Origin of the sequence: Nonomuraea sp. GTA35 (assembly GCF_041950525.1) — a bacterium.
In the GTDB taxonomy this organism is placed as follows: Bacteria; Actinomycetota; Actinomycetes; order Streptosporangiales; family Streptosporangiaceae; genus Nonomuraea.
Window position 1 is genome coordinate 1244664 of the sequence record NZ_JBGNUV010000002.1, and the last position, 112279, is coordinate 1356942.

The window sequence follows — 112279 nt, forward strand, 5'->3', positions numbered from 1 at the left end:
CCGGTGAGGACCACGGTGTGCGCGGTGGCCCCCTCCTCCTCCATCAGCTCCTCGTCGATCAGCCGCTGGCTGGACGCGACGAGGCCGAGGTGGCGGCGCAGCTCGCGCACGTCGATCCGGCCGAGCCGGTGCCCGAGCACCCTGACCGTGCCCTCGCTGGGGTGCCGCACGGCCGCCGCCAGCGACAGCAGCGTCGTCTTCCCCGCGCCGTTGGGGCCGAGGATCACCCAGTGATCGCCGTAGTCCACCTGCCAATCGACGCCGTCCAGTAGCGATTTGCCGACGACCCGGACACCTACGCCTTCCAGTTCAACCACGTGCATCCCGCCACACTAGTGGGCCCTAGGATCCTGCGTTATGCGGCTGATGGACGGGCTGAGGTTCGCCCTGGGCACGTTGAGCGTCTTACCGGTACGGGTCGAGCGGGTGGACCGGCAGGTGGCGGGGCGGGCGATGGCCCTGGCCCCGGCGGTCGGGCTGCTGCTCGGGCTGCTCGCCGGGCCGGCGGCGCTGCTGCCGGGACCGCCGCTGCTCGGCGCCGCGCTGGCGCTCGGGCTGCTGGCGCTGCTCACCCGTGGCCTGCATCTCGACGGGCTGGCCGATCTGGCCGACGGGCTGGGCAGCGGCAAACCGTCCGAGCAGGCGCTCGACATCATGAAAAAGTCGGATATCGGGCCGTTCGGCGTGATGACGCTGGTGCTGACGCTGCTCGTGCAGGTCGCGGCGCTCGCCGACGCCGGGATGTGGGCGCTGGTGACGGCGTGCGTGGCGGGCCGGCTGGCGCTGACCTGGGCCTGCCGTTCCGGCGTGCCGGCCGCCCGCCCCGACGGGCTGGGCGCGATGGTCGCCGGCACCGTACGGGGCCCGGCCGTCTGGCTCGCCACCGTCGCCGCACTGCTGGCCGCCGCCGTGATCGGCCTGCTCAGCGCACCCGGCTCCGGCATCTGGGCCTGGACCGGACCCGACCGGGTCGCGGAGTTCACGAAGACCTACGCCTTCGGCGAGCCCTGCGCTCCCGACGCCGCCGCCTCGCCCGCGTGCCTCGACGCGCTTCCGCCCGACCTGCGGTCCAACGGTGCCATCACCTTCATGCGGCCGGACGAACCGCAGCCCGCCCGCATGGTGGCGGTGTCCGGCGGGAGCGGGGCCAGGGAGGGGTTCTCCGGGGTCGTGGTGGCGCCGGTGGCGCTGCTCGCCGGCCTCGGCGCCGCTCTGCTGCTGCTCGCGCACGCCAGGCGCCGCCTCGGCGGGATCACCGGGGACGTGCTCGGCGCCCTCGTGGAGACGGCCACGGCCGCGACCCTGGTGGTGTACGCGATCCTCGGCTGAACAGCCGGGCGAGACTCGGGCCCGGCCCGGGACCAGCCCGGACCACCCCGGACCAGCCAGCGCCAGCCAGCGCCAGCCCGGGCCAGGCGGCTCAGGTGACCGGCTCGGCGGGCTCGTCGCGTCCGGCAGGCTCGGCGCTCCCGGCCCGCGCCGCGGGATCGGCGGGTCCGGCCGGTCCGGCGGCGGCCGGATGCGGCGGGCGTACCGGATAGAAGCGGAGCAGAGCCGCGCCGAGCAGCGCGAGCAGCGCCCAGCCCACCACGCCGGTGATGCCGGCCAGCAGCTCGTTCGGCGGCTGCGCGGCGTCGCCGAGCAGCAGCGCGACCGAGGCGATGGCGTTCAGCGAGGCGTGTGCCACGACCGCGGGCCACACACTCCCCGTACGCAGCCGCAGCCACCCCATCACCACCCCGGCCGGCACGCAGAACCCGATGAACACCAGCGCCGCCCACGAGCCCAAACGCGGGTAGTTGTAGCCGAGCAGCGTGAGCGGGGCATGCCACAGGCCCCAGACGAAGCCGGAGAGCAGCAGCCCGGCGAGCATGCCGTTGGTGGACACGAGCCTGGGCACCAGCCAGCCGCGCCAGCCCCACTCCTCGCCCAGCGCCGGGATCGCGTTCAGCACGGGCCCGGCGGCGACGGCGATCACGATCTGCACGATGGCGATGGTCGTCAGGTCGGCTGGCGCCTCGGCGCCGCGCGCCTGCCAGGACGCCCTGAGCAGGCTGAGCTGGTCGAGGTCCAGCGAGACCAGCCCCACGGCGGCGCTGATCCCCATGGCCAGGAACGCCAGCAGCGGCACGCCCAGCCACGCCGTCAGCACCAGCACGGCGGTGCGGCCCCTGCGCTCCCCGAGCGTGAGGCCGCTCTGCCTGGCGAACTCGCGGAACGGCATGCGCGAGACGGCCCACACGCCGAGCACGCCCACGCTGGGGGTGAACATCATCAGCGTGCCCAGCACCGGCATCAGCGGCGAGCCCAGCCCGCCGCCGAGCCACAGGGGCAGCGCCGCGGCCCAGGACAGGCCGAAGGCCAGGACGGTGAAGATGAGCAGAGGTCTTTTCATGGCTGGACACGCTCCGCGATGAGGGCGTTGATGAGGGATGCGCCGCGCTCGGCGTCGTCGATGCTGATCGTGAGCTGACCGCCGGAACGGTAGCGGAGGACCAGGCATTCGCCGCCGCGCAGCATGATGGTGGCGCGTCCCGGCAGCCCGCGGAAGCCCCAGCCGCCGACCTCGCCCGGCTGCCGCCGCTCCGACCAGGCGGACTCGACCTTGGACAGGGGGATCCGGCGCGCCGGCCAGCCCAGCGGGCCGAAGCCGATCGTGATCAGGTCGTCGCCGACCCTGACGGAGACGGCCACGGTCGCGAGCCCGACGACGAGGATGATGACGAGGGCGGGCAGCAGCCCGGCCACGAAGCCGCCGGGCGCCGCGCCGGAGAGGGACAGCACGCCCATGACGGCGGCGCAGGCCAGCGTGAGGACGGTGGCGGCGGCGAGCCAGGGGTTGACGACGCGGCTGACCCAGACGGCCCGCTGGCCGGGCCTGAGCCCGAGCACGGGCCGCGTCCCGCTCCCCGCGGGCTCCTCGTCGGGGGCGCCCCTGCTCAGGTACGCGGCCAGCGCCCCTGCCGCGACCATGGCCGCGATCACCGCCGGGATGTGCCAGCCGGGCAGCAGGGCCTCGCGCCAGGTGGCGGCGTCGAGGTTGACGGCCAGCGTCGAGGCGTCCACACCGAGCAGGAGCACGCCCATCGCCACCAGGCACGCGCTGGAGGTCACCCGGGCCGCGCGCCGGTCCCGGGCCCGGCCGAGCAGGAAGAACAGCAGCCACAGCCCGGCCCAGAGGACCTGGGTCATGATCAGATGCCCCGTGAACGAGCTCGATCCGTCGGGCACGCTGCCCGACGACCCCCAGTGGGTGGCCAGGGGGTCGGGCAGCCGGTCACGCAGCGCCAGGGGCGCCAGGAGCAGGGCGGCGGCCACGGCGAGCCACCACGCGACGGCGGCGACACGGGCTCTCACGTCAGTTCCTCCACGATGGTGATGAGGTCTTCACGGCTGTAGCCGTACTTCTTGGCCTCGTCGAGCAGTTCGCGGGCGCGCTGCACGAGCAGGGCGCGCCCGTCCGTGCGGCCGGCGACGCTGACGCCGCGGCCTCTCCTGAACTCCAGCAGCCCCTCGTCGCGCAGGTCGCGCAGCGCGCGCAGCACGGTGTTGGGGTTGATGCCCAGCGCGGCGGCCAGGTCGCGGGCCGGCGGCAGGCGGTCGCCCGGCCGGTAGGAGCCCTCGCCGATGGCGCGGCGGATGGCGCCCGCCACCTGCTCGTGGAGGGGGCGCGCGTCGTTGAGATCAAGCGTCAGCAACATGGTGCTAATGACACTAGCACCATTGTTCAGAAGACGCTGACCGACGATTGGTAGGATGAACCCCTGTTTGTGAGTACGCAGAAACCGTGGATAGCATCGGTTTACGTGACCACTGTGCGGCTGAACTCAGCAGATCCAGTCTCCGTCGACACCGACGCGTTGATCGTCGGTTTCCGGCCGGGCCAGGACGGACCCGTCCCCGCGGTGGGCGCCGAGTCCTTGGAGGCCGCCTTCGGCGGCAGGCTCGCCGCGTCGCTCGACGCGGTGGCCTTCTCCGGCAAGGCGGGTGAACTGGCCAAACTGCCGACGTTCGGCTCCGTCACCGCCCCGCTGCTGGTCGCCGTCGGCCTGGGCGACGCCCCCGGCCCCGAGGATCTGCGCCGCGCCGCCGGCGCCGCCGCCCGCTCCCTGGCGGGCACCTCCCGCGCCGCGCTCGCGCTGCCCGCCGGCACCGCGGAAGAGGCCGAGGCGGTCGCCCTGGGCGCGCTGCTCGGCGCCTACGCCTTCACCCGCTACCGCACCAACGGCGAGCAGAAGGCCCCCGTGGCCGAGCTCACGGTGCTCTCGGAGCAGCCCGGTGGCGTGGCCGAGCGCGCGAGCGTGCTGGCCGAGTCCGTCTCCCTCGTCCGCGACCTGGTCAACACCCCGCCGTCCGACCTGTGGCCGGCCAGATTCGCCGAGCTCGCCGAGGAGCTCGGCGGCAAGGCCGGGCTGAGCGTCGAGGTGCTGGACGACCAGCAGCTCAAGGACGGCGGCTACGGCGGCCTCATCGGCGTCGGCCAGGGCTCGGCCAACCCGCCGCGCCTGGTCCGCCTCGCCTACCGCCACCCCGAGGCCGGCAAGACCCTCGCCTTCGTGGGCAAGGGCATCACGTTCGACTCGGGCGGCCTGTCGCTCAAGCCGTCGGCGGCCATGGACTGGATGAAGTCCGACATGGGCGGCGCGGCGGCCGTGCTCGGCGCGGTGATCGGCATCGCGCGGCTCGGCCTGCCGGTCAACGCCGTCGGCTACCTCTGCCTGGCGGAGAACCTGCCGAGCGGCACCGCGCAGCGCCCCTCCGACGTCATCCACAGCTACAGCGGCAAGACCGTCGAGGTGCTCGACACCGACGCCGAGGGCCGCCTGGTGCTCATGGACGGCATCGCGCGCGCCGCCGAGGACTCCCCCGACCTGATCGTCGACGTGGCCACCCTCACCGGCGCCCAGATCGTCTCGCTCGGCTGGCGCACCGCGGGCGTGATGTCCAACGACGACGCCATCAGGGAGCTGGTGGTCGAGGCCGCCGGCGCCGCCGGCGAGGGCGCGTGGGGCATGCCGCTGCCCGAGGAACTGCGCAAGGGCCTCGACTCACCGATCGCCGACCTCGCCAACCTCCACCCCGAGCGGTGGGGCGGCATGCTCACGGCCGGCATCTTCCTGCGGGAGTTCGTGCCCGACGGGGTGCGCTGGGCGCACATCGACATGGCCGGTCCCGCCTTCAACAAGGGCGAGCCGTACGGTTACACCCCGAAGGGCGGCACGGGCGCCATCACCCGCACCCTCATCGGACTCGCAGAGCGGCACGCGAGCATCTGAAACAAATGAAAAGATGACGGCATCACGAACACCCCGACAAGGAGCCTTCCCGTGGCCTATGACATCGTCGTCCTAGGGGGCGGCAGCGGCGGTTACGCCTGTGCCCTGAGGGCGGCTGAGCTGGGCAAGTCGGTCGCCCTGATCGAAAAGGACAAGATCGGCGGCACCTGCCTCCACCGGGGATGCATCCCCACGAAGGCCCTGCTGCACTCCGCCGAGGTCGCCGACGAGACCCGTGAGAGCGAGTCGTACGGCGTCAAGGCGCGTTTCGAGGGCATCGACGTCCAGGGCGTCCACGCCTTCAAGGACAAGATCGTCACTCGGGCCTGGAAGGGCGTGCAGGGCCTGCTGAAGGGCGCGGGCGTGACGATCGTCGAGGGCGAGGGCCGCCTCGTCGGCGCCAACCGCGTCCAGGTCGGCTCCGAGGTCTACGAGGGCCGCAACCTCGTCCTGGCGACGGGCTCCGCCCCCAGGACGCTGCCGGGCCTCGAGATCGACGGCGAGCGCGTCATCACCAGCGAGCACACGCTGAAGATGGACCGGGTGCCCACGTCGGTGATCGTGCTGGGCGGCGGCGTCATCGGCGTCGAGCTGGCCAGCGTCTACCGCTCGTTCGGCGCCGAGGTGACGATCGTCGAGGCGCTGCCGCACCTGCTGCCGACCGAGGAGGAGTCCAGCTCCAAGCTGCTGGAGCGGGCCTTCCGCCGCCGCGGCATCAAGTACGAGCTGGGCGTCTTCTTCGACAGCGCCAAGACCACCGAGACGGGCGTGGTCGTCACCCTGGCCAACGGCAAGACCCTCGACGCCGAGCTGCTGCTCGTCGCGGTCGGCCGCGGCGCGGTGTCGGCGGGCATGGGCTTCGAGGAGCAGGGCATCGCCATCGAGCGCGGCACGGTCGTGGTCGACGAGCACTGCCGCACCTCCGTGCCCGGCGTCTACGCCATCGGCGACCTGATCCCGACCCTGCAGCTCGCGCACGCGGGGTTCGCCGAGGGCATCATGGTGGCCGAGCACATCGCCGGCCTCAACCCGCCGCCCATCGACTACGCGGGCGTGCCGCGCATCACCTACTCCGACCCCGAGGTGGCCTCGGTGGGCCTGACCTCGGCGCAGGCGGCCGAGCGCGGCATCGAGACCGTCGAGCAGGTCTACGACCTGGCGGGCAACCCCAAGAGCCAGATCCTCGGCACCTCGGGCGCCGTGAAGGTCATCGCCGAGAAGGGCGGCCGCGTCGTCGGCGTCCACATGGTGGGCCGGCGCATCGGCGAGCTCGTCACGGAAGGCCAGCTCATCTACAACTGGGAGGCCCTGCCCGCAGAGGTCGCCCAGCTCATCCACGCACACCCGACCCAGTCCGAGGCCATGGGTGAGGCGATGCTGGCCCTGGCCGGCAAGCCGCTGCACGTACACAACTAATCCAGCCCTCGAGATCAGAACGCGAGAGAAGAATAACGATGCCGGTCTCCGTACAGATGCCCCAGCTCGGCGAGAGCGTTACCGAGGGCACGGTAACCCGTTGGCTGAAGAAGGAGGGCGAGCGCGTCGAGGCCGACGAGCCGCTCCTCGAAGTCTCGACCGACAAGGTCGACACCGAGATCCCGTCGCCGTCCGCCGGCGTGCTCACCAAGATCGTCGTGGCTGAGGACGAGACGGTCGAGGTCGGCGCCGAGCTGGCCGTCATCGACGAGAACGGCCAGCCGGGCGCCGCCGCCCCGGCGCCGGAGGCGGCCCCCGCGCCGGCTCCGGAGCCCGAGCCCGCTCCGGCCCCGCACCCCGAGCCCGCGCCCGCCCCGCAGGCCTCCTCGATCCCGCAGCCGGCTCCGGCCCAGCCCGCTCCGGCTCCGGCGCCCGCCCCGGCCCCCGCTCCGGCGCCCGCGCCGCAGGCCGCTCCCCCGGCCCAGCCCGCCGCCCCTGCTCCGGCCGCGCCCTCGGGTGACAGCCCGTACGTGACGCCGCTGGTGCGCAAGCTCGCCAACGAGCACGGCGTCGACCTCGACGCCATCAGCGGCACCGGCGTCGGCGGCCGGATCCGCAAGCAGGACGTCCTGGAGGCCGCCAAGGCGCAGCGCGACAAGGCCGCCGCCGCCCAGCCGGCCGCCCCGGCTCCCGCGGCCGCCCCCGCCGCCGCTCCGGCTCCCGCCGCCCAGACCGCCCCGGCGGCCGCGGCGCCCGAGCCGGTGGAGGTCGACACCACGCTGCGTGGCCGTACGGAGAAGATGACGCGCCTGCGGCAGACCATCGCCAAGCGCATGGTCGAGTCGCTGCAGACGGCGGCGCAGCTCACGTCGGTCGTCGAGGTCGACGTGACGAAGATCGCGCGGCTCCGGGCGAAGGCGAAGGACGACTTCTTCCGCCGCGAGGGTGTGAAGCTGACGTTCACCCCGTTCTTCGCGATGGCCACGGTCGAGGCGCTCAAGCAGCACCCCAAGCTGAACGCCACGATCAACAACGAGACCAACGAGGTCACGTACTTCGACGTGGAGAACCTCGGCATGGCGGTCGACACCGAGCGCGGTCTGCTCGCGGCCGTCGTCAAGAACGCCGGTGACCTCAACCTCGCCGGTCTCGCCCGCAAGATCACCGACCTCGCCGAGCGCACTCGCAACAACCAGGTGACGCCCGACGAGATCACCGGCGGCACGTTCACGCTGACCAACACGGGCAGCCGCGGCGCGCTGTTCGACACGCCGATCCTCAACCAGCCGCAGGTCGGCATGCTCGGCACGGGCGCCGTCGTGAAGCGGCCCGTGGTGATCGACACGCCTGAGGGCGAGGTCATCGCGGTGCGGTCGATGGTCTACCTGGCGCTGACCTACGACCACCGCCTGGTGGACGGCGCCGACGCGGCCCGCTTCCTGACGACGATCAAGCGTCGCCTGGAGGAGGGGCGCTTCGAGGCTCAGCTCGGGCTCGCGTAACGCGGCACCTCCGGGTCTCTGATCGGCCGGGCGGCTCCCACGGGACCGCCCGGCCTTTCGCTGCCACCGGCGACGCTCGCACCTGCGCCCTCGCCCCCTGCGCCCCGGAAGGGCACTCGCCCTCTCGCCCTCCCCGAGGACACCCGCCGGCGTGCGGCGGGCAGGGAGCGGGCGGCGACGCGCGGAAGGGGGCACAGCACGGTGAGAGGTGTCCGGAAGCGGGCCCGGCGTACTGTGGGGTCATGGCGATCATCGTGACGGGCGCGTCGGGGTTGCTCGGAACGGCGCTGGTCGAGGCGCTGCGGGCCGAGGGGCGTGAGGTGGTCCGCCTGGTGCGCAGACCGCCGCAGAGGGACGACGAGGCGTTCTGGGACCCGGCCGAGCACGTCGTGGACCTGGCCGCCCTCGAAGGGGCCGAGGCCGTCGTGCATCTGGCGGGGGCGCCGATCGGCGGCAGGCGGTGGACGCCCGCGTACAAGCGCGAGCTGGTCACCAGCCGCACCCAGGGCACGAGGGTGCTGGTGGACGCGCTGCGCGAGCTGTCAGAGCCGCCCGAGGTGCTCCTGTCGGCCTCCGGCATGGACTTCTACGGCGACACCGGCGACCGGGTGATCGACGAGGAGCAGGGCAAGGGCCGCGGGTTCCTGTCGGACCTGTGCGAGCGGTGGGAGGCCGAGGCGCGGCGGGCCGGCGAGTCGGGGATCAGGACGGTGCTGGCCCGCACGTCGCTGGTGCTCAGCGGGCACGGCGGGGCGCTCGGCCGGATCCTGCCGATCTTCAGGATGGGGCTGGGCGCGCCGCTCGGCACGGGCAGGCAGTACTGGTCGTGGATCAGCCTGGACGACTGGGTGGGAGCGGCGCTGCACGTGCTCAGGACCAAGGACGTCGAGGGCCCGGTGAACTTCACGGCGCCGTCCCCCGTCACGAACGCCGAATTCACCAGGACCCTCGGCAAGGCCCTGCGCCGGGGCACGATGCCGATCCCGGTGCCGGCGTTCGCGCTGGCCGCGGGGCTGGGCGAGTTCGCCCGCGAGGGACTGCTGGTCAGCCATAGGCTGGAGCCGGCCAAGCTGACGGCCGGCGGCTACCGCTTCGCGCATACGCGTCTCGACGAGGCGCTGCGCGCCGTACTGTAGGTTGCCGTCCCATCCTTTTAGCACCTGGGAGAAATCTGACATGACCCGGTCAGGACAGTCGCACATCCTCGCCATCGGGGGCGGGTCGTTCCGCCCCAGCAGGCGCCACGGCCAGATCGAGGCCAGTGCCCTGCTGCGTTACGGCCTTGACCTGACCGGCCAGGACCGCCCGAAGCTGGGCCTGGTGGCCACGGCGATGGGCGACTCGGCCGACTGGGTGCTGAAGATGTACGGCGCCTTCGCGGGCTGGGATGTCGAGGTGAGCCACCTGACGGTGTTCCCGATGCCGAACGTGCCTGATCCGCGGGCGTGGATCCTGGAGCAGGACATGATCTATGTCAGCGGTGGCAGCGTGGCGAACCTGATGGCGTTGTGGCGGTTGCACGGGCTCGACGAGGCGTTCGAGGAGGCGTGGCGGGCCGGGGTGGTGCTGTCGGGGCAGAGCGCGGGCGCGCTGTGCTGGCACGTCGGCGGCAACACCGACTCCTTCGGGCCCGAGCTGCGGGCGTGGGCCGAGGGCATGGCGCTGCTGCCGTACTCGTGCGGGGTGCACTACAACTCCGAGCCGCAGCGCCGCCCGCTGCTGCACCGGTCGGTGGCGCAGGGCGAGCTGCCCGGCGGGTACGCCGCCGACGAGAACGTCGGCCTGCACTACGTGGGCACGGAGTTCATCCAGGCCGTGAGCACGGAGCCGGGCTCCTACGCCTACAAGGTGGAGACCGACGGTGCGGAGAAGGTAAAGGAGTTCAGGATCGAGCCACGCTTGCTGACCCCCTGATTACCCTTCAAGGGTGAGGGAACGGCACAATAGGCTCATGCGCCCCATCCCCGGGGACGATCCCCACGCACTCGCCATCGTCCGACTCGGTGTCGACGTCCCCTACGAGCAGGCCTGGTCGTTGCAGCGCTGGGTGCACGGCAAGCGGGTCGCCGGAGAGCTCACCGACACCGTCCTGATCCTTGAGCACGCGCCCGTCTACACGGCGGGCAAGCGCACCGCTCCGCACGAGCGTCCCTCCGACGGCACCCCGGTCGTCGACGTCGATCGCGGCGGGCGCCTGACCTGGCACGGTCCTGGGCAGCTCGTGGCCTATCCGATCGTGGCGGTCCCCGACGTGGTGGCGTTCGCCTGCCGCCTGGAGGACGCGATGATCCAGGTGTGCGCCGACTTCGGGGTCACGGCCAGGCGGGTGGCCGGCAGGGCGGGGGTCTGGGCGCTCGGTGACACGGCCCTCGGCCTGCCCGACCGCCAGCTCGGCGCGGTCGGCCTGCGGATGGCGCGCGGCGTGACCATGCACGGCTTCGCGCTCAACTGCGCCAACGACCCCCGCTGGTTCAACCGCATCACGCCGTGCGGCATCCCCGACGTGGGGGTCACCTCCCTGTCGGCGGAGACGGGCCGCCGCATCGTGGTCGAGGAGGTCATGCCGATCGCGGAGAAGCGGCTGGCGGAGGCGCTCGGCAAGGAGCCGTTCGACCTGCACGAGGAGGACCTCCTCCGCCGCTGACGAACCCGCTGACGAACCCGCTGACGAACGCCGCCGGCTGACGAAGCCCTGAGGAAGCCGCCCGGCCGGAGCCGTTGACCGAATCGGCATCCGGTAAGCGCGCGTTCCCGGCTTACCATCGCCTGTGTGACGCGTCTTTGCGCTCTCGTGCTCGCGCTCGTGGTGCACCTGCTGACGGTGGCCTTCGTCGTGCTGGGCGGGTGGATCATCCTGCGTCAGCCGGAATCGATCCTGTCGTGGATCTTCGGTGGAGTGAGCCTGGCGGTGGGCTGGGCGCTGCGGCCACGCCTGGGCCGCCTGCCCGCCGACGCCGAGGTGCTCGACCGCGCCTCGGCCACGGAGCTGTACGGGGTGGCGGACCGGGTGGCCGACCGGGTGGGGGTCGAGCGGCCCAGAAAGGTGGCGGTGCGCGATCTGGCCACGCGCACCGGTTACGACCGCGTCGGGCTGGCGCGCACCCCCGTCCTGATGATCGGCCTGCCCCTGTGGCTGGCGCTGCCGCCCAAGCAGCGGGTGGCCCTGCTGGCCGGGGCGTACGCGCGGCTGCCCGCCGGGGACGAGCGGGTGGTGAGCGAGGCACTGGCCACGCTGGACGCCTGGCGCGACGCCCTGGTGGGCGGCGGCTCAGGGCCCTTGAAGGCCAGGTCGGAGGCGGAGGACAAGATCGCGGCTTCGACCCCGATGGCGCTGGAGGCGATGCACCCCGCCTACGACGTGACAGGCTTCCTCGGCCGCCTCGTCGGACGGGTGCTCGGCGGCCCGGTGCTGCTCGTGCGGTACGCCCTGGCCCGCCTGTCCCGCGCCGGCGAGAGCCGCGTCCAGGCCAGGCAGCGGGCCCTGGCGCTGCGCGTGGCCGGCGAGGCGGAGCTGGCCGAGCTGGAGGCGCTGGAGACGCGCGGCGGCTACCTGGCGCCGATGCAGGCGGCGGCGCTGCGCGGCGAGAGCATCTCGGCGATCCGGCGCACGGTGCTGACCAAGTTCCAGCTCACCGCCGACGGCGTGTGGCCCTCGGCGCCGCACTCCGAGCTGCTCGGCACCCGCCAGTCCGACCGGATCGACGAGGAGCTGGCCACCCACTACGCCCGCGCGATCCGGGGCTTCGGGCTCATCTCCTGACCCTGGACCGGGCCGCTGCCGCGGCGGACGTAAGCTGGGAAGGTGACCGTTGCTCCTGAAGGCCGAAAGCTCCTCCGCCTGGAGGTGCGTAACGCCGAAACCCCTATCGAGCGCAAGCCCCCGTGGATCAAGACCAAGCTGAGGACGGGCCCCGAATACACCGAGCTGAAATCGCTCGTGCGCCGGGAGGGCCTGCACACGGTCTGTGAAGAGGCGGGCTGTCCGAATATCTACGAGTGCTGGGAGGATCGCGAGGCGACCTTCCTCATCGGCGGCGACCAGTGCACCCGCCGCTGCGACTTCTGCCAGATCGACACGGGCAAGCCGAAGGAATACGACCGCGACGAGCCGCGCAGGGTGGCCGAGTCCGTCCAGCAGATGGGCCTGAAGTACGCGACCGTGACCGGCGTGGCCCGCGACGACCTGCCCGACGGCGGCGCCTGGCTGTACGCGGAGACCGCGCGCCAGATCCACGCGCTGCTGCCCGGCTGCGGTGTCGAGCTGCTGGTGCCCGACTTCAACGGCAACCGCGAGCAGCTGCAGGAGGTCTTCTCCAGCAAGCCCGAGGTGTTCGCGCACAACGTCGAGACGGTGCCGCGGATCTTCAAGCGCATCCGTCCGGCCTTCCGCTACGAGCGCTCGCTCGGCGTGATCACGATGGCTCGCGAGGCCGGGCTGGTCACCAAGTCCAACCTGATCCTGGGCATGGGCGAGACGCGCGAGGAGATCGTCGAGGCCATGCGCGACCTGCACGCGGCGGGCACCGACCTGCTCACGATCACGCAGTACCTGCGGCCGACGCCGCGCCACCACCCGGTGGAGCGGTGGGTCAAGCCGGAGGAGTTCGTGGAGCTGCAGGCCGAGGCCGAGGCGATCGGGTTCGCCGGGGTCCTGTCCGGGCCGCTGGTGCGCTCGTCGTACCGGGCGGGCCGGCTCTACCAGCAGGCCATCGAGGCCCGCCAGACCGCCTGATCACGGCATTCGAGCCCCGGGAGCCCATCCCGGGGCTCCTTCATGTCCGGTAATGCGGCGTTCCGTTCGGGCGATCACAAAAGGGCTAGCATGGCGTCGCAGCCGACGGAGGGCGACGCGCATGGCCGTGCTGATCCGCACCAGTGACCTGCCCCCAGCGCGCCGTCACGATGCGTGGCGCGGCGTCGTCTGCGACACCCTGGGCCCGCTCGACCTGCGCATCGATCCCGACGCGCCGTTACGTGGCGAGATCGAGTTCGGCAAGCTCGGCGCCGTGGGCGTCGGCCGGATCCAGACCTCCACGCCGCACAGCGTCCACCGCACCTCGGGCATGATCCGCCGTGACAACCCCGAGCTGTACCGCGTGGTGCTCGCGCTGGCGGGCAGCCCGCGCCTGTCCCAGGACGGCCGTGACACGCAGCTCAGCCGGGGCGAGTTCGCGATCTACGACTTCTCCCGGCCGTACGAGCTGGCCTACGACTCGGCGGTGCGGCTGGCGGTGTTCAGCCTCCCGCGCGAGCAGCTCGCCGTGCCCGCCGGCGCGGTGGCGGAGCTGGCCGCGCTGCCCATCGGGGCGGAGTCGGGGGCCGCCGCCCTGGCCGTGCCGCTGCTGCGGCGGGTGGCCCTGGACCACGAGACCTACCGGCCGGGCAGCGCCGCGCGGCTGTCGACCGTGGTGACGGACCTGCTCAGCGCCGCCGTGGCCGAGCGCCTGGACCAGGCACGCTCGCTGCCCGCCGACGCCCGGCAGCGTACGTTGCTGATGGAGGTGCACGCGTTCATCGAGCAGCGGCTGGGCGAGATCGACCTCGATCCGGCGACCGTCGCGGCGGCGCACCACATCTCCGTGCGGTACCTGCACCGGCTGTTCGAGTCGGAGAACACGACGGTGGCCGCCTGGATCCGGCAGCGCCGCCTCGAACGCTGCCGCACGGACCTGATCTCGGGCGTCAGCCGGCCCGTCAGCGCGGTCGGCGCCCGGTGGGGGCTGCCTGACGCGGCGCATTTCTCCAGGTTGTTCCGGCAGGCGTACGGGATGCCGCCCGCCGAGTACCGCCGGGCCCACACCGTGCGCTGATCATCAAGCCGCCTGGCGTCCAGATCCAAGACCGGCGGGTGCCTGCCCGAGCAGACTGAGGGCACACGCGAACGAGAAGGGATCTGGAGATGCAGCTCTTCGTCAACATGCCGGTCAAGGATCTGGACCGGTCATCGAAGTTCTTCACCGAGCTCGGCTTCGACCTGTTCGGCATGGCCCAGGGCATGGCGTCGGTCATCATCAGCGAGCAGACGCAGGTGATGCTGCTGGAGGAGCCGGTGTTCGGCTCGTTCATCACCAAGGAGATCGCCGACTCCGCCAAGAGCACCGAGGCGATCCTGTGCCTCGGCGTGGAGAACCCGGCCAAGGTCGACGAACTGGTGGACAAGGCGCTGGCCGCCGGCGCCACCCCGGCGGGTGTCCCGCAGCAGGGCGGCCCCCGCTACCAGCGCGGCTTCGCCGACCTCGACGGACACCACTGGGAGGTGCTGTGCCTGGTGCCGCCGGCCGAGTGAAGCCGGAAGCGGTCACGCCCGATGCGGTGAACTCGGCCGACGGGACCCTCATCGCCTACGACCGGCAGGGCGAGGGCCCCGCGGTCGTCCTGGTCCAGGGCGCGTTCTCGGATCGGCGGCACCCGCTGATGACCGCCGTCGCCGGCGGCCTGGCGCGGTGGTTCACGGTCTACAACTACGACCGCCGCGGGCGCGGTGGCAGCGGTGACACCCAGCCGTACGCGGCGGAGCGGGAGGTCGAGGATCTGGCCGCCGTCGTCGAGGCGGCGGGCGGATCGGCCATGGTGTTCGGCGGCTCGTCGGGCGCGGCGCTGGCGCTGGAGGCGGCGGTCGTGAACCCGTCGATCACGAAGCTGGCCGTGTGGGAGCCGCCGTACCACGTGGACGACAGCGCGCCCGCCCTCCCCCTCGACTTCGCCGAGCAGCTCGCCGGCCTGGTCGCGACGGGCCGGCGGGGTGAAGCGGTGGAGCGGTTCATGGTCGAGGCGGCCGAGCTGCCGCGGGAGGCCGTCGCCGGGATGCGGGCGCACCCCGCCTGGGCGGAGATGGAGGCCGTGGCGCACACGCTGGCCTACGAGGCGGCCGTGCTGGGCCCGGGTAACGCGCTGCCCGCCGAGCGGCTGGCCCGCATCGCGCAGCCGGCGCTGGTGCTCAACGGGGCCGACAGCGCCGCGTGGATGGCGAACGCGGGCCTGGCGGTGGCGGCGGCGGTGCCCGGCGCGGTGCGGCGGGTGCTGGAGGACCAGGCGCACAACGTGGCGCCGGAGGCGCTGGTGCCCGAGCTGCTGGAGTTCTTCGTGACGGCCTGACGGCCGCCGGTCCCGGGCCGGCGGCCCGACGGGCTTTGCATGACGCAAAGGTCACAAACCTATCGGGTGCTCGGTTTTCTGGTGAACACTGTTGCTCGTGGACCTGGATGAACTGATCTCCCGCCTCGACCTGCCCACCAAGATCCGCCTGCTGACGGGGGCCGACATGTGGTCGCTGCCCCCGCTGCCCGAGATCGGGCTCGACCGGCTCGTGATGAGCGACGGGCCCATCGGCGTACGCGGCGAGCAGTGGAGCGCCGCCGACCCCTCGATCGCCCTGCCGAGCCCGACGGCGCTGGCCGCGACCTGGGACGTGGAGCTGGTCAGGCGCGCCGGCGGGCTGCTGGCCCAGGAGGCGCGGCGCAAGGGCGTGCACGTGCTGCTCGCGCCCACGCTCAACCTGCACCGCTCCCCGCTCGCCGGGCGGCACTTCGAGTGCTTCTCCGAGGACGCGTACCTGACGGGTGAGATCGGCGCGGCGTACGTCGAGGGCGTGCAGGAGGGCGGGGTCGCGACCACGCCCAAGCACTTCGTCGCCAACGACTTCGAGACCGACCGGTTCACCGTGGACGTGGTGGTCGGGGAGCAGGCGCTGCGCGAGCTGTACCTGCGGCCGTTCGAGCGCGTGGTGCGGGCCGGGACGTGGGGGCTGATGACGGCCTACAACTCGGTGAACGGGTCCACCATGACCGAGCACGCCGAGCTGGTGCTCGGGGTGCTCAAGGACGAGTGGGGGTTCGACGGGTTCGTGGTGTCGGACTGGACGGCGGTGCGCTCGACCGAGGCCGCCGCGCTCGGCGGCACCGACGTGGCCATGCCGGGGCCGCACGGGCCGTGGGGCGCGCGGCTGGAGGCGGCCGTCCGGGAGGGGCGGGTGCCGGAGTCGGCCGTGGACGACCGCGTCCGCCGCATCCTGCGCCTGGCCGGACGCGTCGGCGCCCTCCACCCCGCCGGCACGGACAGCCCCGCGAGCCCCGCCAGCCCCGCGAGCAGCGCCGGCGCCGGCAGCTCTGACGGCGCCGCCGGCCCTGCGGCCATCGACGGCGTGGCGCTCGCCCGGGAGATCGCCGCCCGCGCCTTCACCCTGCTCACCAACGACGGCGTCCTGCCCCTGCGGGGCACCCCGACGCTGGCCCTCATCGGCGCGGCGGCCCGCGAGGCGCGCGTGATGGGCGGCGGCAGCGCCCAGGTGTTCCCGGACCGGATCGTCTCGCCGCTGCAGGGCCTGTCCGAGCGCGCCGAGGTCCGGTACGCCCTCGGCACCGACCCCCGCATCCGTCTGGCCCCGCTCCCCGGCCCCGTCACGGCGCAGTTCCTGGACGAGTCGGGCGCGGTGCTGAGCGAGCAGCCGCTGGCCACCGGCGAGGCGCGCTGGCTCGGCCAGCTGCCGCCCGGCGTGGACGCCACCAGGCTCGGGATGGTCCGGCTGCTGGCGGCGTACACGGCGCGGGAGAGCGGCGAGCACGAGCTGTCGGTGGCCGGGGTGGGCGCGTTCACGCTCACCGTGAACGGCGAGGCCGTCCTCGACGAGAGCATCGGCCTGGACGCCGGCGACCCGGCGGTGGCCTTCCTGTCGCCGCCCGAGAGGCGGATCGGCGTGCCGATGGCGGCGGGCGAGACGTACGAGCTGGCCCTGGCCCACCCGCCGGGCACGTTCGGCGGCATGGCGATCGTGTCGTTCACGCTCGGCCACGCGGAGCCGACGCCCGGCGACGACGAGCTCATGGCCGAGGCCGTGCGCGTGGCGCGCGAGTGCGACGTGGCGGTGGTGGTGGCCGGGACGACACCGGAGGTGGAGAGCGAGGGCTTCGACCGGGCGGACCTGCGGCTGCCGGGCCGCCAGGACGAGCTGATCAGCGCGGTGGCCGGGGCGAACCCGCGTACGGTGGTCGTGGTCAACGCGGGCTCGCCGGTGGAGATGCCGTGGCTGGCGGAGGTGGCGGCGGTGCTGCTGACCTGGTTCCCTGGTCAGGAGGCGGGGGCGGCGCTGGCCGACGTGCTGTTCGGGGACTCCGAGCCGGGCGGGCGGCTGCCGACGACGTGGCCGGAGCGGCTGGCGGACGCGCCGGTGCGGGCGGTGACGCCGGTGGACGGGAAGGTGTTCTACGACGAGGGCGTGTTCTCCGGCTACCCGGCGTGGCGGCGCGCCGAGCGGGCGCCCGCGTTCTGGTTCGGGCACGGCCTGGGCTACACGACCTGGTCGTACGACTCCATCGCGGCCGAGGGCACCAGCGTCACCGTGGCCGTCACGAACACCGGAACGCGCCCGGGGCGGGAGGTCGTGCAGGTCTACGCCGGGCCGCGCAGGAGGCTGGCCGCCTTCGACGTGGTGGAGGCGGAGCCGGGGCAGACGGTGGTCACGACCCTGTTCCTGCCGGAGCGGGCCTTCCAGGTGTGGGAGGACGGCTGGCGCACGGTCGAGGGCGAGCAGGCGGTGGAGGCGGGCCGCAGCTCGGCCGACCTCCGGCTGTCGGCTACGGTGAAGATCTAGTCACAGCCGGAGAACGGCCGGGGCGCGTTTTCCATACTGCACCAGTTGGTTTGTATCCTTCTGAGCATGGCAAAGTCCGAGGACTCAGAGAAGCCGGGGCGCATCAAGCAGCTCCGCATGATCGCGCAGATCATCAAGCAGGCCAATCCCAAGGGGATGCCGATCGTCTTCCTTTCGGCGGTGGGCACGCTGGCTGTGGTCGTCGTGATCGGTCTGGTCACGGGCTACCTGTGGTACGCGGTGTTCATCGGCATCCTGGCCGCGCTCACCGTCGGCCTGGTGGTGTTCGGCCAGCTCGCCCAGCGGGCGCAGTACTCGATCCTGCACGGCCAGACCGGCGCCGCCGCGGCGGTGCTGCAGGGCATGCGCGGCAACTGGCAGGTCACCCCGGCCATCGCGGTCAACCGCGACCAGGACATCGTGCACCTGGTGGTCGGCTACCCGGGCGTCGTGCTGGTGTCCGAGGGGCCGGGCAACCGGGTGGCGAAGATGCTCAAGGCCGAGAAGCAGCGCATCTCGCGGGTGGTGCTGGGCGTCGAGATCTACGACGTCCAGTGTGGTGACGGCGAGGGGCAGGTGCCGCTCGGCAAGCTGCAGCGGCACCTGATGAAGCTGCCGCGCAACCTGAAGAAGCCGTCGGTCAACGAGGTGAAGGACCGGCTGCGCTCGCTGCCGCGCAACATGCCGATGCCGAAGGGCCCGATGCCCAAGGGCGCCCGCATGCCGCGCGGCCCCAAGATGCGCTAGTGCTTTCTCCTTCGTCGCGGGCCAACCGCGGCTGGTGGGACGGCAACGCCGACGACTACCAGGTCGAGCACGGCTCGTTCCTGCGTGACGACGGGTTCGTGTGGGGCCCCGAGGGGCTCGACGAGGCCGAGGCGCGCCTGCTCGGCGAGGTGCGCGGGCGGCGGGTGCTGGAGATCGGCTGCGGCGCCGCCCAGTGCGCCCGGTGGCTGGCAGGGCAGGGCGCGCGGGTGGCGGCGTTCGACATCTCGCACCGCCAGCTGCGCCACTCCCAGCGCATCGACCTCGACACGGGGGCCGGCGTCCCGGTGGTGCAGGCCGACGCGGAGGCGCTGCCGTTCGCCGGCGGCTCCTTCGACGTGGCCTGCTCCGCGTACGGGGCGCTGCCGTTCGTGGCCGATCCCGCGGCCGTCTTCCGCGAGGTGCGCAGGGTGCTGCGGCCGGGCGGGCGGTTCGTGTTCTCGGTGAGCCATCCGGTGCGGTGGGCCTTCCCCGACGATCCGGGGCCCCGGGGGCTGACGTCCGACCGGTCGTACTTCGACCGCACCCCGTACGAGGAGCGCGACGAGCACGGCGTGCTCACCTACGTCGAGCACCATCGCACGATGGCCGACTGGGTGAACCTGCTGGCGGCCTCCGGCCTGACGATCACCGGGCTGCTGGAGCCGGAGTGGCCCGAGGGGCACGAGCAGGTGTGGGGCGGCTGGAGCCCCCTGCGCGGCCGGCACCTGCCCGGCACGGCCATCTTCAGCTGCGCGAATACCTAGCGGCCATGGCGTGGAAGAGCTCCTTGGGCTCCCAGCGCGTCTCGTCCAGCATCCTGACCACGCCGTAGGAGCCGAGATCGTCCTCACCGAGGCGCGTGTAACCGGCGAAGGTGAACCAGAGCGCGGTCTCCACGCCCTCCCGCTCGAACAGGTCGAGCAGCTCGGTGAAGTAGCGGACCTGCTCCCCCTCGTCGCGCACCGCGCCCTCGGGCACCGACCAGGCCATGCCGCCCAGCTCCCCCGCGCCCTGGTAGGCGCAGGTGCCGAACTCGGTGACCGCGACCGGCTTGCCGTGCTTGAAATGGGCGCGCAGCTCGTCGGCGAAGGTGTCCCTGTTGTAGGCCGCCCGGTACGCGTCCGCGCCGACCAGGTCGAACGGGCTCCAGTCGATGAACTCCCACGGCGCGGCGGCGTAGGTGATCCGGCCGCCGAAGCGGGACCTGACGGTCCGCGCGGCCTCGGCGAGGAAGGCGTTGAAACGCTCCATGCCGGCGCCGAGCGCGGCCCACTCCTCGATGCCGGCCGTCGCCATCCACGTCAGGCGGTCCAGGTAGGCGTCGCCGGGGATGTAGCCGGGGCAGAAGGCGCTGGTCTCGCAGCCGGTGACGAAGACGACCTCGGCGCCGCCCCGGCGGAGGGACTCGGCCCGCGCGGCGCAGTCGGCGTACAGCTCCAGGATCCGCTCGTCCGGGACGTCGACCGGGAACGGCGCGAACCAGACCTCCAGGCCCGCCGCGGCGGCCTGCTCGGCGGCCACGCCCAGCCGCACGGGGTCGCGCCCGGAGACGCGGACGACCTGGCAGTGCAGTTCCTCGGCGATGACCCGCATCTCGCGGGCGACGGTGCCGGCGTCGAACGCCCTGCGCGAGATCCCGTCACCCGGCAGGAAGCCGGTGTCGTAGTTAATGCCTTTTTTCATGATTCATCCCCTTTGGTGGATGAGAAGCCGTGTTCCAGGAGGTCGAACGCCAGCTCGACCTCCTCCTCCAGGAGCCGCCCCGCCTCCTCCAGTGGCACTCCCGTGGAGAGCCGGTGGAAGAACGCCTCCTGCAACGTGGTGACGGCGGCCGTGACCTGCCCGGCCATGAGCGTCGCCGCCCGGCCGGCCCCCGCCTCGGCGAGCGCGGTGGCCAGCTCGTAGCGCTGCGCCATGTTCGTCTGGTAGACCCCGGCCAGCAGGGCCGGGCTGGACGAGATCACCCGGATCCTGGTCAGCAGCCCCTCGACGTCCATCTCGCCGGTGCCCAGCCCGGCCATGCCGCGGTAGTGCGCGCGCAGGGCGGCGAGCGGCGACTGCCCCTCGGCGCGCGCCGTCACGACCGCGGCCGTGTCGTCCTTGACCGCGTCGAGGACCAGGCAGTCCTTGCTCGGGAAGTAGTTGAACAGGGTGACCTTGGCGACCCCGGCCGCCTCGGCGACCTCGTTGACCGTCACCGCGTCGTACCCGCGCTCGTCGAACAGCCGCAGTGCCACCTCGGAGATCCGCCGCCGGGTCTCCTCCTTCTTGCGCTCCCTGAGCCCCGCCATCATGCGGACAGCATAAACCGTACCGGGTAAGAATTTAAACCCGGTACGGTTTTTTACCGAACTCGGCTACATGCGCACGACCATCGTGTTGGACGCGCGGTCGTGGACGCCGCGGTGGTCGCGGTCCCAGATCACCGCCGGCACGACCAGCGCGAGCAGCACCGTACGCACCACGACGGGCAGCAGCCGCGGGTTGCCTCCGTCCATCGCGGCGACCCTGACGCCCATCAGCCGGTGCCCGAACGTCTGGCCCATCCACCCGACCAGCACCAGGTACTGCAGCGCGAAGACCAGCACGGGCGCCCACGGCGACTCGGCGGGGTTCATCCGGAGCAGCAGCTGCACGACCACCCAGGTGCAGATCATCCAGTCGATGACGAGCGCGCCGATCCGGCGCCCCCAGCCCGCGATCGACCCGCTGCCCTCCTCGGGCAGGCCCAGGCGCTGCCCGGGGTATCCGAGATCGACGCCGGCGGCCCTGACCCCGCCCAGCCAGGTCTGCGTCCACCGAGGCTCGTTGCTGCTCATACCCTCCACGGTAGCCGCCCGGTGGGCCGGTCCGGATTGTGACCCAACCGCGTCACGGACCGGCCATCATGTACGCCATGCCACACGGGGATGACCTTGACCAGCGTTTCAACGAGCTGGTCGCGCAGATAGACGCCGAGCAGCAGCGCAAGATGCGCGAGGCGGCGAAGAAGGGGGCCAGGGCGTCACGGCGGGCCGGGAGCGAGGAGCCCGGGCGCTTACGCCGGGACGGCGCCTGGGATGCTCCGGCGCCGCGGCGCAAACCCGGGCGGGCCTGGCTGGCGGTGGCCGGGGTCGCGGCGGTGGTCTCGGCGGCGGGCGCGGTCATCGCGCTCCGGCCCGACCTGCTCGCGCCCTCGGGCGCGGTGCCCGAGGAGACGATGCCGGTGGCGGCCCCCCTGCCGGCGGCGAGCGGCGCCGAGGCCGAAGCTCAGGCAGAGGGGACGGGCCCGGTGCCGGAGGAGACGATGCCGGTCGGGGCCCGCCCGGAGGAGGGCGTGCCCGCCGGGCCGTTCGCCGGCTCCGAGGCGGAGGATTGGGCCGAGGGCGCCGCCGGCTTCGTCATGCCCAAGGCCAGGGCGGTCGGCGGGCTGTCGAAGAAGGACGTGGCCGAGGGGCTGGAGCGGACACGGGACCTGCTGGCCGCGGCCCACCTCGACCGCAAGACGCTCATGGGTGGCGAGCCGAAGGCGTTCATGAAGCTGCTCCCCCCGGAGGAGCGGTCCTGGTTCAAGAAGAACCTCGGCCGCGCCGGCGAGAAGAGCACGCGCGGGTGGGTGACGAGCTTCGCGCCCAGGACCGCCGAGCAGGCCAGTGACGTGATCAAGGTGCACGGAGCGACGAAGCTGTCGTCGTTCAGGAAGAACGGGCGCGCCGGCGCGGAACTGAGGACGAACTACATCGTCGTGCACGCCGTCCAGCGGCCCGGCCAGCCACATACGGCGATCAGGCTGGTCACGCACCACCGCGGCACGGTGCTGGTGTACCGCGAGGCGGGGAAGGTGGTGACCTGGATCGAGGAGTGGGGCGCGAGCGCGACGCCCGCGCGATGCGACGTGCGCGACGCCTACATCCATCCCCACTACGCCGACTCCGCTCCCGACCAGGAGACGCCGCAGGGCCCGCCTTCAGACCCCTACGACCTGGACACGCCCAGGCCGAAGAAGGGCGAATGCCGAGCCTCCAAGAGAACGTGAACGCCCGCCGGCACACCTTTGCATCACCCTGACTCTGCGTAACACGTGCGAAACAATCGAGACACCATACGGAAACGGCCGCGCCCTAGCGTCGCAATGATGGCCAGTCCCCAGGGAGGTTCGAGAGTGTTCAACTCCGCCGACGACGTCCTGAAGTTCATCAGCGACGAAGGGGTGCAGTTCGTCGATGTCAGGTTCACCGACCTGCCGGGGACGACGCACCATTTCACCTTCCCGGCAGAGAACTTCGGCGCGAGCGTCTTCACCGACGGACTCATGTTCGACGGCTCGTCGATCCGCGGCTTCCAGCAGATCCACGAGTCCGACATGCTCCTGCTGCCCGACCCGTCCAGCGCCGTGGTCGACCCGTTCCGCCAGCACAAGACGCTCAACCTGAACTTCTTCGTGCACGACCCGCTGACCGGCGAGGCATACAGCCGCGACCCGCGCAACGTCGCCCGCAAGGCGGAGGAATACCTCAAGGGCACGGGCATCGCCGACACGGTGTACTTCGGCCCTGAGGCCGAGTTCTACATCTTCGACGACGTGCGCTTCGAGACGAAGCAGAACGCCGGCTACTACTACATCGACTCCATCGAGGGCGCCTGGAACACCGGCAAGGCGACCGAGGGCGGCAACCTGGGTTACAAGCCGCGCTACAAGGGCGGCTACTTCCCCGTCCCGCCGATGGACCACTTCACCGACCTGCGCTCGGAGATGGTGCGCAACCTCATCGAGGCCGGCATCGAGGTCGAGATGCAGCACCACGAGGTCGGCACGGCCGGTCAGGCGGAGATCGACTTCAAGTTCGGCACGCTGCTCAAGACCGCCGACAACCTCATGCTCTACAAGTACGTGATCAAGAGCACGGCCCTCGAGTACGGCCACACGGTCACGTTCATGCCCAAGCCGATCTTCGGTGACAACGGCTCCGGCATGCACTGCCACCAGTCGCTGTGGAAGGACGGCTCGCCGCTCTTCTACGACGAGGTCGGCTACGCGGGCCTGTCCGACACCGCCCGCTACTACATCGGCGGCCTGCTCAAGCACGCGCCGTCGCTGCTGGCCTTCACCAACCCGACGGTGAACTCCTACCACCGCCTGGTTCCCGGCTACGAGGCCCCGGTCAACCTGGTCTACTCCCAGCGCAACCGCTCGGCCTGCGTGCGCATCCCGATCACGGGCTCCAACCCGAAGGCCAAGCGCATCGAGTTCCGCGTGCCGGACCCGTCGTGCAACCCGTACTTCGCGTTCTCGGCGATGCTGATGGCGGGCATCGACGGCATCCGTAACAAGATCGAGCCGCCGGAGCCGGTCGACAAGGACCTCTACGAGCTCCCGCCGGAGGAGGCCCGCAACATCCCGCAGGTGCCCGGCTCGCTCACCGACGTGCTCAGCGCGCTGGAGGCCGACCACGACTACCTGCTCGAGGGCGGCGTGTTCACGCCCGACCTGATCGAGACGTGGATCTCCTACAAGCGGGAGAACGAGGTCGACCCGATCCGGCTGCGCCCGCACCCGCACGAGTTCGAGCTCTACTACGACGTGTGACGGAAGGGTCCTCCGTCCTCGGGCGGAACAGGACCGGAACGGAAACGGCCCGGCATCGGATCACGATGCCGGGTCGTTTCCGCACGTGAAGGCATGCCACCTCGTCTGACGTCCAGGGCGTGCGTCGTCTCCCCCGGCAGGCAGCAGCGGCTCCGGACGACGGCCGGCTCAGTGTTCACGATCGCCCCATACGCCGAACGGCGGCGCGAGGCCGGCAACAGCACCTCCGTCCCTGTCGCCGGCACGGCCCATCAGGCGACTTTCCGGAAAACGACGACCGCGCGGTAGCGGCTGTGATGCTCCCCCTCCGGCTCAGCTTCGGCACTGATGACGTCCAGCTCGGTGCTCGACCCGAAGAACGCGAGGGCCTGCGCCACGGCCGCCTCCCTGATCTCGTCCGGTGTTGCCCCACTCACGGCGACCCGCAGCGTCAGCGGAAACCTTCGCACGCTCACGATGATCTTCTTTCGTAGAAGGGGTGATCACTTCGAGCGTAACAACGTGCCGGGCGGTTGATCCAAGAAGCGCTCCACGAACGCGGGGAGTCCAGGGCTCCGGACCGTGACGCCGGTGTGGTCATCGACACAGGTACGCCTCGCCCGCCGTCGGCGACGGCCCGGCATCGGCCGCGATGCCGGGCCGTTTCGCCTCAGCCCTTGGAGCCGGTGAAGGCGATGCCGGCGATGAGCTGCTTCTGCATGATCACGAAGAGCACGACCACGGGAAGCGTGGCCACGACCGAGCCGGCGAACAACATCGGGAAGTTGGTCTGGAACTGCCCTCGGAGCGAGGCGAGCCCCGCGGAGAGAGTCATCATCTCGGGGTCGGTGTTGACCACCAGCGGCCACAGCAGGCTGCTCCACGACCACATGACGGTCAGCATCCCCAGGGCGAGCAGCCCCGGCCGGACCAGCGGCAGCATGATGTGCCAGTAGATCTGCAGCGGGTTGGCGCCTTCGAGTTGCGCGGCCTCGTCCAGCTCCCTGGGCAGGGTCAGGAAGAACTGCCGGAGCAGGAACGTGCCGAACGCCCCAAAGACGCCCGGCGCGATGAGCGCCTGCAGCGTGTTGAGCCAGCCGAGGCCCACCATGATCTCGTAGCGCGGGATGAGGAAGAGCTCGCCGGGCACCATGAGCACGGCCAGGAAGAGCATGAAGATGGCGCCCCTGCCGGGAAAGCGCAGCCGGGCGAAGGCGAAGGCGGCCAGCGAGCACAGCAGGAGCTGCCCGGCGGTGACGGCCGCGGTGACCACGACCGTGTTGAGGAACTGCCTGCCCAGCGGAACCGTCAGGAAGATCTCGGGGAAGTTCGACCACTGCCACGAGGGCGTGAACTTCGGCGGGACCCGCAGCGACTCGGGCAGCGTCTGCAGCGACACCACGACCTGCCAGGCGAAGGGCGCGACCATCACCAGCGCGCCCGCGGCCAGGGCCACGTGGGCGGGCCACGTCCTGGGCCTACTCATAGTGCACCCACCTCTTCTGCAGCCTGAACTGGATCGCGGTCAGCACGAGGATCAGCCCCAGCAGCAGCACGGCGATCGCCGCGGCCAGTCCTCGCTGGTTGTGCACGAAGGCCTTCTCGAAGAAGAGGTAGACGATCGTGCGGCTGCCCGTCAGCGCGGGGCTCGTCGTGTCGATCATGAGGTAGACCAGGTCGAAGACCTGCAACGCGTTGATCATCGTAATCACGACGACGAAGAACGTCGTCGGCGTGAGCAGGGGGAGCGTGATCCGGAAGAACTGCCGCAGCCGTCCCGCACCGTCGATCGAGGCCGCCTCGTAGTAGTGCCGCGGGATGCCCTGCAGCCCCGCCAGGAACAGCACGGCGTTGTAGCCGATCGAGCTCCAGATGCCGACGATCGCGATCGCGTAGATGGCGACGTCGGGGTCGCCCATCCAGTACGGCCCGTCGATCCCCACCAGGCCCAGCAGGTAGTTGATCACCCCGAAGTCCCCGTTGAACAGGTACCTCCACGTCAGGCCCACGGCGGCGGGCATGGTGACGACCGGCAGGAAGTACAGCGTCCGGTAGACGCTCAGCCCGCGCAGCCCCGGCACGTTCAGCAGGGCCGCGACGACGATGGACAGCGGCACGCCGGCCAGCACGAGGACGGCGTAGAGCAGGGTGTTGCCGAGCGCGCCGGCCATGTCCTCGTCGCCGAGCAGGTCGGTGTAGTTGGCCGTCCCCACCCAGGTGTACCCGCCGAAGACGCCCGACTCGGTGAAGCTGAGGTACAGGGTCTGGAGGATGGGCCACAGGTAGAAGACGGCCAGGCCCAGCGCCATCGGGGCGATGAGGAGGTAGCCCCACGCCCACTCGCGCTTGGAGAGCATCCCTTACTCCTTGGCGAGAATCGCGTTCATCTGCACCGCGATCTCCTTGGCGGCGTCGGCCACCGGCCGCTTGCCCGCCCAGGCGTCGGCGAGCAGCCTGGTCTCCGCCTCCTGCCACTGCGCGGTGTTCAGCGACACCGGGTACGGCACGCCGTGCGGCATCGAGGCGTCGTAGGTCTCCTTCAGGTGGAAGGAGGGGAACGCCTTGAACCAGCCGTCCTGGGTGCCGGGGCGCAGCGAGAGGGCGCCGCCGGCGCTGTCGCTGATGATCTTCTGGGCCTGCTCGGACGCGACGAACTCGGCGAACGCCGCCGCCTCCTTCGGGTGCTCGGTCTTGGCCGAGACGGCGTTGGCCAGGCCGAGCAGGATGACGGCCTCCCGCGCGGGCCCCTTGGGCAGCGGGGCGACGTCGATCCGCTCGCGGAACTGGGGGTCGGCCCAGTAGGTGGAGGCGAACCAGATGCCGCCGTAGAACATGCCGTACTTGCCGGACTGGAACAGCTGGATGGGGTCGGTGTCGCCGTAGACCTCCGCGGCGGGCGCGACCTTCTCCTCGATCAGGCCGGTCCAGAACTCCAGGCCCTGGACGGAGGCGGGATCGTCGAAGCCGCTCTTCTTGCCGTCGGGCGAGATCACCTGGCCGCCGGCCTGGAGCATCGTGTTGTAGTAGCCGACCTGGTTGAGCATCGGCGCCAGGATGCCGAACTGCTGCTTGCCCGGGTCGGTCAGCTTCTTGGCGGCGGCCTTGACGTCGTCCCAGGTCCAGTCGGCGGTCGGCGGCTCCACGCCGGCCTCCTCGAAGAGCTGCTTGTTGTACCAGAGCGCCGGGATGCTCACGTGGTGCGGCAGGGCGTAGAGCTTGCCGTCATGGCGGTAGCCGTCGACGACCGCGCCGGGCAGCCCGGCGGCCTTGGACTCCTCGACCGGGGCGATGATGCCGCCCTTGGCGTACATGCGGGCGTTGAGGCTGTTCATCCAGAAGACGTCGGGGGTGACGCCGCCGGAGGCGGCGGTCTGGAGCTTGGTCCAGTACTGCTCCCACGGGGTGATCTCCAGCTTCACCGTGACTTTCGGGTTCGCCTGCTGGAAGGCGGCGATGATCTTCTCGGAGCTTGGCTGGTCGTTCTTGTCCCAGATGGCGTAGCTGATGGTGACCTTGCCATCGGCGGCGGGCCCTCCGGACGAGCCGCATCCGGCGGCGAGAACGGTGAGGCCGAGCAGCCCGGCCAGGGGAAGGCGGAAACGCAAGGGGTCCTCCAGGGGGGTGTGTCTCAGGGCCGCAGGTTGGCGGTCCAGGCGGCGAGCTTGTCGTCGATCGCGGCTCTGCTGACGGGGTTGCCGGGGGCATCGGGGCGTTGCTGCCACGGACGCGGGCCGCCGGCCGGGCGGTACTCCACCCCGAGGGCATCGAGCCGCTTCTCGTGGGTGGCGAGCCGGGTGAGGAAGTCCTCGAAGTCGCGCCTGCCGCTCCAGACCGCCTCGGCGAAGGCGGCCAGGCGCGGGAAGGCCATGTAGTCGAGGAGCCGGGGCGAGTCGATGTGCTCGGTCCACAGCGCCGCCTGGGCGCCCAGGATCCTGCCCTTCTCCTCCTCCGTGAGGCCGCCCGGGACCGGGTCGAAGGCGTGGACCGCGCTGAGCGAGGTGACGCTGCCGATCGGCACGGGCTCCTGCTCGCCGTCGGCTTGCCGGAAGTCCAGGTAGGTCTCGGCGAACGGCGAGACGACCACGTCGTGGCCGGCCCGCGCGGCCAGCGCCGTACACCTGTCGCCGCGCCACGCGGCGACGGTGATCCCCGCGGGCAGGCCGCCCTCCAGCAGTTCGTCCCAGCCGAGCGGCTTGCGGCCCCGGGCGAGCAGGTAGTCGGTGAAGTGCCGCATGAGCCAGCTCTGCAGTTCCTCGGCGTCGCGCAGGCCGAGCTCCCGCATGCGTTCCTTGGCGGGCAGGCTCTCGTTCCACTGGGTCTTGGGCACCTCGTCGCCGCCGACGCAGACGTACTCGCCGGGGAAGAGCTCCAGCACCTCGTCCAGAACGTCGAGGAAGAAGGCGATGGTCTCGTCGGAGACGTTGATCACGTTCTCGCCGACGCCCCATTCCGTGCGTACGTCCAGCGGCGTGTCGACGTTGCCCAGCTCCGGGTAGGCGGCGATGGCGGCCTGGGTGTGGCCGGGCAGGTCGATCTCCGGGACCACCGTGACGAACCGGTCCGCCGCGTAGGAGACGATCTCCCTGATGTCGTCCTGGCTGTAGAAGCCGCCGTGCGGGCGGCCGTCGAACAGGCCGTGCCGGACGTGGCCCCTGGGCGACTCGCGCCGCCACGCCCCGACCTCGGTCAGCTTCGGGTACTTCCTGATCTCCACCCGCCAGCCCTGGTCGTCGGTCAGGTGCAGGTGCAGGACGTTCAGCTTGTGGGCGGCCAGCAGGTCCACGTAGCGCAGCAGGTCGTTCTTGGTCAGGAAGTGGCGGGCCACGTCGATGAGGCAGCCGCGCCAGGCGTACCGGGGCGCGTCGGCGATCCTGACGGCGGGGACGCTCCAGCTCCTCTCTCCCGTGCGGCCGGCGCGGAACGCGGCCGGATCGAGGAGCTGGCGCAACGTCTGGGTCCCGTAGAAGGCGCCGGCCGGGGCGGCGGCCTCGATCAGCACCGATTCCGCCGTTACCGTGAGCCGGTACTCCTCGGGCCCGAGCCCTTCGCCGAGCCGGATCTCGATCCCGCCTGGCCCTTCGGGCAGCGGCAGGCCGGTGGCCGGGCCGAGGGCCTCGCGCAGCCACGCCGCTGCCCTGTCCAGCCGCGGGTGGGCGGTCAGCCGGGTCTCGGCGGTGAGGATGAAGTGCCCGTCGGCCGGGACGAGGTGGGCGGGCGCCGGGATCGTCGTCACAGAGCCTCCACCGTCCGGCGCTCGCGGGCGCGCTCGGCCGCCCAGACGACGAGGTGCCCGGCCAGCGCGTCGGCGGCGCCGGCCCCGAGCGGCGCCTGGTCGCCGGACTCGACGGCGTCGACGAAGGCCCTGATGAGGCCCGTGTCGCCGCCGCCGTGGCCGTCCGCCAGCGACGCGCCCGCCGTCGTCCCGGTGTCGACGCTCTCCTCGGCGCCGGTCGTGAAGTCGACGACCCTGATGGTCCGGCCGTCGCCCTCGGCGAAGCCGTGCGTGCCGAAGACCCTGGTCTTGCGGTGTTCCAGCGGGGTGAAGGCGGTCATCGTGAACGAAACGGTGGTGCCCTGCGCGAACTCCAGCATCACGACCTGCTGGTCCACCACGTCGTTGTCGCAGTCGTAGACGCAGCGGCCGTACGGGCCGGTCTCCAGGGCGTGGGTGACGCCGGCCACCGTGGCGTCGGAGGTGACAGGGCCGAGCGGCCAGAACTCCCGGTCCGGGTCGCCGAGGCAGCCCAGGTAGAGACGTTTGGCGGAGTAGGGGCAGGTGGGCTCGACGGCGCAGCTGACGCAGCGCCTGCCCGCGCCCTGCGGCCGGTTCTCCCGCCGGAAGTGGGTCAGCGAGCCGAAGGAGGCGACGCTGACGGGCTCGTCCTGGACGAGGTGCAGCAGCCAGTCGAGGTCGTGGCAGGACTTGGTCAGCAGCATCGGCCCCGACTCGGCCGCGTTGCGCCAGGAGCCCCGTACGAAGGAGTGGGCCATGTGCCACCAGCCGACCGGTTCCAGGTGCTGGACGCTGGAGATGGTGCCCAACCGGCCGCTGCCGACGAGGTCCTTGAACGCCCTGGTGTAGGCGGTGTAGCGCAGCACGTGGCAGACGGCGAAGACGACGCCGCTGCGCTCGACGGCCTCGACGATCCTGCGTGCCTCCTGCTCGGTGGGCGCCATGGGCTTTTCCAGGAGGATGGCGTAGCCCAGCTCGGCGAAGGCCACGGCGGGCTCGGCGTGCATGCGGTCCTGCGTGGCGATGACCACGGCGTCGGCCAGCTTCGGCACGGCGGCCAGCTCGGCCCATCCCGCGAAGCGGGCCTCTTCCGGCAGGCCGTGCTCGTCGGCCAGGGCGGCCCGCCTGGCCGGGTCGGGATCGGCCACAGCGACGATCCGGGCGCGGCCGTCGGCGGCGGCCGCCCTGGCATAGATCTGGCCGCGGGCTCCTGCCCCGACGATGGCTAAGGTCACGCTCATGTGCCGAACCCCCGATTTATCGCGGAGTCCATAGATAGTCACGGATCAGGTCTTGCAGTCAAGATCCTCCCTGTCGGATGATCCAGCTAGCAGGAATCAGAGCCTGCGTACATAACCCGGAGACCGCCAAAAGCAGAGGAGAGCCCGTGCAGGTCAGCGGTGGGGACCTTCAGCGGCTACGCCAGCTGAATTCGCTGAACAGCATCCGGGCCCTGCGCGAGGCACCGGGCCCGCTGACCCTCACCGAACTCGCCACGCTGACCGGGCTGTCGCGCAACTCCGTCATCGACGTCATCACCGACCTGCGCGAACGCGGCTGGATCGCCGAGGTCGAGCCCGTCTCCGGCGGCATGGGCCGGCCCGCCAAGCGGTACCGCTTCCGCGCCGACGCCGGTCGCGTGCTCGGCATCGACATAGGGGTCCACAAGGTCCTCGCCGTGGTCACCGACCTCGCCGGCCGGACCCTGTCCAGCGGCCGGGTCGCCGTGGACGCGCACACCACCCAGCAGGAGCGGCTGCAGGCCATGTGGCGAGCCGTGGACGCCGCGCTCGTCGCCTGCGGCCTGGACGCCCGCGACCTGTGGGGCGTGGCCGTCGGCAGCATCGGCGTCGTCAACAGGGAGGGCATGGTCACCCGGGTCAAGGCGCTGCCCGACTGGGAGGGGGTCGACCTCGCCGGTCACCTCGGGCAGCGGCTGTCCTGCCCGACCACCGTCGAGAACGACAGCAAGCTCGCCGCGCTCGCCGAGCAGCGGCTGGGCGTCGCGGCGGGCGTCCAGGACCTCGTCTACCTGCACGCCGGCCGCCGGCCAGGCGCCGCGCTCATCCTCAACGGCCGCCTGCACCACGGCTTCAGCGGCGCCACCGGCGAGGTCGGGCTCATGGACATGACGGGCTGGCGCACCATGGCCTCTCACCTGGAGGGCTCGCCCGCCGCCCAGGGCAGCGCGCCCGAGGACGCCGCCGGGCGCGTCTTCACGGCCGCCCGCGCCGGCGACCCCGGCGCCCTCGCGGCCGTCGACACCTACGCCCACCACCTCGCGCTCGGCACCGCGGCCATGGTCCTGACCCTGGACCCCGAACTGGTCGTGCTGGGCGGCGGGTTCTCCCGCTCGGCCGACGTCCTGCTGCCCGCGCTCCGCCGGGCCCTCGAACCCCACTGCCTGCGCGTCCCCGACATCCGGCCCTCGACGCTCGGTGAGGAATGCGTCGCACTCGGCGCTGCCTGCCTGGCGCTGGACCACGTGGACGAGCACTTCTTCTCACCCGACGGCTCGATCTCCCGCCCCGCCGCGCCCCAGCGGCTCACCTGACCGATCCGGCCTCTCCCCCCACCCGCACCGCCTCCCGAAGGACACGCGCATGCGCTTATCCGTCCCTCCCCTCGCCGTCGCCCTCGCCCTGGCCGGGCTGCTCACGCCGGCCCCCGCCACCGCCGAGTCCGCCACGGGGCCGGGCCTGGTCCGGCTGGAATGCGACGGCGACCGGCCCGGCAGCACCTGCACCATGGTCGCGACCGGCAGACCGCCGGGCCCGCGCCACGTGGCGGAGTTCGTCATGACCGCCAGGAGCGGCGAGCACGTCTGGGCCCGGGACACCGTCCACAGCCGTGACGGGCGAGCGCGCAGCCGTCCCTTCCCGCTGCCCGCGGAGAAGGTGACGGCCGACGTCTCCGTCACGAAACTGCCGGAAAGGCGCGTGGGAACCCCGCTGCGGCTGATGGCGTGGAACCTCTTCGTCGGCGGCACGATCAACGGCCAGGAGAAGACCGGCGAGAACCTCAAGCAGATGATCGAGTACCTCAACGAGGTCGATCCCGACGTCCTGTTCGTGGTCGAAGGGTACGGATCAGGGCAGAAGATCCTTGACGGGCTGAACGCCGGGCGCCCCGCCGGCGAGCGGTTCTCCGGCGCGCAGCTCACCCGGCCGGAGGACTACAGCGTCAACGGCGACAACCTGTGGCTCTACACCAAGCTCGACATCGAGCAGGTCTACCCGCGCTACGCCGACGCCGACATCACCTCCTTCAACCTCGGCGGCGCCCGGCTGGGCCTGCCCAACGGGCAGCACGTGCACGCCTTCAGCATGTGGACCTGGCACGATCTGTCCGCCAACTGGGACGGCCACGAGGCCGCCGTGCAGAACCTCTACGGCATGCCCCGGACCAAGACCGACGAGCAGCTGCTCCAGGACGACGACTACCGCCGCGTCGCCATGGGCAGAGCCATCCTGGACAAGGCCCTGCCGTCCTTCATCGGCGACGACGACGCCCCCGTGCTCATGGGCGGAGACCTCAACGCCTGGCCGCACCTGGACTGGACCGAGCAGTTCAAGAACGCCCGCGGGCACGCCGGAATGGTGCTGCCATGGCCGATGACCAGCCTGTTCACCAAGGCCGGCTTCGTCGACACCTTCCGCTACGCCAACCCGGACGCCGGGCGCCACCCGGGCCGTACCTGGAGCCCGCTGAGCGGCTACCGCTCCGCGCCCGCCCGCATCGACTACATCTTCACCCGCGGCGAGAACGTCCGCGTCCTCGGCTCCCGCATCGACGACCGCCGCCTGCCCACCCACCAGGGCAGCGCCCTCGACCGGACCTACCCCTTCTACTCCGACCACAGCGCGGTCATCACCGACGTGGTGATCCGCGGGGCGGGCACGGGACCGGACCGGCCGGCCGTCGCCGACGAACCCGAGAACGCCCCCGGCGTCTGGCCCGCCACCCCGGCCGGTACGCGGGTGCCCCCGGCCGAGCTCAGCGCGACCGCGACCACCTTCAAGCCCGGCATCGGCGACCCGTCCAGGGCGGTCGACGGCGACCTCACGACCGACTACCACTCCGACTACCCCGAGATCGCGCCGCAGCCGCACCTCGTCACGGTCGACCTCGGGCGCGTCCGGGAGCTGTCCGCGGTCCGGTTCCAGCCCAAGCTCCGCTACGACATGAACGGCACCGTGGTGAAGGGGATGGTGCAGGTCAGCGACGACGGCACCACGTTCACCGACGTCCGGCAGGTCGAGTGGCCGCGCATGACGGCGCCGAACGACGTGGACCTGCGCGGCGTCACGGCCAGGTACGTCAGGCTGCGCGTGGACCACGGCATGGGCGGGGCCTCCGCCATCGCGGAGATCATCCCGTACGAGGTCAGCCAGTAGCCATCCCGCCGATCGACACCGACACCTCCTCACGAAGGACAGCTCATGCGCAGATCCGTCCCTTCCATGGCCGTCGCCCTGATCCTCGCCGGGTTACTGGCCCCGGCTCCCGCCGCCGCCGATCCCGTGGCGCGGCGGATCGCCTTCCGGCCCGCCGTGCCGATCCCCGCCACGTACCAGCTCGACTGCGACGGCGACCGGCCCGGCAGCACCTGCACGGTGGTGACGACCGCCAAGCCTCGCCTGCGCCATGTGGCGGAGTTCAGCACCACGGTGAGGAGCGGTGACCGGGTCTGGGCCCGTGACACGGTCTACAGCCGTGAGGGGCAGGTGCGCAGCCGGCCCTTCGTGCTGCCCGAGCAGGACGTGACGGTGGACGTCAAGGTCAGCTCCATCCCGGAGAGGTTCGTGGGCACGCCGCTGCGGCTGATGGCGTGGAACCTGTTCGTCGGCGGCACGATCAACCGTCAGGAGACGACCGGCGAGAACCTGGCGCAGATGATCGAGTACCTCAACGAGGTCGATCCCGACGTCTTCTTCGTGGTCGAGGCGTACGGATCCGGCGAGAAGATCCTTGACGGGCTCAACGCCGGGCGGCCGGCGGACGATCGTTTCTCCGCCGTGCGGCTCACCACGCCGGAGGACTACAGCGCCAACGGCGACAACCTGTGGCTCTACACCAAGCTCAAGATCGAGAAGGTCTACCCGCGCTACGCCGACGCCGACATCTCCTCCTTCAACCTGGGCGGCGCCCGGCTGGGGCTGCCGAACGGCGACCACGTGCACGCCTTCAGCATGTGGACCTGGCACGACGGCTGGAGCCCCGGCGACACCCACACCGCGGCCATCGAGAACCTGCACGGCTTTGCCCGGACGAAGACCGACGAGCAGATCCTGCAGAACGACCACCAGCGCCGCATGGCCATGGGCAAGGCCATCCTGCAGAAGGCCATCCCGTCGTTCATCGGCGACGACGACGCCCCGGTGCTCATGGGCGGTGACCTCAACGCCCTGCCGTACCTCGACTGGACCGAGCAGTTCGCGAACGCGCGCGGGCACGGCGGCCTGACGCTGCCGTGGCCGTACACCAAGCTGTACACCGACGCGGGCTTCATCGACACCTTCCGCCACGCCAACCCCGACGCCGGGCGCTATCCCGGCCGCACGTTCAGCCCGCTGAGCGGCTTCACCGCCACGCCCGGCCGCATCGACTACGTCTGGGCGCGCGGCAAGGACGTGCGCGTCCTCGGCTCCCGCACCGACGTGCGCCGCCTGCCCCGGCACCAGGACAGCCGGCTCGACCGGCCCTTCCCGTTCTACTCCGACCACGGCTCGGTCATCACCGACGTGCTGATCCGCGGCAGGGGGACCGGCCCCGACCGGCCCGCCGTCAGCGAGGAGCCCGCGAGCGCGCAGGACGTCTGGCGTGCGGCCCCGGCCGGCGTCCGCGTCCCCCCGGCCGAGCTCAGCGCGACCGCGACCACGTTCAAGCCGGGCATCGGCGACCCGGGCAACGCCGTGGACGGGAACCCGCTGACCGACTACCACTCCTACTATCCGGAGGTCGCGCCGCAGCCCCACTACATCACGGTCGACATGGGCAAGGTCAGGACGTTGTCGGCGGTGCGGTTCCAGCCCAAGCTGCGCTCCAACATGAACGGCACCGTTCTTGAGGGCATGGTGCAGATCAGCACCGACGGCACGACGTTCACCGACGTCAAGCAGGTCGAGTGGCCGCGCCTGACGGAACCGAACGACGTCGACATGAACGGCGTCCCGGCCCGGTACGTGCGGCTGCGCGTGGACTACGGCATGGGCGGGGCCTCCGCCCTGTCCGAGATCATTCCGTACGAGGCCGGCAGCTAGCCGTCCCGCGCCCCGCGGCGGGGTTCCTTCCTTCGCCGCGGGCTCCCGGCGGATTTTTCCCGCGATATACCGGAAAGCACACCTTATTCATGGATTAAGACACGGAGCATCGCAAAACCTCCTGCTTCACTTCACGGCGTACGAAATTCCGTGTACAAGATTCAGGAGAAACCCAATGTTCCGTGTTCGTCGGCAGTTCGCCGCGCTCGCGCTGACCACCGCCGCCCTGGGGGCCACGGCCGCTCTGGCGGCACCCGCACACGCGGCCGGGGCCACGGCCAGGGTCGTCGGCGGGATCGTGATCATCCAGGGCACGACCGGCAACGACAGCATCGACGTCGTGCAATCGGGCAACAGCGTGCGGATCAGCTCGGTCCTGCACTCGGTCACCTCGGGCGGCGCCCCCTGCGTCCAGTTGGGGGCCGTCGTGTCCTGCCCGGCCACGCAGCTGACGGTCCAGGCCAGGATGGGGTCCGGGGACGACGTCGTCCGCGTCAGCTCCACCACCATCGACACGACCCTGATCGGCAACGCCGGGACCGACAGGCTCTCCGGCGGGTCCGACAGGGACTTCCTCGACGGCGGCCCCGGGAACGACTTCCTGTCCGGCAACGCCGGCGTGGACAGCGCCCAGGGCGGCGACGGCTTCGACTCGTGCACGGCCGAGACCGAGGTCAACTGCGAGAGCTGAGTGATCGGCGGCCCTCCCGTCCCGGGGCGGGAGGGCCGCTTCGCGCGCCTGCCGTTAGGGTGTGCTGATCACGCACTGACCCGAGTCGAACGGATGCCGCATGACGATCTCCCCGCTTCCGGTCACCCGCAGGGGGCTGCTCAAGCTCGGCGCCGGAGTCGCCGCCACCACCGCGCTGGCGCCCGCGCGGGCCGCCTCGGCCGCCGAGGGCCGCTTCGAGCTGACCGCCCCGTCGACGTCGCTGATCTGGCGCAAGGCCCTGTACGACGAGACGGTCATGCAGTCGTTCGCCATCGACAACGCCCACGGCCACATCTACACCGTCCAGGTCAAGAACGGCGCGGGCTCGGACGCGGCCGGCCACCTGTGCGTGACCAAGCTGAGCCTGTCGGGCACGATCCTCGGCCACATGTACCTCATGGGCTTCGGCCACGGCGTCCAGATCGGCGTGGAGCCGTCCGGGTCGTCCGCCTACCTGTGGACGGAGACCGACGGGGTGTCCAGCGACGGCAGCTCCCGGGGCACCAGGCTGTGCCGCTTCAGGTTCGTCAACGGGCAGACGCTGACCACCTCGTCCTCGGCGCTCACCAAGTACTCGCCGGTCGCGGGCGCCTCCAACACGACGTGCACGATCGACCCGTCCACCGGCCGCCTGGTGATGCGGTACTGGGACGGGGGCTCGTTCCGGTTCGCGGTGTTCTCGCTGGCGTCGGTCAAGGCGGGCTCGCCCCAGAAGCTGCACGACATCGCCCAGCCCGGCGGCCTGGGCACCTTCCAGGGGTACGCGGCCTACGGCAACTTCGTCTACATCCTGACCGGCAACTCCTACGACATCAGCCCGCCCCCCGGCAACACCTACCTCACCTGCCTGGACCTGCGGACCGGGGATCAGGTGCAGCGGGCCAGGAGCGTGGCGGGCAAGTCGCTGAACTTCCGGGAGCCGGAGGGCATGGGCATCCAGATCGTCTCGGGGGCGCCGCGGCTGTGCCTGGGCCTGGCCTCCGAGCCGGGGCCGCGGCTGGCGAGCATCTTCTACAAGACCGAGCTGATCTGAACCGGGGCGGCCGGGCCGTGCGGGCTCACTGCCCGGGGAACTCGAACCGCGGCGCGTCTGGGGTCAGGATCGCCGACTTCGGGGTGACGGGCCACAGGCCGTTGAGCTCGTCGGTGAGCGTGGCCAGGAGCGAGCCGACGTCCCTGGCCGCCGTGTCGTGCAGGGCCTCGGCGACGATCAGCACGTTCGCCGTCGAGTCGCGCACGGCCGAGTGGCCGCTCTGGCGGTTGGTCCAGCGGCGGGCGTGCGCCCTGCCCTCCGCGTCAGCGAAGATCACTTCGCCTGCCGGCGGGTGCTCCGTCTCGCCGCCGAAGGTCAGGTACGTCTCGTCGCCCGTGGCGTGCCGCACCTCCACGTACGAGGTGATCCTGGAGACGTCGAAGACGGCGACGGGGATCGCGTAGCTGACGGAGACCGCGTTGCACAGGTCGATCAGGGGATGGAGGCGCGGGAGCGAGCCCTCCTTCCTGAAGCGGCGCAGCAGGGCCTCCGAGGCGCATCTGTACTGCGTCGGCTTCAGCCCCATCCTGGTGAAGGCGCGCCGCCACGCCTGGATCTCCGGCAGCTCGCCCTCGGAGGCGCCCGCCAGCCTGGCGGCGGCCCGCTCGGCGTGCGCGGCGATGCGGGCGTCGAGGGCGGCACCCGGGCCGACAGCGGCGGTGATGCCCTCGGCGTAGAGCGCCCCCGGGACCAGCTCGGGGAAATCCCGCCAGATGTCGCTCGAATGCTGGAAGAACACGTGCACCCCATCGTCGTGGCCGCTCTGGCTGGGCATCACGATACTCCGATCACCCCGTCAGGCGGTGGCGGCCGAGCGGGCGCGGCGCGCGGCCAGGGCGTAGCCCGCGCAGGTCAGCGCCGCCAGGACGGCCGCCACCAGCAGGGGCCGCCCGATGACGCCCATGACCGCCACCCCGAGGGTGGCGCCGACCTGGCGGAAGGCGTTGAGCACGCCGCCCGCCGCGCCGGCCGTGCCGGGCGGGGCACTGTTGACCATCCCGGCCATCAGGGCGGGCAGCACGAACGACAGGCCGAAGCCCAGCACCACGAGCCAGGGCGTCAGCACGCCGGTGAGCGCGGTCCCGGCCAGGCCCGCCGCGACGAGGGCCAGGCCGCCGAGGATCGGCGGGCGCGGGCCGTAGCGGGCCACCAGGCGGCCGGTGAGCAGGGGATTCACCGTCATGGGCAGCGTGAGCGGAAGGAAGGCCAGCCCGGTGGCCATCGGGCTCAGGTGACGGGTGTCCTGCAGGAGCAACGTCAGCACGAACAGGGCGCCGGAGAAGGCGAAGTTCGCCACCGTGCCCGCCAGCAGCTCCGGCCAGGTGGCGGCGAGCAGGCCGCCGGGCAGCGCGGGCGCGTGGCTGCGCCGCTCCGCGAGCACCAGGGCGGCCAGGACGGCCAGGGCCAGCAGGCCGGCCACGGGTGCGGAGCCGATCAGGGCCTCGGCGACAAGGCCGAGGAAGACGCAGGCCAGGACCTGGACCCACCAGTCGATGACCCGGCGGCCACGCGGCGAGACGACCCTGCGCATGGACAGCAGGCTGATCAGCGCGATGGGCGGGTTGAGCAGGAAGACGGCGCGCCAGCCGTACAGGTCGACGAGGACGCCGCCGAGCAGCGGCCCGGCTGCCAGCGCGCTGCCCGTGATGGCCGCCCACAGGCCGGTGGCGCGGGCCCGGGCGGCGCGCTCCGGGAACATCTCGGCGAGCAGGCCGAGCGAGCCGCCCGTGCAGAGCGCGCCCGCCACCCCGAGCAGGGCACGCAGGCCGATCAGCACGCCGAGGTCGGGGGCGGCGGCGCTCAGCAGCGAGACCACGCCGAAGGCCGCCACGCCGAGCTTGAAGACGCGCGCCGCGCCGTACCTGTCGGCGACCGCTCCCCCGGTCAGCAGGCAGGCGGCGAAGGCCACCGTGTAGGCGTTGACCGCCCACTGCTGGCCGGCCGCCGAACCGCCGAGCGAGGCCCGCAGGTCGGGCAGCGCGATCGTCAGGACGGTGGTGTCGAGGATCACCAGGAAGTAGGCGAGGGAGAAACCAAACATGCCCCTCAGCCTGCTGAAACGCGGCATCGTGCCTCAACAGGCGCAGCCGTGGGGAGCGTTCGGGAAAACCGTATGCTGGCAGGCGTGGAATTGCGGCATTTGAGGAGTTTTGTGGCAGTGGCCGCGTCCGGCTCCGTCACGGCGGCCGCCAACAGCCTGGGCCTGGCCCCCGCGTCGGTGTCGGAACAGGTGCGCAGGCTGGAGGCCGGCCTCGGGGTCCCGCTCTTCGAGCGGACACCCCGGGGCATGCGGCTGACCGAGCCCGGCACCGCGCTGCTGGCGCGGGCGCAGGGCCTGCTCGACCACGCCGACGAGGTGCGGCGGGCCGTGACGGGCGCGCGCCGCCGCGTGCGGATCGGCGCGCTGGAGATGCTGGCCGCCGCCAAGCTCCCCGCCGTGATCCGCCGCCTCGCCGAGCGCCGTCCCGACCTGGACGTGAGCGTCGAATCGCACACCAGGCAGCCGCTGCTGGAAGCGGTGGCGGGCGGCAGGCTCGACGCGGCGCTGCTCCTGGACCTGGGCGACCGGGTCGGCGGGCTGGGGTTCGACCGGCCCGCCGGGATGGACCACGTGGACCTGGGCGAGGTCCGGCTGTCGCTGGTCGCGGCGCCCGGCGGCGATCGGGAGCCGCTGCTGGTGAGCCCGCCCGGCTGCTCGATCCGGCTGGCGGCCGATCAGGTGTTCGGCACGCAGGTGCCGCGCAGGGAGCTGACCAGCATCACCACCGCGCGCGAGTGGTCCAGGCAGGGGCTGGGGGCCGCGCTGCTGCCGGACTTCGCCCTCGGGACGGAGGTGGACTCGGGAGCGCTGGTGGAGCTGGATCTCCAGGCGCCCGCGCTGGCGCTGCGGCTGGTCTGGATGCGCGAGCGCGAGCCGTCCCTGCGCGACGTCCTGTACGCCATGAGCACGGCGTGAACCGGGATCACGGGCGCCTGAGCCGGTAGAGCACGTGGCGCCGGAGCGGGCTGCCCTCCGGCACGCGCGGATGGTCGAAGTCCTCGGCCGGGTCCCTGGTCATGCCCAGGCGCCGCATCACGGCCTGGGAGCGCACGTTCGTCACGGCGGTCATCGAGATGATGCCGTCGAGCCCCGCCTCCTCGAAGGCGTACCGGGCCGCCCGCCTGGCGGCCTCGATCGCGTACCCGTGCCCCCAGGCCGGGCGCGCCAGCCGCCACCCGATCTCCACCGCGGGCAGGAAGGGCGCCTCGAACGTCTGCAGCGCGAGCCCCGTGAAGCCGATGAACTCCCCGCTCTCCCGCACCTCCAGCGCCCACAACGAGTAGCCCAGCCGGTCGAACTGCGCCTCGATCCTGTCCACCAGCCCGTCGCTCTCCGCGCGCGTGAGCCGGGCGGGGAAGTGCTCCATCACCTCGGGGTCGGCGTTCATGGCCGCGAAGGGCGCCCGGTCCTCCTCGCGCCATCTGCGCATGATGAGCCGTTCCGTCTCCATCCGGTCCAGCGTACGCGGCTCAGCGCCGCGGCCTGATCCCGGTGATGCGCCGGAACACGTCCCACCAGAACGGCGCCCCGAACAGCAGCGCCACGTACGTCAGCAGGAAGCCCGGCCAGTGACTCGGCGTGATGATCCGGTCCCACCACACCGGGAAGTTCCCCTGCACGCTCGGCTCGCCCTGCGCCGGGATCGACACGCTGACCATCGCCTGCCCCATCATCTTGACCAGGGCGGGCTCGCTGAGCAGCTCAGTCACGCACGGCACCGGGTCGCCGCCCGTGCACTGCCGCCTCAGCTCGTCGTACGCATCGGGCCCCGCCTCGGCCACGGCCGTCACCGAGGTCCGGTAGGCGTTGTCCCGCAGCAGCGTCTTGGCGTACTCGAACCCGTCCATCGAGAACAGCAGCGTCACCACGGCGCCCAGCACGGCCACCACCCACTTGACGTAGCGCCTGTACAGCATGGACAGCCGCTGCATCTCCCCGTCGAACCAGCTCTCCACCCCCTTCCTGAACCGGTCGAGGTCGCCCTGCGCGCTCTCCCACACGCCCTTGAGATGGCCGTACAGCGGGCTGTCGACCTTCCGCAGCTTCTCCAGGAACTTCGGGATCTCCCCGTTCTCCATCGTGGCCAGCTCCATCACGGCCACCGCGAACCGTTCGGGCGGGATGTTCGCGATGCTCGTCCTGCCCCGCTTGCCGTGGTCGATCTCCCTCACCCGCGCGTAGAGCAGATCCATCATCATGGAGTCGCTGGTCTTCGTCTCGGGCATCCTGCCGACCTCGACGGGTGCCGGCCTGTCGCTGTGCCTCGGACGGGGGTCGCGCCCGAACGGCAGCACGAGCAGCACGTCCCGGACACTGCCGGGCAGCCACGACGGCGCCTTCGCCTCGACCCCGTCCATGGTGTCCCTGAGGTAGGCCCACAGGAACTTGCTGCGGATGGACAGCACCCGCACGAACGCCTCGTTGAGCCCGCTCACCAGCAGCGACAGCAGCAGGAACGCCACCACCAGGCCGAGGGCCAGATCCACGTAAACGGATAACACGGCGCTTTACTACACCCACGCCGCGTGTCACCGCAATGACGCACGGCATTGCCTTCGAAGGTCAGGCGCCGTAGAAGACCCGGTCCACCACCTTGCGGGCCCGCCGCGTGACGCGCCGGTAGTCGTCGAGGAAGTCCTCCGAGCCGTCCGGCGGGTACCCGAGCGTCTGGGCGAGCATCCTGCGCTCGCTCGCGTCGCGCGGCACGCTGTCGCCCGGCCGCCCCTTCACCAGCATGATCGCGTCCCGCACCCGCGACGCGAACCGCCACGCCTCCGCCAGCACCGCCTCGTCGGCCGGAGCCAGCAGCCCCTCCCCCACGGCCGCCCGCAGCGCCTCCAGTGTGCGGGTGGTGCGCAGCGACGGCCGCGCGCCGGCGTACCGGAGCTGCAGGAGCTGCGCCACCCACTCCACGTCCGACAGCCCGCCGGGCCCGAGCTTGGTGTGCAGGGCGGGGTCGGCGCCGCGCGGCAGCCGTTCGGCCTCCATGCGGGCCTTGAGCCGCCGGATCTCCCTGACCGCGTCGTCGGGCAGGCCCCCGCGCGGGTAGCGCAGCTCGTCGATCATCGCGGTGAACGCCGCGCCCAGCTCGGCGTCCCCGGCCGAGAACCGGGCGCGCAGCAGCGCCTGCGACTCCCACGGCGACGACCAGCGGGAGTAGTAGGCCCGGTACGAGGCCAGCGTGCGCACCAGCGGCCCTTGGCGCCCCTCCGGGCGCAGGTCGGGGTCGATGAGCAGGGGCGGGTCGGGGGCGGGCAGCGACAGGAGCCTGCGCAGCTCGTTGGCGACGGCGAAGGCGGCGTCGGTGGCCTCGCGCTCGGCCACGCCGGGCAGCGGCGAGTGCACGAACATGACGTCGGCGTCGCTGGCGTACGAGCACTCCAGGCCGCCCAGCCGGCCCATGGCGATGATCGCGAAGGAGGTGACGTTCGCGGCCTTGCTGAGTGCGGCGTCGAGCGCGGCCTGCAGGGTCACGTCGTTGAGCCGCGACAGCGCGGTTCCGACGGTCTCGATGTCGACCAGGCCGGAGATGTCGGCCACGGCCGTGCGGAACAGCTCCTTGCGCCGCAGCGCCCGCACCGCCGTGACGGCGGTCTCGGGATCGCCCGTGTACCGGGTGACCGCGGCGGACGCCTCGCCGAGCAGCGACTCCGGCGGGCGCACGGCCAGCTCCTCGTCGGAGCCGAGCATGGCCACCGCGTCGGGGGCGTGCATGAGCAGGGTGGTGGCGTAGCGGCTGGTGCCCAGCACCCGGGCCATCCTGGCGGCCACGGCGGTCTCGTCGCGCAGCAGCCGCAGGTACCACGGCGTGCTGCCCAGCTTGTCGCTGACCTGCCGGAACCCGAGCAGCGCCGCGTCGGGGTCGGGCGTGTCGGCGAACCAGCCGAGCATGACCGGCAGCAGCGTGCGCTGGATGGCGGCCCGCCTGGACACGCCGGTGGACAGGTTGGCGATGTGGCGCAGCGCGCCCCTGGGATCGACGTAGCCGAGCGCCTCCAGCCGGGCCGCCGCGGCGGCGGTGGACAGCCGCGCCTCCGACTCCGGCAGCCGCGCCACGGCCTGCAGCAGCGGCCGGTAGAACAGCTTCTCGTGCAGCCGCCGCGCCTCCATCGCGTGCCGCCGCCACCGCGCCGTGAACTCCCCCACCGGGTCGGCCTGCATGCCCAGCGCCCGGCCCAGCCTGCGCAGGTCGGCGTCTTCCGTGGGCACGATGTGGGTGCGCCGCAGCCGGTGGAGCTGCAGCAGGTGCTCGACCTGCCGCAGGAACGAGTACGCCTCCGCCAGCCCGCGCGAGTCGTCACGGGCGACGTAGCCGCCCCGCGAGAGCGCCGCCAGCGCCGGGAGCGTGCCCCTGCGGCGCAGCAGCGGATCGAGCCTGCCGTGCACGAGCTGCAGGAGCTGCACCGCGAACTCGATGTCGCGCAGCCCGCCTGGCCCGAGCTTGAGCTGCCGCTCGCCCTCGGCCCGCACGTGGGCCTCGACGCGGCGGCGCATGGCCTGCACGTCCTCGACGAAGTGCTCGCGGGTGGCGGCCGTCCAGACCATCTCGTTGACGGCCTCGACGTAGGCGGCGCCCAGCTCCAGGTCGCCCGCCACGGGCCTGGCCTTGAGCAGCGCCTGGAACTCCCACGTCTTGGCCCAGCGGCGGTAGTAGGCGAGGTGGCTGGTGAGCGTGCGGACCAGCGGCCCCGAGCGGCCCTCTGGGCGCAGCCCGGCGTCCACCTCCCACAGCGAGCCCTCGGGCGTGGTCGTGGAGCAGGCCCGCATCATGGCCTGGGCCAGCCGGGTGGCGGCGCGCAGCGCCTTGGCCTCGTCGGCGCCCTCCCTCGGCTCCGCCACGAAGATCACGTCGACGTCGCTGATGTAGTTGAGCTCCCTGGCGCCGCACTTGCCCATGCCGATGACCGCGAAGCGGACCTCGTCGGCCTCGACCTCGGTGCGGGCGATGGCGAGCGCGGCCTCCAGCGCGGCGCCCGCCAGCTCGGACAGCTCGGCGGTGACCTCGCCGAGCGTCGCCTGGCCGGTCAGGTCGCGGGCGGCCAGGTGCGCCAGGCGGCCCCGGTAGGCCACGCGCAGCGCCGTCAGCGCGCCGGTGCCGCCCTCGGCCGCGCGGGGCTCGCTCTCCCCGGGCTCGGCGCCGACCGCCCGCAGCAGCTCGGCCCTGGCCTCGCCCAGAGCGGGCTCGGCCAGCCGGGCCACCTGGCCGGGATGGCGGACGAGGTGCTCGCCGAGCGCGGCGCTGACGCCGAGCACGGCCAGGAGCCTGCCCTTGAGCCCTTCGTCGGAGCGCAGGGCGTCGAGCACGGCCGGCTCGCGCTCGATCAGGCGGGTCAGCGAGACCAGGGCCTGATCGGGGTCGGCCACGTCGACCAGGGACTCCAGGATGTCGTCCAGGCCGGCCTCCGACTGGCGGACGAGCTGCGCCGCCCTGGCTCCGTCGGCGAAGCCGAGCTTCGCGAGCCGCGCGGCGGTGGATTCGATCCTGGGCACGCCTCCATCTTGACAGCTCTTGCGCGTTTCGCCGTAACATGCGAACGCAACGTTGCGTTGCGTTTTGCGCGAGGCGAGGAGGATGTGATGGGACGGGTTCCCGCGGGGGTGGCGTGGGGGTTGCTGGCCGCCTGGGCGGTGCACGACGCCGAGGAACTGGCCACCATGGCGCGGTGGACGCGGACGGCGCGGCCCCGGCTGGAGGAGCGCCTTCCGCGGGTGCCGTGGGAGCGGATGGAGATGTCGCAGGCGCACGCGGGCGTGGCCGTCGGGCTGATGGGCGGGCTGATGGCCGTGGCCTCGGGGCTGGGGGCGCGTACGGGCGGGCGGAGCGCGGTGTTCCAGGCGGCGCTGGCCGGGTTCGGCGTGCACGGGGTGGTGCATCTCGCGCAGGCGGCGCTGTTCCGGGGGTACACGCCGGGAATGGTGACCGCGCCGGTCGTGGTGATCCCCTACTCGGTGTGGGCGTGGCGGCGGCTGCGGCGGGCCGGGGTGCCGGCGCGCGGCCCCGGGGCGGCCGTGGCGGCGTTCCCGCTGCTCCTGGCGGGCGTGCACGCCCTGACCGCACGCCGGGCGAGGCTCAGGCGTTCCTGACCACGTCCGCGAACGCCCGCGCCACCGGGCGCCAGGTCGCCACGAGGTCGCTCTCGGCGGCCTTGACCTCGGCGTTGAGGTCCTCGGCCGCGTCCAGGTCCGACCCCGCCGTCCACGAGGCGAAGATCTCCGGCGTGGCCTCGGGGTGGAACTGCACCGCCCAGGCCGCCTCGCCCAGCCGGTAGGCCTGGTTCGGGTACTGGGAGCCGGTCATCAGCGGCACCGCCCCGTCGGGCAGCCGCGTCATGGCGTCCTGGTGGTACTGCACGGCAACGGCGGCGCCGATGCCCGACAGCAGCCGGTCGGAGGCGGCGGCGGGCAGCGCCACCACCTCGCGGGCGCCCACCTCCAGCCCGTTCGCGCCGCGCTCGACGGTGCCGCCGCAGGCCATGGTGAGCAGTTGCGCGCCCAGGCAGACGGCCAGGGTGGGGGTGGCGTCATCGACGGCCCGGCGGAGCAGGTCGCGGGTGGCGGGCTGCCAGGGGCTGCGCTCGTCCTCCCAGGCGGCCGCCGCGCCGCCGAGCACGATCAGCCCGTCCTGCGCCCGGGCGGGGACCTCCTGCCCCAGGTACGGCCGCACGACCTCGCAGTCCAGCCCCAGCCACTGCGCGAGGTAGCCGAGCCCGGCCTCGGCCTCGTGTTCGATGACGGTGATTCGCATATGCGTAATTATGTGGTGTTTATGAGGATTGATGAGGTCGACGGGCTGCGGATCGCCACGTTCGGCACGGGACCGCGCACGATCATCGCCGTCCACGGCATCACGGCGTCCCTGATGGCGTGGGCCGCGGTGGGCCGGCGGCTGCCGGACGGCTGGTCACTGGTGGCCATGGACCTGCGCGGGCGCGGGCACAGCGCGTCCCTGCCCGGCCCGTACGGGCTGCCGAGACACGCCGAGGACGTGCTGCGCGTGGCCGACCACGTCGGAGCGGGGCCGGACGCGGTCCTGACGGGGCACTCCATGGGCGCGTACGTGGCGGCGCTGGCCGGCGCGCGGCGCGCGTTCGCCAGGGTGGTGCTGGTGGACGGCGGCATCCCGCTGCCGCCGATCCCCGAGGGCACGGACCCCGACGCGGCACTGGAGGCCTCGCTGGGCCCGGCACTGGCCCGGCTGCGGCAGACGTTCCCCTCGGCGGAGGCGTACGTCGGCTTCTTCAAGGCGCACCCCGCCTTCGCCGGCCGCTGGAACGCCGACGTGGAGGCGTACGTGCGCTACGACCTGACGGGGCCCGAAGGCGCGCTGCGGTCGCGGGCGGCGGGCGAGGCGGTGCTGGAGGACGGGCGGTGGCTGCGTCTGGAGCGGGAGGCCATCGCGGCGGCGCTGACGGCGATCACCTCGCCGCTGTACCTGCTCAGAGCGCCGCGCGGGCTGCTCGACCAGCCGACAGGGATGCTGCCCGACGAACTGGTGCGGCCGTGGGCGGACCGGCTGCCCGGGCTGCGGGACGAGGTGGTGCCGGACTGCAACCACTACACGATCCTGTTCGACGAGCGATGCGTGGCCACGGTGGTGGACCGCCTCACCTCGCCGGCCTGACGTCCCGACGGCGAAGGCCCCCGAGCGGCGGCTCGGGGGCCTTCGTGCGAGCGGTCTAGCGTGGCGCGATCCACGTGGCGCGGGCGGCGGCGACCAGCGTGCCGTCCACCTCGTAGATGGCGCTCTGGCCGTACATCTTGCGGCCGTCGCGCCCGGTCGGGCGGGCCACCACCGAGTAGCGGCCGCCGGGCAGCACCGGGCGGTTGATCTGCACGGCCAGGCGGCCGAGCAGGGCGCTCTCACCGGGGCCGAAGTGCGCCCAGCCGGTGATGCAGTCGAGCACCGCGCCCACGATCGAGGCGGGCACGCCGTCCTCGCCGCTCACGGTGAACGGCACCCGCCAGCCGGCCGCCACGAGGTCGGTGCCCTCCACCGGGCCGGGGAAGATGCGCAGGCCGTCGCCCGGCTCGCGCAGGCCGCAGGCGAAGCACTCCGCGAACGGGTGCGCCTTCAGCCCCGCGAACCCGGCCTCGGCGCGGGCGGCGTCGTTGAACGGCACGAATCCGGGGCCCTGCAGCTCCTCGGCCACGGGGATCGCCTCGACCAGCAGCTTGTCGCCGTGCGAGAGGGAGACCGTGTTGGCGACGTGCTCCAGCCGCAGCTCCGTCTCCAGCGGCGTGGGGGCGTGCAGCGTGACCTCGACGGCTGATCGTCCACCGTTCAGCGCTTCGGCCATGGTGCCGGCGATCCAGCCGCCGTTGGCGACGCCCACGGGACCACGGAAGCGCTCGGGAACGGTCAACACGGTCTGCAGGGCAGCCGTCGTCATGCCACACCCTCCTATATCGCCACGCCAGGCGAAAAGTCCGGAAATATCATAAAGAGCAGGCCGATTTTACTGGACGCCCGGTTTACCTAGGATGCGGGGGTCCGGTGGCCGCTCGGTACGTCTCCATAACGCCTTGAAGGGGCCCGAAACTTCCCTCCACCGGGTAACGAGACGCTAGGCGCCGCACATCGCTCGGATGTGACTCGGGGGTCAGAAGCAACGAAAATCGGCCTCACTCCGAACCGCTCCGGGAGTGAGGCCGATCAAGGCGTTGGCAGTACCTTAACGAGGTTTCCCGCCTGCCGCGACCAAACGGCCGATTCTCCCCGATCAAGGAGCGTCGTGCGCGTCTCGGTTCATCCTCGGAGAGGCTGGGACCACACGCCCTATGCTGGCGCGGCAGAGGTAGCGTAGGGCGCACCGGGCGGGGGAGGGTGTTGCGTGTGGACGGGGCGAGGCTGCGGTATCCGCCGGGAGCCCTGGTCATCCTGACGGGGCTGCCGGGAGCGGGCAAGACCACGCTGCTGCGCCGCCTGTACGGCATGCACGGCGCCGAGAGCCTGCCCGTCACCTCCGGCGCGGTCGTGGTGATCGACTCCTCGCAGTCCAGGCGGCACTGGGACGGCCGGATCACCTGGGCGCCCTACCCGGTGCGCCGCGCCGTGGTGTTCGTCACCCACCTGACCCGTATCCGGCAGGCCCTGACCCAGGGCCACTCGGTGGTCGCGCACAACCGGGGCTGCGGCCCGTACGTGCTGCGCGGCTTCGCCTGGCTGGCCCGCCGGTACGGCGCGGGCTTCCACCTGCTCCTGCTGGACGCGCCGCCCGGCGAGGCGCTGGCGGGGCAGCGGGCCAGGGGCCGGGTGGTGGCGCCCAGGACGTTCGCCCGGCACCAGCGCAGGTGGGACAGCCTGCTCGCGCGGGTCAAGGGCGGTGACCCGGCTCCGGCGGCCGGGGCGTACATCGTGAACCGGGCGGAGGCGGGGCTGCTGGAGGCGATCGTGTTCGATCCGGCGCCGGGTGTCGATCCGCGCCCGCGCCGTTCGTACAAGGGCTGAGCGGAAGGAGCGAATCCATGCAGCGATACGTGCTCACCATCTACCAGCCCGACGGCGAGCCTCCCGGCCCCGAGATCCTCGAACCGATCATGCGTGACCTCGGCGCGCTGGAGGAGGAGATGAAGGCCGCCGGCGCCTGGCTCTTCTCCGGCGGGCTGCGGCCGCCCGGGGAGGCGGCCGTGCTGCGCCCGCGCGGCGGCGAGGTGCTCACCATGGACGGCCCGTACACCGAGGGCAAGGAGCACATCGGCGGTTTCACCGTGATCCAGGCGCCCGGCCGGGACGCGGCGCTCGACTGGGGCCGCAAGCTGGCCGCGGCGAGCACGCTCCCGATCGAGGTGCGGGAGTTCTGGGGCTGAGCGCGAGCCGAGGGCCCTGCCACCACCGGCGGGGCCTTCGGCCGGCCGGGCTTCCGGCTAGAGCACGGGCAGGTAGCGGCCGAGCTCGAACTCGGTCACGTGGCGCCGGTACTCGCGCCACTCGCTGCGCTTGTTGCGCAGGAAGAAGTCGAAGACGTGCTCGCCCAGCGTCTCGGCCACCAGCTCGCTGCGCTCCATGACCTCGATCGCGTCGTTGAGCGAGCCGGGCAGCGGCTGGATGCCGAGGGCGCGCCGCTCGGCGCTGGTCAGCGTCCAGACGTTGTCCTCGGCGGCGGCCGGCAGCTCGTAGCTCTCCTCGATGCCCTTCAGCCCGGCGGCCAGGATCAGCGCGAAGGCCAGGTAGGGGTTGCAGGCCGAGTCGAGCGAGCGGAACTCGATGCGGGTCGAGCCGCCCTTGTGCGGCTTGTACATCGGCACCCGGACCAGGGCCGAGCGGTTGTTGTGGCCCCAGCACACGTAGGAGGGTGCCTCGCCGCCCTGCCCGGCGATGGCCTCTGCGCCGCCCCAGAGCCGCTTGTAGGAGTTGACCCACTGGTTGGTGATGGCCGTGATCTCGGCGGCGTGCCGCAGCAGCCCCGCGATGAACGAGCGCCCGATCTTGGACAGCCGGTAGTCGGAGCCGGCCTCGTAGAAGGCGTTGCGGTCGCCCTCGAACAGCGACATGTGCGTGTGCATGCCGGAGCCGGGGTGCTCGGTGAACGGCTTGGGCATGAACGACGCCCAGATGCCCTGCTCCAGCGCGACCTCCTTCATGACCAGGCGGAAGGTCATGATGTTGTCGGCCGTGGTGAGCGCGTCGGCGTAGCGCAGGTCGATCTCCTGCTGGCCGGGCGCGCCCTCGTGGTGGCTGAACTCGACGGAGATGCCCATCGACTCCAGCATCATGATCGCCTGGCGGCGAAAGTCGTGGCCGGAGCTGTGGGGCGTGTGGTCGAAGTAGCCGCCGGAGTCGATCGGCTCGGGCCGCTCGCCCGGCTCGGGACGGTTCTTCAGCAGGAAGAACTCGATCTCCGGGTGGGTGTAGAAGGTGAAGCCCATGTCGGCGCACTTGGCGAGCGTGCGCTTGAGCACCCAGCGCGGGTCGGCGTGCGACGGCGTGCCGTCGGGCATGAGGATGTCGCAGAAGATGCGGGCCGCGCCCGGCGTCTCGCTGCGCCAGGGCAGGATCTGGAACGTGGCCGGATCGGGCTTGGCGAGCATGTCGGACTCGTAGACGCGGGCGAAGCCCTCGATGGCCGAGCCGTCGAAGCCGATGCCCTCGGCGAAGGCCCCCTCGAGCTCGGCGGGCGCGATCGCGACGGACTTGAGGAAGCCGAGCACGTCCGTGAACCACAGCCGGATGAACCGGATGTCGCGTTCCTCGAGCGTGCGGAGCACGAACTCCTGCTGGCGGTCCACGGCATCCCCTCGTTCGTACGGACAGTACAGGTGTACACACCAGCATGCCGTGTCCGTGTTTCGCACACGTTACGGGGGGTGCCGGTGCGAGCCTCGCTGACAAAGGGCCCGCCCCGACTTACTGTGATCACGCAGTCAGTCTCGGGGGAGGCATTGGTGGCTATCGACCTGCTCAATCACAAGCTCGATCGGGCGTTCGACCACATCGACGCGAGCGGCAACGGCGTCGTCGAGCGCGAGGACCTGCTGGGGCTGGGCGCCCGTATCCTGGTGGGCTTCGGGGAGTCCCCCACCTCGGTCGCCGGGGCGAGTCTCGTGGACGGCTTCGACCGCATCTGGTCCACCCTGTCGGAGACGCTGGAGCGCGACGGCGACTGCGGCATCGCGCGGCCGGACTTCCTGCGCGGGATGACGGCGGCGTTCGTCACGGGCGACCAGTACGACCCGGTGTTCAAGCCGGCCACGGTCGCGGTGGCGGAACTGTGCGACGGCGACGACGACGGGGAGATCGGGCCGGGCGAGTTCCGCACGATGTTGTGCGCGTTCGGGGTGGCCTACGACGACGTGGACCAGGCGTTCGACCGGCTGGACCGGGCGGGCAGGGGCGTGCTCACCGTGGACGAGCTGGTCACGGCCGCCGCCGACTACTACCGCGGCGACGACCCCAACGCCGCCGGCAACTGGCTTTTCGGACCCCTGTGAACAGCACGGTGAAGAACACTCCAGTGAAGAGCGCCGCGAAGGACACCGCGAAGGACACCGCGAAGGACAGCGCGAAGGACACCGCGAAGGACACCGTGAGCACCGCCACGACCACCACCGTGTTCGCCACGGTGTTCACCACCGCGCGCACCGCCCTGCGCTCGGCCCTGACGTCCCTGCTGCCGCTGCCGCGCAGGGGCGGCTCGGCCGCGCTGGCGCTGCTGCCGCTCACCGAGCGGGTGCCCGCGATGGCGGCGCCGTGCAGGATGCACCCGGCCGTGTACGCGATCGAGGCCGCGGTCATCGACTGGGCCAGGCGTACCGGCCTGCGCGCCGATCCGGGTGTCGGCTACCACCGGATGGCGGGCCGGGCGTTCGCCGAGTTCGACGCGGCCGCGGCGGCGCTGTTCGCGCAGTGGCTGACCTGGCTGTTCCACCTGGACGACGAGCTGGACGAGCGCTCGGGCCCGCTGGAGATCTTCCACGGCATGCTCAAGGGCACCTCCTGCCATCCGCTGGAGGCGGCCTTCGCCGACCTGTGGCGGGTGACGAGCGTGCGGATGAGCGACCAGTGGCGGGCCAGGTTCGCGGTGGGGCTGCAGCGCCAGTACGACGCCTGCCGCGCCGAGGCGGAGAACCGCGCGGCGGGGCGGATGCCGACGCTGGAGGAGTATCCGGCGCTGCGCAGGGGCACGGTGGGCCCGTACCTGTACGACCTGGTGGAGCCGTGCCTGCGGGTGGAGGTGCCGGTCTGGGTGCACGAGTCTGACCCGTGGCAGCAGCTCGTGAGCGCCTGCAGCGACGTCACGGCCTGGTGCAACGACGTGGCCTCGCGGCCGAAGGAGCGCGGCGACGTGCACAACTTCGTGGTGCTGGCGATGCGGCAGCTCGGCCTGGGCGAGCGGGAGGCGACGGCCTGGGTGCTGGACCGGATCGCCGCGCGCTGCCAGGACATGCGCAAGGCGGCCAGGCGGCTGCCGCTGGACGACCTGGCGCCGAAGGCGGCCAGGGACGTCAGCAAGGTGGCCTGCGCCTACCTGGCCGCGCCGCGCGCGCACCTGGACTGGCTCCTGGAGTCCCAGCGCTACGCGTGAGGCCCGCGCACGCTACGCGTGAGGCCCGCGCGCGCTACGCGTGAGGCCCGCGCGCGCTACGCGTGTGCCCTGGGGCCGGCGGCGAGGATGTCGCCGGCCAGGGTGCGGCGGTAGACGACCTGCTTGCCGATCCGCATGCCCACCGCCAGCCCGCCGCCGCTGAGCACGCCGAGGTGCTGGCTGACCGCGCCGGGCGTGAGCGACATGCGGACGGCCAGCGCCGAGGTGGTGGCGGGCTCGGCGAGCGCGAGCAGGATCGCGGCCCTGCTCCGGCCGATCAGCGCGGCGAGCGCGCCCGGCGCGGGCGGCGGGCCCTGCTCCCACAGCGTGCCGACGCCCTGCACGGGGTAGACGAGCATCGACTGGTACGGCGCCGTCATCACGGCCACGGCTGGCCAGTAGAACGCGCTGGGCACCAGCACCAGCCCGTCGCCGTGCAGCCCGCCGGACGCGCACCAGGGCCGGTCGACGAGCAGCAGCTCCCCCGTCCACTTCACGGCCGGGTCGAGCGCGGCGAACAGCTCGCGCGCCCCGCCCTGGGCGAGCTGCCGCGACCGGCGCAGCACGTCCCGCTCCAGCAGGGCGTACACGCGGGGCCAGAACTCGGCGAAGCACCCCTCCCAGTACGCCTCCAGCGCGTCCGCCACCCTCGACACCCCGGCCTCGGGGTCGGCGACGAACCGTTGGATCACGGCAGGGTCCGTGCCGCGCACCTTCAGCGCCTCCTCGCGGGCCAGCGCGGGGTCGGTGCGCCTGACCCGGTCCAGCTCGGCGGCGAAGTCGGGCATCGGCGTGTCGGGCGGCGGGGTGATGAAGTCGGCCAGATAGCCGCTCGGCGGCACGAGCGCGAACAGCTCGGACAGGTCGAGCCCGGCCAGGCGGGGCCGCACGGCCTTGAGCCAGGGCAGGTGGATCGACTGCCGGGCGGGCTGCTGGAGGGTGCGCAGGCTGGCCACGAGCTCCCACATCGGGGAGAAGGCGAACCGGATGCGCGCCACGTCCTCCGGCCTCAGCGCCCAGGTGATGGACATGCTTTTAGTGTGCGCTAAATCGTTCGCACCGCGAAACCGGAAATCTCACCCTATGAGGCGTGTCAAGCACTACTGCCGAGAGGCCCTCCTTCCTCAAGTCCCAGATCGGCGGGCTGCCCCGCCCGTTCTGGGCACTGTGGGGCGGCACGCTGGTGAACCGCCTGGGCACCATGGTCATGCCCTTCACCGGCGTCTACCTGACCCAGAGCCGCGGCCTGTCCGTGGCCGCGGCGGGCCTGGTCATGGGCGTGTTCGGCGCGGGCTCGCTGCTGTCGCAGCTCGTCGCGGGCGTGCTCGCGGACCGGATCGGGCGCCGGGCCACGCTGTCGGGCGGCATGCTGGCCACGGCCGCCTGCATGCTGGCGCTGGGGTACAGCACCTCGCTGCCCGCGATCCTGGCCTCGATGTTCGCGCTCGGGCTGGTGATCGACGTCTACCGGCCGGCCTCGAACGCGCTGGTCGCCGACCTCGTCTCGGCCGAGGAGCGGCCCCGGGCGTACGGGCTGCTGTTCTGGGCGATCAACCTCGGTTACTCGGTGGGCATGACGGCCGGCGGATGGCTGGCCGGGCTCGGGTTCGTCTGGCTGTTCTGGATCGACGCGGTGTCGAGCGTGGTCTTCGCCGTGCTGGTGTGGCGGGCGGTGCCCGAGACCAGGCAGGTGACGGGCGGGTTCGGGGTGGTGCTGCGCGACCGGGTGATGGTCGGGTTCACGCTGGTCGCGCTGGGCAACGCGCTGGTCTACTCGCAGACGATGACCATGCTGCCGGTGGCGATGACCGGCGTGGTGAAGCTGTCGCCCCAGGAGTTCGGGGTGGCCATGGCGCTGAACGGGATCCTGATCGTCGTCGTGCAGCCGCTGGTGTCGGGGTGGCTGGGGCGCAGGGACCCGGCGCGCACGTTCGCGCTGGGGCTGGCGGTGATGGGCGTCGGGTTCGCGATGACGGCGTACGTGACCAACGTGCTCGGGCTGGCGGTGACGATCGTGATCTGGACGGCCGGGGAGATCGTCACGGCCGGGATCCCCGGCGCCATCGTGGCCGCGCTGGCTCCCGCCGAACTGCGCGGGCGGTACTCGGGGCTGTTCGGGTTCTCGTGGTCGCTGTCGGCGGTGCTGGCGCCGCTGCTCGGCGGGCCGCTGCTGGAGCTGGGCTCGGGGGCGCTGTGGTTCACGATCGGCGGGGTCGGCCTGGCGTCGGCGGCCGGCATGCTGCTGCTCGGCCCCGCCGTCCGGCGCCGCTGACCGTGCCGGCCGCGGCCCGCTATCGTTGCTCCGACCAGGTGCGGAGCACGTTGAGAAAATTTTGATCGGACGTTGGCAGCCCACCGGTAATTTTCACCCCGATCATGGGGTGGGAAGGGCGGTGGGATGCGCCACGCAGGTCTGGCGCGCAGTGTGGCGATCGGCATGGCCACGCTCGCCGTCGTGTTCGAGCTCGCCGACATCTGGGTGACGGCGCAACTGCCGCAACCGTCCTGGACTCCGCTGCCGCTCGCCCCCGAGGACGTGGCGGGCACGGCGTTCTCCGTCTTCGGCGCGATCCTCGTGAACAGCAGGCCGCGGCTGGTGATCGGCTGGCTGCTGTGCGTCGGCGGGCTGAGCGCCGCCGCCAACATCCTGTCGGCGAACACGTTCCACCTGCTGTTCGGGCACGCGGCCGTGGGCTGGCCGCTGATCAACCTCACCTGGCACGTGCTGCAGCTCGCGCTGGGCGTGCTGCTCCCCCTGCTCTACCCGGCCGGCAGGCTGCTGTCGAGGCGCTGGCGCTGGGTGGTCGTCCTGGCCGTCATGGGCGTGGCACTCGACTGGGCCGGCGCGCTGAGCGGGCAGAGAACGTTGCGGGAGCCCGCGCACTGGATGGTGTCGGCGGCCATGGCGCTGGCGTTCGTCTCGCTGGTGGTGCGGTTCAGGCGGGGCGACGCGGCCGAGCGGCGCCAGCTCCTGTGGCTGGTGGTGGCGCTGCCCGGGCTGCTGGTGCCGTGGATGCTGGGCGATCCGTTCTGGTGGCTGGCGACGCTGTTCATCCCGCTGATCCCGGCGGCCATCGCGGTGGCGGTGCTGCGTTACCGGCTGTTCGGCATCGACACGCTGATCACCCGCGCGCTCATCGGCACCGCGCTGATCATCGTGACCACCGGCGTGTACGTGGCGGTCAGCGCCGCGAGCAGCCTGTTCCTCGCCGAGGTCGACGAGGTGGCCGGGATCGCGGCGGCGGTGTTCGCCGGGGCGGCCTTCCAGCCGATGCGGCGCGGCATGCAGCGCGGCGTGGACCGGCTGCTGTACGGCAGCACCGGCGTGCCGGGCACGCTGGCCAGGCGGCTGCGGCACCGGCTGCAGCACGCCGACCCGGTGCACGGGCTGCTGGCCACCCTGGACACGCTGCGCGAGGGCCTGTCGGTGACGGGCGTGGCGGTCGAGCTGGACGGCACGACCACCACCTCCGGCTCGCTCGGCCCGCCCGCGCGGGTGATCTCCCTGGTGTGGCACGGCGAGCCGGTCGGGCTGCTGCTGGTCGGGCCGACCGACAGGCGCAGGTTCCCCGCGGCGCACGACGAGCGGGTGCTGGCCACGCTCACCCCGTACATCGCCGACGCGGCGCACGCGGTGCGGCTGACGGCCGCGTTGCAGCGCTCGCGCGAGCGCATTCTGACCGCGCGCGAGGAGGAGCGGCGGCGGCTGCGCCGCGACCTGCACGACGGGCTCGGCCAGTCGCTCACCGGCATGGCCATGTCGATCAACGCCGCCCGCCTGTCCGTGCGCAGCGCGCCCGAGCGCGCTGACCTGCTGCTGGCCGAGCTGCGCGCCGGCATGGACGCGGTCAGCGGCGACATCAGGCAGCTCGTGTACGGCCTGCGCCCGCCGGCGCTCGACGAGCTGGGCCTGGCGGGGGCGGTGGCGGAGCTGGCCGGCACGCCGGTCGAGGTCTCCGGCGGCCTCGACGGGCTGCCCGCGGCCGTCGAGGTGGCCGCGTACCGGATCGTGCAGGAGGCGCTCACCAACGCCCGCAAGCACTCCGGCGCCGCCACGATCGCGGTCGCGCTGCGGCGGGCGGAGACGTTGCGGATCACCGTCACCGACGACGGGAGCGGGATCCCGCCGGACGCGCGGGCGGGGGTCGGGCTGGGCTCGATGCGCGAGCGGGCCGCCGAGCTGGGGGGCACCTGTGTCGTGCGGGGGGCGGAGGGAGGGGGCACCGTGGTCGACGCCGAGCTGCCTCTCTGATATTTCCCCATATACCCAGACCCGTTCTGCCTCTACAGTTACGCCTGACATGCTGACCTTCACCGCTCTCGGACCGTTCCAGGCCTGGGCCGACGGCGCCCCCCTCGACCTCGGCGGCCAGCGGCAGCGGGCGGTGCTCGCGCGCCTGCTCGTCGCCGGTGGCCGCGCCGTGCCCGTGCACACCCTCATCGACGAGCTGTGGCCGGGCGACCCGCCGGCGCAGGCCCTGTCCACGATCCAGGGCTACGTCTCGCGGCTGCGCCGCGCCCTGGAGCCCGGCCGCGCGCCCCGCGAGGAGGCCGGGGTGCTGGTGTCCGCGCCGCCCGGGTACGCGTTGCGCGCCCGTACCGAGCAGGTGGACGCCTGGCACTTCGAGAGCCTGGTGAAGTCCGACGGCACGTCCGCGCAGGTGTGGGCGGCCATGGACACGGCGCTGGAGCTGTGGCGGGGGCCGGCGCTGGCCGAGTTCGCGGAGCTGAGCTGGGCCGCGACCGAGGCCGGGCGGCTGGAGGAGCTGCGGCTGATCGCCGTGGAGCGGCGGGCCGACGCCGGGCTGGCGCTGGGCCGGGCGACGTCGCTGGTGGCGGACCTGGAGGCGCACGCGTCGGCGCACCCGCTGCGGGAGGAGGCGTGGCGGCTGCTGGCCGTGGCGCTCTACCGGATGGGGCGCCAGGGCGACGCGCTGGCGGCGCTGCGCAGGGCGCGCGCCGTGTGGCGGGACGAGCTGGGGCTGGACCTGTCGGCCGGGCTGAAGCGGCTGGAGGCCGACATGCTGGCCCAGCGCCTGGATGAGCCCGCCACCGAGCCCTCCGTCGAGCCCCCCGCCGAGCCCGCGGTGGACGGCGGGGTGCTGCGCGTGCTGGTGGCCGATGACCAGGCGCTGGTGCGTACCGGGCTGAAGGCCATGCTGGACAGCGAGGCCGGGTTCGCGCCGGCGGGCGAGGCGGCCAACGGCGAGGAGGCGATCACGGCCGTCCGCGAGACGCGTCCCGACGTGGTGCTGCTCGACATCCAGATGCCGCGCCTGGACGGCCTGGCCGCCGCGCGCAGGATCCTGGCCGGGGAGCGGCCGCCGAAGGTCGTCATGATGACGACGTTCGGCAGCGACGAGAACCTGTACGCGGCGCTGCGGGCGGGGGTGAGCGGGTTCGTGCTGAAGACCTCGCCGCCCGAGCAGATCCTGGCCGCGATCAGGGCCGCGGCGGCCGGCGACGCGCTCATCGACCCGGCCGTGACCACGCGGCTGATCTCGGCGTTCACCGGGCGCACCGACCCGGCCTCGCCGCCGGCGCTGGCCGGGCTCCCCGACGACCGGCTGGACGTGCTCAAGCTCGTCGCCCGCGGGCTGACCAACCGGCAGATCGGGCAGACGCTCGCGCTGCCCGAGGAGGAGGTGGGCCTGGTGGTGAAGTCGCTGCTGGAGCACCTCGGGCTGTTCGACAGGGCGCAGCTCGTGATGGCCGCGTACGAGTCGGGCCTGGTCACCCCAGGGGCGAAATGACCGGCTTTTCGTCGCTTTGACGATAAAAATCGGGGCGTACTAGGCTGTTCACGTGGCACAACTCCGCATTGCCCTGGCACAGACGAACCCGACCGTCGGCGACCTGAGCGCCAACGCCGACAAACTGATCGCGTGGACCCGCGACGCGGCGGAGCGCGAGGCCCATCTCGTGGTCTTCACCGAGATGTTCCTCACCGGCTATCCGGTGGAGGACCTCGTGCTGCGCACCTCCTTCGTGGACGCCAGCATCCGGACGCTGGAGGAGGTGGCGCGCAGGCTGGAGCAGGAGGGCCTGGGCGACCTGCCGGTGGTCGTCGGCTACGTGGACCGCGCCGGCCTGGCCCCCCGCGTGGGCCAGCCGAAGGGAGCCCCGCTCGACGCCGCCGCGCTGCTGCACAAGGGCGAGGTGGTCACCCGGACCGCCAAGCACCACCTGCCGAACTACGGGGTGTTCGACGAGTACCGCTACTTCGTGCGCGGCGACCGGCTGCCGATCTTCCGGCTGCACGGGGTGGACGTGGCGATCGCGGTGTGCGAGGACCTCTGGCAGGAGGGCGGCCCCGTGTCCGTCGTCGGGCAGGCGGGGGCCGGGCTGCTGGTGGCGCCGAACGCCTCGCCGTACGAGAAGGAGAAGGACGACGTACGGCTGGAGCTGTGCGTGCGCCGGGCCCGCGAGGCCGGGTGCGGGCTGGTCTACGTCAACCAGGTCGGCGGGCAGGACGAGCTGGTCTTCGACGGCGACTCGATCGTGGTGGACGCGTCGGGCGAGCTGGTGGCGCGGGCCGCGCAGTTCGAGGAGGAGCTGCTGGTCGTGGACCTCGACGGCCTGCCCGTCTCCGACGCCGAGCCGGGCACGTACCCGTACGACGCGGGCGACGGCTCCACGATCACGGTCGAGCGGCTGGTGCTGTCCGCCGAGCCCGTCGCGCCGTACACCGCCGTGCCCTCCGCCGTCCCCGAGCGGCTGGACCTGCACGCCGAGGTCTACTCGGCGCTGGTCCTGGCGGTGCGCGACTACGTGGCCAAGAACGGCTTCCAGTCGGTCATCCTGGGCCTTTCCGGCGGCATCGACTCCGCGCTGACCGCCACGATCGCCTCCGACGCCATCGGCCCCTCGCGCGTCAACGTGGTGCTCATGCCCTCCCGCTACTCCTCCGACCACTCGCTGGCCGACGCCGAGGAGCTGGTGCGCAGGCAGAGCGTCAACGCGCAGGTGGTGCCGATCGCCGACATCGTCAGCGCGTTCGAGAAGGAGATCGAGCTGTCGGGCCTGGCCGCCGAGAACCTCCAGGCCCGGGTGCGCGGCATGATCCTCATGGGCCTGTCGAACGAGCACGGCCACCTGGTGCTGACCACGGGCAACAAGAGCGAGCTGGCCACCGGCTACTCCACCCTCTACGGCGACTCCGCCGGCGGCTTCGCGCCGATCAAGGACGTGCCGAAGACGATGGTCTGGGAGCTGTCCAGGTGGCGCAACGCCAACTCCGGCCCGGGCTTCCTGCTCCAGGCCGAGCGGCCGATCCCGGAGAACTCGATCACCAAGGAGCCGAGCGCGGAGCTGCGTCCCGACCAGCGCGACACCGACTCGCTGCCGCCGTACGAGGTGCTGGACCGGCTGCTGGACGACTACGTCGAGAAGGACATGGGCTCGCAGGAGCTCATCGCGGCCGGGCACGATCCCGCGCTGGTGACGCGGGTGATCCGGCTGGTGGACCTGGCCGAGTACAAGCGCCGCCAGTACCCGCCCGGCCCCAAGATCACGCCCAAGAACTTCGGGCGTGACCGCCGCCTGCCCATCACCAACCGCTGGCGGGAGAGCACCAGCTAGGCCGTCGCCGCTCCGAGCGCGAGCGACCCCACGGCCAGGGCCAGGAAGCCCGCCGGATAGGCGAAGTTGTGGAACACGCGGGCGCGGACGTGCACGACGACCGCGCCCGCGAAGTACGCGACCAGCCCGGCCGCCGCCGCGAGCCCGAGGAAGCGCGCGCCCAGCAGCCCGAGGACCAGCCCCGCCGCCCCCGCGGCCTTCAACGCGGCCAGCAGCGGCAGCCAGGAGCTCGCGATACCCAGCTCGCTGGAGTTGGCCAGGACGAACCTGGCGCGCGCCACGTCCGCCGCGGCGGCCCAGACGTTGGCCGCGATCGTCATGAAGGTCACCGCCAGATAAGCGCCGTACATCTTTCGCACCTCCTTTCCCCCCAGCCTTGCCGGGCCCGCCACGGGCGTCCAATACCCGCATCCATAACCTGATGGCATGGATGTGGACACCCGTTTGCTGCGCTACTTCGCCGCCGTGGCGGAGGAGGGCGGCCTCACCCGCGCCGCCGGGAGGCTGTACGTGTCGCAGCCCGCGCTGACCAAGCAGATCAAGCAGCTGGAGGCGCAGCTCGGGGTGCGGCTGTTCACGCGCTCCAAGGCCGGGATGGCGCTCACCGAGCCGGGCCGGGCCCTGGCCGAGCGGGTGCCCGACCTGCTGGCCGCCTGGGACCTGGCGCTGCGCGCGACCCGGCGCGCGGCCGGCGAGGCGGCGCGCGTGCTGCGGGTCGGATTCCTGGCCAGTGCGGCGAACGAGGCCACCCAGGAGATCGTGGCGGCGTTCGCGCGCCGGCGGCCCGGCTGGCGGGCCGACATGCGGCAGGCCTCGTGGGCGAACCCGAGCGCCGGGCTCGCCGGCGGGGAGGTCGACGTCGCCCTGCTGCGGCTGCCGTTCCCCGGGCAGGCCGAGTTCCGCGTGGAGGTGCTGTTCAGCGAGCCGCGCTGGATCGCGCTGCCCTCCTCGCACCCGCTCGCCGAGCGGGAGGTGATCGCCTTCAGCGAGCTGTGGGACGAGCCGTTCGTCGCGGCGCCGGAGGAGACCGGGGCGTGGCGGGACTACTGGGTGGGCGCCGATGAGCGCGACGGGCGTCCGGTGCGCATCGGCGCCGTCACCGGCCAGCCGGACGAGTGGCTGAGCGCGATCGCCAACGGGTACGGCGTCGCCCTGGCGCCCGAGTCGGCGGCCCGCTACTACGCGCGGCCCGGGGTCACGTACCGGCCGGTCACCGGGGTCAGCGCGAGCCAGGTCGCCGTCGCCTGGGCACCCGCGGACGACGCCGATCCCGTCGTGCAGGACTTCGTGCGGTGCTGCCTTGAACACACGTAACCAGTAGGTTACGCTTCCGGGTGTGAGCGAGGCGGCGAGGGCGCGCGGGGACGAGGCGTCGCGCCTGGGCGAGGCGGAGGAAGCCTGTGCGGACGAGGCGGTGGAGGCGCGCCTGGACGAGGTGGCAGGGGCCGTCGCCGACCCGGTGCGGCGGCAGATCCTCGTGCTGCTGCGGCAGGGGCCGCTGCCGGCCGGTGAGGTCGCCGAGCGCTTCGCGATCAGCCGGCCCGCCGTCAGCCGCCACCTGCGGGTGCTCAGGCGCAGCGGCCTGGTCCGCGCCGAGCTCGTCGGCAGGCAGCGCCTGTACACGCTCGATCCCGGGCCGTTCGGGGAGCTGGTCGCGTGGCTCGGGCCGTTCGTGCGGCCCTCCGGCTGGGAGCACCGCCTCGACGCGCTGGAGACCGAGGTGTACCGCACGCGCCGGGAACGCCGTACCACGGGTGACGCCTCGCCAGGCGTCTCCGGAGAGGAGAGCACCGCATGAGCCCCATCCCCACAGGCCGGCTGTTCGGCACCGACGACGGCGCGGACCTCGTCCTCACCCGCACCTTCCGCGCGCCCGCGGGCGACGTGTGGGCCAGCATCACCGAGCCCGAACGCACGGCCCGCTGGTTCGGGCCCTGGGAGGGTGACGCGGCGCCGGGCCGCACGGTCAAGGTGCAGCTCGTCTTCGAGGAGCAGCAGCCCTGGTCCGACCTGCGCATCGACGCCTGCGAGCCGCCCCGCCGCCTGGCCGTCTCGTCCGTGGACGAGCACGGGGCCTGGCACGTCGAGCTGCTGCTGGAGGAGTCGGACGGGGTGACGGAGCTGCGGTTCGTCCAGCACCTCGACACGGTGGACGGCATCGGGGAGATCGGTCCCGGCTGGGAGTACTACCTGGACCTGCTCGTCGCCGCGCGCGACGGCTCGCCGGCGCCGGGCTTCGACGCGTACTACCCGTCGATGCAGGCGTACTACACCGGGCTCGCCACCGCCGGCGACTGACGACCAGAGGCTCACCACGTCCGGCCGGTGACGACCGGCGTTTACCACGTCCGGCCACGGACGACCTGGGCTCACCGCGTCCGGCCACTGACCACCGGGCCTCCCGGCCGGGGACGACCGGCGGCCTGGAATTGTCGGTGGCTCCTGGCACAGTGGCCGCGTGGCTCAACCCCTGAAAGACATGATCAACAACCGGTCGGTGTCGGTGCTGGCCGACGGCCTGGCCGCCGCCTGGCCGGCGTTCCCGCGGGCCCGCTTCGCCGCGCAGGCCCTGACCGGGCTCGACGGCCTGGAGCTCAAGGCCCGCGTCGCGCACGTCGCCGCGGCCCTGCACGACGCGCTCCCCCTGCCCTATCCGCAGGCCGCCGCGCTCGTGCGCGAGTGTGCCGCCACGCTCGACATGTGGAGCGGCTGGCCCGCCACCGAGCACACCGCCGTCCAGGGGCTCGACCACCTGGAGGCCGCGATGGAGACGCTGGCCGCACTCACGCCGTACGCCACGGGCGAGTTCGCCGTCCGCCCCTACCTGGAGCGCTACCGCGACGACGCCATCAAGATCATGTACGGGTGGGCGGAGTCGCCCGACGAGCACCTGCGCCGGCTGGCCTCGGAGGGCTCGCGCCCGCGCCTGCCGTGGGCGAGCCGGGTCGGCTGGCTGATGACGCCGGGCCCGACGCTGCCCCTGCTCGACCGGCTGCGCGACGACCCGAGCGAGTACGTGCGCCGCTCGGTCGCCAACCACGTCAACGACCTGGCCAAGGACCATCCGCAGGTGGCGCTGGAGCTGCTGGCGGGGTGGCGCGCAGGCGGCGGCTCCCACGTGGAACGGGTGCTGCGCCACGCGGTCCGCGGGCTGCTGCGCGCCGGCCATCCCGAGGCCCTCGCCCTGGTGGGCGCCACGCCGGGCAGCGGCGCCGTGGACGAGCTGTCCCTGGACTCGCCCACCGTGGCCGTGGGCGGCAAGCTGGCCTTCACGGTCACGGTGACGGCGGAGGCGGCGGGGCCGGTGCTGCTGAAGTACGCCGTGCGGCGGGCGGGCTCGCGCCGCGTGTTCCATCTCGGGCAGCGGGAGGCGGGCGGGGCCGGCGAGACGTTCACCGTACGCAAGAGCCACTCCTTCCGCCCGGTCACCACGCGCGACGAGCCGCCGGGCCCGCGGGAGCTCGATGTGATCGTCAACGGTAGGGTGGCCGCGACCGTCCCGTTCACGTTGACCGGGGCCGAGGTGGCATCGATCTCGTGAGGCACCGGCCGAGAGGGGTCCTGTGACGGACGAGGCGCGGGACGTCGACCTGCTCCAGATCGAGCTGGGCGTCATCTGGCGCCTGGACGAGCGCGGGCGCCTGCCGGGGCCGGAGGACATGGTGATCGGCGTGGCGGCCGGCGGCATGACCGCGGCCGTCGCGAGCGGCGTACCGGATGAGCTGGCCGAGCGCCTGCTCTCCCTCGTCACCGCGAGCACCCCCACTCCGCCAAACCTCGGCACGCCACCGGACGTGCTGGCGGCCTGCCGGGCCTTGCTGGGCGGCGAGAAGGTCAAGGTGTCGGGAGGCCCCAGCTACCTCGTGACCCCGCCCCTCCGGGCCGGCCTCGCGGTGGAGGTCCTCAGATCGGACTCCGCCGAGCACCTCCACCTCGTACGCTCCCTACCGCGGCCCGGCTCCTGGGAGCCCGACGAGTGGGCCGAGCTCACCAGCGGCAGAGCGGGAGCGCCCTGGGCGATGGTCGCCGAGGACGGGCAGGTGGTCTCGATCTGCCACAGCGCCCGCCTCACCCGGCTGGGCGCCGAAGCCGGCACCTGGACCTCACCGGCGTGCCGCGGCCGCGGCTACGCCGCCGCCACCACGTCCGCCTGGGCCGACCAGTTGCCCGGGATCCACCTGTTCTACAGCGCGAGCGCGGACAACCACTCCTCGCAACGGGTGGCCCAGCGCCTGCGACTCCGCCCCCTCGGCTGGTTCTGGCACCTCACCACCTGACACCACCCACCTCCCACCCGAGCCACTGCATGGACGGTCAAGAGGCACCCCACCCCGGCAGACGCTCGACCGGCAGACCACGCCCGAGCAGGTCCCCGGCCGGGTTCACCCGTGGGTTCCCGCGTGCAGGACCTCCCGTTCCCAGTCCTCCCGCGGCTGGGTGTGCAGCCGCCAGTAGTGCTCGGCGATGTCGTCCGGGTCGAAGGCCGTGCCCGGCGCGACGACCCCGGCGACCGTGACGCTGGCCGCGTGCACACCCGACGGCCCGTACTCCTCGTCCAGCATCGCCACCAGCGTCCGCACCCCGGCCTTGCCCAGGGAGAGGCTGACGTACGCGGGCTTGGGTTCGGGCATCCCGCCGGTGACGATGAACGTGCCGCCGCCGCGCCGCGCCATCGCGGGCACCACGTGCGCGGCCGTGATGAGCGCGCCCACCACGTTCACCGACCACGCGTCGAGCTGCGCCCGAGCGTTCGCCTCAGCGAGCGAGTCAGGGCGGATGACGGCAGCGTTGTACACCACGACGTCCGGCGTGCCGAGCGCGCCCGTCGCCGCGTCGAGCGCCGCGCGCAGCTCGTCCTCGTCCCCGCAGTCCGCTCGGTACGTGAGCACTCCGTCCAGGCCGAGGGAGCTACCGGTACGCGAGACGAGCCCCACCGCCAGCCCCTCCTTGGCGAACCGGCGGGCCACCGCCCGCCCGATCCCCGGTCCCGACCCGACGATCACCGCTCCAGGCATCGATCCGCTCCTCCACGTTGTTGTCGCATTCATGACGCTCGCGACGGTAAGGCGTCACATCGATGTGAAGGTCAAGGAAGTTCATGAGGATCGGTGACCTGGCCCGCGAGACCGGGGTCAGCAGGCGGCTGCTGCGCTACTACGAGGAGCAGGGCCTGCTGCGGCCCCGGCGGCTGGCGAACGGCTACCGCGAGTACGGCGACGCGGACGTGGCCGCCGTGCGCCACATCCGTACGATGCTCGCCGCCGGCCTGCCCACGTCCGTCATCGCGCGGCTGCTGGACTGCGTCCACGACGACGGCGACCGGATGGTGCCGACCGCGTGCCCCGGCATGGTGGACAACCTCCAGCGCGAACGCCGCCGCATCGCCGAGAGCATCGAACGGCTCCAGACGTCCCAGCAGGCGCTCGACACCATGCTCGCGACCGTCCGGCAGCAGCCCCGCTGACGTCTTCACCCCTGGAACGGCGAGGCGTCCGAAGGGTCGCGGAGTGACCGGCGTACAGCACCGGCCGGCGGCAGCGGGCGCCGCGGTCGCGTGCCAAGCCGCCGGGATCTGGGAGGATCGTGAGGCCATGACGGAGATGACCCGCTGTGTCGCGTGCGGCGGCGGCACCGTGGCCCCCGACGGCCACTGCTGGGACTGCGGGGCCGCGCAACCGGCCTTCCGCTCCCACGTCGAGCTCACGACGGACGCCGGCGCCGCCGGGGTCAGCGACCGGGGCCTGCGACGGGCCGTGAACGCCGACGCGATGGCCCTGGTCAGGGCGGGCGCGTGGACGGTGGGTGTGGTGTGCGACGGCGTGTCCATGTCGCCCCGCCCGGAGCGCGCCGCCCAGGTCGCCGCAGACGCGGGCGCGGCCACGACGATCGCGCTGCTGCGCGCGGGCGCGCTGCCGGAGACGGCGCTGGCGGAGGGGGCGATCCGGGCGGGCCGGGCGGTCACGGCCCTCGCCGGCTCACGCGAAGCCCCCCTCGGCGCGCCGTCCGCCCGCCTCCGTGATCCGCTGACGCAGGGGGCGCCCGCGTGCACGTACGTCGCCGGCGTCGCGGGCCCGGACGGCGTGTGGGCCTGCTGGGTCGGCGACAGCCGCGCGTACTGGCTCCCCGGCGAGGGCGTCGCGACGGCCATGACGGAGGACGACACGGGCGAGCACGAGGCCCTGTCCGCCTGGCTGGGCGCCGACGCGGGCCGTCCCGAGCCGCGCGTCCGCAGCTACCGCCCCAGCATCCCGGGCCTCCTGCTGCTGTGCACGGACGGCCTGTGGCGCCACTTCCCCGACGCCGGCGCCCTGCGCGACCGGACCCGTGCCGTTGGCCTGCACAGCCAAACCCGTTCCGACGGCCTGCGCGGCCAAGCCCGTGCCGGCGGTCTGGACGCCGCCCGGGCCCTCGTCGATCACGCCCTGGCGGCAGGCGGCCAGGACAACGTCACCGCCCTGCTGCTGCCAGCCGGGCCTCGATCCCGTCGAGGATGAGGCCCAGGCCGAGCAGGAACTGCCCGTCGAAGTCCGCGTCCTCGACCTGGCTGAGCCGGGCGAGCTCGCCGTCCAGGTGCCCGGCCACCTTGGCGCGGATCTCGGCGTCAGCGGCAGGCGTGCGGACCTTCTGCCACCAGGTGTTCTCCGCGGCGACGAACCCGTTGACGTAGGACGTCAGCGTCCCCACGGCGGCGGTGAGCACGGCCCCCTCCAGCCCCGCCCCGGCCAGGGCGGAGTAGAACAGCCGGGACCGGGCCACGGCCTGGGGCCCCAGCAGCGGGCGGGTGGCGGTGAGCGCGGGCACCCAGGGATGGCGGCGCATGACGGCGCGGCTCTGCGTGAGCTGCGCGGTGAGGAAGTCGCGCCACGGCCCCGCCTCCCCGGGCGCCTCGATCTCGCCGATCACCTCGTCCAGGGCCAGGTCGAGGACGTCCTCCTTGCTCTGGACGTACTCGTAGAGCGACATCGTCCCGGCGCGCAGCCGGGCGGCGAGCGCCCGCATGGAGAACCCGGCCACGCCCTCCGCGTCGAGGAGCGCGACGGCGGCCTCGACGATGCGCTCGCGTGACAGCCGGGGCCTGCGCGGGCGGGCGTCCTCGCGGAACCAGATCGTCTCCGGCATCCTCCAGCCTTTCCGTGCACTGTACGGAAATCCGTACGGCTAGCTTAGGCGCCCCGACGACACCGTGGAGGACGAGGTGGAGGACGAGATGGAGCAGTGGCACCGGGATCACGCGATGCTGGCGTTGCGGATCAACCGGCTGGCGACGGGCGGCGCGAGCGGCACCGCGCTGATCTACCGGGGACCGGCCGAGTGGGCCGCGGCGGTGGAGGCGGAGCCGCCGGCCGCGGCGGGGGCGCTTGCGGAGGAGGCGGAGCGGCTGATGGAGTGCGCGCCGACCGCCTACCTCGCCGCCCACGTGCGCGCCGTCCGCGCCATGGCCCGTCACCTGGACGGCGAGCGGCTGCCGCTGGCCGAGTACGGGCGGCAGTGCCTGGGGCTGGAGCCGCGGTGGGTGCCGGAGGAGGTGTTCGAGCAGGCGCACGCCGACCTGGACGCGGCCCTGCCGAGGACCTCCGGCACGCCGGCCGACCGGCTCAGGGCGTGGCAGGAGGCGCACACGCTGCGGGACATCGAGCGGCTGCCCGGGCTGGTGGACCGGGCGGTGGCGGAGACGCGGGCGCGGACGGGCGCGATCGTCCCGCTGCCGCCCGGGGAGGTGGTGGAGTGCCGGCTGGTCGAGGGCGTGGGGTTCCACGGGGCGGGTGACTACGAGGGCGGGCTGAAGTCCACCATCCACATCAACAGGGCGATCCCGTTCAACGTCGCCGACCTGCTGTATCTGGTGGCGCACGAGGGGCATCCCGGGCACATCGCCGAGTCGATGCTCAAGGAGCTGCGTCTCGGCGAACAGCAGCGGGTGCGGTTCATGCTGTCGCCGTCGTTCGTGCTCAGCGAGGGGCTGGGGCTGCTGGCCGAGGAGCTGGTGTTCCCCGGGGACGAGGCGCAGGCGTGGCTGAACGCGAACGTCCTTCCCGGGCTGGGCATCCGGCCGGACGGCAGCGACTTCGCGGCCGTGCACCGGGCCAGGAACGTGTTGTGGGGCGTCTGGGGCAACGCGGCGTTCCTGGCGGACGAGGGGCGGGAGGAGGCGGAGCTGGCCGCGTACCTGAGGCGGTGGGCGCTCTACGGTGACGGCGAGGTGGCGGCGGCGCTCGGGCTGCTCAAGCCCTCGCCGATGAGCCCGTACATCTTCGGATATTTCTACGGATGGGAGCTGGTGCGGCGGTGGGCGACCGGCCCCGAGCGGGTGCGCCGGCTGCTGACCGAGCAGCTACTGCCCGCCGACCTGGCCTCCTGACGCGCGCCGCGCGATGAGCTGCTCCACGCCGTCGAGCAGCAGGTCGAGGCCGAAGCGGAAGTCGTCGTCGTGGACCCAGCCCTCGGCGCCGCGGAAGGCGCCGCCCCGCACGGCGGCCGACGCGGCGGGGTAGCGCTCGGGGTCGAGCAGCTCCACCAGCATCTCGCCGTAGTCGGCGGCCCCCCCGATCCCGGCCTCCTCGAACTCCTGGAAGCCGGCCCCGGCCGACTGGACGATCGCCGCGTCGGTCAGCGCGTACCCGGTCAGGGCGCTGGCCACGTTGATCTTCTCCCCGTCGTCGAGGCCCGTGCCGTCGAGCGCGGCCAGCGCCCGGTCCAGCCAGAGCAGCCGCCGCGGGCCGAGCGGCGGGGCGAACTTCGTGATCTGCAGCACCCAGCCGTGCTTCAGCACGAGGTCGCGCTGGAGCCGGGTCCACAGGGCGAGGTAGTCGCGCCAGGGCAGGCCCGACGGATCCGGCGGGTCGGGGGCGATGGCGTCGGACATCAAGGTGAGCAGGTCGTCCTTGCTGCCGATGTACCGGTACAGCGCCGTCGCCGCCACCCCGACCTTCGTGGCCACGCTGTTCATCGACACCCCGGCCAGCCCTTCGGCGTCGGCGAGCTCGATGGCGGCGGCGGTGATCGTGGGCAGGTCGAGCCGCGGCCGCGGCCCCCTGCGCGGCACCGGCTCGCGCCCCCACAACCGCTGCAGCATGGGGGGCAACCGGTCTTGCGCCATCGAACTCCTCCTTGACTCCCTCCTAGGATTCTGCATTATCTTAAAACTATGAACGGCATACACAGTAAGACATTCACAGATGCCATCGTGGCCCGGGGGCTCACCAAGTCGTACGGCGGGACACGAGTGCTGGCCGGGATCGACCTGACCGTTCCCACCGGCTCGCTGCTGGCGCTGCTCGGGCCCAACGGCTCGGGAAAGACGACCACCGTACGGATCCTGACCACGCTCCTGGCCCCGGACGGCGGCACCGCCACGGTGGCCGGGCACGACGTGACGCGCGAGGGCCCGCAGGTGCGCCGCGCCATCGGGCTGACCTCCCAGCAGGCCACGGTGGACGCGTTGCTGACCGGGCGGGAGAACCTGGAGCTGTTCGCCGGCCTCTACCACCTGGGCCGCCGCCGGGCCAGGCGGCGGGCGGAGGAGTTGCTGGAGCGCTTCGACCTCACCGGTGCCGCCGACCGCCGGGCCGGCACGTACTCGGGCGGCATGCGCCGGCGCCTGGACCTGGCGGCCAGCATGGTGTCGGCGCCGCCGATCCTGTTCCTGGACGAGCCCACGACCGGCCTCGACCCGCGCAGCAGGGCCGAGCTGTGGTCGGTGATCCGCGAGCTGCTGGCCTCCGGCACCACCATCCTGCTGACCACGCAGTACCTGGAGGAGGCCGACCAGCTCGCCGACCGCGTCGTGGTGATCAACGGGGGCCGCGTCGTCGCCGACGACTCCCCCGCCGCGCTGAAACGCCAGGTCGGCAGGGAACGCCTGGCCCTGCGCCCGGCGCGGCCCGCGGACCTGCCCCTCGCGGCCGCCACCCTGCAGGGCGCCCACGTCGACCCCGAGGCAGGGGAGCTGACGCTGGCCCTCCAGGGCCCCGACCACCTGCGACACGCGCTGGACGTGCTGCACGGGGCGGGCATCCCGGTCGAGCACGTGGAGCTGCGCACCCCCACCATGGACGACGTCTTCTTCGAGCTCACGGCGACCGCGACAGGAGCACTGGCGTGAACGCCTCCCTCACCTCGGCCGGCGACCTGCACCGCCTGGTCGTCCGCGACCTGCGCCGCGACCTGCGCGTCCTGGACGGCCTCATCGTGAACACGGCCCTGCCCGTGATGATCATGGTCCTGTTCGTGTACGTGTTCGGCGGCGCGATCACGACCGGCTCCAGCGGGCTGGACTACATCGACTTCGTCGTGCCCGCCGTCCTGCTCATGTCCGGCGGGTACGGCGCCGCGCTGACCGCGGTGACCATCGCCGACGACATGACCGGCGGCATGATCGACCGCTTCCGCACCCTGCCGATCAGCGGCTGGGTGGTGCCCGCCGGGCACGTCGTGGCCTCGGTGATCCGCAACGTCGCGTCCTCGGCCATCGCCCTGGCCGCCGCGCTCCTGCTCGGCTTCCGCCCCGACGCCTCGCTCGCCGACTGGGCGCTGGTGCTGGCCCTGGTGACGGGGTACGTGCTGGCGATGTCCGCGCTGGCGGCGGTCTGGGGGCTGCTGGTCAGCTCGTCCCAGGCGGCCGGGGCGTTCAGCTTCGTCGTGCTCTTCCTGCCGTACGTGTCGGACGGCATCGTCCCGGCCCAGACCATGCCGGGCGTGCTGCGGGACTTCGCCTACAACCAGCCGCTGACACCGATCATCGAGGCCATGCGGTCGCTGCTGCTGGGCCTGCCCATGGGGTCGTCGGGGGCGGTGGCCACCGCGTGGCTCGCGGGCACGGTGGTGATCTGCGTGCCGGTGACGGCGGTGCTGTTCCGCCGCAGGACCGCCTCACGCTAGCAGGAGGGTCAGGCCGCCGGTCGTGTAGCAGACCATCAGCACGAACAGCGGGATCTGGCCCGCCACCGCCCTGGCGGGCGGCAGCAGCCTGACCGAGCGGTCGTGGGCGGCCACCACGCCCGCGACGTGGCCGATCACGATGGCCAGCACCTGCACGGTGGCGATCGTGCCGGGCGCGACGGCGTTCTGGTCCACCTCGGCGTCCAGGCCCAGCGCCAGGACGATCGCGTGCCGGCCCTCGATGACCAGCAGCGAGAAATAGTGCGCGATCAGGTAACCGACGGCGATCGGAAGCAGCGAGTGGGCGAAGCGGCCGGTCAGGCTCCTCGTGCCGCCGATCAGGCCGGCCGCGCCGAGGCACGCGGCGTACAGCGCGGCCACCCCGGCGACGGCCGCCAGCAGGCCGAGCGTCCCCAGGCCCGGGCGACCGCCGAACGGGGCGGACTGCAGGGCGTTCACCCAGGCCGGGCTGGTGGACAGGCCGTCGTAGGCGGTGCTGCCGAGCAGCACGCAGACCGTGGCGACCAGGCCGGGGGCCGGGGCGATGGCGTCCAGGCCGTCGAACGGGTTGCGCAGCACGCGCCTGCCGTCCGCGCGCCGGCCGAGCGGGGACAGGTGGCCGATCAGGGTCGAGTACACCTCGAACGGGTCGCCGCGTTCCAGCCAGGCGTGGCCGTACACGAGGGTGCCGGCGAGCTGGGCGGCGGCGTACAGGGTGAGGAAGATCAGCAGGGTGGGGGGCGCGGCGGGCTCGGGGGCGACCAGCTCCGTCCAGGTGAACGCGAGCAGCCCCGCCGCCGCGGGCCAGAGACCGAGCCCGGACGGGTACGGGCGGCGCGGCCGGTCGGGCAGCAGCCGGAACGGGTTCAGCGCCCGCCACACCGGGCCGAACAGCAGCGACGCGGGCACCAGGCCGACCCAGAAGAGCACGTACACCAGGTACGGGCCCGCGTTCTCCGCCGCCGGGCCGAGGACCAGCCACCCGAGGGTGTAGACGGCGGCCAGAAGGGTCAGGACGCGCACGACCAGGCGCACCCGGCACGGACCGGTCGGACGGCGCCGCACCCCCGAGCCGCCAGGGCCGCGCCGCACCGCCGAGCCGTCAGGATCGCGCGGCAGCGCCGGGCGGCCGGGAAGGCGGAGCGTGATCGGGCGGCCGGCCAGGTCGCCGCGGAAGCGGGAGTCGGCCCAGAGCAGGCCGAGCGCCAGGAACGAGACGACGAGCGCGGCGAACGCGCCCGCGTAGGCGTAGAAGATCGGGATCGGCAGGTCGGCCCGCTCCCCGACACCGTGCGCGAGCAGATCCACCGCCCCCGCCGGGTCCATGCCCGTCACCGGACCGCGAGCTGGGTCAGGACCAGCTTGCCGCCGTGCGTCTCCACCTGGAACACGCCGGTCAGGTCCGCCGTGAACCGGACGGTCACGGGCACCCCGGGGCGCAGCTCGGCCACGAGGTCGTAGCCGTGCACGTGCAGCTCGTCGGCCACGTCGCTGGTGACGGTGATGCTGACCTGCCGCCCCTTGGCCACCTCCAGCCAGCCGGGAGGCGGACGGACCCGGCCGCCCGCGATCGTGATCTCGGCGTCCGCCCGCCCGATCGGCGCGCCGGTCGCCACCTCGTGGCTGTTGCCGGGATCGCGGTGGGTCGGCGACAGCGGCCCGCATCCCGCGGCGAGCACCCCCGCCAGGACGGCACAGCACACGCGGACGGCCCCCGAGTCCCGCACCGCAGGCGCGCCCCGCCCCCGGAAGGCCGGCCTCACGTGGGCACCTCGGCCTCGGCGGGCCGCTCGGCCGCCGCGCGCCGCCGCCGGGGCGCCAGCACGACGACCGCGCACAACACCCAGAGCCCGGTGAGCAGCCCCCGGATCCACCCCGGGCCCAGCGGGATGACCGGGATCAGGTACACCAGCCGGTCGAACGCGTCCGCGCAGGCCAGCACCCCGACCACGATCGTGAACCAGCCGAACACCGGCCGCCCCGCCCGCAGCGCCGAGCCCAGGCACAACCACCACGCCCCCATGAGCAGCAGCGCCGCCCCGGCCTGCGCCGGGCTGCCGAGGGCCGCGGCCACGACGTCGAGCACCAGCCCGAGCCCGCCCGCCAGGGTCCCGGCCACGACCAGCCGGTGCCCGCGCCGGGTCGTCGCCGCCGGAGCGGCCGTGACCCCGTGCCCCGCCGCCCCGTCACCGTCATGCGCCTGAGCAGCGCGCCCGCGCCGCCTGACCAGGTGCCGCGACCGCCACCAGAACAGCCCCGCCAGCAGCCCCAGCACCAGCGAGCCGCCCAGCGCGAGCTGCGCCTCCACCTTGCCCAGCCCAGACGCCCCGAACCAGTCGCACCCGGCGGGCAGCCGCGCCTCGGCGGCGCTGAAGTCGGCGCACAGGTACAGCTTGACGAGCTTGACCGGCTCGGCCAGCAGCCGCCGCGTCCCGCCCGTCAGCTCGGGCGCCGCCGCGGCGCAGACGGGCAGCACCACGGGCGAGGACGCGCCCGTGTCCCCCTGCCAGCAGTTGCCGGTGCCCTGGCCGTCCCACCAGACGTCCAGCCCGTTCGGCCGCCGCTCCCCCGTCGGGCTGACGCCGAACACGTTGCCCTCGTACCGGTTGAAGTCGGACGTGTCGGCCTGCCTGGCGAGGTCGTTCTCGCCCCTGATGAACGCGGGCACGCCGAAGAGGAGGAACCCGGCCCGCCGGTGCCCCCAGACCTGGTTGTTCTTGAAGACGTTGTAGTTGCCGCCCGCCACGATCACGCCGGTGCCCGGCGGCACCCCCACCTGCGAGCAGACCACGCCCCGCTCGTAGCCGCGCTCGGCGGGCGGCTTGGCGCAGGTGCCGTCGCGGGTGTGGCGGTAGTAGTCGCGGTTGTTGTCGTAGATCTTGTTGTTCTCGAATTTCGCGTGGTTCTGCGGCAGGCCGGGGTGGGAGGGCCAGAGGCTGTCCATCGTGGCGCCGACCATGTTGTCGTAGAACTCGTTGTCGTGCACCCAGAGCGAGTCGCCCGCGGTGCCCGAGTAGCCGAGCGCGTTGTCGTGGCTCTTGCAGCGGCGGATCTCGATGGCGTAGCGGGGGACGTCGTGGCCGCGGCCCTCGTTCAGGTTGGAGGCGCTGCCCGGGTAGAGGCCGCCGTCGCCGTTGCCGTACGACTCGCAGTCGGTGTAGAGGCCGTGGTCGCTGGCGAAGGTGAGGAAGCCGTACTCGTCGTTCCAGCGGGTCAGGACGCGGTCGATGACGAAGCCGTCGGTCTCGAGCACGTACAGGGAGTTGAACGTGGTGCGCTGGGCGGTGAGGTTCCTGAAGTAGACGCCGTCGGCGCGGTCGGCGCGGACGGCGTTCAGCTTGCGGTACTCGGCGTCGATGACGACGTCCAGGGGGCCCGCGCCGGTGCCCTCGATCTGGAGGTCCTGCTTGCCGAGGATGGCGACGAGGTTCTGGTTGTGCGGGCACTGGACCTGCTGCTCGTAGCTGAGGATCTGGTAGCCCCAGTCCGACCAGCGGGCGGGCAGGCGGGCGCAGGCGCCGGTGGGGGCGGGCCGGCTGGGCTCCTCGCGGTAGAGGCCGGGCAGGATGGCGATGGTCATTCCGGGGCGGTTCACCCGGTCGACGGCCTCCTGTACGTGCCGCACCCCTTTTTCCTGACATTTCACGAATAAGTCGAGGTTGCGGGTTTTGAGGTCAGCAGGGAAATGCGCGATCCGGCGTTCGAAATCGGCTCTGTCGGTCTTGCAGACGAGCAGGTCGGGCTCGCCCTGCCGCAGGACCGGCACCGAGCCCGTGCCGTCGGGGAACGAGACCGGGCGCTCCTCGTGGGCCAGGGCCGCGCCGCCACCGGCCACCAGCAGGACCGACACCAGTGCGACGATGGACGCGAGCTTCCGCATGTGGCCCATGGCCGGAGATTAGAACAAGGCTCACGTTCTGCCTAGGCCGGAAGATCCGGAAATGATGGTGCCCCGCGAAGCCGGCCATCCGTGCAACTTCGTGGGGCAGACCAGGAGGCTAGCGAGCCCGCCTACATTTCTTCTTCATGTCTCGCGGCATGTCTCGCGGCATGTCTCAAGGCACGTCTCACGGCGCCATGCCGGCCAGGGCCGCGTCGACGACCCGCTCGGCCAGGTCGAGCGAGAGGTCGCCGGCGGGGCCCCACTTGGTGTGCCACAACATGGTGCCGGAGATCATCGCCTGGGCCATGTCCACGTCGAGGTCGGCGCGGAGCTCGCCGGAGGCGATGCCGCGCTCGATCACCTGGCGCATCGCGTCCCTGCGGGGCTCGACGGCCCGCTTGAGGAAGCGCTCGAACAGCTGCGGGTAGCGGTCGGCCTCGCTCATCGCGATGTTCATCACGCAGCGGCTGCGGGCCTGGCCGTGCTCCCTGCGCATGGCATCGACCAGGGCGATCAGGTCGTCGCGCACCGACGTGCCGGACAGCGGCGGCAGCGGCGCCTTGAGCGTGGAGAGCGCGTCGACGACCAGGTCCTCCTTGTTGGACCAGCGCCGGTAGATCGTGGTCTTGCCGACGCCCGCCCGCGAGGCGATCGCCTCGATGGTCAGCTCGGACACGCCCATGCCCTCGCCGATCAGGTCGAGGGTCGCCTCGACGATCGCCTTCTCGGCCTTCTCGCTGCGCGGACGGCCCGCGGGGCGGGCAGTCCCGGATTCCTGGATCGTCATCGCGGCCTCACCATACCTCGCCGGCGCGGGCGCGCCGGTCGCCAGGGCGGCCTGTCACGTACGCGCCGCCGCCCGCTGCTCGCTCCATCGGCCGGCCCTCACCCGCGGGACGACGTCAGCACCGGCTCCTCCTGGGCCGCGTGCTTGGCGGCGCGGACCTTTCCGGGCATCCACCGGGCCACCACCGCGATGCCGAGCAGCCCGATCACCGCCGACACCAGCGCCGTGACGTGCATGCCGTCCACGAACGCGGTGAACGCCGGCTGCACCAGCGCCCGCCCCTGGGCGCCGAGCTCCTGCACCACGGTCATCGTCGCCATGAGCGACTCACCGGCCGCGTGCCGTACGTCCTCGGGCAGGCCGGCCAGCGCGGGCTCCATCTGGCCGCGGTAGCTGGACGACAGCACCGAGCCGAGCACGGCCACGCCGAGCGCGCCGGACACCTGCCGGACGGTGTTGCTCATCGCCGAGCCGACACCGGCCTTCTCCCTGGGCAGCGACTCCATGATGGCCGTGGTCGCGGGCGGCATGATGTTCGCCATCGCGGCGCCCTGGACGAAGAAGATGACCTCGATCAGCACGATCGGCGTGTTCTGGTCCATGAGCGCGTAGCTGCCCAGCGCCAGCGTGACCACGATCATGCTGACGGTGGCCGACAGCTTGGCGCCGAACCGTTCGTTGATGCGCTGGCTGAGCGGCGCGAAGATGAGCTGCGCGGCGGCGAACGGGATCATCAGCGCGCCCGCCTGGATCGGCGTGAACCCCAGCACGATCTGCAGGTAGAACGTGAGGAAGAACATCCCGCCCATCATCGCGAAGAAGACGATGCCCATCATGCCGATGGCCGAGCTGAAGCGCACGTTGCCGAAGCTGCGCACGTCGAACACCGGGTGGTCGATGCGCCGCTCCCACCACACGAACACGCCCAGCACCGCCACCCCGGCCAGCGTCGGGACCAGCACCTCCGCGCTCGCCACGGTGCCCAGCTCGCCGCCGCGGATGATGCCGTACACCACGGCCACCAGGCCGATGATGGACAGCACCACGCCGACCGGGTCCAGCCTGGACGGCTTGGGGTCACGCGACTCGGGCACGACGGCCGCGATGAGGATCATGCTGATGATCACGATCGGCACGTTGATCAGGAAGACCGAGCCCCACCAGAAGTGCTCGATCAGCAGGCCGCCCGTGATGGGGCCGATCGCCACCGCGAGGCCCACGCCACCGGCCCACACGCCGATCGCCTTGCCCCGCTCGGCCGGCGGGAACACGTTGGAGATGATCGCCAGCGTGGCCGGCATGATGGCCGCGCCGCCGATGCCCATCGCCGCCCTGGCCAGGATCAGCTGCATCGGGTCCTGCGAATAGGCGCTGGCCAGCGAGGCCAGGCCGAACAGCAACATGCCGATGAACAACATGCGCTTGCGCCCTGTTCGGTCGCCGATCACGCCGAAGGTGAACAACAATCCGGCGAACACGAGCGTGTAGGAGTTGATCGCCCACTCCAGCTCGCTCTGGGTGGCGCCCAAGCCGACCGTCTCGTCGGCGATGGTCTTCATCGCCACGTTCAGGATCGTGTTGTCGAGCACCACGGCCAGCAGGCTGAACACCAGCACGCCGAGGATCCCCCAGCGGCGTGGATGTCCTGTGTTCGAGTCCATGGGAGACATCCTTAATTTCGATACGTCTAAGTTTCGCAACGCCACCGTATCGCAAGGCATTCCGATACGCAACGGTCCCGTTTCGTAAACTGGAGGTGAACTCCCGCCTTAGCGGGTGCCCATGAGACGCGACGGGGCCCGGGAGCAGCCCCCGCTCGCTCCCGGGCCCCGCTCACACCACTGTCAGGACGGCGAGACGGCGGCAGGCTCGGGCAGCTCGGCGGCCTCCGGCTTCAGCTGCGTCCCCGAACCATCGCCGGGCGGGCGGCGCCGCCAGAACGGCAGGGCGACCACCACCATGGCCACCCCGACCACCCCGGCCAGCACGAACGCCCACTCAGGCCCGGCCCCGTCGATGACGGCGCCCGCGATGGGCGCCGAGGCGGCCCCGCCGATCAGCAGGGCGGTGCCGTGGAAGCCCATCGCCTCGCCCCGCGCCGCGCTGGGCACCCACCGGCTGAGCGCGTCGACGGTGGACGACAGGGCGGGCGCGCACAGCAGCCCGGCGGGCAGCAGCGCCAGCACCAGCCAGTGCCAGCCGCCCCCCACCAGCCCCACCGGGATGGTCAGCACGCCCATGGCGGCGATCAGGGCCAGCGGCGAGAAGCCCCGCGACAGCCCGCCGTACACGAAACCGCCGACGAGCGAGAACACGCACCAGATGGCCACCGCCAGCCCGACCCACACGGTCTGCCCCGCCTGGTTCATGGTGGCGACCAGGGAGAGCTCGGTAGCGGTGAGCACGAACGTGGCGGCCGCGGCCGTGCCGAGCAGCGCCACGAACGCCGGCGTGAGCCACTGCCGCCTCGGCACCTTCACGGCCTCCACCTCGAGCTCCGCGACCGACCGGACCGGCGGGTTGAGCAGGATCAGCCCCAGCCCCGCCGCCGTCAGGCCGGCCCCGATGGCCGTCAGCGTCACGCCGCTGCCCAGCGTCGTGATGCCCGCGACCGCGAGCGCGGGCCCCACCATGTACGACATCTCGACCAGCATCGAGTCGAGCGCGAACCCGCTGCGCCGCTGCTCGACCGGCACCATGGCCGCCAGGCACTGCCTGGTCACGCTGAACACCGGCAACGCCAGCAGCCCCGCCACCGCCGCCGCCACGAGCAGGACGGGGAACGGCAGCGCCCACGCGCTCGCCCAGAACGCCGCCTGCGCCACGGTGGTGACGGCGAGCACCGGACGCAGCCCGTGCCTGTCGACGAACCTTCCCGCCAGCGGCGAGCCGACGGCCATGCCGATCGTGCTGGCCATGGAGATCAGCCCCGCCGGGCCGTAGTCGAGCCCCATCACCTCCGCCACGTGCAGGGTCAGCGCCATGCCCACGGCCGTGGCGGGCACGCGGGCCAGCAGCCCCACCAGGAGCAGCGTGGGGACGCCTGGGATCTTGAGCAGGCGACGGTAAGGGTCGAGAGCCATGGTGTTCATTACCTCCGACGTCGATTGTGTCAAGAGGCACCGACAGTTTTGCCACAGGTTTTCCGCGTATGACCGCGCGTGCCATCATCGGAGTGAGTCCGGGGACGCCACTGGGGCGCCTCGAGACGTTTCCTGGAGGGTTCACACATGTCCTCTTCAACCACGCTGTACGGCGGCGTGTCCGGGCGCCGCGTCACCGTCCGCGACCTCACCGCCGCCAAGGAGCGCGGAGAGCGGTGGCCGATGGTCACCGCCTACGACGCGATGACGGCGCGGGTGTTCGACGCGGCGGGCATCCCGGTCCTGCTCGTGGGCGACTCGGCGGCCATGGTCGTCTACGGCTACGACTCCACGCTCCCGGTCACGGTCGACGACCTCCTGCCGCTCACGGCCGCCGTCGTGCGCGGCTCCGCGCGCGCCCTGGTGGTCGCCGACCTGCCGTTCGGCTCGTACCAGGCCTCGCCCCAGCAGGCCCTGGAGTCGGCGGCGAGGTTCATGAAGGAGGCCGGGGCGCACGCGGTCAAGCTGGAGGGCGGACGGCGGGTCCTGCCGCAGGTCGAGGCGCTGGTCTCGGCCGGCGTGCCGGTCATGGCGCACCTCGGGCTGACCCCGCAGTCGGTCAACGTCATGGGCGGTTACCGCGTACAGGGGCGGGGCCAGTCGGGCGACGAGCTCATGTCGGACGCCAAGGACCTGGAGCGGGCCGGGGCGTTCTCGGTGGTGCTGGAGTGCGTACCGGCCGACCTGGCGCAGCGGGTGACGACGTCGCTGGCGATCCCGACCATCGGGATCGGGGCGGGAGCGGCGACGGACGCCCAGGTCCTGGTGTGGCAGGACCTCATGGGGCTCACGCCGCGGCCGGCCAGGTTCGTCAAGCGGTACTCCGATCTCGCCGGCGAGATGGACCGCGCCGTACGCGCCTTCGCCGACGACGTGGCGTCCGGGGCGTTCCCGGCGGCGGAGCACACCTACAGCTGAGCGGGCACCTGCCTGGTGGCCGCCCGGGTGGGGTGGCCACCGGTCCCAGCGTGATGGCGTGCGTGCCGGGTCAGCCGGTGGTCAGCGTGGCGGGGTCGGTGTTCGAGCCGCACACCACCACGGCCACCCGCTCCCCCGGCACCGGCCGGTAGACGCCCGACAGCAGCGCCGCGTAGGCGGCCGCGCCCGCGTGCTCGGCCGCCAGCCGGTGCCGCTCCCAGAGCGTACGCCGCGCCGACACGATCGCCTCGTCCGTCACCAGCACGCTCTCCACCCGGGGCCCGGACAGCACCTCGAACGCCAGCCGGCCGATCTTGCTGGCCCCGAGCGCGTCGGCCGCCACGCCGTCGACCTCGACCTGCACCGGCTCGCCCGCCTGGAGCGCCGCGTGCAGGGTCGGGATCCGCTCGGGCTCGACGCACACGATCTTCGGCCCACCCGCCCCGGCAGCACCCGCCGGACCGGAACCGGCCGAAGCCGCAGCACCCGCCGGACCGGAACCGGCCGAGGTCGCGGCGGCCGTGCCGAGGGTGATGCCCGCTGCGAAGCCGCCGCCGCCGACCGCCACCAGCACCGTGTCCACCCCGCCGGTCTGCTCGACCAGCTCGAGCCCCGTCGTGCCCTGCCCGGCCACCACCTCGGCCTGATCGTAGGCGTGCACCACCAGGGCGCCGGTCTCGGCGGCCCGCTTGGCGGCGGCGTCGGCGGCGTCGGAGTAGATGGCGCCGGTCTGCGTGATGTGCGCGCCCAGCGCCCGAAGCCCCGCCACCTTGACCGGGCTGGTCACCTCGGGCACGAAGATCTCCGCCCGCACACCCAGGGCCCGCGCGGCGAACGCCACCGCCAGCCCGTGGTTGCCCCCGCTGGCGGCGATCACGCCGCTCCCGGGCAGCTCACCGGCGGACAGCATGCGGTTGAACGCCCCGCGCACCTTGAAGGACCCCGTGTGCTGCAGCAGCTCCAGCTTCAGCCACAGCCCCGGCGAAACCTCGATCACGGGCGTGCGGAGCACGTGCCCGGCGATCCGCCGCGCGGCCGCCGGCACGTGCTCACGGTCAACAGTCGTCACGGTCCTCAGGCTATGCCAGGGCCTGGGACACGTCGGCCCACAGGTCCTCGGGGTGCTCGATGCCGACCGCGATACGGACGGTGCCCTCGCCGATGCCGCTGCGCCGCAGCTCCTCCGGGCTGAGCGCGCGGTGGGAGGTGGTGGCGGGGTGCAGGACGAGCGTCTCGACGCCGCCGAGCGAGGGGGCGAGCAGCGCCAGGCGTACGGAGCTCATGAACCGCTCCCCGGCCGCCCGCCCGCCGGCCAGGTCGAACGAGAACACCCCGCCGAACCCGGGCAGCAGCTTGGCCGCCAGCTCGTACGAGGGATGCGTGGCCAGCCCCGGCCAGTGCACGGCCGTGACGGCGGGGTGCTCGGCCAGCCGGGTGGCCAGGTACTCGGCGTTGGCGCAGTGGCGCTCCATGCGCAGCGCGAGCGTCTGCAGCCCGCGCACCGTCAGCCAGCTCGCGAACGGGTCGGGCGAGGCCCCCAGCTCGATCGCGAAGTGCCACAGCTTGTCGTAGAGCCCGCGATCGGCGAAGACGGCGATCCCGCCCACCACGTCGGTGTGCCCGGACAGGTACTTGGTGGTGGAGTGCACGACGATGTCCGCCCCGTGCTCGAAGGGGCGGCACAGCAGGGGCGTGGCGAACGTGTTGTCCACCACGGACAGGATCCCCAGGTCGCGGGCCGCCTCGCACATCCCGGGCAGGTCGGCCACCAGCGTCATCGGGTTGCTGATCGTCTCCAGGTAGACCAGCCGGGTCTCGGGGCGGACGGCGGCGCGCAGGGCGGCGGGGTCGTTCTCCGGCACGTACGTGACGGTGATGCCGAACCGGGCGACCAGCTCGTTGATCATGGCGGCGGTGCCCCCGTACAGGGAGCGCTGGGCCACGAAGTGGTCACCGGGCTTGAGCAGGCCGAGCAGGACCACGTTGATCGCGCCCATGCCCGAGCCCGTCGCGATGGCGTGCTCGCCGCCCTCCAGCCCGGCCACGGCGAGCTCCAGCGAGCGCACGGTCGGGTTGCTGTAGCGCCCGTACACGAACGCCCCGTCGGGGCGCCCCATCGACTCGGCCATGACGGCGGGGTCGTCGAAGGTGAAGCCTGAGGTCTGGTAGATCGGCACGCTGATGGGGCGGCTGCCCTCGATGGGCGGCTGGGGGACGTGCACGGCTCTCGTCTCGGGGCGGAAATCGTTCATGACCCCAGGATCCATCCGCCGCGGATCCGATGTCAGAGCCAATACGGCAGAATTGGTCCATGAATGGGGCCAATCTCGATGACCTCGTCGATCTGCTCGGCCGGTGGGCGTCCGGGCGCGGGCCGCTGTACCTGCTGCTCGCCGCCCGCCTGCGGGCGCTGATCGACGACGGCGTGCTCGCGCCGGACGAGCCGCTGCCTCCCGACCGGGTGCTGGCCAGGCGGCTGGCGGTGGGCCGGGGCACGGTGGTGGCCGCGTACGACCTGCTCCAGCAGGAGGGCCGGCTGGTGCGCCGCCAGGGCAGCGGCACCAGGGTGGCCGCGCTCGACCTGCCCGCCACGCGCACGGCCGACGGCGTGGCCGCCAACCCGCTGCTGCTGCACATCCTGCACCCGCCGGACAACGTGCAGCTCCTGACGTGCGCCGCCCCGCACGACCCGCCGCCCGCGCTGTGCGAGGCGTACGCCGAGGCCGCCCACCGCCTGGCCGGGCTGCACGAGATGGGTTACCAGCCGGCGGGCAACCCGGAGCTGCGGGCCGCGCTGGCCGCGTACTACACGGGCCGCGGCGTGCCCACGACGCCCGACGAGATCATCGTGACGACGGGCGCCCAGCAGGCGCTCACCCTGCTCACCAGCCTGCTGGTGGCGCCGGGCGACACGGTGCTGGCCGAGACGCCGGCCTACCCGGGCGCGCTGGAGGCGTTCCGGCACGCGGCGGCGGTCGTGCGGCCCGCCACCGGCATCGAGGACCTGCGCGAGCGCCCGGCGCTGGCCTACTTCGTCCCCTCGGTCCGCAACCCGGACGGCGCGATCATGGACAACCCGTCGCGCAGGCGGCTGGCCACGCTGGCCGCCGAGCACGACGTGCCGCTGATCGACGACGAGGTCCGCGCCGAGCTGTGCTTCTCGGGCGAGACCCCGATGCCGCTGGCCGGCTTCCACCGGGGCGAGCAGATCATCACGGTCGGATCGCTGAGCAAGCTCGTCTGGGGTGGGCTGCGGGTGGGCTGGATCCGCGCGGCGGCGCCGCTGGTCTCGCGGCTGGCCAGGCTGCGGGCCGTGCAGGACCTCGGCGGCGAGGTGGTCAGCCAGCTCGCCGCCGCCGCGCTGCTGCGCCGCCTGGACGAGGTCCGCGCCGCCCAGCTCGCGACGCTGCGCCGCCGCCACGACCATCTGTGCGCCGAGCTGCGGGCACGGCTGCCGTCCTGGACGTTCGAGCCCGCCCTCGGCGGCCAGACCATCTGGGTACGCGTCCCGCACGGCGACGCCGACTCCTTCGCCCAGGTGGCGCTCAGGCACGGCGTCGCGGTGCCGCCCGGCCGCTCCTTCGACCCGCTGGGCGCCTACGCCGACCACCTGCGGCTGCACTTCCTCTTCCCCGAGGACGAGCTCTCGCGGGCGGTGGACAACCTGGCCGCGGCCTGGGCCTCGTACGACGGGGCCGGTCACGCGGTCTCCCGCCACCCCCTCGTCGTCTGAAAGGGTGGATGCATGCAGACGACGTTCGTACTCGTGCACAGCCCCTCCGTCGGGCCCTCGACGTGGGCTCCGGTGGCCGAGTCGCTGGAGCGCCGCGGGCATGCCGCCGCGGTGCCCGACCTGACCGGCGTGTCGGCGGGCGGGGCACCCTACTGGCCGAGGGTGGTGGCGGCGGTGCGGGCCGCCGTGCCCGCCGACGGGCCCCTCGTACTGGTCGTGCACAGCAACGCCGGGTTCTTCCTGCCGGTGGTCAAGGAGGGGCTGGGCGAGCGGGTGGTGGCGTGCGTGTTCGCCGACGCGCACATCCCGCCCGGTGAAGGGCTGGTCAAGACCGCCGAGGAGGCGTTCCTGCCGTTCCTGCACGACCTGGCCGGCCCCGAGGGCGTGCTGCCGCGCTGGACCGACTGGTGGGACGAGGAGGACGTGGTGGCCATGCTGCCCGACCCCGCCGTCCGGATCCGGGTGGCGGCCGAGCAGCCGCGGCTGCCGCTCGACTACTACACGCAGCCGATCCCCGTGCCCGCCGGATGGGACACCGTCAGGTGCTCGTTCCTGTGGTACGGCCCGCCGTACGACGCGGTCGCCGAGGAGGCGGCCCGCCGGGGCTGGCCGGTGACCCGGGTGCCCGGCATGCACCTGCACCAGATCGTCGATCCGGAAGGCGTCACCGACGCGCTGCTCAAGCTCTCCAGGAAGTCGTGAATTCTTCACTGTCGCCCGGCTCCGCCCCCCGCGACAGTGGGACGCATGACAGCGATCGACGTGAGCGGGCTCCGCAAGAGCCATCAGGGTTTCGAGGCGGTGCGGGGCATCTCGTTCGAGGTGGCCGAGGGAGAGATCTTCGCCTTGCTCGGCAGGAACGGCGCGGGCAAGACCACCACGATCGAGGTGCTGGCCGGCTTCCAGCGGGCCGACGGCGGCACGGTACGGGTGCTGGGCCTCGACCCGCACGCCGACCGCGCGGCCGTACGCCGGCGCACCGGCGTCATGCTGCAGGAGGCCGGGTTCTTCCCTGACCTGACGGTCGCCCGGACCGTCGACATCTGGCGCGACTTCACCTCCGCGCCCCGGCCCCGCGACGAGGCGCTGGAGCTGGCCGGGCTGGGGGCCAGGTCGGGCACCAAGGTGCGCCAGCTCTCCGGTGGCGAGAAGCGCAGGCTGGACCTGGCGCTGGCCCTGCTGGGCCGCCCCGACCTGCTCTTCCTGGACGAGCCGACCGCCGGCATGGACCCGGAGGCGCGCGCCGCCACCTGGCAGGTCATCCGCGACCTGGCCGGTCAGGGCACCACGATCCTGCTGACCACGCACTACCTGGAGGAGGCGCAGCGCCTGGCCGCCTCGATGGCGATCATGGACGAGGGCCGCATCGTGGCCTCCGGCGGCATGGCCGAGACGCTCGCGGCCCGCGGCGGGCGGGTGGCGTTCCGGCTGCCCGAGCACGTGGACCCCGGCGCCCTGCCGCTGCCGGTCACGGTCGAGCAGGGGCTGGCCGTGTGCCGCGCCGAGGACCCCGACCTGGCCGCCCAGACGCTGCTGACCTGGGCGGCCGAGCGCGGGCTGCGCCTGGCGGGCCTGGAGGTCCGCGCCGCCACGCTGGAAGACCTCTTCATGGAGATGAGCGCCCGATGAGCCTGACCGCCACCTACCGTCTCGGCACCCGCCTGTTCTGGCGGGACAAGGCCATGCTGTTCGCCTCGGTCGTCACGCCGGTCGGCCTGGCCGTGGGCCTGCCCACGCTGATGCGGCACGTCACCGCCGGCGGCGTCGCCGGCGCCGCCGCGCTCGCCCAGAGCTCGATCTCCATCCTGCTGGCGATCACCGCGTTCATGAACATCGCCGTGGCCCTGACCGCCCGCCGCGACCAGCTCGTGCTCAAGCGGCTGCGCTCCACTCGGCTGACGGACGGCCAGCTCCTGCTGGGCCAGATCGCCAGCACGGCCACGCAGACCGTGGTCCTGATCGTGGTGTGCGCGGTGGCCGTGCGGTACGCCGCGGGCGTGCCTCTCCCCGCGAACCCCGTGGCCTTCGCCACCGTCACGATCGCGGGCTCCGTGGTGATGTCCCTGCTCGGGGCCGCCTACACGGCGGCGATCCCGCGAGCCGAGCTGGCCGCCGCCTACACCATGCCGGTCTTCCTCGTCGCCGCGGTGTCGGCGGGCGCGATGGGGCCCATCCCGGTGCCCTCCTGGCTGCGGCCCGCCCTGGACCTGCTGCCGACCACGGTCGTGGTGGACGCGGTCAGGACCGGCGAGGTCGTGGCGCCGCTCCTCGTGCTGGCGGGCTGGGCCGTCGTGGGCTTCGTCGCGCTGCGGCTGTGGTTCCGCTGGGAACCGCGCAGGTCATAATCGTGGTCGTGGTCTCCTCCTCCGCTGCCCGCCGGCTGGCGAGCGTGCTCATCACAGCCGTCTCGTGCGCGTACACGGCGATCACGCTCGTCTACTTCCGGCAGGGCGCCTACTACGGCGTGCTGGCCGTCGCGTCCATGGCGGCCGTCGTCGCCACCCATCACGTGAACATGCGGGCCGGCCTGCGCGGTGCGCGTCCGGCCCTGTTCCCCGCGACGCTGGTGCTGCAGGCGGTGGCCACCTACCTGCCCGACCTCCTGCTGCCCGGCGGCATGTCGGCGCTCACCGCGCCGATGCTCGCCGGGTCGGTGCTGGTGCTCCTGCCGCTGGGCTGGGGCGGCGCGCTGGTCGGGCTGATGATGCTGAGCGAGGGCACCCGGATGTGGTGGGGCCTGGGGGCGGCCCACGTCACGTTCTTCTACGTGGCCACGATCGCGACGACGGGCGCCATGATCTACGCGCTGGTGCGATTCGTCCGGGTGACGGTGGAGCTGGAGCAGGCCAGGGCCGAGCTGGCGGAGGCCGCGGTGCTCAAGGAACGGCTGCGCATCTCCCGCGACCTGCACGACGGCCTGGGCCGCAGCCTCACCGCGATCGCGCTCAAGGGCGATCTGGCCGGCCGGCTCATCGAGCGCGACCCCGGCGCGGCGCGTACGGAGGTGGGCGAGCTGGTGCAGGTGGCCAGGGAAGCCGCCCAGGACGTGCGGCACGTCGCCAGGGGGTACCGGGAGCTGTCGCTGGCGGGCGAGGTGGACCGGGCGGTGGCGCTGCTGGAGTCGTCGGGCGTGGGCGTGCAGGCGAACCTGGTGGACGTGCGGCTGCCGAGGCGCTCGGAGGAGGCGCTGGCCTGGGCCGTACGCGAGGGCGTCACCAACGTCCTGCGCCACAGCAGGGCCACGACCTGCACCATCACCACGTCGTTGCACGGCGGCGCGGTGCGGCTGGAGGTGGCCAACGACGGCGCGCCACCCTCCCCCGCCCCTGTCCCCGGCGCCGCGGGTGACGGTCCCACGGGGCCGGCCGAGCGGATGGCGCAGGCGGGCGGCGGCCTGACGGCGCAGGCGGAGCGGGCGGTGCAGTCGGAGCGGGCGGTGCAGGCGGGCGGCGGCCTGACGGGGCTGGCCGAGCGGGCGGCGCAGGCGGGCGGGTCCTGTGCCAGCACCCTGACGGGCGAGGGCGGCTTCCTCCTGGCCGTCGAGGTCGCGACGTGACCCTGACCCGCGTCGTCCCGCGAACCTGCGCCGTTCCACCGACCCGCGCCGTCACGCCGGGCCGCGCCGTCACCCCGGGCCGCGGCTTGCCGCCGGCCCACGCTGCGGAGGGCCGTGACAGGCACACGGCGGGAGCCACCCCATGATCAAGGTGCTGCTCGCCGAGGACATGCACATGATCCGCGCCGCCCTCACCGCCCTGCTTCGCCTGGAGCCCGACATCGAGGTCGTCGCGGAGGTCACCCGCGGCGACGAGATCGTCCCCGAGGCACTGCGCGTCCGGCCCGACGTCGCGGTCCTGGACATCGACCTCCCGGTCGTGGACGGCATCACCGCCGCCGCCACGCTCCTCGAGCGCCTGCCGTCCTGCCGCGTCCTGGTGCTCACGGCGATGGGCCAGCCCGGTCACGTGCGCAGGGCGCTGGCCGCCGGCATCGAGGCGTTCCTGGTCAAGGACGCCCCCGGCGACCGGCTGGCGGACTCGATCAGGCGCACCGCGGCCGGGCTGCGCGTGCTGGACGCGGAGCTGGTGTCGTCGGCCATGGAGTACGGCGAGAGCCCTCTGACGCCCCGGGAGTCCACCGTGCTCAAGGAGGCCGCCAGGGGCGCCTCGGCCGAGGAGATCGCCGCCCGCCTCCACCTCTCCCCCGGCACCGTACGCAACTACCTGACCGGGGCGATCACGAAGACGGGCGCGCGCAACAAGATCGACGCCATCCGGATCGCCGAGGACGCCGGCTGGCTGTGACACCCGGCTGCCCACCGACCACACCTCCGGCACCCGGACACCTGGCATTCACGTGCCGGACGCCCGCGTGCCGGGCGGCGCGATGTGCGGCCGTCAAATGTCGGTGATGCGCAGCCCGGCGTGAGCCTTGTAGCGGCGGTTGACCGAGATGATGTTGGCGGTGAGCGCCTCGATCTGGTGAGCGTTGCGCAGCCGCCCGCCGTACACGCCGCGCACCCCCGGGATCACCTCGGCCAGCGCCTGCACGGTGTCGGTGGCCTCGCGGTCGTCACCCAGCACCAGCACGTCGAGGTCCACCTTGTCCACGGCCGGATCCATCAGCACCACGGCCGACACGTGGTGGAAGGCGGCCACCACCCGGCTGTCGGGCAGCACGGCCGCCGCCTGCTGCGCGGCGCTGCCCTCCTCGACCTGCAACGCGTACGCGCCCTGCTTGTCGAACCCGAGCGGGTTCACGCAGTCGACCACGATCTTGCCTGCCAGCTCGCCCTTCAGGGACTCCAGCAAGGCCTTGTGCCCCTCGTACGGCACCGCCACGATCACGATGTCGGCCCGCGCGGCCACGACCGCGTTCTCGTCACCCGTCGCGCCCGCCCCGATGGACTCGGCGGCCTCCTGGGCCCGCTGGGCGCTGCGCGAGCCGATCAGCACCGGATGCCCGGCCAGCGCGAACCGCCGCGCCAGCCCCTTCCCCTGGTCACCGGTGCCGCCGAGGATGGCGATGGAAAGTCCGTTCACGTCTGTCATAACCAGATCATGCCAGGCCCACCCGGCACGAGGACCGGGTGGGTCTGTCGCGTGTCTCAGCAGTTGCCGGAGGCGGGCAGTCCCAGGATCCGCAGGGCCAGCCATTCGATGGCCAGCGGACCGCCCTCGATGGCGCCCGTGACGTGGTCGGGCGCGGGCAGCGACATCCACCGCACCCGCACCCCGGCCCTGCAGTACTCGGTGCGCAGCGTGGACCCGATCGCCAGCGGGATGATCTGGTCGCCGCGCCCGTGGTACAGGAACATCGGCACCCGCGGCGGGATCGCGCCGAGCCGGTTCTCCGCCAGGCGGGTCAGCCACTTGGGCTGGTTGAGCAGGTCGATCGGGCTCAGGTCGGCGAAGCGGAGCCCGGCCAGCTTGCTCAGGTCGCCCACGCAGTCGTCGGCGGCGTCGGCGAGCAGCGCGCGGCCGCGATCGTTGAGGTCGGCCTCGAGGTCGAGCTCGGGGTAGGCGGCGTCGAGCCCGACCCCGGCGGCCGCCGCCAGGCCGAAGTCGGCGCTGCCGTCCAGGTGCTGGGCGACGGCGTGCAGGTCGGCGGGCACCCCACCGGCCGCCACGCCGCGCAGCCGCAGCTCGGGCGCGTACGTGGGCTGGAGCTGGGCGGCCCACGCGGCGGAGGCGCCGCCCTGGGAGTAGCCCATGATGCCGACGGGCGCGCCGGCCGACAGCCCGGCGCCGGACACGCGGGTGGCGGCCCTGATCGCGTCGAGCACGGCGTGGCCCTGCGAGATCCCCGCCATGTACGTGTGCGGCCCCGGCGTGCCGAGCCCCTCGTAGTCGGTCATCGCGACCGCGTACCCCTTGAGCAGGAACAGGCTGACCAGCGCGAGCTCGGCCTCCCTGCCCTGGCTCATGCTGACGGAGGGCGCGCACTGGTCGCCGAGCCCGTGGGTGCCGAAGGCGTAGCCGATGATCGGGCGCGTGCCGAGCGGGTAGCCGGCCCTGGGCACGAGCAGGGTGCCGGAGACGGTGTTGACGGCGCCGGTGGCGGACGTGGAGTTGTAGCGCAGGTGCCAGGCGTTGACCGGGACCTCCAGGAGCTGGCCCGGCAGGAGGTAGACCGTGGTGGGCTGGGCGGAGACGACGTCTCCTGGTGCCGCGGCGCGGGCGGGCGCCGCGGTGAGAAGCGACATGATCGATAACAGGATCATGGACATGCTGACGCGCACACGTAAGGTCATGTGCCGCCCCTCTCCGTGAGGATCACCACTTTGGGACGGCGGCGCCGCGAGCCGATCGTTACCCGAGGGTAACTCCATGTCAAGGCCCGAAATGACGGGCGAACACACCTCGTGTCAACACATCACTCCCGAATCAGCCTCCCCCTTCACCCCGGTGGGGCACCATGGGGACATGGACTCAGGATCGGTGGCCTTCCTGCGCGAGATCCTCGCCGAGACCGGCTGGCTCGAACGCGCCCGCGAGCTGGGTCTGGCCCTGCGGGCCACCCGCTCCCCTGGCGGCCTGCTGCTGGTGGGCACGCCCGACGAGGAGCCCTGGCACCTGACCGCGCACCTCGCCGACGAGGCCCGCCTGTCCGGCCTGTCCCAGCTCACGCCCACCCTGGTGCGCTGGGACCCCCCGCCCGGCGCGCCCGCCCACCTGAGCGTCGGCCTCGACCGGCTGGAGCGGGCGGCCCGCGGGGAGACGCTGTTCGTGCTGTCGGAGCAGCAGGCGCCGGTCCCGCTACTGGAACGGGTGGACGACGCGCGGCGTACGGGGGCGACCATCCTGGCCATCGAGGGCGGCGACCGGGAGCTGGCCGGGCTCGCGCACGACGCGATCGCGGTGCCGCGTGACGGGCCGGTGACGTTCGACGGGGCGCAGCACCTGGTGAGCGCGGCGGCGGGCGAGCTGGAGCAGCGTCCGAGCCTGCGCGAGCGCCTGGCCCGCCTCCTGGAGAAGGTCAGCGGCCCCCAGGTCACCGACTGACGGGAGCCCGCGGCTCAGGCGCCGGCGACCGGGTCGGCTTCCCCGAGCCGCCCGCGCAGGGACGCCTCCAGCGCCGCGGTGGCCTCCTCGATCACCCCGATCACCACGGCGTGCACCGGATCGGGCTCCCCCGAGCGCGTGCGGCCGGCCCTCGTGACGACGTCCACCCTGCGCGCCCCCACGTCGTGGATGTCGCTCACCAGCACCTCGCCCTCCGGCACGTCCAGCAGCGCCAGCGTCGGCACGATCGCCACCCCGTGCCCGGCCGCCACCAGCGCCAGCGCCGGCTCGAACTCGTCGACCAGGTGCACCTTGCGCGGCTCGAACCCGTGCAGCCCCGCCAGCCGCTCCAGCGCCTGCCCGCACGCGTGGGGCGGCACGCTGGCCACCCACGGGCACCGCATGAGGTCGGCCACCGTGGTCGGCGGCTCGGGCCAGTCCGGCGGCACCACGATGCGGTACTCGTCCACGTGCAGCAGCCGCGTGCTCAGCGACGGCTGCGACAGGGCGGGCAGGCCCATGTCCTGCTCGGTGATGAGCACGTCCACCGACCCCAGCCGTAACTCCTGCAGCGCCGGCTGCCCGAAGATCTCATGGATGACCGGCGTGATCCTGGGATGGCGTACGGCCAGCTCCCGGATGGCGGGCACCAGGATGTGCTTGATCACGGTGGCGAAGGCCGCGATGCGCACCGGCCCCGCCAGCCGCTCGGTGAACCGGGTCAGCTCCCGCTTCGCCTCGGCCAGCTCCTCCTCGACCCGCTCGGCGTACCCGGCCAGCACCCGCCCCGCCGGGGTGAGCGAGACGCTGCGCTGGGAGCGGTCGATGAGGGGGAGCCCCACCTCCCGTTCGAGCTGGGCGAGCTGCTGCGAGACGGCGGAGGAGGTCAGGTGCAGCGCCTCGGCGGCGCGCAGGACGCCGCCGCGGCGGGCGACCTCGTACAGGATGCGCAGCCGCCGAGGATCGATCTCCACGCGGATCAGCCTACTGGGGCACGCTGATCAGTCGTCGTCCTGGTCCGCCTCGTCCCATGACTTGTTGCGGTCGGCGGCGCGCTGCAGCGCCCCGGCCGCCTCCTGCTCGGACGTGTACGGACCCATCCGGTCCTTGTTGGGGCAGCCCTGGTCGGGCTCGACCCGCATGTGCTTGAGACAGAACCACCACTGGCCTTCGCTCACGAGGTCAATTCTGCCCCGTAGACTCGTGTTTCATGACGACACTGCTCCAGCCAGGGCGAGTTTCGCCCATGCGAAAGGTTCCCGCCCACATCGAGCGGCCGGAGTACGTCGGCAAGAAGCGCCCCAGGACCGGCGAGTCCGACGTGAAGACCCCCGAGATCATCGAGCGGATGCGGGTGGCCGGCAGGATCGCCGGCCAGGCCCTGGAGGAGGTCGGCAAGCACGTCCGGCCGGGCGTCACCACCGACGAGCTCGACAGGATCGGCCACGAGTTCCTCCTCGACCACAACGCCTACCCCAGCACGCTCGGCTACAAGGGTTACCCCAAGTCGTTGTGCACCTCGATCAACGAGGTCATCTGCCACGGCATCCCCGACGACACCGTGCTGCGCGACGGCGACATCGTCAACGTCGACATCACCGCCTACATCGGCGGCGTGCACGGCGACACGGACGCCACGTTCCTGGTGGGAGACGTCGACGAGGAGTCGCGGCTGCTGGTGGAGCGCACCCGCGAGGCGACGATGCGCGCCATCAAGGCGGTCGCGCCCGGCCGGCAGCTCAACGTGGTGGGCCGCGTCATCGAGGCGTACGCCAAGCGCTTCGGCTACGGCGTGGTGCGCGACTTCACCGGCCACGGGATCGGCACGAGCTTCCACTCCGGGCTGATGGTGCCGCATTACGACGATCCGTCGCTGCGGGTGGAGCTGGTGCCGGGGATGACGTTCACGATCGAGCCGATGCTGACGCTGGGCACGATCGAGTACGAGATCTGGCCCGACAAGTGGACGGCCGTGACGAAGGACCGCAAGCGCACGGCCCAGTTCGAGCACACGATCGTCGTCACCGACACGGGCAGCGAGATCCTCACGCTGCCCTGACCCTGAGGGCGCCCGTCACCCCTGGGGGGCGCCCCGTCACGGCCCGGCCGCCCGTCAGTGCCGCCTGGGCACCACCCCCGTCACCGTGGTGCCCTCACCGTGCACGCTGTTCACCGACAGGGTCCCGCCCATCTCGGCGAAGGCCGCCCGCATCCTGGCGATTCCCCGCCCGGCCCCCGTCGCGGGAAAGCCCTGGCCGTTGTCGCTGACGGTCATCCGCAGCCCGCTCTTGCCGACCGTCACGGCGATGGACACGGTCCGGGCCCTGCTGTGCTGCTCGACGTTGGACAGGGCTTCGCGCACGGTGGTCATGACGCCGCTCGACACGCGGGAGGGCACGTCGGTGGCGGGCAGCGCCCACGTCTCGACCGCGATTCCGGTGCGCTCCGACCATTCGGCCAGGTAGCTCTCGAGCGCCTCGGCCAGGCTCTGCCCCCCGCGCATCCGTGTCTCTTCCGACAATTGGTTCTCGCCTTCCTTGGCACCCCGGGCGCAGCGCCGGTCCCCACTCCGGCGCTCCCAAGCTGCGGTGCGTATCCCCCCTCAAGGCGTGCGCACGCTAGCTGATGAGGTTATGCCCGTCTCCCCTGTAAGAAAGGCTACCTGCCGGTCCTGAGACGTGTAGTCGGAAGGTAGAAGGCCATGTCCGAACGGCTACTCGCCCTTGTCGGCACGGTTGAGACGGGCGAGGTAGGCGTTGTAGGAGTCGAGCTCGGGATCGCCGCCGCCGGTGCGCCCCGCCCTGCGGTCGGCGCGCCGCGCCTGCCTGTTGTCGTCCTTGTACCACTGCACGGCGATGGCCAGCAGGACGATGAGCGTGGGGATCTCGCCGAAGCCCCACGCGATGGCGCCGCCGTCGCGCTGCGTCTGCAGCAGCGTGTCGCCCCACGTACGCCCGAGCTGCTCGTACCAGCCCGAGGCGATCACGGAGCCCATCATCATCAGCGCGATCCCGAAGAAGGCGTGGAACGGCATGGTGACGAAGAGCATCAGGAGCCGCCCGACGTACGGCAGCCGGTTCGGCCCGGGGTCGACGCCGATGATCACCCAGAAGAACAGGCACCCGCTGATCAGGAAGTGCAGGGTCATCCAGATGTGGCCGAGGTGCTCGTTCATCGCCGACTCGAACAGCGGCGTGAAGTACAGCGCGTACGTCGAGGCCACGAAGATGGCGGTGGCGACCACGGGATGCGTGACGACCTTGGTGAAGCGGCTGTGCAGGATCGTGGTGATCCACTCCCGCGGCCCCCTGTCGCCCCTCCTGGCGGCGGGCTTGAGCGCGCGCAGGGCCAGCGTGACGGGCCCGCCGAGGACGAGGAAGATCGGCACGACCATGGACAGCGTCATGTGCTCGATCATGTGGATGTCGAACATGACCTGGGCGTACCGGGCCAGGCCGCTCTGCGTGCAGAAGACGAGCAGCGCGACGCCGATGTACCAGGAGGCGGTGCGGCCCCACGACCACCGGTCGCCGCGCCGGCGCAGGCGCAGCAGGCCGGCCCCGTAGAGCCCGGCCAGCACGGCCGCCACCACGGCGAAGAACAGGTCGAGCCACCACAGCGAGAAGATGTTGCCGAGGGTGAGCGGGGGCGGGAGGGGGAAGCCGAGCAGCTCGAACGCCCGGTCGGCGGGGATGCTGTACTCGGGCGGCGGCGTGCGCGACAGCGCCACGGCGATGCCGATGGTGGCGAACATGAGCACCATCTCGCCGCCGGCCAGCCGGGTGAACGCGCGGGGCTTGCGGGCCTCCAGGTCGGCCAGCGTGCGCTGGCGGTGCCAGTAACCGACGTAACCGAGCAGCACGAACGCCACGATCTTGGCCACGGCCAGGAGGCCGTACTCGGAGGTCCACAGGTCGGAGGCGGCGCCCAGCCGGGCGACCAGCGCGAAGATCCCGGACAGGCCCACCCCGGCGTAGCACCACAGCGCCATCCGGGAGAACCGCGCCGCGGCCACGTCGAGCTGCGGCTGCTTGCGCAGCGCGTGCAGGGCCAGCACGCCGAGCCCGCCCGTCCACAGCGCGAGCGAGAGCAGGTGCAGCGACACCGACGACGTGGCCAGGTCGTGGTTGGGCGAGGAGGAGGTGTGCCCGGTCAGCGGCGCGGGCAGCAGCGTCACCATCGCGAACACCAGCAGCCCCGCCGCCGCCCCGGCGGTGATGGCGCCGCGCGAGAACAGCGCGATGGCCACTCCGAACAGCACCACGAGCGTCAGCGCCACGCCCTGCGTGGTCTGGGTGGCGTAGCTGGTCAGGAAGGCCCGGTCGAGGATCTGCGGCACGCTTCTGCCCATGGAGTCGGCGACGCCGAACACGATGGACAGGAACGCGGCCCCGGCCCACACGAGGGCGGCCCACGAGCTGGCCTTGACGTACTCGACGGCGCTCTTGCCGAGCACGCCCTTGTCGTTGGGCAGCAGCGCGGCGGCCATCAGCAGCAGGCCCACGGTGATCACGCCGGCGGCGTCCATGAGCAGCTTGGACAGCGGCAGCCCCCACCGCACGACGGCGCCGGCGTCGGGCAGCCCCGGGATGATCCTGGGGAACGCCCTGCCTCCGGCGATCATGCCGATGACCAGGGCGGCGATCGCGGCCGCCGCGGTCACGAGCGCGAGGCGCGCCGCCCGGGTCATGGCTTCTTCTTCCGCGCGCTCAGCAGGAACCCGATGCCGATGCCGACGAGCGCGCCGATGACGATGATCAGCCAGACGGGGAAGGTCGCGCCCTGCTCGGCAGCCGCCTGCTCGGTGGCGGCGACCTCGGTGGGCGCGGGAGCCGGGGCGCTCGTGGCGGGGGCGCTCGTGGCGGGGGCTGCGGCGGCCGGATCCTCCGACGACGACGCGGACGGGGACGCGCTGGGCGACGGCGTCTCGGCGCCCTTCACCCGGAACGGGATCTCTCCCTCGATGGGGTGCCCGTCGGAGGACACGACGCGGTAGGCGATCGTGTACTTCCCGTCGGGCAGCGGCCCCTTGACCGCCTGCGTCACCACGGCGCCGTCCACCTCGGGCTTGCCGCTGTGGTGCTGGGCGTCTCCGTCGCCCCGCACGATGACGAACGGCATGCGCACCTTGGCGCTGAACTCGAGCTTGACCTCGTCGAGGGACTCGACCTCGGCGTTCTTGGCCGGAGAGCTGCTCTTGAGCGTGTCGTGCGCCAGCGCGGGCGCGGCAGCGCCGAACACGAGCCCGGACGCGAGCAGGGCGGAGGCGAGAATCGCGGTGAGGGCCGCGAGCGGGGATCTCTTCATGGCACCCCCAAGGCTACCGACGCCACCGCCCGGTCCGGACGTCGCTCCGCGATCCGGGCTCTACAATCCCGCGCAGGCCAGCGCGCGCTGGTAGGCCTCGACCGCTCCGTCGGCGTCGCCGAGCTGCTCCATGGTCTCGGCCGTGGCGTACCAGGTGGAGGCCGAGCGGCGGGAGTTGGGCAGCGGGTCGAGCCACTGCTTGACGCCGGCGGTGTGCGCGCGCCCCTCCTCGATCCGGCCGGCCGCGCCGTAGATCCTGCCGAGCAGCAGGTTCGCGTCGGCGCCGAGCACGTGGCCGTACCTGGGGAGCAGGTCTCTGGCGGTCGCGGCGTGCTCGGCGGCCTGGTCGAGGTCCTGCATCATGTATTCGGCGCAGGCCAGCTCGTTGTAGACCATGGCCTGGTCGATCGTGCTGGTGGAGGTCTGCTCGTACTCCTTGATCGAGGCGAGCAGCATCTCGCGCGCGGTGGCGGCGTCCACCGAGCCGGTCCGCAGCCGCGTCCTGGTGTACGCGTACCGCATCCTGGCGGTGTTGCGCGGCTGGCCGTGCTCCATCTGGACGGCCAGGGCCCGCTCGGCGAAGGCCACCGCCTCGTCGTTGTGGCCGGTGACGCGGGCGGTGATGGAGGCGTTCCAGTTGGCCGCCACGATGGAGCGCGGCGTGCCCAGCGCGTCGGCCGCGTTGAGCAGCTCGGCCGCGAACTGCCTGGCGCGCAGCATGTCGCCGCGTTCGTAGTAGGCCGCCAGCAGCGTGGCGCCCAGCTCGACCAGCAGGTCGGTCCAGGGCTGGCGGGCGATGCCGCTCAGGAGCTGCTCGCCCACCTCGACGGCCTCGCCGAGCTGCTCGCTCTCGCGGTAGGCGCGGCAGAGCGCGACGGCCACCTCGATGTTGCGCTCGGCGGGAAGCTCCTCCTCGCGGAGCCTGAGCATGATGGCGATCGCCTGGTCGAGATCGCCTCCGGCCTCCAGGGCGAGCGCGAGGCCGAATTCCGCTTCTTGACGAAGGGCTGTCAACCCTGCAAGGTTACTGTTCCCAAGCAGCTCGGCGAAGCGCGTGCGGGCCTCGGCGACCTCGCCGTTCTCGAGTGCCAGCCGCGCGTAGCCGAGGGCGAGCTCGATGTCCTCCATCTGCTCGGCCGTGACACCGTTGATCAGATAGGACAGCGAACAGTCCAGCTTGTTGGCCAGCAGCTCCAAGACCGCGGGGGTGGGGGTACGCTTACCGCTCTCGATCAACGAGACATAGCTGTCCGACAGCTCGGGATGCGCCAGCTGCGCCTGTGACAGACCGCGTTGCCGCCGAACCGTCTTGATGCGGAGTCCGACTAGGTCAGATGTGGTCACAGCAGCCGCTCCCTGAGAAGATGAAGTCCGAGCAACCCACATAGGCGAGGGAGAACCCCATGCGCATGCGCATTGCCCTGTCCGTCCTGGTGGCCGCGATCACCGCGGTAACCACCATTGGAGCCAATGTTACGGCCGCAAGTGCCGACTCGTCTTCCCTTACTTCCTCGCTGGCAGAGCCGAGCTGCTGCTGAGCCGCGAGTGGTAGGTGAGCGAACGAGCGTGGTGAAGTAGCACGCTGGGCACGAGCCGCACTCCGTGCCCCAGTACAGTGGTCCGGCAGGCCGGGGTCTCTCGGCCCCGTCACCTGCCTTCCATGCGACTTCCCCTGAGCCGCTGATCAGCCGGAGCCCTCGTGACCGACCGCACATCGGCCACGGGTGCTCACAACGTAGCGGTCAGACCTATATTTCCTCTACATACGATTCAGTCCCCTTTACGCCACGGCCATCGCGACTAAGCTCCCTACGTGTATCCCACTCGCGATCACGGGCGGCCGGCGGCCGGAACGACCATCGGTCTGCTGGGCCCGGTTGCCGGTGTGCTCGGCGGCGGTGACGTCGACCTGGGGCCGCCGCTGCAGCAGGCGATCGCGGCGATGCTGGCGATGCGTGCGGGCCGCGTGGTCACGCTGGGCCAGCTGATCGAGGGCTTGTGGGGCGACGCCCCTCCCCCCAGTGCCACGCAGAGCGTCTACACCTACATCGCGGGCCTGAGGCGGGCCTTCGAGCCGAACCGCGGCCGGCGCCAGCCTCCGGGCATGGTGGCCCGCGCCGCGGGCGGTTACCTGTTACGGCTGGATCCGCTCCAGGTCGACGCGCACGCCTTCGCCGCGCATCTGGACTCGGCGGCGCAGGCGAACAAGGCCGGTGACGTCGCCGGCGCGTTGCACGTCATCGAACAGGCGCTCGCGTTGTGGCGTGGCCCGGCGCTGAGCGGCGTGCCGGGCCCGTTCGCGGAGGGTGAGCGGGCCCGGCTCGAGGAGCTCCATCTGACGGCCGTGGAGGCCAGGGCCGACGCCCTGATACGGCTCGGCCGCCCGGAGGACGGGCTCACCGCGCTCCACGACCTGGCCCACCGCCATCCCCTTCGCGAGCGCCCTCGCGAGCTGCTCATGCTGGCCCTGCACGGGTGCGGGCGGCAGGCCGAGGCGCTGACGGTCTTCGAGGAGGCCCGCCGCGCCCTGTCCGAGGAGCTCGGCGTCGATCCCGGCGAGGGCCTGCGCCGCGCGCACCACCTCGTCCTGGCCGGCTCCGGCGAGCGGGTGACCCCTGATCCCGTCGTCCCTCGCCAGCTTCCCCGCGACCTGATGGTGTTCGTCGGCCGCGCGCGGGAGGCGGTGCGGCTGCAGTCCCTGCTGGATCCGGGGGGTGACGATCCGCCGCACCCGTTCGTGGTGATCTGCGGGGCGCCTGGTGTCGGCAAGTCGACGCTGGCCGTCCGCGTCGCCCACGCGGCGCGGGACCGGTTCACCGACGGGCAGCTCTACGTCAATCTGCGCGGGGGCACGCCGAACGTCTCCCGGCTGTCCTCGCACGAGATCTTCAGCCGGCTGCTGCGCGGCATCGGCACGCAGGACGACGCCGTCCCCGCCGACGAGGACGAGGCCGCGGCCCTGTGGCGGAGCAGGCTCCAGGGCCGGCGGCTGCTCGTGCTCCTGGACAACGCCGCCGATCTCGCCCAGGTCAGACCGTTCGTCTCGGCGCCGCTCGGCACCTCGGTCCTGGTGACGAGCCGGGAATCCCTGGCGGTCGGCGACGACTGCGTCCAGCTCCGCCTGGGCCCGCTGTCCGAGGCGGAGGCCACCGCCATGCTGTCCAGGCTCCTCGGAGCCGACCGCGTCCGCGCCGACCTCGACCAGACCACCCGGCTGGTCCGCCTCTGCGACGGGTTCCCCCTCGCGCTCCGCATCGCCGGCGCGCGGTTGCTCGATCGCCCCGACTGGAGCGTCGGGGCGCTGACGGCGCGGCTCGGCGACGAGCGGCGGCGGCTGGCGGAGCTGGAGGCCGGGGAGCTGGCCGTACGGTCGAGCCTGGCGGCGAGCTGGAGCGCGCTCAACGGCAGCGGCCGCGAGGTCGACGCCGCGGCGGCGCGCCTGCTGGCCCTGCTCGGCCTCCTGCACGTGCCCGACATCACCGTGGAGGCGGCCACCGCGCTGTCCGGCTCGCCGCAGGCCGACGTCGAGCGGGCGCTGGAGCGGCTGTGTGACGCCCATCTGCTCGATGCGGGCGAGCCGGGACGCTACCACCCCCACGATCTCGTCCGGCTCTTCGCGGCTGACCTGCTGCCCGCCGGCGAGCGGCTCGCGCCGCTCAGGCGCGCGATCGGCTACTACGCCGAGTCCGCGCGCGCCGCGGCCAGGACCAGCGATCCGCACCGGGTCCACTGCCTGCACCCGAGGATCGACGCCCGGGGCCGCGCCTTCGGCGGCGCCGACGAGGCGCGCGCCTGGCTCAGGACGGAGGAGGCCACCCTGCTCGCCGCCGCCTTCCAGGCGATGGCCGATCCGGACGACGACGTCGCGCGGGCGGGCGCGGCGATCGGTTTCGCCCTGTGGTGGTACCAGCAGCGGGCGTACCGGGTGCGCGGGCTCATCTCGCTGGGCGAACGCCTGCTCGCGACGGGCGAACGCCTCGATGACCCGGTCATCAGGATGGAGGCGCACGCCCATCTCGCGACGGGCCTGTACTTCAAGGGCGACCCGGTCTGCCTCGAGCACAACGATCGGCACCTGCGCCTGGCCCGGCAGCTGGGCGATCTCTTCAACGAGCAGCGGGCGCACGGCAACCTGGCCAACACGTTGCTGAAGTGGGAACGGTACACCGACGCCCTGGAGCACGCGCTGGCCCAGCGCGCGATCGCCCGCGAGGCGGGGTCGGCGGTGGGGGAACGCTACGCCCTGCTGGTGGCGGCGCGGGCCCACATCCCCCTCGGGCGGTTCGAGGACGCGGCGGTCCTGCTGGAGGAGGGGGCCGCGATGGCCGCTCTCGCGGGCGACCAGCACGGCCAGGTGGAGTTCGCGGTGTCGCGCGGAAGAGTGCTGATCGAGCTCGGCGAGCTGGAGGCGGCTCGCACCGTGCTCACCGAGGCCCTGGAGCCGTCGCGTACCACCGCCAGGACGACGGAGATGGGCTGCCTCGTCTACCTGGCGCGGGCCCACCGCCTCCTCGGCGGGACCGCCGCGGCCATCCGGCACAGCGCGGAAGCGGTCGTGCTCGCCGAGCAGACGGGCAGCGACTACTGGCTCGAACGGGCGATCAAGGAGCGTGACGAGGCCGCGCGGGCGCAGTCGTCGGTGCACGCGTGAGCGGCGGCCTCCCGGTCAGCGCGGCGGCGCCGTGTCCCTGAGCGCCAGGAAGAAGTCGACCCGGTCGGCCATCGTGGACAGGTCCCTGCCGGTCAGCTCCTCGATCCTGCGCACGCGGTAGCGCACGGTGTTGACGTGCAGGTGGAGCCGCTCGGCGCAGGCTTGCCACGAGCCGGCGCAGTCGAGGAAGATCCCGAGCGTGCGCACCAGCTCCGACTGGTGCCTGCGGTCGTAGTCGAGCAGCGGCGACAGCAGCCGGTCGGCGAACGAGCGGCGCACGTCGCCCGGCACCGTGGCCAGCAGCAGCGCGTGCGTGTAGATCTCGTCGCTGGTCACCACCCCGCCGCCCCGGGCCTCGGCCAGCCGCCGGGCGTGCCCGGCCTCCTCCACGCCGCCCTTGAGGGCGGCGGCGCCCGTCAGCGCGCCGCTGAGCCCCACGCACAGGCGGGTGCCGGGCAGCGCGGCCAGCACGCCGGCTCCGGCCCGCAGCCGGTCGGCCAGCTCCGCGGTGGTGCGCTCGCGCAGCGGCACCACCGCGACCGCGCCGTCCGCGCCGGCCGCCGCCACGACCTCGCGGCCGAGCAGCTCCTCCACGGCCTGGCCGCCGAGCGTGGCGGGGTCGGGCCCGCGGGTGGCGCCAGGTCCGGGCGCGGTGACGTTCACGATCGCGTACGGCTCCGCCCCGCCCACCCCGCACGTCCGCAGCCTGGCGTCGAGCTCCGCCACCCCGGCCTCGCCCAGCGCGGCCACGATGAGCTGCCCGGTCAGCCGGCGCTCGACCCGGCGGCCCTCCTCCATCCGGCTGCGTTCGAGGCCCACGCAGGAGGCCAGCTCGTAGCCGAGATCGGCCCGGTCCATCAGGTCGCCGTCGCAGGCCAGCGCCCATCCGGCGGCGCGGTGGCCGCGCCCGACCGCGAAGATCGTGTGCCCGCCGACCCTGACCGGCAGGCGCGGCGCCGTCAGGTACGCCTTGGCCAGGCGTACCGGGTCGTCCGCCGTGCCGACGATCACCTCGCCCGAGGCGGACACCACCGCTCCGGTGACGCCCAGCTCCGCGGCGGTCAGCTCGAACAGCTCGCGCAGGTCGGCGCCCTCCGCGATGGCCGCGACGAGCCGGCGGTGGCTGCCGAGCGCGTCGCGCACGTCACCGGCCAGCCGGGGCACGACCGTCTCGGCCAGCGTGCGGAACGAGACCTCGACCGGCACCTCCACCAGCGGCAGCCCGGCGGCGGCGCAGGCGGCCACCAGGTCGTCGGGCACGTGGCCCAGCCACGCCTGCCCGGCGCCGAGCGCGGCGACCCCGGCCTCGGCCAGCGCGGCCACGAACCGGGCCGAGTCCTCCGGCTCGTGCCGCCACATCAGCCCGGTCAGCACCAGCTCGCCGCCGCTCAGGTAACGGCCGGGCTCGGGAAGGTCCGTGATGTGCACGGTGCCGAACTCGCGGGCCGGGTCGCCGGTGAGCAGCCGCAGGCTCAGGTCGTCGATGGCCAGCAGGTCGGAGATGCGCACCTGTAGGAATGTACAAGCCGTATGTTGCAATCGATGACCGCATTTTGACGTCGGGCATATTTGTCCGGCGCGGGCGCGGTGCTCTACTCGGAGGATGACGCAGACGTCTGACGCGACCCTGCCCGGCGTCGGCACCGGGCTCGATGTCGGGCTCGGTGTCGGGCTCGGTGTCGGGCTCGGTGTCGGGGAGAGCGCGCGGCGGCCCGACGCGGCGCTGAAGGTGTCCGGCGAGTTCGCCTACGCCTCCGACCTGTGGCTGGAGGGCATGGTGTGGGGCGCGACGCTGCGCAGCCCGCATCCGTCGGCGTGGCTGCGCTCGATCGACGTGGGCCCGGCGCTGCGCATCCCCGGCGTGCGGGCGGTGCTGACGCACGAGGACGTGCCGGGCGAGAAGTACTACGGCCTGGAGCACAGGGACCAGCCGGTGCTGGCCATCGACCAGGTGCGTCACCAGGGCGAGCCGGTCGCGCTGGTGGCGGCCGACCATCCGGAGACGGCCCGCAGGGCGGTGGCGGCCATCGCCGTCGAGTACGAGCCCCGCCCCGCCATCACCGACCCCCGCCTGTCCCGGCACTTCGTGCGCCACCAGCCGGTGCGCCGCGGCGACACGTTCGAGGCCGAGGTCGTCGTGACGGGCGAGTACGAGGTCGGCATGCAGGACCAGGCCTTCCTCGGCCCGGAGTCCGGGCTGGCGGTGCCCGCCGAGGACGGCGGCGTGGACCTGTACATCGCCACCCAGTGGCTGCACGTGGACCGCGACCAGCTCGCCCCCTGCCTGGGCCTGCCCGCGGACAAGGTGCGCCTGACGCTGTCGGGCGTCGGCGGCGCGTTCGGCGCCCGCGAGGACCTGTCGATGCAGATCCACGCCTGCATGCTGGCCCTGCGGCTGAACCGCCCCGTCAAGATCGTGTACGGCCGGGAGGAGTCGTTCTTCGGCCACGTGCACCGCCACCCGGCCCGCATGCGGTACGAGCACGGCGCCACCCGCGACGGCAGGCTCGTCTACGTCAAGGCCGACATCCTGCTCGACGGCGGCGCGTACTGCTCCTCCTCCCCCGCCGTGGTCGGCAACGCGGCGTCGCTGGGCGTGGGCCCGTACGAGGTGCCGAACGTGCGCGTGGACGCCACCGGCGTCTACACCAACAACCCGCCGTGCGGCGCGATGCGCGGCTTCGGCGCGGTGCAGGCGTGCTACGCCTACGAGTCGCAGATGGACCGGCTGGCCGAGGCGTGCGGCCTGTCGCCGGTCGAGATCCGGGTGCGCAACGCCGTCTCCCAGGGCTCCCGCCTGATCACCGGGCAGGTGATCGACTCGCCCGCCCCGCTCGCGGACATGCTGCGCGACCTGGAGGCGATGCCCCTTCCCGAGCCCCCGCGTCCGGAGAGGACGGACCGGGACCTGCGGGAGCTGCCCGGCGGCGTCTCCCAGACCACCCACGGCGAGTCCGTGCGCCGCGGCGTCGGCTACGGCGTCGGGATCAAGAACATCTGCTTCTCCGAGGGTTTCGACGACTACTCCACGGCCCGGGTGCGGGCCGAGCTGATCGGCGGCGAGCCGCACGTCACCGTGCACACGGCCGCCGCCGAGGTGGGGCAGGGCCTGGTCACCGTGCAGGCCCAGATCGCCCGCACCGAGCTGGACATCCCGAACGTCACCGTGGCCACCGCCGACACCTCCGTCGGCTCCGCGGGCTCGTCGTCGGCCTCGCGGCAGTCGTACGTCACGGGCGGCGCGGTCAAGGCCGCCTGCGAGGCGGTGCGCAAGCGGTTCGAGGGGCTGCCGCCGAAGCAGGCGCTGGAGCGGTTCGGGCCGATCGAGGAGACGCGGGAGTACCGGCACCGGCCGACGTACCCGATGGACCCGCTCACCGGGCAGGGCGACTCGCACACGCAGCTCGCGCTGTGCGTGCACCGGGCGGTCGTGGACGTGGACGTGGAGCTGGGCCTGGTGAAGGTGGTCGAGCTGGCGGCGGTGCAGGACGTCGGGCGGATGCTGAACCCGCAGGCGCTGGAGGGCCAGATCCACGGCGGCTCCGCGCAGGGGCTCGGGCTGGCGCTGATGGAGGAGATCCAGGTGCGCGACGGCCGGGTGCTGAACCCGTCGTTCACCGACTACCTCATCCCCACCATCCTCGACATGCCGCCCATGACGCTGAAGATCCTGGAGAACCCGGACCCGGCGGCGCCGTACGGGCTGCGCGGCGCCGGCGAGCCCCCGACGCTCTCCTCCACCCCCGCCATCGCCGCGGCCGTCAGAGCGGCCACGGGGCTTCGGTTGACTCGCGTTCCGATTAGGCCGGAAGATATCGCCTTGTTCGACAAGGGCTAGACAAGGGGGCACCCGATGGCAACCGCGCGCGAGGCGGCAGAGGCGGAGTTCAGGCGCTTCGACACCGACGGCGACGGCCTGCTGACCGCCGGCGAGATCAGGCAGGCCAACGAGGCGCTCGGCGGGCAGGGCGCGTCGGAGAGCGAGATCGAGGCGTTCATCAGCTCGGCCGACAGCGACGGCGACGGCATGATCAAGCTGGACGAGTTCGTCGCCCTGGTGGGCCACGGCCGCCACGAGAAGGCGTGATCTCGGCCCCGGCGGGGTAGGCAACCCGGCATTCCCCCTGATCACAAGGGGGGATTGGCGGTGCTCGACAGATTCTTCGAGTTGACGGGCCGGGGCACCACCGTCGCTCGTGAGGTGCGTGGCGGGCTCACCACGTTCATGGCCATGGCCTACATCATCCTGCTCAACCCGATCATCCTGGCCGGGGCCAGGGACGTCACCGGCGCCCGCCTCTCGATCGGCGAGCTGACCACCTCCACCGCGCTGGCCGCGGCGATCACCACGCTGCTCATGGCGTTCGTCGGCAACGCGCCGTTCGGGCTGGCCGCCGGGCTCGGCCTGAACGCGGTCGTCGCCTACCAGGCCGCCCCGTACATGACCTGGGCGCAGGCCATGGGCCTGGTCGTGCTGGAGGGCCTGGCCATCATCGTGCTGGCCGTGACCGGCCTGCGCACCCTGATCATGAACGCGATCCCGCTGGCGCTCAAGCACGCGATCAGCGTGGGGATCGGGCTGTTCATCGCGCTGATCGGCCTGGTGGACGCGGGCTTCGTCGCGGCGGGCTCGGGCACGCCCGTGCAGCTCGGCGCGACCGGGCACCTGACGGGCTGGCCGGTCACGGTCTTCTGCTTCGGCCTGCTCCTGATGATCCTCCTGTACGTGCGCCGCGTCCCGGCCGCCATCCTCATCAGCATCGCCGTGACGGCGGCGCTGGCCATCCTGGTCAACTCGGTCAACACCATCGACCCGGCGTCCTGGGGCGTGGTCGCGCCGCGCATGCCGGAGTCGCTGGTCTCGGCGCCGGACTTCGGGCTGGTGGGACAGTTCGACCTGTTCGGCGGGTTCGTCACGGCGGGGGCGCTGACGGCCACCGTGGTGCTGTTCACGCTGGTGCTGTCGGGCTTCTTCGACGCCATGGGGACGATCATCGGCGTCAGCGACGAGGCCGGGCTGGTGGACGAGCGGGGCCGGGTGCCGCGGCTGGGCCGCATCCTGACCGTGGACGGTGTCGGCGGCATGGTGGGCGGCGCGGCGAGCGCCTCGGCCAACACCGTCTTCGTGGAGTCGGCCGCCGGTGTCGGCGAGGGCGCGCGTACCGGCCTGGCCAGCGTGGTCACGGGCGCGCTGCTGGGGCTGACGCTGCTGTTCACGCCGCTGGCCGCGGTGGTGCCGGCCGCCGCCGCGGCGCCCGCGCTGGTGCTGGTGGGGGCGCTGATGATGATGCAGAGCAGGAACGTGCCGTGGGACGACCTGGACCTGGCCGTGCCGGCGTTCCTGACGATCGCGCTGATGCCGTTCACGTACTCGATCACCAACGGCGTGGGCGCCGGCGTGATCGTCTACACGCTGATCAAGGCGGTCAGGGGGCGCTTCTCCGAGATCCCCTGGCTGCTCTGGGTGGTCTCGCTGATCTTCCTGGCCTACTTCGCCATCGACTGGCTGGAGGAGCTGTTCACCTAGCGGATGTCGCCGCTGTTGCAGGCCACGCCGTTGTTGTCGACGTCGGTGTACCAGGCGTACTCCTCGTGCGTGCCCTTGTAGTAGGGCCCGTCGCCGGCCGCCACGGCCTCCTTGCAGCTCGCGTAACGCTTGTCGGTGCCGCCCCGGCCGCCCGTGGCGGGCGCCGTGCCGCCAGGCCGGGACGTGCCGGTGGAGCCGGTGGTTCCCGTGGTGCCCGTGCCGCCGGTCGGCTGGCTCGACGTGGCGGGGCCGGTCGGCTGCCCGCCGGGGGTGCCGGCCGGGCCGCCGGTGGGAGGCGTGGCCGGCTGGCCGGTCGGAGGGGTGGACGGGCCGGTGGGGGCGGGGGTGGTGCCCGTGCCCGGGGCCGGCGTGCTGCCCAGCAGGCGGGCCACCAGCGCCTCGGCGTCCTCCTTGGTGAAGCCGGCGATGCTCACGCTGTCGCCGTCCATCGGCTGCGTCACGATGGGCGCGGCCAGCACGGTCTTGGGCTGGTCGGCCTGCGCCGGCGCCAGCACGACCGCGACCGGCTCCTGCGCGGGCGCCAGCTCGTCGATGAGCTGCACCAGCTTGTCCTTGAACGCCGGCGCGACCGCGATGCGCACGGAGTACAGGCCGTCGTCCTCGCGCAGTGGCTCGATCCGCTGCACGGCGCCGACCGTGACGCCGGCCTCCAGCAGGTAGCAGGTGCTCTGCGCCTCGTCGAGCACGGCGGGGTCACCGGGGCAGGGCGCGGGCTTGGTCTCCCTGACGGGCGCGAAGTGGATGGGCACCGACAGGTACCGCGGGGGCGCGCCCCCTAACAGCGGCATGTCGGGGCTCTTGGTCATCAGGACGGCGACCGTGCCGAGCACGCCTGCGATGAGCACGACGAGGACCAGCGAGACGATCAGCACGATGGTGGTGAGTCTGCTGGCGGTCGGCTCCCCCGGGTCCGCGGGTGGCGGCTCTTCCGGCTTGTCCATCGATGACGATCCCATCCTGACGTTCGGGCTGCCGGTGAGCCTATCGAGGAGAAGGCACAGCGGGGTAATCCGCCGGATAATCCTCATGCAACTGTGAGACGGGAGGAAGAAAGGAGGAGGAAAGACGGGATCCCCGGGAAGAGTGACGGCATGAAGGTCGGTGTGCCGCGAGAGGTCAAGAACAGCGAATACCGGGTGGCGCTGACCCCCGCGGGGGTGCATGAGCTGGTCCGCCACGGTCACCAGGTCCTGGTCGAGCGCGACGCGGGCGCCGGCTCCGCGATCCCCGACGCCGACTTCGCCGCCGCGGGCGCCGTCCTGGTGCCCGCCGCAGACGAGCTGTGGGGCGCGGCCGACCTGGTCATGAAGGTCAAGGAGCCGGAGGCGGAGGAGTACCACCGGCTGCGCAAGGGGCTGGTGCTGTTCACGTACCTGCATCTGGCGGCGTCGCGGGCCTGCACGCGGGCGCTGCTGGAGTCGGGCTGCACCGCGGTCGCGTACGAGACGGTCCAGACGGCCGGCGGCGCGCTGCCGCTGCTGGCGCCCATGTCGGAGGTGGCGGGGCGGCTGGCGCCGCAGGTGGGGGCCTACCACCTGATGCGCTCGGCGGGCGGCAGGGGCGTGCTCATGGGCGGGGTGTCCGGGGTGCGCGCGGCGCACGTGGTGGTGATCGGGGCCGGGGTCTCCGGCATGAACGCCGCCGCGATCGCCCTCGGCATGCAGGCCGAGGTGGTGCTGCTCGACATGAACATCGACAAGCTGCGCCAGGCCGACCTGATCTACCAGGGGCACTGCCAGACCGTCGCCTCCAACACGCTGGAGATCGAGCGCGCGGTGCTGGAGGCCGACCTGGTCATCGGCGCGGTCCTCGTGCCGGGCGCCAAGGCTCCGACGCTGGTCGGCAACGACCTGGTCAGCCGGATGAAGCCGGGCTCGGTGCTGGTGGACATCTCGATCGACCAGGGCGGCTGCTTCGAGGACTCGCGGCCGACCACGCACGAGGAGCCGACGTACCGGGTGCACGACTCGGTCTTCTACTGCGTGGCCAACATGCCGGGCGCGGTGCCGCACACCTCGACGTTCGCGCTGACGAACGTGACGCTCCCGTACGCGCTGGCCATCGCCGACCTGGGCTGGCAGCGCGCGATGCGCGCGGACCCCGCGCTGGCGCTCGGCCTGAACACACACGAGGGCCGCGTGATCAGCCGCCCCGTGGCCGAGGCGCACGGGCTGGGGTGGACGGCGCCGCAGGACGTGCTCGGCTGAGCGGATTCCCCGTTGCCTCTGGGCATCCCGCACCCCAGGAGTTACGCTAAGTTGCGATCAGCTACTCACCGTAATGATCGGAGTGGTGATGTCCCAGCCGAGCTACCGCGAGAGCGCGGAGCGCAACTTCAACGACCTGGACACCGACGGCGACGGCTTCCTGACCCGGTACGACTACATGGCGCTCGCCCAGCAGCGCCTGCAGCAGACCGGCGTACGGCCCGACTCGCCCGACGGCGAAGCGGTGGTGGAGGCGTTCCTCAACGCCTGGGACACCCACGTGCGCGCCCTGGACACGGACCGCGACGGGGAGATCAGCAAGGAGGAGTACGTCCGTTCCTTCGAGATGCTGGTGCGCACCGGCGCGCTCGAGGCGGTGCTGGCGCCGATCTCCAGGGCCACGTTCACCGTGGCCGACCGCGACGGCGACGGCCGGATCAGCGCCGAGGAGTTCCGCTCGTTGTGGACCCACCCGGGCACCGACCTCGGCACCGCCTTCGACAGGGCCGACGCCGACGGCGACGGGCGCATCTCCTTCGAGGAGTTCGCCCGCGCCCGCCAGGGCCTGCTCACCGGCCAGATCGGAGCCTGAACGTGCGTCAGGGCCCGGCGGGGGCCGGGCCCTGACGTCCTTTCCGGTACTGCTACTGCTGCTGGGACGGGCTGGCCGACGGGGCGAGCGTCTCCATCGGCGCCTGCTGCTGGGCCGTGGGCTCGGGCGGCAGCGGCGCCTGGTCGGCCGTGGTGGTGATCGCGTCCTGGCCGCCGCAGGTGGCGCCCGGCTCCGGGGTGTCAGGCCCGTTCTGGTAGCGCTTGATGAACGCACCGATCTTCGGGTCGGCCGGGTCGGTCAGCTTGAGCTGGTGCCCCCAGGAGGAGACCACGATCGGGGAGGGCAGGTTGGGGAACGGGCTCATGAGCATGTAGTCCTGCTGCCCCGTGGAGGACGCGACCTCCTTCAGCTTGTCCACCTGCGCCTTGGGCAGGTCCGGCCGGTAGGTGATCCAGACCGCGCCGTGCTCCAGCGAGTGCACCGCGTGCTCGGAATGGATCGGCTTGTCGTAGATCGCGCACTGCTGCCAGTAGTTGTTGTGCTCGCCGCCGACCGGCGGCGTCTCCTTGTACGCGACCGTCTTCCAGACGTGCTGGCCGGCCTCGTACTTGACGCTCGTCACGGCGTCCAGCGAGGTCTGCCTGGCCTGGTTGACCAGGTAGAAGCCGACCACGCCGACGAGCACCACGATGATGAGCCCACCCGTGCCCCACATCAGCAGTGCGGCGCGGCGTTGTTTGCGCTTCTGCTCGGCCCGCATCTTCTGCAGGTTCTCGCGCCGCGCCTGCGCCTTCTCCTTCGTCATCGCTCCTCCATCGGCGTACCAACTCCGGGTCACCCTATGCCCTCCAGGCGTATGCGGAGAATAAGCCCCGCATAAGGGTCCGATCACAGCCTCGTCCCCAGGTGGGTACGCTGGAGCGGCCATGGAAAAGCCGGTGAGAAGACCCGTCCTGATCGTCTGCGGCGTGCTGGTGCTCGCCGCGGCCGCGTTCCTGCTGTTCGGCCGCGACGGCACGCCCGGCGACGCCTCGCCGGAGGCCGGGTTCGCCCGCGACATGGCCACGCACCACGCCCAGGCCGTCGACATGGCGTTCGTCATCAGGGACAAGGGCCCCGCCAGGGAGATCAGGAGCCTGGCCTTCGACATCATCAACACCCAGGCCAACCAGCGCGGCATGTTCCAGGGCTGGCTGCAGCAGTGGCAGCTCAGCCAGGCGACCGACCAGCGGCCGATGGCCTGGATGAGCGGCCACGGGCACGGCGCCGCGACGCCCGCCGCCACACCGGGTGTCATGCCGGGCATGGCCTCGCCCGAGGAGCTGAGCAAGCTCAAGCAGGCGCGGGGCACGCAGGCCGAGGTGCTGTTCCTGCAGCTCATGATCCGCCACCATGAAGGCGGCGTGCAGATGGCCGAAGGGCTGCTGAAGCTGTCCACGCGCAGCGAGGTGGTCAGCATGGCGCAGAAGATCGTCGACGGGCAGAGCGGGGAGATCAAGCTCATGACGGAGCTGCTCAGGCAGCGCGGGGCGCAGCCTTACCCGTCGATACTGAAGAGCCAGTAGCGGTGGGCGCCGACGCGGTCGTCGTGGGGTCGGGCCCCAACGGGCTGATGGCCGCGGTCATGCTGGCCCGCGCCGGGCGCGAGGTGCTGCTGCTGGAGGCCGCCGAGCGGTTCGGCGGCGGGCTGCGGTCCGGCGAGCTGACGCTGCCGGGGCGCGTGCACGACCTGGGCGCGACCGTGATGGCGATGGCGCTGGCCTCCCCCGCGTTCCGCGCGCTCGACCTCAAGGGCGTCGAGTTCGCCCATCCGCCGGTGGCCGCCGCCCACCCGCTCGACGGGCGGCCCGCCGTGCTGGTGCACCGCGACGTCCGGCGTACCGCCGCGGGGCTGGGGCGCGACCGCGCCGCGTGGCTGGCCACCGTGGGAGCGGCGGTGCGGGCCGGGCTCCCCCTGGTGGAGCTGCTGCTCAAGCCGCTGGGGCCGTGGCCGGCCCGGCCGCGGGTGTTCGCGCAGGCCGCCAGGTTCGGGCTGGCGGCGGCGCTGCCCGCCACGACGTTCGCCGGCGGGGCGTTCCGTACCGTGGAGGCGCGGGCGCTGCTCGCGGGCATGTCCGCGCACTCCATGCTGGACCTGCGCTCCCCCATCTCGGCCGGGTACGGGTTGCTGCTGGCGGTCCTGGCCCACCTGGTGGGCTGGCCGGTGGTGCGGGGCGGGTCGCAGGTGCTGGCCGACGCGCTGGTGGCCGAGCTCAGGTCGCTGGGCGGGCAGGCGGTGAGCGGGCACCGGGTGCGGCGGCTGGCGGAGCTGGACGCGCCGATCGTCGTGCTCGACGTGACGCCCAGGCAACTGCTCGCGATGGCCGACCTGCCGGACGGGTACCGGCGGCGGCTGGAGCGCTTCCGGTACGGGCCCGGCGTGTTCAAGCTGGACTGGGCGCTGGACGGGCCGGTGCCGTGGCGGGATCCGGCGGTGGCCTCGGCGGGCACCGTGCACCTGGGCGGGACCCTGGAGGAGATCGCGCTCAGCGAGGCCGAGACGACGGCCGGGCGGGTCTCTCCCCGGCCGTACGTGCTGCTCGTCCAGCCGTACGCGGCCGATCCGACGCGGGGCGGGCACACGCTGTACGCCTACTGCCACGTCCCCAACGGCTCCGCGGCGGACATGACGGACGCCATCGAGGCGCAGATCGAGCGGTACGCGCCGGGCTTCCGCGACCGGGTGCTGGCCAGGCACGCGATGGGGCCGGCCGCGCTGGAGGCGGACAATCCCAACCTGGTGGGCGGGGACCTCGGGGGCGGGCTGGCCAGCCTGACGCAGTTCGTCCGCCGCCCCGTCTGGTCGCCCGCCCCGTGGCGCACGCCGCTGCCGGGGGTGTTCCTCTGCTCGTCCTCCACGCCGCCGGGGCCGAGCGTGCACGGGATGGGCGGCTGGCAGGCCGCCCGCCTGGCCCTGCGCGGGCACTGAGCCGCGAGCTGAGCCGCCCGGCACTTGTGCACCGAGCCGGCACTGAGTCGCGAGCTGAGCCCGCCTGGCCCCTGTGCCGGCGCCGAGCCTCAGCGGCGCGTGTCGGTCATCTCCTCGGCGAGGGCGGCCGCGAAGGCGTCCACGTCCTCCTCCGTCGTGTCGAACGCGCACATCCACCGCACCTCCCCGTCCGTCCAGTCGTAGAACTTGTAGCGCTTGCGCAGCCGCGCGGCCACGTCCTCCGGCAGCACCGCGAACACGGCGTTGGCCTCGACCGCCCTGGCCACCCGCACCCCGGGCACGCGCCCGACCGCCTCGGCCAGCCGCCGCGCCATCTCGTTGGCCCGGCGGGCGTTGCGCAGCCACAGGTCGCCGGAGAGCAGCGCCTCGAACTGCACCGACACGAACCGCATCTTCGACGAGAGCTGCATGAACGTCTTGCGCAGGTAGTCGACGCCGGTGGCCGCGTCCGGGTTGAGCACGACGACGGCCTCGCCGTACATCAGGCCGATCTTCGTGCCGCCGAAGGAGAGCACGTCCACGCCCGCGTCGGTGGTCAGGGCCCGCATGGGGACGTCGAGCGCGGCGGCGGCGTTGGTCAGCCGGGAGCCGTCGAGGTGCACGAGCAGGCCCAGGTCGTGGGCGTGCGCGCAGATCGCGGCGATCTCGTCGGCGGTGTAGACGGTGCCGAGCTCGGTGGTGTTCGAGATCGAGACCACCTTCGGCTGGGCCCGGTGCACGT

106 protein-coding genes (2 of these 106 only partly in view) are annotated in these 112279 nt (G+C 72.6%); 60 read left to right on the top strand and 46 right to left on the bottom strand.

Translation table 11 applies throughout. From position 1 onward, the window contains the following. Nucleotides 1-323, bottom strand: the 5' end (the start) of a protein-coding gene (locus tag ACBJ32_RS12395; RefSeq protein WP_357865735.1) for an ATP-binding cassette domain-containing protein. It extends 478 nt beyond the left edge of the window; only the first 323 of its 801 coding nucleotides appear in the window; its start codon is at nt 321-323; its stop codon lies beyond the left edge, outside the window. A gap of 34 nt (nt 324-357) precedes the next feature. Between ACBJ32_RS12395 and ACBJ32_RS12400 the strand changes: the two genes are divergently transcribed. Next, a complete protein-coding gene (locus ACBJ32_RS12400) occupies nt 358-1329 on the top strand; it encodes an adenosylcobinamide-GDP ribazoletransferase (protein WP_375126800.1) in 972 nt (323 codons plus the stop codon). Nucleotides 1330-1420: 91 nt separating this feature from the next. On the opposite strand, the gene ACBJ32_RS12405 is transcribed toward ACBJ32_RS12400, so the two are convergent. From ACBJ32_RS12405 to ACBJ32_RS12415, 3 genes are read right to left on the bottom strand one after another with little or no spacing between them, the layout of a single operon-like run. Next, nucleotides 1421-2395, bottom strand: a complete 975-nt coding sequence (locus ACBJ32_RS12405; protein ID WP_375126801.1) for a CPBP family intramembrane glutamic endopeptidase — start codon at nt 2393-2395, stop codon at nt 1421-1423. Continuing rightward, a complete protein-coding gene (locus ACBJ32_RS12410) occupies nt 2392-3357 on the bottom strand; it encodes a hypothetical protein (protein WP_375126802.1) in 966 nt (321 codons plus the stop codon). The genes ACBJ32_RS12405 and ACBJ32_RS12410 overlap by 4 nt, the downstream gene beginning before the upstream one ends. Further along, nucleotides 3354-3701: a GntR family transcriptional regulator gene (locus ACBJ32_RS12415; protein WP_375126803.1), complete on the bottom strand. Its 348-nt coding sequence runs from the start codon at nt 3699-3701 to the stop codon at nt 3354-3356. Before ACBJ32_RS12415 ends, ACBJ32_RS12410 begins: the two co-directional genes overlap by 4 nt. A 105-nt stretch (nt 3702-3806) precedes the next feature. Between ACBJ32_RS12415 and ACBJ32_RS12420 the strand changes: the two genes are divergently transcribed. The 14 genes from ACBJ32_RS12420 to ACBJ32_RS12485 all read left to right on the top strand — a co-directional run bounded on the left by ACBJ32_RS12420 (nt 3807) and on the right by ACBJ32_RS12485 (nt 19291). Further along, nucleotides 3807-5276 carry a leucyl aminopeptidase gene (locus ACBJ32_RS12420; protein WP_375126804.1) on the top strand — a complete coding sequence of 490 codons (1470 nt, stop codon included), beginning with the start codon at nt 3807-3809 and terminating at the stop codon, nt 5274-5276. A gap of 51 nt (nt 5277-5327) precedes the next feature. Next, nucleotides 5328-6692, top strand: a complete 1365-nt coding sequence (gene lpdA / locus ACBJ32_RS12425; RefSeq protein WP_375126805.1) for a dihydrolipoyl dehydrogenase — start codon at nt 5328-5330, stop codon at nt 6690-6692. A gap of 38 nt (nt 6693-6730) precedes the next feature. Then, nucleotides 6731-8194, top strand: coding sequence for a 2-oxoglutarate dehydrogenase, E2 component, dihydrolipoamide succinyltransferase (gene sucB, locus ACBJ32_RS12430; protein ID WP_375126806.1), 1464 nt, complete (start codon nt 6731-6733; stop codon nt 8192-8194). Nucleotides 8195-8436: 242 nt separating this feature from the next. Further along, nucleotides 8437-9330, top strand: a complete 894-nt coding sequence (locus tag ACBJ32_RS12435; protein ID WP_375126807.1) for a TIGR01777 family oxidoreductase — start codon at nt 8437-8439, stop codon at nt 9328-9330. A 40-nt stretch (nt 9331-9370) separates the two neighbouring features. Further along, entirely contained in the window at nt 9371-10108 is a 738-nt protein-coding gene (locus ACBJ32_RS12440) for a peptidase E (RefSeq protein WP_357865718.1), read from the top strand. 37 nt (nt 10109-10145) lie between these two features. Beyond that, the gene (gene lipB, locus ACBJ32_RS12445; protein WP_375126808.1) at nt 10146-10838 is read left to right on the top strand and encodes a lipoyl(octanoyl) transferase LipB; all 693 of its coding nucleotides are present in this window, start codon (nt 10146-10148) and stop codon (nt 10836-10838) included. A gap of 126 nt (nt 10839-10964) precedes the next feature. Beyond that, the gene (locus tag ACBJ32_RS12450) at nt 10965-11954 is read left to right on the top strand and encodes a M48 family metallopeptidase (protein WP_375126809.1); all 990 of its coding nucleotides are present in this window, start codon (nt 10965-10967) and stop codon (nt 11952-11954) included. A 42-nt stretch (nt 11955-11996) separates the two neighbouring features. Beyond that, complete coding sequence (lipA, locus tag ACBJ32_RS12455) at nt 11997-12926, top strand: lipoyl synthase (RefSeq protein ID WP_357865713.1); 930 nt, start codon at nt 11997-11999, stop codon at nt 12924-12926. A gap of 121 nt (nt 12927-13047) precedes the next feature. Next, nucleotides 13048-14004 (top strand): helix-turn-helix domain-containing protein, encoded by a 957-nt coding sequence (locus ACBJ32_RS12460; protein ID WP_375126810.1) that lies wholly within the window; start codon nt 13048-13050, stop codon nt 14002-14004. A gap of 89 nt (nt 14005-14093) precedes the next feature. Continuing rightward, on the top strand, nt 14094-14480 hold the full coding sequence (locus ACBJ32_RS12465) for a VOC family protein (RefSeq protein WP_357865710.1): 387 nt from the start codon (nt 14094-14096) through the stop codon (nt 14478-14480). A gap of 26 nt (nt 14481-14506) precedes the next feature. Then, on the top strand, nt 14507-15289 hold the full coding sequence (locus ACBJ32_RS12470) for an alpha/beta fold hydrolase (RefSeq protein ID WP_375126811.1): 783 nt from the start codon (nt 14507-14509) through the stop codon (nt 15287-15289). 97 nt (nt 15290-15386) lie between these two features. Beyond that, a complete protein-coding gene (locus ACBJ32_RS12475) occupies nt 15387-17780 on the top strand; it encodes a beta-glucosidase (RefSeq protein WP_375126812.1) in 2394 nt (797 codons plus the stop codon). A gap of 66 nt (nt 17781-17846) precedes the next feature. Continuing rightward, nucleotides 17847-18527 (top strand): DUF4191 domain-containing protein, encoded by a 681-nt coding sequence (locus ACBJ32_RS12480; RefSeq protein ID WP_357865705.1) that lies wholly within the window; start codon nt 17847-17849, stop codon nt 18525-18527. Beyond that, nucleotides 18527-19291, top strand: coding sequence for a class I SAM-dependent methyltransferase (locus ACBJ32_RS12485; RefSeq protein ID WP_375126813.1), 765 nt, complete (start codon nt 18527-18529; stop codon nt 19289-19291). The genes ACBJ32_RS12480 and ACBJ32_RS12485 overlap by 1 nt, the downstream gene beginning before the upstream one ends. Here the strand turns inward: ACBJ32_RS12485 and ACBJ32_RS12490 are convergent. The 3 genes from ACBJ32_RS12490 to ACBJ32_RS12500 form a co-directional block, all read right to left on the bottom strand. Then, complete coding sequence (locus ACBJ32_RS12490) at nt 19272-20210, bottom strand: hypothetical protein (RefSeq protein WP_375126814.1); 939 nt, start codon at nt 20208-20210, stop codon at nt 19272-19274. The genes ACBJ32_RS12485 and ACBJ32_RS12490 overlap by 20 nt on opposite strands. Then, nucleotides 20207-20821 carry a TetR/AcrR family transcriptional regulator gene (locus tag ACBJ32_RS12495; RefSeq protein WP_375126815.1) on the bottom strand — a complete coding sequence of 205 codons (615 nt, stop codon included), beginning with the start codon at nt 20819-20821 and terminating at the stop codon, nt 20207-20209. Before ACBJ32_RS12495 ends, ACBJ32_RS12490 begins: the two co-directional genes overlap by 4 nt. Before the next feature lie 63 nt (nt 20822-20884). Further along, nucleotides 20885-21346, bottom strand: a complete 462-nt coding sequence (locus ACBJ32_RS12500) for an RDD family protein (protein ID WP_375126816.1) — start codon at nt 21344-21346, stop codon at nt 20885-20887. A gap of 77 nt (nt 21347-21423) precedes the next feature. On the opposite strand from ACBJ32_RS12500, the gene ACBJ32_RS12505 reads away from it, so the two are divergent. Together ACBJ32_RS12505 and glnA are read left to right on the top strand one after the other, a co-directional pair. Further along, nucleotides 21424-22542 (top strand): hypothetical protein, encoded by a 1119-nt coding sequence (locus ACBJ32_RS12505; RefSeq protein ID WP_375126817.1) that lies wholly within the window; start codon nt 21424-21426, stop codon nt 22540-22542. A gap of 126 nt (nt 22543-22668) precedes the next feature. Next, nucleotides 22669-24093, top strand: a complete 1425-nt coding sequence (glnA, locus tag ACBJ32_RS12510) for a type I glutamate--ammonia ligase (RefSeq protein ID WP_357865694.1) — start codon at nt 22669-22671, stop codon at nt 24091-24093. A gap of 251 nt (nt 24094-24344) precedes the next feature. Here glnA and ACBJ32_RS12515 read toward each other — a convergent pair whose 3' ends face one another. From ACBJ32_RS12515 to ACBJ32_RS12540, 6 genes are all read right to left on the bottom strand, one after another. Continuing rightward, the gene (locus tag ACBJ32_RS12515) at nt 24345-24542 is read right to left on the bottom strand and encodes a hypothetical protein (protein WP_375126818.1); all 198 of its coding nucleotides are present in this window, start codon (nt 24540-24542) and stop codon (nt 24345-24347) included. Between the two features lie 200 nt (nt 24543-24742). Continuing rightward, nucleotides 24743-25558, bottom strand: coding sequence for a carbohydrate ABC transporter permease (locus ACBJ32_RS12520; RefSeq protein ID WP_357865691.1), 816 nt, complete (start codon nt 25556-25558; stop codon nt 24743-24745). Then, the gene (locus ACBJ32_RS12525; RefSeq protein WP_357865689.1) at nt 25551-26429 is read right to left on the bottom strand and encodes a sugar ABC transporter permease; all 879 of its coding nucleotides are present in this window, start codon (nt 26427-26429) and stop codon (nt 25551-25553) included. Before ACBJ32_RS12525 ends, ACBJ32_RS12520 begins: the two co-directional genes overlap by 8 nt. Before the next feature lie 3 nt (nt 26430-26432). Next, nucleotides 26433-27677 (bottom strand): ABC transporter substrate-binding protein, encoded by a 1245-nt coding sequence (locus tag ACBJ32_RS12530; RefSeq protein ID WP_375126819.1) that lies wholly within the window; start codon nt 27675-27677, stop codon nt 26433-26435. 23 nt (nt 27678-27700) lie between these two features. Continuing rightward, nucleotides 27701-29305 (bottom strand): beta-N-acetylhexosaminidase, encoded by a 1605-nt coding sequence (locus tag ACBJ32_RS12535; protein ID WP_375126820.1) that lies wholly within the window; start codon nt 29303-29305, stop codon nt 27701-27703. Further along, entirely contained in the window at nt 29302-30546 is a 1245-nt protein-coding gene (locus ACBJ32_RS12540; protein ID WP_375126821.1) for a Gfo/Idh/MocA family protein, read from the bottom strand. Before ACBJ32_RS12540 ends, ACBJ32_RS12535 begins: the two co-directional genes overlap by 4 nt. A gap of 146 nt (nt 30547-30692) precedes the next feature. Here ACBJ32_RS12540 and ACBJ32_RS12545 point away from each other — a divergent pair, with 146 nt between their 5' ends. The 5 genes from ACBJ32_RS12545 (at nt 30693) to ACBJ32_RS12565 (ending at nt 37313) form a co-directional block, all read left to right on the top strand. Further along, nucleotides 30693-31859, top strand: a complete 1167-nt coding sequence (locus ACBJ32_RS12545) for an ROK family protein (protein WP_375126822.1) — start codon at nt 30693-30695, stop codon at nt 31857-31859. A gap of 49 nt (nt 31860-31908) precedes the next feature. Beyond that, entirely contained in the window at nt 31909-33702 is a 1794-nt protein-coding gene (locus tag ACBJ32_RS12550) for a discoidin domain-containing protein (RefSeq protein ID WP_375126823.1), read from the top strand. Between the two features lie 45 nt (nt 33703-33747). Continuing rightward, on the top strand, nt 33748-35568 hold the full coding sequence (locus ACBJ32_RS12555; RefSeq protein WP_375126824.1) for a discoidin domain-containing protein: 1821 nt from the start codon (nt 33748-33750) through the stop codon (nt 35566-35568). A gap of 175 nt (nt 35569-35743) precedes the next feature. Next, complete coding sequence (locus ACBJ32_RS12560) at nt 35744-36259, top strand: hypothetical protein (protein ID WP_357865676.1); 516 nt, start codon at nt 35744-35746, stop codon at nt 36257-36259. 100 nt (nt 36260-36359) lie between these two features. Next, nucleotides 36360-37313, top strand: a complete 954-nt coding sequence (locus ACBJ32_RS12565; protein WP_375126825.1) for a teichoic acid biosynthesis protein C — start codon at nt 36360-36362, stop codon at nt 37311-37313. A 25-nt stretch (nt 37314-37338) separates the two neighbouring features. On the opposite strand, the gene ACBJ32_RS12570 is transcribed toward ACBJ32_RS12565, so the two are convergent. Next, nucleotides 37339-38088, bottom strand: a complete 750-nt coding sequence (locus tag ACBJ32_RS12570; protein ID WP_375126826.1) for a B3/4 domain-containing protein — start codon at nt 38086-38088, stop codon at nt 37339-37341. A 21-nt stretch (nt 38089-38109) separates the two neighbouring features. Then, complete coding sequence (locus tag ACBJ32_RS12575) at nt 38110-39354, bottom strand: MFS transporter (RefSeq protein WP_375126827.1); 1245 nt, start codon at nt 39352-39354, stop codon at nt 38110-38112. 72 nt (nt 39355-39426) lie between these two features. Between ACBJ32_RS12575 and ACBJ32_RS12580 the strand changes: the two genes are divergently transcribed. Continuing rightward, nucleotides 39427-40269 carry a LysR family transcriptional regulator gene (locus tag ACBJ32_RS12580; protein ID WP_375126828.1) on the top strand — a complete coding sequence of 281 codons (843 nt, stop codon included), beginning with the start codon at nt 39427-39429 and terminating at the stop codon, nt 40267-40269. A gap of 7 nt (nt 40270-40276) precedes the next feature. On the opposite strand, the gene ACBJ32_RS12585 is transcribed toward ACBJ32_RS12580, so the two are convergent. The 3 genes from ACBJ32_RS12585 to ACBJ32_RS12595 form a co-directional block, all read right to left on the bottom strand. Further along, nucleotides 40277-40804, bottom strand: a complete 528-nt coding sequence (locus ACBJ32_RS12585; protein ID WP_375126829.1) for a GNAT family N-acetyltransferase — start codon at nt 40802-40804, stop codon at nt 40277-40279. A 19-nt stretch (nt 40805-40823) separates the two neighbouring features. After that, on the bottom strand, nt 40824-41840 hold the full coding sequence (locus tag ACBJ32_RS12590) for a hypothetical protein (RefSeq protein WP_375126830.1): 1017 nt from the start codon (nt 41838-41840) through the stop codon (nt 40824-40826). Between the two features lie 76 nt (nt 41841-41916). After that, nucleotides 41917-44844 carry a bifunctional [glutamine synthetase] adenylyltransferase/[glutamine synthetase]-adenylyl-L-tyrosine phosphorylase gene (locus tag ACBJ32_RS12595; RefSeq protein WP_375126831.1) on the bottom strand — a complete coding sequence of 976 codons (2928 nt, stop codon included), beginning with the start codon at nt 44842-44844 and terminating at the stop codon, nt 41917-41919. 87 nt (nt 44845-44931) lie between these two features. Between ACBJ32_RS12595 and ACBJ32_RS12600 the strand changes: the two genes are divergently transcribed. Then, nucleotides 44932-45438 carry an HXXEE domain-containing protein gene (locus ACBJ32_RS12600; protein ID WP_375126832.1) on the top strand — a complete coding sequence of 169 codons (507 nt, stop codon included), beginning with the start codon at nt 44932-44934 and terminating at the stop codon, nt 45436-45438. Here the strand turns inward: ACBJ32_RS12600 and ACBJ32_RS12605 are convergent. Next, nucleotides 45425-46099, bottom strand: coding sequence for a type 1 glutamine amidotransferase (locus ACBJ32_RS12605; protein ID WP_375126833.1), 675 nt, complete (start codon nt 46097-46099; stop codon nt 45425-45427). The two genes, ACBJ32_RS12600 and ACBJ32_RS12605, sit on opposite strands and share 14 nt — an antisense overlap. 21 nt (nt 46100-46120) lie before the next feature. Between ACBJ32_RS12605 and ACBJ32_RS12610 the strand changes: the two genes are divergently transcribed. Then, nucleotides 46121-46975, top strand: coding sequence for an alpha/beta hydrolase (locus ACBJ32_RS12610; RefSeq protein ID WP_375126834.1), 855 nt, complete (start codon nt 46121-46123; stop codon nt 46973-46975). Nucleotides 46976-47030: 55 nt separating this feature from the next. Here ACBJ32_RS12610 and ACBJ32_RS12615 read toward each other — a convergent pair whose 3' ends face one another. Next, nucleotides 47031-47744 carry a PaaI family thioesterase gene (locus ACBJ32_RS12615; protein WP_375126835.1) on the bottom strand — a complete coding sequence of 238 codons (714 nt, stop codon included), beginning with the start codon at nt 47742-47744 and terminating at the stop codon, nt 47031-47033. A gap of 443 nt (nt 47745-48187) precedes the next feature. Between ACBJ32_RS12615 and ACBJ32_RS12620 the strand changes: the two genes are divergently transcribed. Both ACBJ32_RS12620 and ACBJ32_RS12625 read left to right on the top strand, forming a co-directional pair. Beyond that, nucleotides 48188-48802, top strand: a complete 615-nt coding sequence (locus ACBJ32_RS12620; RefSeq protein ID WP_357865653.1) for an ATP-binding protein — start codon at nt 48188-48190, stop codon at nt 48800-48802. A gap of 17 nt (nt 48803-48819) precedes the next feature. Next, the gene (locus tag ACBJ32_RS12625) at nt 48820-49161 is read left to right on the top strand and encodes a YciI family protein (protein WP_375126836.1); all 342 of its coding nucleotides are present in this window, start codon (nt 48820-48822) and stop codon (nt 49159-49161) included. Nucleotides 49162-49218: 57 nt separating this feature from the next. On the opposite strand, the gene ACBJ32_RS12630 is transcribed toward ACBJ32_RS12625, so the two are convergent. Next, complete coding sequence (locus ACBJ32_RS12630) at nt 49219-50580, bottom strand: glutamine synthetase family protein (protein ID WP_357865650.1); 1362 nt, start codon at nt 50578-50580, stop codon at nt 49219-49221. 156 nt (nt 50581-50736) lie between these two features. Here ACBJ32_RS12630 and ACBJ32_RS12635 point away from each other — a divergent pair, with 156 nt between their 5' ends. After that, the gene (locus tag ACBJ32_RS12635; protein ID WP_375126837.1) at nt 50737-51282 is read left to right on the top strand and encodes an EF-hand domain-containing protein; all 546 of its coding nucleotides are present in this window, start codon (nt 50737-50739) and stop codon (nt 51280-51282) included. A gap of 23 nt (nt 51283-51305) precedes the next feature. Next, the gene (locus tag ACBJ32_RS12640) at nt 51306-52376 is read left to right on the top strand and encodes a terpene synthase family protein (RefSeq protein WP_375126838.1); all 1071 of its coding nucleotides are present in this window, start codon (nt 51306-51308) and stop codon (nt 52374-52376) included. Nucleotides 52377-52432: 56 nt separating this feature from the next. Here ACBJ32_RS12640 and ACBJ32_RS12645 read toward each other — a convergent pair whose 3' ends face one another. After that, nucleotides 52433-53407, bottom strand: a complete 975-nt coding sequence (locus ACBJ32_RS12645) for a DUF5937 family protein (RefSeq protein WP_375126839.1) — start codon at nt 53405-53407, stop codon at nt 52433-52435. Nucleotides 53408-53466: 59 nt separating this feature from the next. Between ACBJ32_RS12645 and ACBJ32_RS12650 the strand changes: the two genes are divergently transcribed. The 4 genes from ACBJ32_RS12650 to ACBJ32_RS12665 all read left to right on the top strand — a co-directional run bounded on the left by ACBJ32_RS12650 (nt 53467) and on the right by ACBJ32_RS12665 (nt 59957). After that, complete coding sequence (locus tag ACBJ32_RS12650; protein ID WP_375126840.1) at nt 53467-54648, top strand: MDR family MFS transporter; 1182 nt, start codon at nt 53467-53469, stop codon at nt 54646-54648. A 126-nt stretch (nt 54649-54774) separates the two neighbouring features. Further along, nucleotides 54775-56628, top strand: a complete 1854-nt coding sequence (locus ACBJ32_RS12655; RefSeq protein WP_375126841.1) for a sensor histidine kinase — start codon at nt 54775-54777, stop codon at nt 56626-56628. Between the two features lie 49 nt (nt 56629-56677). After that, nucleotides 56678-58129, top strand: a complete 1452-nt coding sequence (locus ACBJ32_RS12660) for a BTAD domain-containing putative transcriptional regulator (RefSeq protein ID WP_375126842.1) — start codon at nt 56678-56680, stop codon at nt 58127-58129. Between the two features lie 52 nt (nt 58130-58181). Further along, entirely contained in the window at nt 58182-59957 is a 1776-nt protein-coding gene (locus ACBJ32_RS12665; protein ID WP_375126843.1) for an NAD+ synthase, read from the top strand. Here the strand turns inward: ACBJ32_RS12665 and ACBJ32_RS12670 are convergent. Further along, complete coding sequence (locus ACBJ32_RS12670) at nt 59954-60307, bottom strand: DoxX family protein (protein ID WP_375126844.1); 354 nt, start codon at nt 60305-60307, stop codon at nt 59954-59956. The genes ACBJ32_RS12665 and ACBJ32_RS12670 overlap by 4 nt on opposite strands. Before the next feature lie 76 nt (nt 60308-60383). Here ACBJ32_RS12670 and ACBJ32_RS12675 point away from each other — a divergent pair, with 76 nt between their 5' ends. From ACBJ32_RS12675 to ACBJ32_RS12695, 5 genes are all read left to right on the top strand, one after another. Continuing rightward, nucleotides 60384-61271, top strand: coding sequence for a LysR family transcriptional regulator (locus ACBJ32_RS12675; RefSeq protein WP_375126845.1), 888 nt, complete (start codon nt 60384-60386; stop codon nt 61269-61271). A gap of 22 nt (nt 61272-61293) precedes the next feature. Next, on the top strand, nt 61294-61755 hold the full coding sequence (locus tag ACBJ32_RS12680) for a metalloregulator ArsR/SmtB family transcription factor (protein ID WP_375126846.1): 462 nt from the start codon (nt 61294-61296) through the stop codon (nt 61753-61755). After that, complete coding sequence (locus ACBJ32_RS12685) at nt 61752-62255, top strand: SRPBCC family protein (protein WP_375126847.1); 504 nt, start codon at nt 61752-61754, stop codon at nt 62253-62255. The genes ACBJ32_RS12680 and ACBJ32_RS12685 overlap by 4 nt, the downstream gene beginning before the upstream one ends. Before the next feature lie 160 nt (nt 62256-62415). Beyond that, entirely contained in the window at nt 62416-63498 is a 1083-nt protein-coding gene (locus ACBJ32_RS12690; RefSeq protein ID WP_375126848.1) for a DNA alkylation repair protein, read from the top strand. Nucleotides 63499-63520: 22 nt separating this feature from the next. After that, nucleotides 63521-64234: a GNAT family N-acetyltransferase gene (locus ACBJ32_RS12695; protein WP_375126849.1), complete on the top strand. Its 714-nt coding sequence runs from the start codon at nt 63521-63523 to the stop codon at nt 64232-64234. A gap of 105 nt (nt 64235-64339) precedes the next feature. Here ACBJ32_RS12695 and ACBJ32_RS12700 read toward each other — a convergent pair whose 3' ends face one another. Next, nucleotides 64340-64972: an SDR family NAD(P)-dependent oxidoreductase gene (locus ACBJ32_RS12700; protein ID WP_375126850.1), complete on the bottom strand. Its 633-nt coding sequence runs from the start codon at nt 64970-64972 to the stop codon at nt 64340-64342. Between the two features lie 83 nt (nt 64973-65055). On the opposite strand from ACBJ32_RS12700, the gene ACBJ32_RS12705 reads away from it, so the two are divergent. Then, nucleotides 65056-65421, top strand: coding sequence for a MerR family transcriptional regulator (locus ACBJ32_RS12705; RefSeq protein WP_357865627.1), 366 nt, complete (start codon nt 65056-65058; stop codon nt 65419-65421). A 127-nt stretch (nt 65422-65548) separates the two neighbouring features. Next, the gene (locus tag ACBJ32_RS12710) at nt 65549-66451 is read left to right on the top strand and encodes a PP2C family protein-serine/threonine phosphatase (protein WP_375126851.1); all 903 of its coding nucleotides are present in this window, start codon (nt 65549-65551) and stop codon (nt 66449-66451) included. Here the strand turns inward: ACBJ32_RS12710 and ACBJ32_RS12715 are convergent. Next, nucleotides 66405-67076 (bottom strand): TetR/AcrR family transcriptional regulator, encoded by a 672-nt coding sequence (locus ACBJ32_RS12715; protein WP_375126852.1) that lies wholly within the window; start codon nt 67074-67076, stop codon nt 66405-66407. The two genes, ACBJ32_RS12710 and ACBJ32_RS12715, sit on opposite strands and share 47 nt — an antisense overlap. A 76-nt stretch (nt 67077-67152) precedes the next feature. Between ACBJ32_RS12715 and ACBJ32_RS12720 the strand changes: the two genes are divergently transcribed. Next, nucleotides 67153-68316, top strand: a complete 1164-nt coding sequence (locus tag ACBJ32_RS12720; RefSeq protein ID WP_375126853.1) for a hypothetical protein — start codon at nt 67153-67155, stop codon at nt 68314-68316. Here ACBJ32_RS12720 and ACBJ32_RS12725 read toward each other — a convergent pair. Beyond that, nucleotides 68290-69054 (bottom strand): TetR/AcrR family transcriptional regulator, encoded by a 765-nt coding sequence (locus ACBJ32_RS12725; protein WP_357865620.1) that lies wholly within the window; start codon nt 69052-69054, stop codon nt 68290-68292. The genes ACBJ32_RS12720 and ACBJ32_RS12725 overlap by 27 nt on opposite strands. 48 nt (nt 69055-69102) lie before the next feature. Between ACBJ32_RS12725 and ACBJ32_RS12730 the strand changes: the two genes are divergently transcribed. Continuing rightward, nucleotides 69103-70059, top strand: coding sequence for an ATP-binding cassette domain-containing protein (locus ACBJ32_RS12730; protein WP_375126854.1), 957 nt, complete (start codon nt 69103-69105; stop codon nt 70057-70059). Beyond that, nucleotides 70056-70835 carry an ABC transporter permease gene (locus ACBJ32_RS12735; protein ID WP_375126855.1) on the top strand — a complete coding sequence of 260 codons (780 nt, stop codon included), beginning with the start codon at nt 70056-70058 and terminating at the stop codon, nt 70833-70835. The genes ACBJ32_RS12730 and ACBJ32_RS12735 overlap by 4 nt, the downstream gene beginning before the upstream one ends. Here the strand turns inward: ACBJ32_RS12735 and ACBJ32_RS12740 are convergent. The 6 genes from ACBJ32_RS12740 to ACBJ32_RS12765 form a co-directional block, all read right to left on the bottom strand. After that, nucleotides 70827-72161, bottom strand: coding sequence for a hypothetical protein (locus tag ACBJ32_RS12740; RefSeq protein ID WP_375126856.1), 1335 nt, complete (start codon nt 72159-72161; stop codon nt 70827-70829). The two genes, ACBJ32_RS12735 and ACBJ32_RS12740, sit on opposite strands and share 9 nt — an antisense overlap. A 5-nt stretch (nt 72162-72166) precedes the next feature. Further along, nucleotides 72167-72598 carry a hypothetical protein gene (locus ACBJ32_RS12745; protein ID WP_375126857.1) on the bottom strand — a complete coding sequence of 144 codons (432 nt, stop codon included), beginning with the start codon at nt 72596-72598 and terminating at the stop codon, nt 72167-72169. Next, entirely contained in the window at nt 72595-74724 is a 2130-nt protein-coding gene (locus ACBJ32_RS12750) for a hypothetical protein (protein WP_375126858.1), read from the bottom strand. The genes ACBJ32_RS12745 and ACBJ32_RS12750 overlap by 4 nt, the downstream gene beginning before the upstream one ends. A gap of 178 nt (nt 74725-74902) precedes the next feature. Continuing rightward, nucleotides 74903-75505: a TetR/AcrR family transcriptional regulator gene (locus ACBJ32_RS12755; RefSeq protein ID WP_357865609.1), complete on the bottom strand. Its 603-nt coding sequence runs from the start codon at nt 75503-75505 to the stop codon at nt 74903-74905. A 98-nt stretch (nt 75506-75603) separates the two neighbouring features. Next, nucleotides 75604-77166, bottom strand: coding sequence for an MFS transporter (locus tag ACBJ32_RS12760; protein ID WP_375126859.1), 1563 nt, complete (start codon nt 77164-77166; stop codon nt 75604-75606). Between the two features lie 183 nt (nt 77167-77349). Continuing rightward, nucleotides 77350-78588: an MFS transporter gene (locus ACBJ32_RS12765; protein WP_357865606.1), complete on the bottom strand. Its 1239-nt coding sequence runs from the start codon at nt 78586-78588 to the stop codon at nt 77350-77352. 147 nt (nt 78589-78735) lie between these two features. On the opposite strand from ACBJ32_RS12765, the gene panB reads away from it, so the two are divergent. After that, the gene (gene panB, locus ACBJ32_RS12770) at nt 78736-79566 is read left to right on the top strand and encodes a 3-methyl-2-oxobutanoate hydroxymethyltransferase (protein WP_357865605.1); all 831 of its coding nucleotides are present in this window, start codon (nt 78736-78738) and stop codon (nt 79564-79566) included. Nucleotides 79567-79636: 70 nt separating this feature from the next. On the opposite strand, the gene ACBJ32_RS12775 is transcribed toward panB, so the two are convergent. Together ACBJ32_RS12775 and ACBJ32_RS12780 are read right to left on the bottom strand one after the other, a co-directional pair. Further along, nucleotides 79637-80635 carry a pyridoxal-phosphate dependent enzyme gene (locus tag ACBJ32_RS12775; protein WP_375126860.1) on the bottom strand — a complete coding sequence of 333 codons (999 nt, stop codon included), beginning with the start codon at nt 80633-80635 and terminating at the stop codon, nt 79637-79639. Nucleotides 80636-80645: 10 nt separating this feature from the next. Next, complete coding sequence (locus tag ACBJ32_RS12780; protein WP_357865603.1) at nt 80646-81818, bottom strand: aminotransferase class I/II-fold pyridoxal phosphate-dependent enzyme; 1173 nt, start codon at nt 81816-81818, stop codon at nt 80646-80648. Between the two features lie 59 nt (nt 81819-81877). On the opposite strand from ACBJ32_RS12780, the gene ACBJ32_RS12785 reads away from it, so the two are divergent. The 6 genes from ACBJ32_RS12785 to ACBJ32_RS12810 all read left to right on the top strand — a co-directional run bounded on the left by ACBJ32_RS12785 (nt 81878) and on the right by ACBJ32_RS12810 (nt 87603). Then, nucleotides 81878-83299 carry a PLP-dependent aminotransferase family protein gene (locus ACBJ32_RS12785; protein ID WP_375126861.1) on the top strand — a complete coding sequence of 474 codons (1422 nt, stop codon included), beginning with the start codon at nt 81878-81880 and terminating at the stop codon, nt 83297-83299. A gap of 12 nt (nt 83300-83311) precedes the next feature. Next, nucleotides 83312-84001: an alpha/beta hydrolase gene (locus tag ACBJ32_RS12790; RefSeq protein WP_375126862.1), complete on the top strand. Its 690-nt coding sequence runs from the start codon at nt 83312-83314 to the stop codon at nt 83999-84001. Nucleotides 84002-84046: 45 nt separating this feature from the next. Beyond that, nucleotides 84047-84928, top strand: coding sequence for an ABC transporter ATP-binding protein (locus ACBJ32_RS12795; protein WP_375126863.1), 882 nt, complete (start codon nt 84047-84049; stop codon nt 84926-84928). After that, nucleotides 84925-85644: an ABC transporter permease gene (locus ACBJ32_RS12800; RefSeq protein ID WP_375126864.1), complete on the top strand. Its 720-nt coding sequence runs from the start codon at nt 84925-84927 to the stop codon at nt 85642-85644. Before ACBJ32_RS12795 ends, ACBJ32_RS12800 begins: the two co-directional genes overlap by 4 nt. A gap of 8 nt (nt 85645-85652) precedes the next feature. Further along, nucleotides 85653-86855, top strand: coding sequence for a sensor histidine kinase (locus ACBJ32_RS12805; protein ID WP_375126865.1), 1203 nt, complete (start codon nt 85653-85655; stop codon nt 86853-86855). Nucleotides 86856-86997: 142 nt separating this feature from the next. After that, on the top strand, nt 86998-87603 hold the full coding sequence (locus ACBJ32_RS12810) for a response regulator transcription factor (RefSeq protein ID WP_357865592.1): 606 nt from the start codon (nt 86998-87000) through the stop codon (nt 87601-87603). Between the two features lie 93 nt (nt 87604-87696). Here ACBJ32_RS12810 and npdG read toward each other — a convergent pair whose 3' ends face one another. Both npdG and ACBJ32_RS12820 read right to left on the bottom strand, forming a co-directional pair. After that, on the bottom strand, nt 87697-88350 hold the full coding sequence (gene npdG / locus ACBJ32_RS12815; RefSeq protein ID WP_375126866.1) for an NADPH-dependent F420 reductase: 654 nt from the start codon (nt 88348-88350) through the stop codon (nt 87697-87699). A gap of 56 nt (nt 88351-88406) precedes the next feature. Continuing rightward, on the bottom strand, nt 88407-89552 hold the full coding sequence (locus ACBJ32_RS12820; protein ID WP_375126867.1) for a lipase family protein: 1146 nt from the start codon (nt 89550-89552) through the stop codon (nt 88407-88409). Between the two features lie 172 nt (nt 89553-89724). On the opposite strand from ACBJ32_RS12820, the gene ACBJ32_RS12825 reads away from it, so the two are divergent. Continuing rightward, on the top strand, nt 89725-90303 hold the full coding sequence (locus tag ACBJ32_RS12825; protein ID WP_375126868.1) for a hypothetical protein: 579 nt from the start codon (nt 89725-89727) through the stop codon (nt 90301-90303). 14 nt (nt 90304-90317) lie between these two features. Here the strand turns inward: ACBJ32_RS12825 and ACBJ32_RS12830 are convergent, their stop codons facing one another. Continuing rightward, nucleotides 90318-91277, bottom strand: a complete 960-nt coding sequence (locus ACBJ32_RS12830; RefSeq protein WP_357865585.1) for a LysR family transcriptional regulator — start codon at nt 91275-91277, stop codon at nt 90318-90320. Between the two features lie 27 nt (nt 91278-91304). After that, the gene (locus ACBJ32_RS12835; RefSeq protein WP_375126869.1) at nt 91305-91481 is read right to left on the bottom strand and encodes a hypothetical protein; all 177 of its coding nucleotides are present in this window, start codon (nt 91479-91481) and stop codon (nt 91305-91307) included. 32 nt (nt 91482-91513) lie between these two features. Between ACBJ32_RS12835 and map the strand changes: the two genes are divergently transcribed. Beyond that, a complete protein-coding gene (gene map / locus ACBJ32_RS12840; protein WP_357865582.1) occupies nt 91514-92362 on the top strand; it encodes a type I methionyl aminopeptidase in 849 nt (282 codons plus the stop codon). A 54-nt stretch (nt 92363-92416) separates the two neighbouring features. Here the strand turns inward: map and ACBJ32_RS12845 are convergent, their stop codons facing one another. The 4 genes from ACBJ32_RS12845 to ACBJ32_RS12860 form a co-directional block, all read right to left on the bottom strand. After that, entirely contained in the window at nt 92417-92806 is a 390-nt protein-coding gene (locus ACBJ32_RS12845) for a sensor histidine kinase (RefSeq protein ID WP_375126870.1), read from the bottom strand. Between the two features lie 210 nt (nt 92807-93016). Further along, complete coding sequence (locus ACBJ32_RS12850) at nt 93017-94993, bottom strand: cytochrome c oxidase assembly protein (protein ID WP_375126871.1); 1977 nt, start codon at nt 94991-94993, stop codon at nt 93017-93019. Then, on the bottom strand, nt 94990-95610 hold the full coding sequence (locus ACBJ32_RS12855; RefSeq protein ID WP_375126872.1) for a copper resistance protein CopC: 621 nt from the start codon (nt 95608-95610) through the stop codon (nt 94990-94992). The genes ACBJ32_RS12850 and ACBJ32_RS12855 overlap by 4 nt, the downstream gene beginning before the upstream one ends. 60 nt (nt 95611-95670) lie before the next feature. Continuing rightward, entirely contained in the window at nt 95671-96954 is a 1284-nt protein-coding gene (locus ACBJ32_RS12860; protein ID WP_357865576.1) for a helix-turn-helix transcriptional regulator, read from the bottom strand. A 469-nt stretch (nt 96955-97423) separates the two neighbouring features. On the opposite strand from ACBJ32_RS12860, the gene ACBJ32_RS12865 reads away from it, so the two are divergent. After that, entirely contained in the window at nt 97424-100261 is a 2838-nt protein-coding gene (locus ACBJ32_RS12865) for a BTAD domain-containing putative transcriptional regulator (RefSeq protein WP_375126873.1), read from the top strand. A gap of 15 nt (nt 100262-100276) precedes the next feature. On the opposite strand, the gene ACBJ32_RS12870 is transcribed toward ACBJ32_RS12865, so the two are convergent. After that, complete coding sequence (locus tag ACBJ32_RS12870) at nt 100277-101770, bottom strand: helix-turn-helix domain-containing protein (protein ID WP_375126874.1); 1494 nt, start codon at nt 101768-101770, stop codon at nt 100277-100279. A gap of 94 nt (nt 101771-101864) precedes the next feature. Between ACBJ32_RS12870 and ACBJ32_RS12875 the strand changes: the two genes are divergently transcribed. The 3 genes from ACBJ32_RS12875 to ACBJ32_RS12885 are packed head-to-tail and all read left to right on the top strand — an operon-like array spanning nt 101865 to nt 105788. Continuing rightward, the gene (locus ACBJ32_RS12875) at nt 101865-104099 is read left to right on the top strand and encodes a molybdopterin cofactor-binding domain-containing protein (RefSeq protein WP_375126875.1); all 2235 of its coding nucleotides are present in this window, start codon (nt 101865-101867) and stop codon (nt 104097-104099) included. Between the two features lie 15 nt (nt 104100-104114). After that, entirely contained in the window at nt 104115-104348 is a 234-nt protein-coding gene (locus ACBJ32_RS12880; RefSeq protein WP_375126876.1) for an EF-hand domain-containing protein, read from the top strand. Nucleotides 104349-104408: 60 nt separating this feature from the next. Next, nucleotides 104409-105788: an NCS2 family permease gene (locus ACBJ32_RS12885; protein WP_375126877.1), complete on the top strand. Its 1380-nt coding sequence runs from the start codon at nt 104409-104411 to the stop codon at nt 105786-105788. Here the strand turns inward: ACBJ32_RS12885 and ACBJ32_RS12890 are convergent. Then, nucleotides 105785-106750, bottom strand: coding sequence for an excalibur calcium-binding domain-containing protein (locus ACBJ32_RS12890; protein ID WP_375126878.1), 966 nt, complete (start codon nt 106748-106750; stop codon nt 105785-105787). The genes ACBJ32_RS12885 and ACBJ32_RS12890 overlap by 4 nt on opposite strands. Nucleotides 106751-106900: 150 nt before the next feature. Between ACBJ32_RS12890 and ald the strand changes: the two genes are divergently transcribed. Next, nucleotides 106901-108016, top strand: coding sequence for an alanine dehydrogenase (ald, locus tag ACBJ32_RS12895; RefSeq protein ID WP_375126879.1), 1116 nt, complete (start codon nt 106901-106903; stop codon nt 108014-108016). Between the two features lie 88 nt (nt 108017-108104). Beyond that, nucleotides 108105-108608: an EF-hand domain-containing protein gene (locus ACBJ32_RS12900; RefSeq protein ID WP_375126880.1), complete on the top strand. Its 504-nt coding sequence runs from the start codon at nt 108105-108107 to the stop codon at nt 108606-108608. Nucleotides 108609-108660: 52 nt separating this feature from the next. On the opposite strand, the gene ACBJ32_RS12905 is transcribed toward ACBJ32_RS12900, so the two are convergent. Continuing rightward, on the bottom strand, nt 108661-109374 hold the full coding sequence (locus ACBJ32_RS12905) for a DUF3105 domain-containing protein (RefSeq protein WP_375126881.1): 714 nt from the start codon (nt 109372-109374) through the stop codon (nt 108661-108663). 133 nt (nt 109375-109507) lie between these two features. Between ACBJ32_RS12905 and ACBJ32_RS12910 the strand changes: the two genes are divergently transcribed. Together ACBJ32_RS12910 and ACBJ32_RS12915 are read left to right on the top strand one after the other, a co-directional pair. After that, nucleotides 109508-110134 (top strand): DUF305 domain-containing protein, encoded by a 627-nt coding sequence (locus ACBJ32_RS12910; protein WP_375126882.1) that lies wholly within the window; start codon nt 109508-109510, stop codon nt 110132-110134. A 2-nt stretch (nt 110135-110136) separates the two neighbouring features. Continuing rightward, nucleotides 110137-111537 carry a phytoene desaturase family protein gene (locus tag ACBJ32_RS12915; RefSeq protein WP_375126883.1) on the top strand — a complete coding sequence of 467 codons (1401 nt, stop codon included), beginning with the start codon at nt 110137-110139 and terminating at the stop codon, nt 111535-111537. Nucleotides 111538-111626: 89 nt separating this feature from the next. Here ACBJ32_RS12915 and ACBJ32_RS12920 read toward each other — a convergent pair whose 3' ends face one another. Next, nucleotides 111627-112279, bottom strand: the 3' portion of a protein-coding gene (locus tag ACBJ32_RS12920; RefSeq protein ID WP_357865556.1) for a low specificity L-threonine aldolase. It continues 400 nt past the right edge of the window; 653 of the gene's 1053 nt are visible here — the last part of the coding sequence; its start codon lies off the right edge, out of view; the stop codon is at nt 111627-111629.

What these genes read in the sequence shown, in the direction of transcription:
- ACBJ32_RS12400 (WP_375126800.1), top strand. Translation starts at nt 358, where the DNA reads ATGCGGCTGATGGACGGGCTGAGGTTCGCCCTGGGCACGTTGAGCGTC.
- ACBJ32_RS12405 (WP_375126801.1), bottom strand. Translation starts at nt 2,395, where the DNA reads ATGAAAAGACCTCTGCTCATCTTCACCGTCCTGGCCTTCGGCCTGTCC.
- ACBJ32_RS12415 (WP_375126803.1), bottom strand. Translation starts at nt 3,701, where the DNA reads ATGTTGCTGACGCTTGATCTCAACGACGCGCGCCCCCTCCACGAGCAG.
- sucB (WP_375126806.1), top strand. Translation starts at nt 6,731, where the DNA reads ATGCCGGTCTCCGTACAGATGCCCCAGCTCGGCGAGAGCGTTACCGAG.
- ACBJ32_RS12435 (WP_375126807.1), top strand. Translation starts at nt 8,437, where the DNA reads ATGGCGATCATCGTGACGGGCGCGTCGGGGTTGCTCGGAACGGCGCTG.
- ACBJ32_RS12440 (WP_357865718.1), top strand. Translation starts at nt 9,371, where the DNA reads ATGACCCGGTCAGGACAGTCGCACATCCTCGCCATCGGGGGCGGGTCG.
- lipB (WP_375126808.1), top strand. Translation starts at nt 10,146, where the DNA reads ATGCGCCCCATCCCCGGGGACGATCCCCACGCACTCGCCATCGTCCGA.
- ACBJ32_RS12460 (WP_375126810.1), top strand. Translation starts at nt 13,048, where the DNA reads ATGGCCGTGCTGATCCGCACCAGTGACCTGCCCCCAGCGCGCCGTCAC.
- ACBJ32_RS12465 (WP_357865710.1), top strand. Translation starts at nt 14,094, where the DNA reads ATGCAGCTCTTCGTCAACATGCCGGTCAAGGATCTGGACCGGTCATCG.
- ACBJ32_RS12480 (WP_357865705.1), top strand. Translation starts at nt 17,847, where the DNA reads ATGGCAAAGTCCGAGGACTCAGAGAAGCCGGGGCGCATCAAGCAGCTC.
- ACBJ32_RS12490 (WP_375126814.1), bottom strand. Translation starts at nt 20,210, where the DNA reads ATGAAAAAAGGCATTAACTACGACACCGGCTTCCTGCCGGGTGACGGG.
- ACBJ32_RS12495 (WP_375126815.1), bottom strand. Translation starts at nt 20,821, where the DNA reads ATGATGGCGGGGCTCAGGGAGCGCAAGAAGGAGGAGACCCGGCGGCGG.
- ACBJ32_RS12500 (WP_375126816.1), bottom strand. Translation starts at nt 21,346, where the DNA reads ATGAGCAGCAACGAGCCTCGGTGGACGCAGACCTGGCTGGGCGGGGTC.
- ACBJ32_RS12505 (WP_375126817.1), top strand. Translation starts at nt 21,424, where the DNA reads ATGCCACACGGGGATGACCTTGACCAGCGTTTCAACGAGCTGGTCGCG.
- ACBJ32_RS12520 (WP_357865691.1), bottom strand. Translation starts at nt 25,558, where the DNA reads ATGAGTAGGCCCAGGACGTGGCCCGCCCACGTGGCCCTGGCCGCGGGC.
- ACBJ32_RS12525 (WP_357865689.1), bottom strand. Translation starts at nt 26,429, where the DNA reads ATGCTCTCCAAGCGCGAGTGGGCGTGGGGCTACCTCCTCATCGCCCCG.
- ACBJ32_RS12540 (WP_375126821.1), bottom strand. Translation starts at nt 30,546, where the DNA reads ATGAGCGTGACCTTAGCCATCGTCGGGGCAGGAGCCCGCGGCCAGATC.
- ACBJ32_RS12550 (WP_375126823.1), top strand. Translation starts at nt 31,909, where the DNA reads ATGCGCTTATCCGTCCCTCCCCTCGCCGTCGCCCTCGCCCTGGCCGGG.
- ACBJ32_RS12555 (WP_375126824.1), top strand. Translation starts at nt 33,748, where the DNA reads ATGCGCAGATCCGTCCCTTCCATGGCCGTCGCCCTGATCCTCGCCGGG.
- ACBJ32_RS12560 (WP_357865676.1), top strand. Translation starts at nt 35,744, where the DNA reads ATGTTCCGTGTTCGTCGGCAGTTCGCCGCGCTCGCGCTGACCACCGCC.
- ACBJ32_RS12565 (WP_375126825.1), top strand. Translation starts at nt 36,360, where the DNA reads ATGACGATCTCCCCGCTTCCGGTCACCCGCAGGGGGCTGCTCAAGCTC.
- ACBJ32_RS12570 (WP_375126826.1), bottom strand. Translation starts at nt 38,088, where the DNA reads ATGCCCAGCCAGAGCGGCCACGACGATGGGGTGCACGTGTTCTTCCAG.
- ACBJ32_RS12575 (WP_375126827.1), bottom strand. Translation starts at nt 39,354, where the DNA reads ATGTTTGGTTTCTCCCTCGCCTACTTCCTGGTGATCCTCGACACCACC.
- ACBJ32_RS12580 (WP_375126828.1), top strand. Translation starts at nt 39,427, where the DNA reads ATGCTGGCAGGCGTGGAATTGCGGCATTTGAGGAGTTTTGTGGCAGTG.
- ACBJ32_RS12585 (WP_375126829.1), bottom strand. Translation starts at nt 40,804, where the DNA reads ATGGAGACGGAACGGCTCATCATGCGCAGATGGCGCGAGGAGGACCGG.
- ACBJ32_RS12600 (WP_375126832.1), top strand. Translation starts at nt 44,932, where the DNA reads ATGGGACGGGTTCCCGCGGGGGTGGCGTGGGGGTTGCTGGCCGCCTGG.
- ACBJ32_RS12605 (WP_375126833.1), bottom strand. Translation starts at nt 46,099, where the DNA reads ATGCGAATCACCGTCATCGAACACGAGGCCGAGGCCGGGCTCGGCTAC.
- ACBJ32_RS12610 (WP_375126834.1), top strand. Translation starts at nt 46,121, where the DNA reads ATGAGGATTGATGAGGTCGACGGGCTGCGGATCGCCACGTTCGGCACG.
- ACBJ32_RS12615 (WP_375126835.1), bottom strand. Translation starts at nt 47,744, where the DNA reads ATGACGACGGCTGCCCTGCAGACCGTGTTGACCGTTCCCGAGCGCTTC.
- ACBJ32_RS12625 (WP_375126836.1), top strand. Translation starts at nt 48,820, where the DNA reads ATGCAGCGATACGTGCTCACCATCTACCAGCCCGACGGCGAGCCTCCC.
- ACBJ32_RS12645 (WP_375126839.1), bottom strand. Translation starts at nt 53,407, where the DNA reads ATGTCCATCACCTGGGCGCTGAGGCCGGAGGACGTGGCGCGCATCCGG.
- ACBJ32_RS12655 (WP_375126841.1), top strand. Translation starts at nt 54,775, where the DNA reads ATGCGCCACGCAGGTCTGGCGCGCAGTGTGGCGATCGGCATGGCCACG.
- ACBJ32_RS12660 (WP_375126842.1), top strand. Translation starts at nt 56,678, where the DNA reads ATGCTGACCTTCACCGCTCTCGGACCGTTCCAGGCCTGGGCCGACGGC.
- ACBJ32_RS12670 (WP_375126844.1), bottom strand. Translation starts at nt 60,307, where the DNA reads ATGTACGGCGCTTATCTGGCGGTGACCTTCATGACGATCGCGGCCAAC.
- ACBJ32_RS12675 (WP_375126845.1), top strand. Translation starts at nt 60,384, where the DNA reads ATGGATGTGGACACCCGTTTGCTGCGCTACTTCGCCGCCGTGGCGGAG.
- ACBJ32_RS12685 (WP_375126847.1), top strand. Translation starts at nt 61,752, where the DNA reads ATGAGCCCCATCCCCACAGGCCGGCTGTTCGGCACCGACGACGGCGCG.
- ACBJ32_RS12700 (WP_375126850.1), bottom strand. Translation starts at nt 64,972, where the DNA reads ATGCCTGGAGCGGTGATCGTCGGGTCGGGACCGGGGATCGGGCGGGCG.
- ACBJ32_RS12705 (WP_357865627.1), top strand. Translation starts at nt 65,056, where the DNA reads ATGAGGATCGGTGACCTGGCCCGCGAGACCGGGGTCAGCAGGCGGCTG.
- ACBJ32_RS12710 (WP_375126851.1), top strand. Translation starts at nt 65,549, where the DNA reads ATGACGGAGATGACCCGCTGTGTCGCGTGCGGCGGCGGCACCGTGGCC.
- ACBJ32_RS12715 (WP_375126852.1), bottom strand. Translation starts at nt 67,076, where the DNA reads ATGCCGGAGACGATCTGGTTCCGCGAGGACGCCCGCCCGCGCAGGCCC.
- ACBJ32_RS12725 (WP_357865620.1), bottom strand. Translation starts at nt 69,054, where the DNA reads ATGGCGCAAGACCGGTTGCCCCCCATGCTGCAGCGGTTGTGGGGGCGC.
- ACBJ32_RS12730 (WP_375126854.1), top strand. Translation starts at nt 69,103, where the DNA reads ATGAACGGCATACACAGTAAGACATTCACAGATGCCATCGTGGCCCGG.
- ACBJ32_RS12740 (WP_375126856.1), bottom strand. Translation starts at nt 72,161, where the DNA reads ATGGACCCGGCGGGGGCGGTGGATCTGCTCGCGCACGGTGTCGGGGAG.
- ACBJ32_RS12750 (WP_375126858.1), bottom strand. Translation starts at nt 74,724, where the DNA reads ATGGGCCACATGCGGAAGCTCGCGTCCATCGTCGCACTGGTGTCGGTC.
- ACBJ32_RS12755 (WP_357865609.1), bottom strand. Translation starts at nt 75,505, where the DNA reads ATGACGATCCAGGAATCCGGGACTGCCCGCCCCGCGGGCCGTCCGCGC.
- ACBJ32_RS12760 (WP_375126859.1), bottom strand. Translation starts at nt 77,166, where the DNA reads ATGGACTCGAACACAGGACATCCACGCCGCTGGGGGATCCTCGGCGTG.
- ACBJ32_RS12765 (WP_357865606.1), bottom strand. Translation starts at nt 78,588, where the DNA reads ATGGCTCTCGACCCTTACCGTCGCCTGCTCAAGATCCCAGGCGTCCCC.
- panB (WP_357865605.1), top strand. Translation starts at nt 78,736, where the DNA reads ATGTCCTCTTCAACCACGCTGTACGGCGGCGTGTCCGGGCGCCGCGTC.
- ACBJ32_RS12780 (WP_357865603.1), bottom strand. Translation starts at nt 81,818, where the DNA reads ATGAACGATTTCCGCCCCGAGACGAGAGCCGTGCACGTCCCCCAGCCG.
- ACBJ32_RS12785 (WP_375126861.1), top strand. Translation starts at nt 81,878, where the DNA reads ATGAATGGGGCCAATCTCGATGACCTCGTCGATCTGCTCGGCCGGTGG.
- ACBJ32_RS12790 (WP_375126862.1), top strand. Translation starts at nt 83,312, where the DNA reads ATGCAGACGACGTTCGTACTCGTGCACAGCCCCTCCGTCGGGCCCTCG.
- ACBJ32_RS12795 (WP_375126863.1), top strand. Translation starts at nt 84,047, where the DNA reads ATGACAGCGATCGACGTGAGCGGGCTCCGCAAGAGCCATCAGGGTTTC.
- ACBJ32_RS12800 (WP_375126864.1), top strand. Translation starts at nt 84,925, where the DNA reads ATGAGCCTGACCGCCACCTACCGTCTCGGCACCCGCCTGTTCTGGCGG.
- ACBJ32_RS12810 (WP_357865592.1), top strand. Translation starts at nt 86,998, where the DNA reads ATGATCAAGGTGCTGCTCGCCGAGGACATGCACATGATCCGCGCCGCC.
- npdG (WP_375126866.1), bottom strand. Translation starts at nt 88,350, where the DNA reads ATGACAGACGTGAACGGACTTTCCATCGCCATCCTCGGCGGCACCGGT.
- ACBJ32_RS12820 (WP_375126867.1), bottom strand. Translation starts at nt 89,552, where the DNA reads ATGACCTTACGTGTGCGCGTCAGCATGTCCATGATCCTGTTATCGATC.
- ACBJ32_RS12825 (WP_375126868.1), top strand. Translation starts at nt 89,725, where the DNA reads ATGGACTCAGGATCGGTGGCCTTCCTGCGCGAGATCCTCGCCGAGACC.
- map (WP_357865582.1), top strand. Translation starts at nt 91,514, where the DNA reads ATGACGACACTGCTCCAGCCAGGGCGAGTTTCGCCCATGCGAAAGGTT.
- ACBJ32_RS12845 (WP_375126870.1), bottom strand. Translation starts at nt 92,806, where the DNA reads ATGCGCGGGGGGCAGAGCCTGGCCGAGGCGCTCGAGAGCTACCTGGCC.
- ACBJ32_RS12850 (WP_375126871.1), bottom strand. Translation starts at nt 94,993, where the DNA reads ATGACCCGGGCGGCGCGCCTCGCGCTCGTGACCGCGGCGGCCGCGATC.
- ACBJ32_RS12855 (WP_375126872.1), bottom strand. Translation starts at nt 95,610, where the DNA reads ATGAAGAGATCCCCGCTCGCGGCCCTCACCGCGATTCTCGCCTCCGCC.
- ACBJ32_RS12875 (WP_375126875.1), top strand. Translation starts at nt 101,865, where the DNA reads ATGACGCAGACGTCTGACGCGACCCTGCCCGGCGTCGGCACCGGGCTC.
- ACBJ32_RS12880 (WP_375126876.1), top strand. Translation starts at nt 104,115, where the DNA reads ATGGCAACCGCGCGCGAGGCGGCAGAGGCGGAGTTCAGGCGCTTCGAC.
- ACBJ32_RS12890 (WP_375126878.1), bottom strand. Translation starts at nt 106,750, where the DNA reads ATGGACAAGCCGGAAGAGCCGCCACCCGCGGACCCGGGGGAGCCGACC.
- ald (WP_375126879.1), top strand. Translation starts at nt 106,901, where the DNA reads ATGAAGGTCGGTGTGCCGCGAGAGGTCAAGAACAGCGAATACCGGGTG.
- ACBJ32_RS12900 (WP_375126880.1), top strand. Translation starts at nt 108,105, where the DNA reads ATGTCCCAGCCGAGCTACCGCGAGAGCGCGGAGCGCAACTTCAACGAC.
- ACBJ32_RS12905 (WP_375126881.1), bottom strand. Translation starts at nt 109,374, where the DNA reads ATGACGAAGGAGAAGGCGCAGGCGCGGCGCGAGAACCTGCAGAAGATG.